Annotated in this window: 103 protein-coding genes and 8 pseudogenes (1 of these 111 only partly in view); 38 read left to right on the plus strand and 73 right to left on the minus strand. The window is 61.6% G+C overall.

The window, feature by feature from the left end; all coding sequences use genetic code 11:
- Positions 1 to 98 precede the first annotated feature (98 nt).
- Both OIU19_RS01305 and exaA read right to left on the minus strand, forming a co-directional pair.
- Positions 99 to 743, minus strand: coding sequence for a pentapeptide repeat-containing protein (locus tag OIU19_RS01305; RefSeq protein ID WP_264232812.1), 645 nt, complete (start codon positions 741 to 743; stop codon positions 99 to 101).
- A gap of 78 nt (positions 744 to 821) precedes the next feature.
- Entirely contained in the window at positions 822 to 2,681 is a 1,860-nt protein-coding gene (exaA, locus tag OIU19_RS01310) for a quinoprotein ethanol dehydrogenase (RefSeq protein WP_264232813.1), read from the minus strand.
- 297 nt (positions 2,682 to 2,978) lie between these two features.
- Between exaA and pedF the strand changes: the two genes are divergently transcribed.
- A complete protein-coding gene (pedF, locus tag OIU19_RS01315) occupies positions 2,979 to 3,377 on the plus strand; it encodes a cytochrome c-550 PedF (protein ID WP_372353281.1) in 399 nt (132 codons plus the stop codon).
- Between the two features lie 92 nt (positions 3,378 to 3,469).
- Here pedF and OIU19_RS01320 read toward each other — a convergent pair whose 3' ends face one another.
- Together OIU19_RS01320 and OIU19_RS01325 are read right to left on the minus strand one after the other, a co-directional pair.
- Entirely contained in the window at positions 3,470 to 4,621 is a 1,152-nt protein-coding gene (locus tag OIU19_RS01320) for an acyl-CoA dehydrogenase family protein (RefSeq protein ID WP_264232815.1), read from the minus strand.
- A 16-nt stretch (positions 4,622 to 4,637) separates the two neighbouring features.
- Positions 4,638 to 5,708 carry an enoyl-CoA hydratase/isomerase family protein gene (locus OIU19_RS01325; protein WP_264232816.1) on the minus strand — a complete coding sequence of 357 codons (1,071 nt, stop codon included), beginning with the start codon at positions 5,706 to 5,708 and terminating at the stop codon, positions 4,638 to 4,640.
- Between the two features lie 326 nt (positions 5,709 to 6,034).
- On the opposite strand from OIU19_RS01325, the gene OIU19_RS01330 reads away from it, so the two are divergent.
- The 8 genes from OIU19_RS01330 to OIU19_RS01365 all read left to right on the plus strand — a co-directional run bounded on the left by OIU19_RS01330 (position 6,035) and on the right by OIU19_RS01365 (position 12,343).
- Positions 6,035 to 7,216 (plus strand): porin, encoded by a 1,182-nt coding sequence (locus OIU19_RS01330; RefSeq protein ID WP_264232817.1) that lies wholly within the window; start codon positions 6,035 to 6,037, stop codon positions 7,214 to 7,216.
- A gap of 158 nt (positions 7,217 to 7,374) precedes the next feature.
- A complete protein-coding gene (locus OIU19_RS01335; protein WP_264232819.1) occupies positions 7,375 to 7,542 on the plus strand; it encodes a general stress protein in 168 nt (55 codons plus the stop codon).
- 58 nt (positions 7,543 to 7,600) lie between these two features.
- On the plus strand, positions 7,601 to 7,795 hold the full coding sequence (locus tag OIU19_RS01340) for a hypothetical protein (RefSeq protein WP_264232820.1): 195 nt from the start codon (positions 7,601 to 7,603) through the stop codon (positions 7,793 to 7,795).
- An 18-nt stretch (positions 7,796 to 7,813) separates the two neighbouring features.
- Positions 7,814 to 9,136 (plus strand): iron-containing redox enzyme family protein, encoded by a 1,323-nt coding sequence (locus tag OIU19_RS01345; protein WP_264232821.1) that lies wholly within the window; start codon positions 7,814 to 7,816, stop codon positions 9,134 to 9,136.
- Positions 9,136 to 10,089, plus strand: a complete 954-nt coding sequence (locus tag OIU19_RS01350; RefSeq protein ID WP_264232822.1) for a class I SAM-dependent methyltransferase — start codon at positions 9,136 to 9,138, stop codon at positions 10,087 to 10,089. The genes OIU19_RS01345 and OIU19_RS01350 overlap by 1 nt, the downstream gene beginning before the upstream one ends.
- Before the next feature lie 6 nt (positions 10,090 to 10,095).
- Positions 10,096 to 11,238 (plus strand): carboxylate-amine ligase, encoded by a 1,143-nt coding sequence (locus tag OIU19_RS01355; RefSeq protein WP_264232824.1) that lies wholly within the window; start codon positions 10,096 to 10,098, stop codon positions 11,236 to 11,238.
- Positions 11,239 to 11,319: 81 nt separating this feature from the next.
- Positions 11,320 to 11,457 carry a PSPA7_2676 family Cys-rich small protein gene (locus OIU19_RS01360; RefSeq protein WP_264232825.1) on the plus strand — a complete coding sequence of 46 codons (138 nt, stop codon included), beginning with the start codon at positions 11,320 to 11,322 and terminating at the stop codon, positions 11,455 to 11,457.
- 13 nt (positions 11,458 to 11,470) lie between these two features.
- The gene (locus OIU19_RS01365; protein ID WP_264232826.1) at positions 11,471 to 12,343 is read left to right on the plus strand and encodes a Ku protein; all 873 of its coding nucleotides are present in this window, start codon (positions 11,471 to 11,473) and stop codon (positions 12,341 to 12,343) included.
- Positions 12,344 to 12,770: 427 nt separating this feature from the next.
- Here the strand turns inward: OIU19_RS01365 and OIU19_RS01370 are convergent, their stop codons facing one another.
- The 6 genes from OIU19_RS01370 to ligD are packed head-to-tail and all read right to left on the minus strand — an operon-like array spanning position 12,771 to position 18,555.
- A complete protein-coding gene (locus tag OIU19_RS01370; RefSeq protein ID WP_264232828.1) occupies positions 12,771 to 13,433 on the minus strand; it encodes a glycosyltransferase family 2 protein in 663 nt (220 codons plus the stop codon).
- Positions 13,430 to 14,029: a bifunctional 2-polyprenyl-6-hydroxyphenol methylase/3-demethylubiquinol 3-O-methyltransferase UbiG gene (locus OIU19_RS01375; RefSeq protein WP_264232830.1), complete on the minus strand. Its 600-nt coding sequence runs from the start codon at positions 14,027 to 14,029 to the stop codon at positions 13,430 to 13,432. The genes OIU19_RS01370 and OIU19_RS01375 overlap by 4 nt, the downstream gene beginning before the upstream one ends.
- Positions 14,026 to 14,781, minus strand: a complete 756-nt coding sequence (locus OIU19_RS01380; RefSeq protein ID WP_264232832.1) for a PIG-L deacetylase family protein — start codon at positions 14,779 to 14,781, stop codon at positions 14,026 to 14,028. The genes OIU19_RS01375 and OIU19_RS01380 overlap by 4 nt, the downstream gene beginning before the upstream one ends.
- Positions 14,778 to 15,821, minus strand: a complete 1,044-nt coding sequence (locus tag OIU19_RS01385) for an acyl-CoA dehydrogenase (protein WP_264232834.1) — start codon at positions 15,819 to 15,821, stop codon at positions 14,778 to 14,780. Before OIU19_RS01385 ends, OIU19_RS01380 begins: the two co-directional genes overlap by 4 nt.
- A complete protein-coding gene (locus tag OIU19_RS01390; RefSeq protein ID WP_264232835.1) occupies positions 15,818 to 16,066 on the minus strand; it encodes a hypothetical protein in 249 nt (82 codons plus the stop codon). The genes OIU19_RS01385 and OIU19_RS01390 overlap by 4 nt, the downstream gene beginning before the upstream one ends.
- Positions 16,066 to 18,555 (minus strand): DNA ligase D, encoded by a 2,490-nt coding sequence (gene ligD, locus OIU19_RS01395; RefSeq protein ID WP_264232836.1) that lies wholly within the window; start codon positions 18,553 to 18,555, stop codon positions 16,066 to 16,068. The genes OIU19_RS01390 and ligD overlap by 1 nt, the downstream gene beginning before the upstream one ends.
- A gap of 153 nt (positions 18,556 to 18,708) precedes the next feature.
- On the opposite strand from ligD, the gene OIU19_RS01400 reads away from it, so the two are divergent.
- Together OIU19_RS01400 and OIU19_RS01405 are read left to right on the plus strand one after the other, a co-directional pair.
- Positions 18,709 to 19,185, plus strand: coding sequence for a phosphotransferase system, HPr-related protein (locus OIU19_RS01400; RefSeq protein ID WP_264232838.1), 477 nt, complete (start codon positions 18,709 to 18,711; stop codon positions 19,183 to 19,185).
- A 2-nt stretch (positions 19,186 to 19,187) separates the two neighbouring features.
- The gene (locus OIU19_RS01405) at positions 19,188 to 19,364 is read left to right on the plus strand and encodes a metallothionein (protein WP_264232840.1); all 177 of its coding nucleotides are present in this window, start codon (positions 19,188 to 19,190) and stop codon (positions 19,362 to 19,364) included.
- A gap of 172 nt (positions 19,365 to 19,536) precedes the next feature.
- Here the strand turns inward: OIU19_RS01405 and OIU19_RS01410 are convergent, their stop codons facing one another.
- The 5 genes from OIU19_RS01410 to OIU19_RS01430 are packed head-to-tail and all read right to left on the minus strand — an operon-like array spanning position 19,537 to position 23,852.
- Positions 19,537 to 19,965: a hypothetical protein gene (locus OIU19_RS01410; protein ID WP_264232841.1), complete on the minus strand. Its 429-nt coding sequence runs from the start codon at positions 19,963 to 19,965 to the stop codon at positions 19,537 to 19,539.
- A gap of 29 nt (positions 19,966 to 19,994) precedes the next feature.
- Complete coding sequence (locus OIU19_RS01415; protein WP_264232843.1) at positions 19,995 to 20,954, minus strand: lysylphosphatidylglycerol synthase domain-containing protein; 960 nt, start codon at positions 20,952 to 20,954, stop codon at positions 19,995 to 19,997.
- Positions 20,954 to 22,156, minus strand: coding sequence for a cardiolipin synthase ClsB (gene clsB, locus OIU19_RS01420; protein ID WP_264232844.1), 1,203 nt, complete (start codon positions 22,154 to 22,156; stop codon positions 20,954 to 20,956). Before clsB ends, OIU19_RS01415 begins: the two co-directional genes overlap by 1 nt.
- The gene (locus OIU19_RS01425) at positions 22,153 to 22,938 is read right to left on the minus strand and encodes an endonuclease/exonuclease/phosphatase family protein (protein WP_264232847.1); all 786 of its coding nucleotides are present in this window, start codon (positions 22,936 to 22,938) and stop codon (positions 22,153 to 22,155) included. Before OIU19_RS01425 ends, clsB begins: the two co-directional genes overlap by 4 nt.
- Positions 22,935 to 23,852, minus strand: coding sequence for a DUF72 domain-containing protein (locus OIU19_RS01430; RefSeq protein ID WP_264232849.1), 918 nt, complete (start codon positions 23,850 to 23,852; stop codon positions 22,935 to 22,937). The genes OIU19_RS01425 and OIU19_RS01430 overlap by 4 nt, the downstream gene beginning before the upstream one ends.
- A 196-nt stretch (positions 23,853 to 24,048) precedes the next feature.
- On the opposite strand from OIU19_RS01430, the gene OIU19_RS01435 reads away from it, so the two are divergent.
- From OIU19_RS01435 to OIU19_RS01455, 5 genes are all read left to right on the plus strand, one after another.
- Positions 24,049 to 24,429, plus strand: a complete 381-nt coding sequence (locus OIU19_RS01435; protein WP_264233075.1) for a low affinity iron permease family protein — start codon at positions 24,049 to 24,051, stop codon at positions 24,427 to 24,429.
- A 44-nt stretch (positions 24,430 to 24,473) separates the two neighbouring features.
- A complete protein-coding gene (locus tag OIU19_RS01440; protein ID WP_264232851.1) occupies positions 24,474 to 25,025 on the plus strand; it encodes an ATP-dependent Clp protease proteolytic subunit in 552 nt (183 codons plus the stop codon).
- 97 nt (positions 25,026 to 25,122) lie between these two features.
- Positions 25,123 to 26,325 (plus strand): zinc-dependent alcohol dehydrogenase, encoded by a 1,203-nt coding sequence (locus OIU19_RS01445; RefSeq protein WP_264232852.1) that lies wholly within the window; start codon positions 25,123 to 25,125, stop codon positions 26,323 to 26,325.
- A 9-nt stretch (positions 26,326 to 26,334) separates the two neighbouring features.
- The gene (locus tag OIU19_RS01450) at positions 26,335 to 26,874 is read left to right on the plus strand and encodes a hypothetical protein (protein ID WP_264232854.1); all 540 of its coding nucleotides are present in this window, start codon (positions 26,335 to 26,337) and stop codon (positions 26,872 to 26,874) included.
- Between the two features lie 117 nt (positions 26,875 to 26,991).
- The gene (locus OIU19_RS01455) at positions 26,992 to 27,282 is read left to right on the plus strand and encodes a DUF6555 family protein (RefSeq protein WP_186554470.1); all 291 of its coding nucleotides are present in this window, start codon (positions 26,992 to 26,994) and stop codon (positions 27,280 to 27,282) included.
- 38 nt (positions 27,283 to 27,320) lie between these two features.
- On the opposite strand, the gene OIU19_RS01460 is transcribed toward OIU19_RS01455, so the two are convergent.
- Together OIU19_RS01460 and OIU19_RS01465 are read right to left on the minus strand one after the other, a co-directional pair.
- A complete protein-coding gene (locus tag OIU19_RS01460; protein ID WP_264232855.1) occupies positions 27,321 to 27,491 on the minus strand; it encodes a hypothetical protein in 171 nt (56 codons plus the stop codon).
- A gap of 207 nt (positions 27,492 to 27,698) precedes the next feature.
- Positions 27,699 to 28,313, minus strand: coding sequence for a response regulator transcription factor (locus tag OIU19_RS01465; protein ID WP_186554471.1), 615 nt, complete (start codon positions 28,311 to 28,313; stop codon positions 27,699 to 27,701).
- Between the two features lie 115 nt (positions 28,314 to 28,428).
- Here OIU19_RS01465 and OIU19_RS01470 point away from each other — a divergent pair, with 115 nt between their 5' ends.
- On the plus strand, positions 28,429 to 30,048 hold the full coding sequence (locus OIU19_RS01470) for a hybrid sensor histidine kinase/response regulator (protein WP_264232856.1): 1,620 nt from the start codon (positions 28,429 to 28,431) through the stop codon (positions 30,046 to 30,048).
- A gap of 40 nt (positions 30,049 to 30,088) precedes the next feature.
- Here the strand turns inward: OIU19_RS01470 and OIU19_RS01475 are convergent, their stop codons facing one another.
- From OIU19_RS01475 to paaF, 16 genes and pseudogenes are all read right to left on the minus strand, one after another.
- Positions 30,089 to 30,400: a hypothetical protein gene (locus OIU19_RS01475; protein WP_264232857.1), complete on the minus strand. Its 312-nt coding sequence runs from the start codon at positions 30,398 to 30,400 to the stop codon at positions 30,089 to 30,091.
- Between the two features lie 277 nt (positions 30,401 to 30,677).
- The gene (gene paaZ, locus OIU19_RS01480; protein WP_264232858.1) at positions 30,678 to 32,732 is read right to left on the minus strand and encodes a phenylacetic acid degradation bifunctional protein PaaZ; all 2,055 of its coding nucleotides are present in this window, start codon (positions 32,730 to 32,732) and stop codon (positions 30,678 to 30,680) included.
- A gap of 37 nt (positions 32,733 to 32,769) precedes the next feature.
- Positions 32,770 to 34,002 (minus strand): OprD family porin, encoded by a 1,233-nt coding sequence (locus tag OIU19_RS01485; protein ID WP_264232859.1) that lies wholly within the window; start codon positions 34,000 to 34,002, stop codon positions 32,770 to 32,772.
- A 32-nt stretch (positions 34,003 to 34,034) separates the two neighbouring features.
- Positions 34,035 to 35,603: pseudogene (locus OIU19_RS01490) on the minus strand (cation acetate symporter); the annotation flags it as partial.
- Complete coding sequence (locus tag OIU19_RS01495) at positions 35,594 to 35,902, minus strand: DUF485 domain-containing protein (protein ID WP_186554477.1); 309 nt, start codon at positions 35,900 to 35,902, stop codon at positions 35,594 to 35,596. The pseudogene OIU19_RS01490 and the gene OIU19_RS01495, both read right to left, overlap by 10 nt.
- Before the next feature lie 143 nt (positions 35,903 to 36,045).
- Positions 36,046 to 37,122 carry a 1,2-phenylacetyl-CoA epoxidase subunit PaaE gene (paaE, locus tag OIU19_RS01500; protein ID WP_264232860.1) on the minus strand — a complete coding sequence of 359 codons (1,077 nt, stop codon included), beginning with the start codon at positions 37,120 to 37,122 and terminating at the stop codon, positions 36,046 to 36,048.
- Positions 37,123 to 37,137: 15 nt separating this feature from the next.
- A complete protein-coding gene (gene paaD / locus OIU19_RS01505) occupies positions 37,138 to 37,671 on the minus strand; it encodes a 1,2-phenylacetyl-CoA epoxidase subunit PaaD (RefSeq protein ID WP_264232862.1) in 534 nt (177 codons plus the stop codon).
- Positions 37,658 to 38,416 carry a 1,2-phenylacetyl-CoA epoxidase subunit PaaC gene (gene paaC / locus OIU19_RS01510; RefSeq protein WP_264232864.1) on the minus strand — a complete coding sequence of 253 codons (759 nt, stop codon included), beginning with the start codon at positions 38,414 to 38,416 and terminating at the stop codon, positions 37,658 to 37,660. Before paaC ends, paaD begins: the two co-directional genes overlap by 14 nt.
- Positions 38,417 to 38,424: 8 nt before the next feature.
- Positions 38,425 to 38,706: a 1,2-phenylacetyl-CoA epoxidase subunit PaaB gene (gene paaB, locus OIU19_RS01515; RefSeq protein ID WP_186554481.1), complete on the minus strand. Its 282-nt coding sequence runs from the start codon at positions 38,704 to 38,706 to the stop codon at positions 38,425 to 38,427.
- Positions 38,707 to 38,732: 26 nt separating this feature from the next.
- A complete protein-coding gene (gene paaA, locus OIU19_RS01520) occupies positions 38,733 to 39,722 on the minus strand; it encodes a 1,2-phenylacetyl-CoA epoxidase subunit PaaA (protein WP_264232866.1) in 990 nt (329 codons plus the stop codon).
- Positions 39,723 to 40,015: 293 nt separating this feature from the next.
- The gene (paaK, locus tag OIU19_RS01525) at positions 40,016 to 41,335 is read right to left on the minus strand and encodes a phenylacetate--CoA ligase PaaK (RefSeq protein WP_264232867.1); all 1,320 of its coding nucleotides are present in this window, start codon (positions 41,333 to 41,335) and stop codon (positions 40,016 to 40,018) included.
- Positions 41,336 to 41,419: 84 nt separating this feature from the next.
- Positions 41,420 to 42,652, minus strand: a complete 1,233-nt coding sequence (gene pcaF, locus OIU19_RS01530; protein ID WP_264232868.1) for a 3-oxoadipyl-CoA thiolase — start codon at positions 42,650 to 42,652, stop codon at positions 41,420 to 41,422.
- A complete protein-coding gene (gene paaI / locus OIU19_RS01535; RefSeq protein WP_264232869.1) occupies positions 42,645 to 43,100 on the minus strand; it encodes a hydroxyphenylacetyl-CoA thioesterase PaaI in 456 nt (151 codons plus the stop codon). Before paaI ends, pcaF begins: the two co-directional genes overlap by 8 nt.
- Positions 43,093 to 44,610, minus strand: a complete 1,518-nt coding sequence (gene paaH / locus OIU19_RS01540) for a 3-hydroxyacyl-CoA dehydrogenase PaaH (protein WP_264232871.1) — start codon at positions 44,608 to 44,610, stop codon at positions 43,093 to 43,095. Before paaH ends, paaI begins: the two co-directional genes overlap by 8 nt.
- A gap of 1 nt (position 44,611) precedes the next feature.
- Positions 44,612 to 45,403, minus strand: a complete 792-nt coding sequence (gene paaG / locus OIU19_RS01545; protein WP_264232873.1) for a 2-(1,2-epoxy-1,2-dihydrophenyl)acetyl-CoA isomerase PaaG — start codon at positions 45,401 to 45,403, stop codon at positions 44,612 to 44,614.
- Positions 45,404 to 45,440: 37 nt separating this feature from the next.
- Positions 45,441 to 46,214, minus strand: coding sequence for a 2,3-dehydroadipyl-CoA hydratase PaaF (gene paaF / locus OIU19_RS01550; protein ID WP_264232874.1), 774 nt, complete (start codon positions 46,212 to 46,214; stop codon positions 45,441 to 45,443).
- Between the two features lie 335 nt (positions 46,215 to 46,549).
- On the opposite strand from paaF, the gene paaY reads away from it, so the two are divergent.
- On the plus strand, positions 46,550 to 47,149 hold the full coding sequence (gene paaY / locus OIU19_RS01555) for a phenylacetic acid degradation protein PaaY (protein ID WP_264232876.1): 600 nt from the start codon (positions 46,550 to 46,552) through the stop codon (positions 47,147 to 47,149).
- Between the two features lie 77 nt (positions 47,150 to 47,226).
- Positions 47,227 to 48,150, plus strand: a complete 924-nt coding sequence (gene paaX, locus OIU19_RS01560) for a phenylacetic acid degradation operon negative regulatory protein PaaX (protein WP_186554490.1) — start codon at positions 47,227 to 47,229, stop codon at positions 48,148 to 48,150.
- A gap of 3 nt (positions 48,151 to 48,153) precedes the next feature.
- On the opposite strand, the gene OIU19_RS01565 is transcribed toward paaX, so the two are convergent.
- Both OIU19_RS01565 and OIU19_RS01570 read right to left on the minus strand, forming a co-directional pair.
- On the minus strand, positions 48,154 to 49,173 hold the full coding sequence (locus OIU19_RS01565) for a DUF1176 domain-containing protein (protein ID WP_264232879.1): 1,020 nt from the start codon (positions 49,171 to 49,173) through the stop codon (positions 48,154 to 48,156).
- A 116-nt stretch (positions 49,174 to 49,289) separates the two neighbouring features.
- A complete protein-coding gene (locus tag OIU19_RS01570) occupies positions 49,290 to 50,210 on the minus strand; it encodes a LysR substrate-binding domain-containing protein (RefSeq protein ID WP_264232881.1) in 921 nt (306 codons plus the stop codon).
- A gap of 143 nt (positions 50,211 to 50,353) precedes the next feature.
- Here OIU19_RS01570 and OIU19_RS01575 point away from each other — a divergent pair, with 143 nt between their 5' ends.
- The 3 genes from OIU19_RS01575 to OIU19_RS01585 all read left to right on the plus strand — a co-directional run bounded on the left by OIU19_RS01575 (position 50,354) and on the right by OIU19_RS01585 (position 52,917).
- Positions 50,354 to 51,694: a serine hydrolase gene (locus tag OIU19_RS01575; protein ID WP_264232883.1), complete on the plus strand. Its 1,341-nt coding sequence runs from the start codon at positions 50,354 to 50,356 to the stop codon at positions 51,692 to 51,694.
- Positions 51,695 to 51,784: 90 nt separating this feature from the next.
- The gene (locus tag OIU19_RS01580; protein ID WP_264232885.1) at positions 51,785 to 52,219 is read left to right on the plus strand and encodes a hypothetical protein; all 435 of its coding nucleotides are present in this window, start codon (positions 51,785 to 51,787) and stop codon (positions 52,217 to 52,219) included.
- A complete protein-coding gene (locus OIU19_RS01585) occupies positions 52,213 to 52,917 on the plus strand; it encodes a cytochrome c (RefSeq protein WP_372353279.1) in 705 nt (234 codons plus the stop codon). Before OIU19_RS01580 ends, OIU19_RS01585 begins: the two co-directional genes overlap by 7 nt.
- Before the next feature lie 198 nt (positions 52,918 to 53,115).
- Here the strand turns inward: OIU19_RS01585 and OIU19_RS01590 are convergent, their stop codons facing one another.
- The 4 genes from OIU19_RS01590 to OIU19_RS01605 form a co-directional block, all read right to left on the minus strand.
- Positions 53,116 to 54,360, minus strand: coding sequence for an OprD family porin (locus OIU19_RS01590; protein ID WP_264232888.1), 1,245 nt, complete (start codon positions 54,358 to 54,360; stop codon positions 53,116 to 53,118).
- Positions 54,361 to 54,496: 136 nt separating this feature from the next.
- Entirely contained in the window at positions 54,497 to 56,029 is a 1,533-nt protein-coding gene (locus OIU19_RS01595) for a UxaA family hydrolase (protein ID WP_258657524.1), read from the minus strand.
- 65 nt (positions 56,030 to 56,094) lie between these two features.
- Positions 56,095 to 57,282, minus strand: a complete 1,188-nt coding sequence (locus OIU19_RS01600; RefSeq protein ID WP_264232892.1) for a mandelate racemase/muconate lactonizing enzyme family protein — start codon at positions 57,280 to 57,282, stop codon at positions 56,095 to 56,097.
- Between the two features lie 16 nt (positions 57,283 to 57,298).
- Entirely contained in the window at positions 57,299 to 58,684 is a 1,386-nt protein-coding gene (locus tag OIU19_RS01605; RefSeq protein ID WP_319004460.1) for an MFS transporter, read from the minus strand.
- 280 nt (positions 58,685 to 58,964) lie between these two features.
- On the opposite strand from OIU19_RS01605, the gene OIU19_RS01610 reads away from it, so the two are divergent.
- Positions 58,965 to 60,002 carry a LacI family DNA-binding transcriptional regulator gene (locus OIU19_RS01610; protein WP_264232894.1) on the plus strand — a complete coding sequence of 346 codons (1,038 nt, stop codon included), beginning with the start codon at positions 58,965 to 58,967 and terminating at the stop codon, positions 60,000 to 60,002.
- A 12-nt stretch (positions 60,003 to 60,014) separates the two neighbouring features.
- Here OIU19_RS01610 and OIU19_RS01615 read toward each other — a convergent pair whose 3' ends face one another.
- The 10 genes from OIU19_RS01615 to OIU19_RS01660 all read right to left on the minus strand — a co-directional run bounded on the left by OIU19_RS01615 (position 60,015) and on the right by OIU19_RS01660 (position 69,638).
- A complete protein-coding gene (locus tag OIU19_RS01615; RefSeq protein ID WP_264232896.1) occupies positions 60,015 to 60,944 on the minus strand; it encodes an alpha/beta hydrolase in 930 nt (309 codons plus the stop codon).
- A gap of 15 nt (positions 60,945 to 60,959) precedes the next feature.
- On the minus strand, positions 60,960 to 62,240 hold the full coding sequence (locus tag OIU19_RS01620; RefSeq protein ID WP_264232898.1) for an OprD family porin: 1,281 nt from the start codon (positions 62,238 to 62,240) through the stop codon (positions 60,960 to 60,962).
- A 39-nt stretch (positions 62,241 to 62,279) separates the two neighbouring features.
- Entirely contained in the window at positions 62,280 to 63,149 is an 870-nt protein-coding gene (locus tag OIU19_RS01625; RefSeq protein WP_264232900.1) for an aldose 1-epimerase, read from the minus strand.
- Between the two features lie 81 nt (positions 63,150 to 63,230).
- Positions 63,231 to 64,319 (minus strand): mandelate racemase/muconate lactonizing enzyme family protein, encoded by a 1,089-nt coding sequence (locus OIU19_RS01630; RefSeq protein ID WP_264232902.1) that lies wholly within the window; start codon positions 64,317 to 64,319, stop codon positions 63,231 to 63,233.
- A complete protein-coding gene (locus OIU19_RS01635; RefSeq protein WP_264232904.1) occupies positions 64,316 to 65,125 on the minus strand; it encodes an NAD(P)-dependent oxidoreductase in 810 nt (269 codons plus the stop codon). The genes OIU19_RS01630 and OIU19_RS01635 overlap by 4 nt, the downstream gene beginning before the upstream one ends.
- Before the next feature lie 34 nt (positions 65,126 to 65,159).
- Positions 65,160 to 66,449, minus strand: coding sequence for an MFS transporter (locus tag OIU19_RS01640; RefSeq protein WP_264232906.1), 1,290 nt, complete (start codon positions 66,447 to 66,449; stop codon positions 65,160 to 65,162).
- Positions 66,450 to 66,536: 87 nt separating this feature from the next.
- Positions 66,537 to 66,830, minus strand: a complete 294-nt coding sequence (locus OIU19_RS01645; protein ID WP_264232907.1) for a Dabb family protein — start codon at positions 66,828 to 66,830, stop codon at positions 66,537 to 66,539.
- A gap of 13 nt (positions 66,831 to 66,843) precedes the next feature.
- The gene (locus OIU19_RS01650; protein ID WP_264232909.1) at positions 66,844 to 68,250 is read right to left on the minus strand and encodes an aldehyde dehydrogenase (NADP(+)); all 1,407 of its coding nucleotides are present in this window, start codon (positions 68,248 to 68,250) and stop codon (positions 66,844 to 66,846) included.
- Positions 68,251 to 68,378: 128 nt separating this feature from the next.
- On the minus strand, positions 68,379 to 68,825 hold the full coding sequence (locus OIU19_RS01655) for a nuclear transport factor 2 family protein (protein ID WP_027608974.1): 447 nt from the start codon (positions 68,823 to 68,825) through the stop codon (positions 68,379 to 68,381).
- Positions 68,826 to 68,828: 3 nt separating this feature from the next.
- Complete coding sequence (locus OIU19_RS01660; protein WP_264232912.1) at positions 68,829 to 69,638, minus strand: ribonuclease activity regulator RraA; 810 nt, start codon at positions 69,636 to 69,638, stop codon at positions 68,829 to 68,831.
- A gap of 175 nt (positions 69,639 to 69,813) precedes the next feature.
- Here OIU19_RS01660 and OIU19_RS01665 point away from each other — a divergent pair, with 175 nt between their 5' ends.
- A complete protein-coding gene (locus tag OIU19_RS01665; protein ID WP_264232914.1) occupies positions 69,814 to 71,379 on the plus strand; it encodes an IclR family transcriptional regulator C-terminal domain-containing protein in 1,566 nt (521 codons plus the stop codon).
- 354 nt (positions 71,380 to 71,733) lie between these two features.
- Here OIU19_RS01665 and OIU19_RS01670 read toward each other — a convergent pair whose 3' ends face one another.
- The 4 genes and pseudogenes from OIU19_RS01670 to OIU19_RS01685 form a co-directional block, all read right to left on the minus strand.
- Complete coding sequence (locus OIU19_RS01670) at positions 71,734 to 72,423, minus strand: B3/4 domain-containing protein (protein WP_264232916.1); 690 nt, start codon at positions 72,421 to 72,423, stop codon at positions 71,734 to 71,736.
- 532 nt (positions 72,424 to 72,955) lie between these two features.
- Positions 72,956 to 73,060 (minus strand): annotated as a pseudogene (locus OIU19_RS01675) (LysR family transcriptional regulator); the annotation flags it as partial.
- 2 nt (positions 73,061 to 73,062) lie between these two features.
- Entirely contained in the window at positions 73,063 to 73,452 is a 390-nt protein-coding gene (locus OIU19_RS01680; RefSeq protein WP_264232918.1) for a Rieske 2Fe-2S domain-containing protein, read from the minus strand.
- A gap of 63 nt (positions 73,453 to 73,515) precedes the next feature.
- Positions 73,516 to 74,643 (minus strand): FAD-dependent oxidoreductase, encoded by a 1,128-nt coding sequence (locus OIU19_RS01685; RefSeq protein WP_264232920.1) that lies wholly within the window; start codon positions 74,641 to 74,643, stop codon positions 73,516 to 73,518.
- 219 nt (positions 74,644 to 74,862) lie between these two features.
- On the opposite strand from OIU19_RS01685, the gene OIU19_RS01690 reads away from it, so the two are divergent.
- The 3 genes from OIU19_RS01690 to OIU19_RS01700 all read left to right on the plus strand — a co-directional run bounded on the left by OIU19_RS01690 (position 74,863) and on the right by OIU19_RS01700 (position 78,255).
- The gene (locus tag OIU19_RS01690; RefSeq protein WP_264232921.1) at positions 74,863 to 75,786 is read left to right on the plus strand and encodes a LysR family transcriptional regulator; all 924 of its coding nucleotides are present in this window, start codon (positions 74,863 to 74,865) and stop codon (positions 75,784 to 75,786) included.
- A 353-nt stretch (positions 75,787 to 76,139) separates the two neighbouring features.
- Complete coding sequence (locus OIU19_RS01695; RefSeq protein WP_264232923.1) at positions 76,140 to 77,297, plus strand: S9 family peptidase; 1,158 nt, start codon at positions 76,140 to 76,142, stop codon at positions 77,295 to 77,297.
- Positions 77,298 to 77,319: 22 nt separating this feature from the next.
- Positions 77,320 to 78,255 (plus strand): VOC family protein, encoded by a 936-nt coding sequence (locus OIU19_RS01700; RefSeq protein WP_264232924.1) that lies wholly within the window; start codon positions 77,320 to 77,322, stop codon positions 78,253 to 78,255.
- A gap of 99 nt (positions 78,256 to 78,354) precedes the next feature.
- On the opposite strand, the pseudogene OIU19_RS01705 reads toward OIU19_RS01700, so the two are convergent.
- The 14 genes and pseudogenes from OIU19_RS01705 to OIU19_RS01770 form a co-directional block, all read right to left on the minus strand.
- Positions 78,355 to 78,620: pseudogene (locus OIU19_RS01705) on the minus strand (calcium channel protein); the annotation flags it as partial.
- A 109-nt stretch (positions 78,621 to 78,729) separates the two neighbouring features.
- Positions 78,730 to 79,734 carry a formylglycine-generating enzyme family protein gene (locus tag OIU19_RS01710; RefSeq protein ID WP_264232926.1) on the minus strand — a complete coding sequence of 335 codons (1,005 nt, stop codon included), beginning with the start codon at positions 79,732 to 79,734 and terminating at the stop codon, positions 78,730 to 78,732.
- Positions 79,731 to 81,368: an arylsulfatase gene (locus OIU19_RS01715; RefSeq protein WP_264232928.1), complete on the minus strand. Its 1,638-nt coding sequence runs from the start codon at positions 81,366 to 81,368 to the stop codon at positions 79,731 to 79,733. The genes OIU19_RS01710 and OIU19_RS01715 overlap by 4 nt, the downstream gene beginning before the upstream one ends.
- Before the next feature lie 18 nt (positions 81,369 to 81,386).
- A complete protein-coding gene (locus OIU19_RS01720; RefSeq protein WP_264232930.1) occupies positions 81,387 to 82,175 on the minus strand; it encodes a cyclase family protein in 789 nt (262 codons plus the stop codon).
- A gap of 11 nt (positions 82,176 to 82,186) precedes the next feature.
- Complete coding sequence (locus OIU19_RS01725) at positions 82,187 to 83,167, minus strand: NAD-dependent epimerase/dehydratase family protein (RefSeq protein ID WP_264232932.1); 981 nt, start codon at positions 83,165 to 83,167, stop codon at positions 82,187 to 82,189.
- Positions 83,158 to 84,150 carry a fumarylacetoacetate hydrolase family protein gene (locus tag OIU19_RS01730; protein ID WP_264232935.1) on the minus strand — a complete coding sequence of 331 codons (993 nt, stop codon included), beginning with the start codon at positions 84,148 to 84,150 and terminating at the stop codon, positions 83,158 to 83,160. Before OIU19_RS01730 ends, OIU19_RS01725 begins: the two co-directional genes overlap by 10 nt.
- Positions 84,147 to 84,719, minus strand: coding sequence for a cupin domain-containing protein (locus OIU19_RS01735; protein WP_264232937.1), 573 nt, complete (start codon positions 84,717 to 84,719; stop codon positions 84,147 to 84,149). The genes OIU19_RS01730 and OIU19_RS01735 overlap by 4 nt, the downstream gene beginning before the upstream one ends.
- Before the next feature lie 78 nt (positions 84,720 to 84,797).
- Positions 84,798 to 84,944, minus strand: coding sequence for a hypothetical protein (locus tag OIU19_RS01740; RefSeq protein ID WP_264232939.1), 147 nt, complete (start codon positions 84,942 to 84,944; stop codon positions 84,798 to 84,800).
- A gap of 8 nt (positions 84,945 to 84,952) precedes the next feature.
- The gene (locus tag OIU19_RS01745; protein ID WP_264232941.1) at positions 84,953 to 86,158 is read right to left on the minus strand and encodes an MFS transporter; all 1,206 of its coding nucleotides are present in this window, start codon (positions 86,156 to 86,158) and stop codon (positions 84,953 to 84,955) included.
- Positions 86,159 to 86,270: 112 nt separating this feature from the next.
- Complete coding sequence (locus tag OIU19_RS01750; protein ID WP_264232943.1) at positions 86,271 to 88,736, minus strand: RND family transporter; 2,466 nt, start codon at positions 88,734 to 88,736, stop codon at positions 86,271 to 86,273.
- A gap of 4 nt (positions 88,737 to 88,740) precedes the next feature.
- The gene (locus OIU19_RS01755) at positions 88,741 to 89,838 is read right to left on the minus strand and encodes a BNR domain-containing protein (protein ID WP_264232945.1); all 1,098 of its coding nucleotides are present in this window, start codon (positions 89,836 to 89,838) and stop codon (positions 88,741 to 88,743) included.
- 58 nt (positions 89,839 to 89,896) lie between these two features.
- Entirely contained in the window at positions 89,897 to 91,261 is a 1,365-nt protein-coding gene (locus tag OIU19_RS01760) for a DUF1329 domain-containing protein (RefSeq protein WP_264232947.1), read from the minus strand.
- A 12-nt stretch (positions 91,262 to 91,273) separates the two neighbouring features.
- Positions 91,274 to 92,953, minus strand: coding sequence for a DUF1302 domain-containing protein (locus OIU19_RS01765; RefSeq protein ID WP_264232949.1), 1,680 nt, complete (start codon positions 92,951 to 92,953; stop codon positions 91,274 to 91,276).
- 371 nt (positions 92,954 to 93,324) lie between these two features.
- Positions 93,325 to 93,795, minus strand: coding sequence for a MarR family winged helix-turn-helix transcriptional regulator (locus OIU19_RS01770; RefSeq protein WP_264232951.1), 471 nt, complete (start codon positions 93,793 to 93,795; stop codon positions 93,325 to 93,327).
- Positions 93,796 to 94,081: 286 nt separating this feature from the next.
- Here OIU19_RS01770 and OIU19_RS01775 point away from each other — a divergent pair, with 286 nt between their 5' ends.
- From OIU19_RS01775 to OIU19_RS01790, 4 genes and pseudogenes are all read left to right on the plus strand, one after another.
- Positions 94,082 to 95,035: a PDR/VanB family oxidoreductase gene (locus OIU19_RS01775; protein ID WP_264232953.1), complete on the plus strand. Its 954-nt coding sequence runs from the start codon at positions 94,082 to 94,084 to the stop codon at positions 95,033 to 95,035.
- A 36-nt stretch (positions 95,036 to 95,071) separates the two neighbouring features.
- The gene (locus OIU19_RS01780; protein WP_264232955.1) at positions 95,072 to 96,148 is read left to right on the plus strand and encodes an aromatic ring-hydroxylating dioxygenase subunit alpha; all 1,077 of its coding nucleotides are present in this window, start codon (positions 95,072 to 95,074) and stop codon (positions 96,146 to 96,148) included.
- A pseudogene (locus tag OIU19_RS01785) lies at positions 96,149 to 96,375 on the plus strand (hypothetical protein); the annotation flags it as partial.
- 359 nt (positions 96,376 to 96,734) lie between these two features.
- Entirely contained in the window at positions 96,735 to 101,906 is a 5,172-nt protein-coding gene (locus tag OIU19_RS01790; protein ID WP_264232957.1) for an RHS repeat-associated core domain-containing protein, read from the plus strand.
- 402 nt (positions 101,907 to 102,308) lie between these two features.
- On the opposite strand, the gene OIU19_RS01795 is transcribed toward OIU19_RS01790, so the two are convergent.
- Entirely contained in the window at positions 102,309 to 104,360 is a 2,052-nt protein-coding gene (locus tag OIU19_RS01795; RefSeq protein WP_264233078.1) for a PAS domain-containing sensor histidine kinase, read from the minus strand.
- Positions 104,361 to 104,572: 212 nt separating this feature from the next.
- On the opposite strand from OIU19_RS01795, the pseudogene OIU19_RS01800 reads away from it, so the two are divergent.
- Positions 104,573 to 104,764 (plus strand): annotated as a pseudogene (locus OIU19_RS01800) (MFS transporter); the annotation flags it as partial.
- Positions 104,765 to 104,799: 35 nt separating this feature from the next.
- Here the strand turns inward: OIU19_RS01800 and OIU19_RS01805 are convergent.
- Complete coding sequence (locus tag OIU19_RS01805; protein ID WP_264232959.1) at positions 104,800 to 105,222, minus strand: hypothetical protein; 423 nt, start codon at positions 105,220 to 105,222, stop codon at positions 104,800 to 104,802.
- 381 nt (positions 105,223 to 105,603) lie between these two features.
- Here OIU19_RS01805 and OIU19_RS01810 point away from each other — a divergent pair, with 381 nt between their 5' ends.
- Positions 105,604 to 106,980, plus strand: coding sequence for an amino acid permease (locus tag OIU19_RS01810; RefSeq protein ID WP_264232962.1), 1,377 nt, complete (start codon positions 105,604 to 105,606; stop codon positions 106,978 to 106,980).
- Positions 106,981 to 107,180: 200 nt separating this feature from the next.
- Complete coding sequence (locus OIU19_RS01815; RefSeq protein ID WP_264232964.1) at positions 107,181 to 107,351, plus strand: hypothetical protein; 171 nt, start codon at positions 107,181 to 107,183, stop codon at positions 107,349 to 107,351.
- A 20-nt stretch (positions 107,352 to 107,371) separates the two neighbouring features.
- On the opposite strand, the gene OIU19_RS01820 is transcribed toward OIU19_RS01815, so the two are convergent.
- Together OIU19_RS01820 and OIU19_RS01825 are read right to left on the minus strand one after the other, a co-directional pair.
- The gene (locus OIU19_RS01820) at positions 107,372 to 108,253 is read right to left on the minus strand and encodes a methyl-accepting chemotaxis protein (RefSeq protein WP_372353282.1); all 882 of its coding nucleotides are present in this window, start codon (positions 108,251 to 108,253) and stop codon (positions 107,372 to 107,374) included.
- Positions 108,230 to 108,994, minus strand: a pseudogene (locus OIU19_RS01825) (HAMP domain-containing protein); the annotation flags it as partial. The gene OIU19_RS01820 and the pseudogene OIU19_RS01825, both read right to left, overlap by 24 nt.
- Before the next feature lie 267 nt (positions 108,995 to 109,261).
- On the opposite strand from OIU19_RS01825, the gene OIU19_RS01830 reads away from it, so the two are divergent.
- The 3 genes and pseudogenes from OIU19_RS01830 to OIU19_RS01840 form a co-directional block, all read left to right on the plus strand.
- A complete protein-coding gene (locus OIU19_RS01830) occupies positions 109,262 to 109,513 on the plus strand; it encodes a hypothetical protein (RefSeq protein WP_264232968.1) in 252 nt (83 codons plus the stop codon).
- Positions 109,514 to 109,662: 149 nt separating this feature from the next.
- Positions 109,663 to 110,142, plus strand: a pseudogene (locus OIU19_RS01835) (PAS domain S-box protein); the annotation flags it as partial.
- 123 nt (positions 110,143 to 110,265) lie between these two features.
- Positions 110,266 to 110,709: pseudogene (locus tag OIU19_RS01840) on the plus strand (methyl-accepting chemotaxis protein); the annotation flags it as partial.
- A 157-nt stretch (positions 110,710 to 110,866) separates the two neighbouring features.
- On the opposite strand, the gene OIU19_RS01845 reads toward OIU19_RS01840, so the two are convergent.
- The gene (locus tag OIU19_RS01845; protein ID WP_264232970.1) at positions 110,867 to 111,691 is read right to left on the minus strand and encodes a formate/nitrite transporter family protein; all 825 of its coding nucleotides are present in this window, start codon (positions 111,689 to 111,691) and stop codon (positions 110,867 to 110,869) included.
- A gap of 67 nt (positions 111,692 to 111,758) precedes the next feature.
- Entirely contained in the window at positions 111,759 to 112,199 is a 441-nt protein-coding gene (gene cynS / locus OIU19_RS01850; RefSeq protein WP_264232972.1) for a cyanase, read from the minus strand.
- Between the two features lie 202 nt (positions 112,200 to 112,401).
- Between cynS and OIU19_RS01855 the strand changes: the two genes are divergently transcribed.
- Positions 112,402 to 113,226 carry the 5' end (the start) of a sigma-54-dependent Fis family transcriptional regulator gene (locus OIU19_RS01855; protein WP_264232973.1) on the plus strand. It continues 1,056 nt past the right edge of the window, so only the first 825 of its 1,881 coding nucleotides appear in the window; the start codon lies at positions 112,402 to 112,404; the stop codon falls past the right edge of the window.

The raw sequence follows: 113,226 nt of genomic DNA on the forward strand, positions 1-113,226 counted from the left end.
CCGCTCCTACAGGCTCAGCGCCAGCGCCAAGATCAGCGCGTTACCTGTGGGAGCGGGCTTGCCCGCGAAGAGGCCGCAACTGACACAACCACACCGCTTCACTGCCAAGAGTCTGGACAGCCCTGGCAACCTTCCATATTGCTGTCCTGGAAATTCGCATAATGCTGCCGCGTCCCGCGCAGGTCGGCATTCTCAAGGTTGCTCTGGCCAAACTTGGCCTCCTGCAAATTGGCATCGGCCAGGCTCGCACCCTTGAGGTCAGCCTTGCTTAGCCAGGTCATTTCCAGGTCAGCCGCCTTCAGCGAGGTGCCATGCAGCTTGGCCCCCGACAGCCTGGCGAACTCCAGGTAGGCCGCAGACAAGTCGGCTTTTTCGAAGTTGGCACCCTGGGCAAACATGCCCCAGGCCTGGACCGCGACCAGTGTCGCACCTTGCAGCTGGGCTAGGCGCAGGTTGCTCTGTTGCAGGCTGGCACGGGTCAGGTTGGCGCCGCGCAGATCGGCTTTTTCCAGATTGGCCAGATCAAGCCGGGCGTGGCGTAGATTGGCCTCGCGCAGGTCAGCGCCGGACAGGTCCATCTTGCGCAGGTCCTGGTTGTTCAAGTCGGCGCCACGCAGGTTGGCGTTGGGGCATTTGCTTTCTGCGGCGATGACGCAGCCATTGATCGTCAGCGGCACGTCGGCCTGATCGTCGGCGAAGGCGCTGGGGAGCAGTAGAAGCAGGGCCAGTGGCAGGTAGTTCATGACAGGCTCCAGGCTTACAAATGTGCAGGAGCGGCGGTGCGCCGCTCCTGCAGGGGAGATGGAAATGGGCGATCTAGCTCAGCGCTGAGCGGTCTTGGTGTCCCACGCAGGGATCTTGAACACCCAGAACGATCCGCCCTGCGCCACCGGCTTGGTCAGCTCGGCCATGTCGCCACCCCACAGCGGCACCGCGCCGCCGTAGCCCACGGTCACACCGATGTACTGCTCACCATCCTGCTCCCAAGTGATAGGCGGGGAGACGATGCCGCTGCCGGTCTGGAATTTCCACAGCTCATCGCCAGTCTTGGCGTTGAAGGCCTTGAAGTAGCCGTCACCGGTGCCGGTGAACACCAGGTTGCCCTTGGTTGCCAGCACCCCGGCCCACAGCGGCAAGCGCTCCTTGTGCTCCCAGACCATCTTGCCGGTGGTAGGGTCCATGGCACGCAGCGAGCCTACATGGTCCTCGTACATGCGCTTGATCCGAAAGCCCATGCCCAAGTACGCCGAGCCCTTCTTATAGTTGACCTCTTCGGTCCAATACTCTTCTTTCCACTGGTTGGACGGTACATAGAACAGGCCGGTGTCCTGACTGTACGCCATGGGGTTCCAGTTCTTGCCGCCGAGGAACGGCGGCGACACTTCCACGGGCTTGCCCTTGGTCTGCCCAGGCTCCGGCTTGGCCGGGCGCTGACCTTCGTTTTCTACCGGGCGGCCGGTTTTCAGGTCGATATGACTGGCCCAGGTGATGTTGTCGGCGAACGGGAAGGCGTTTTTCAGCTTGCCGTTGCTGCGGTCGACCACATAGAAAAAGCCGTTGCGGTCGGCGTGGGCAGTGGCCTTGAACTGCTTGCCGTCCTTGTCCTTGTAGTCGAACAGCACCAGCTCGTTGTTGCCGGAGAAGTCCCAGGCATCGTTGGGGGTGTGCTGGTAGAACCACTTGACCTCACCGGTGGTGGGATCGACCCCGACCTGGCCTGAGGTGTAAAGGCTGTCGTAGTCGTGCGGGTTGCCGTCCTTGGAAGTGCGCGCCCAGGTGTTCCAAGGCCCGGGGTTACCGGCGCCGACGATGATGGTATTGGTTTCGGCATCGAAACTGGCGCTCTGCCAAGGCGCGCCGCCACCATGGCTCCAAGCCTCGACCTTGCCAGTCTCGGTGCTCGGATCGTCGGGCCAGGACGGCGCCTTGACGTCGCCGGTGGGGGTGCTGTCCTTACCATTGAGGCGGCCCATATGGCCTTCGACGAAGGGCCGCATCCATACCTCTTCACCGGTGTCCGGGTCACGCGCATACAGCTGGCCGACCACACCGAACTCATCGCCGGAACTGCCATGGATCAACAGCACCTTGCCGCTCTTCTGGTCTTTGACGATGGTCGGGGCGCCGGTCATGGTGTAGCCGGCGCTGTGGTCGCCGAACTTCTTGTTCCACACCACCTTGCCGGTGTCCTTGTTCAGCGCCACCAGACGCGCATCGAGGGTGCCGAAATAGATCTTGTCGCCATAGATGGCCGCGCCGCGGTTGACCACGTCACAGCAGGGACGAATGTTGTCTGGCAGGCGGTGGTTGTAGGTCCACAGGCGCTTGCCGGTCTTGGCGTCGAGGGCAAATACCCGTGAGTAGGAGCCGGTGACGTAGATCACCCCGTCGTTGACGATGGCCTGGGACTCCTGGCCGCGCTGCTTCTCGTCGCCAAAGGAGAACGACCAGGCTGGCGTGAGCTTGAACACGTTGTGGTCGTTGACCTGCGCCAGTGGGCTCCAGCGCTGGGCGTTGGTCCCCATGCCGTACTGCAGCACGTTGTTGGTGGTCTTGTGGTCGTCGGCGATGTCTTCCCAGGTGACCGGCTTGGCCTGGGCGGTACCGCCAATGGCCAGGCTCGCCAGCAGCAGGGCAGCAGAAAGGGGCGAAAGCATGGCGGGTAACGTTCTTGTTGTCATGGTGGAGTTCCCAGTGAGGTTGTGGCCTGCATAGCCTGGAACGCCACCGCTCGGCGAGATACGGAAATCTTCCCGGCCATTACGGGAAAACTTCCCAGGGCGGGCATGATTTGGCACTGCCCCGCACGGGCTACGACCAAGGGAGGAGGGCGCGGCCACCAAAGCAGCATGGGGGCCGGCCTGGCCGCTTTCTAGGATGCTCCAACCGCCTCGCTCTCAGAGGTGGCGCGTGCACTCTCAGAAGTCGAGGCCAGAACAATGACAATCGTGAAAAATGCCTGCAAATCCACCCTGCTGATGCTTGGCCTGTGCGCTGCCGGCGCCGCCAGCGCCCATGGCAACGTCACCCCAACGGCCGTCAATACCGAAGGGCTGGAGCCGCTTGGCAGCGAATGGCGCGCCGAGAACCCGTATCGCGACAGCAAGGATCACGACAAGGCGGTGTCCATTGGTGCGTCGGCGTATAACCAGAACTGCGCGGCATGCCACGGCCTGGAGGCCAAGTCGGGCGGGATTGCCCCGGACCTGCGCATGCTCGATGAAGGCGCGGCGGGAGATGAATGGTTTGTCGAGCGCGTGCGCAATGGCGCGGTACGCGATGGGCGGGTGTATATGCCGAAGATGGCGGATTTTCTCAGCCAGGAGGCGTTGTGGGCGGTGCGTACCTACCTGGACAGTGTGCATGTGACGGAATGATCGCGTCAGGGCCGGCCTCATCGCGGGACAAGCCCGCTCCCACAGCGGGTAGGCGCGGGCCGGCCCCGCAATGAGGCCGGCAGGTGTTGCGCCTACAACGGATAGTTCTTCAGTTCCCGCGCAATCAGCATCCGTTGAATCTCGCTTGACCCTTCATAAATCTGGGTGATCCGCGCATCCCGGTAATAGCGCTCCACCGGGTAGTCCTCCAGATAGCCATAGCCACCATGCACCTGAATCGCCATCGAGCACACCCGTTCAGCCATCTCCGAGGCGAACAGCTTGGCCTGCGAGGCCTCCGACAAGCACGGCTTGCCGGCACTGCGCAGGCGCGCTGCATGCAGGATCAACAGGCGCGTGGCATTGATCTGCACCTGCATGTCCGCCAAGAGGTTGGCAATGCTCTGGTGCTCATTGATCGGCTTGCCGAACTGGATGCGATCACGTGAGTAGACCAGCGCTGCTTCAAAGGCGGCGCGGGCAATACCCAATGCTTGCGCAGCGATGCCGATGCGCCCGCCTTCCAGGTTGGACAGGGCAATCGCCAGCCCCTTGCCGCGCTCGCCGAGCAGGTTGGCGGCGGCAATGCGGCAGTTGTCCAACGTCACCGCGCAGGTGTCGGAGGCGCGAATGCCCATCTTGTGCTCGCTGCGATCAACCTTGAAGCCAGGGTTGTCGGTGGGCACCAGGAAGGCTGATAGGCCCTTCTTGCCAAGCTCCGGGTCCGTTACCGCGAACACAATCGCCAACCCGGCGCGGCGGGCATTGCTGACAAACTGCTTGGCGCCGTTGATCACCCACTGGCCATCCACCAACTCGGCGCGGGTGCGCAGGTTGTGCGCCTCGGAACCCGCCTGGGGTTCGGTCAGGCAGAAGCAACCAATGACTTCGCCACTGGCCAGGCGTGGCAGCCAGGTCTGTTGCTGTTCAGGCGTGCCGTAGGCGAGCAGCGGCCCGCAGCCGACCGAGTTGTGGATGCTCATCAAGGCGCCCGTGGCGCCGTCACCGGCGGCAATCTCTTCAACCGCCAGGGCGTAGGCGACGTAGTCGGTGTAGCTGCCGCCAAAGTCTTCCGGAACGACCATGCCCAGCAGGCCTAACTCGCCCATCTTGCGCACTACGCCATCATCGATCCAGGCGGCTTTTTCCCAGGCTTGGGCATGCGGGGCGATCTCGCCACGGGCAAAGTCCCGGGCCATATCGCGGATCATGATTTGCTCTTCGCTCAGTTCCAGGTCTTGCATCTGCGTACTCCCAGCCTTACAGGCCTTCGAAGAATTGGTCGACTCGGGCCTGTTGCAGCTGCTTTAGGCTCGGTGGGTTCCAGCGGGGCTGCTTGTCCTTGTCGATAATCAGCGCGCGTACACCCTCGATGAGGTCGCCGTATTCGAACCACTGGCGGTCCAGGTGCAGCTCCATGGCAAAGCAGTCTTCCAGCCCCAGATGGCGGCCACGGCGCAACATCTGCAGGGTAACCGCCATTGCCAGCGGCGAGCGGCTTTCCAGCTGGTCGGCGGTGGCCAGTGCCCATTGATGGCTGTCGCCAATGGTCACCGCTCGCAGTTGCTCGATGATGCTGGCCAGGTCGGGCTGGGCGAAGAAGTGATCGATCACTGGGCGCAGCCTGGCCAGCGGCGCGTCATCGAGGACCTGGGTGCCGAGCTTGGCCAGCAGGCCCTGAAGATCTTTCAGCGGATGCTCGCCGAAGCTGATGCGCTCCAGTGCTTGATCCAGGGCCGATAGCTTGTCGCTGGCCAGGTACCAGTCGGCCAGACCGCAATACAAGGCATCGGCGGCCTGGATCTGCGCGCCACTGACGCCCAGATAAGTGCCCAGCTCGCCGGGGATGCGCGACAGGAAATAGCTGCCGCCGACATCCGGGAAGTAACCGATGGCAGTCTCCGGCATGCCTAAACGGCTGCGCTCGGTGACCACCCGCAGGTCGGCGCCCTGGGCCAGGCCCATGCCGCCACCCAAGGTGTAGCCGTCCATCAGCACCAGGACCGGCTTGCGGTAGCGGTGGATGCACTTATCGAGGGCGTACTCCTCGACGAAGAACTGTTCATGCAGCGTGCTACCGGCCTTGAAGCTGTCATACAGCGAGCGGATATCGCCGCCGGCGCAAAAGCCCTTGGGGCCTTCTCCACGCAGGACAATGGCCTGCACCTGGCTGTCATCGGCCCAGGCGTCCAAGTGCAGCTGCAGGCTGCGCACCATATCCAGGGTCAGGGCATTGAGGCCGGCGGGGCGGTTGAGGGTGAGGTGGCCAATCTGATTGCGGACTTCGGCCAAGACATGATCCGTTGCCGAAATGTGAGCATGCGCGGTCATCGCGTTCTCCCTGCTTTGTTATTGATTTTCCAAGTGAAGTCTGGAGTGCGCTGGAGGATCAGGGGATCCTGTCATGCGAATTTGCCTTGCACAATCGACAATTATGCAGGGCCTGCCTGCATTTTTACCTTAAAGGCGCGCCTTCCGGACTGGGTCTTGCCACTTTAGCCGGGTGACACGGGCGGACAAGGGATTAGTTCGCTGTGCGCCATCCACTCGCGCCCGGCCAAGGCACTGGCCAATCGCTGCCAAGGCAGCGTAGGGCAGGGCGCACGCGCTTTCGATAATCGGCCCGACACTCGTCCCTACCGATTGCGGAGCGCGCCATGCACAACAATAACAATGCCCAACGCCTTATCCTGCCGCTGCTTGGCGGCCTTGCCAGCCTGGCCCTGAGCCCAATGGCCAGCGCCGAGATCATGCTCTATGACAAGGACCAGACCACCTTTTCCACCGACGGCTACATCAACGCCTTCTACGTCAACAGCGATATCGACCGGGCTGGCGAGCAGTACGACCGCCGCCAATCGCGGGTGAAAATGGGCTTTTTACCCAACACCCTGGGCTTCAACATGACCCGCCAGATCGACGACCTCAAGCTCGGCGGGCGCGCCTCGTTCTGGGTCACCATCAACGACAGCGAGACCAACGGCACCGACACCGCCATCGATGTGCGCCAGTTCTACGGCACCGTGGCCAACCCCGAATGGGGCGAAGTGCTGATCGGCAAGGATTTCGGCCTGTTCGCCCGTTCCAACATCCTCCTCGATGAACTGCTCGCCGGTTACGGTCAGGTCAGCGACACCCTGGGCCTGGTGGACGGCGGCGGGGTCTCGTTCGGCAACATCGGCAGCGGTTACCCGTACCCGTTCCCGACCTCGCAGATCACCTACCGCAGCCCGCAAATGGACGGCCTGCGCATCGCTGTGGGCATCATGGACCCGGTCGATACCAACGATGACAGCGCGGTGGGCAAGGCCTATCAGGAAAACCCGCGCACCGAGAGCGAGATCACCTACCAGTTCGACCTGGCCGGGGCGCAGATCTACAGCTGGCTCAACGGCAGCTACCAGACCTCCGACAACACCGACAGCACGGTCGAGTCGGTGACCTCCAAGGGCCTGGGCTATGGTGTGCAGGCCAAAATGGGGGCGTTTTCCCTGACCGGCTCAGGTTTCACTGCCAAAGGCATCAACCCGTTTTTCACCAACAACGCCGGCGAGGCGACCCTGCGCGAGGTCGACAGCAAGGGCTACCTGCTGCAGGGCTCGTATCGCTTGGGCAAGAACCGTCTGGCGCTGTCGTATGGCAAGACCGAGGATGATGGCAATGGCGCGGTCAATACCGGGGCCGACTATCAAACCCGCGGTATTGCCTTGTTCCACGATATCAATGACAACCTCACATTGGTCGCCGAGTACAATCAGTTCGAGATCGATGGCCATGAAGGCGATGCGCAGAACGAGGACACTGACACCTTCGCCGTGGGCGCAGTGCTGACCTGGTAGCGTGCAAGCCTTGCGCACCAAATAAGCGCCTGGGGCTTATTTAATGCCGCCGGTCAGGCCGCTTAGGAAATAAAGCGAATCCACGCTTATCGCCGTACTCCCACACTATGTACGGCGCAGCGCTGTGCATTTTCCTAAGCCTCATGAGGTTCATGACCATGGCTAACAAAGAAAGTGGCAAGTCGGGCAGTCAGGGCGGTACCAAGAACCCTGGCAATTTCGCCAATGACCGGCAGAAAGCTTCCGAAGCCGGCCGTAAAGGCGGCCAGCAATCGAGCACCACTACCGACCGCAGCGAGTCGGGCCGCAAAGGTGGCCGCTCGTAAATGAAGCACGCAGTGCCGTTTGCGCGGCACTGCGTTTTTCTTCGCAGGAGGACAGCCCATGCGCCTGGTACCTACCGTTTGCCTGTTGAGCAGCCTTGCGCTGCTTGGCGGTTGCTTTGACCGAGACACCGATCATCCGGCCGAAGACGCCGACCAAAGCAAGCCTTCACTGCAAATGCAAAAACCCGATCAACCTGCACCGCAGCCAACCCCCGGCCCTGAGCCGATCCCCCAAGACACCAAACGTCCGTAGTTGGGCAAGGAGTCAGGCATGACGGTGATGACCCGCAAGACTGGCCTGCTGGTACCGGCCCAGAGCAGCAACGTACAACAGCGCTACCTCGCCTTGCTGCAAGGCGAAAACGGTGCGCAGTGGCTCGCCGGACAGTTGCAACGAGCCGCGCAATTGCCTGATGACCTGCCTGATGATCCGCAGCAACTGGCGCAGTGGAGCGCACACGCCGCTGCCCGGGTCGCGCGTGACTACGCTACCTATCTCCAACAGCGCCGCCAGGGCGAACCCCGGCGATATTTCGCCAACCGGGCGCAGGCGCTGTGGTACTTGCAGCACGTCGCTCCGACCAAGGCGGTCGATGGCGCCTGGTTGCACGGCACCTTGCACCAGTGGCGCGACCCACGCTACCACGGCCTGATCCGCACTTATCTGGAAGAGCTGGGCGACGGCGATTCGCGCTGTAACCATGTGTTGATCTACCAGCGCCTGCTCAGTCGCCTGGGTTGCCTTGAGTCGATTGCGCTGGACGACGCCTGCTATTTACAAGGCGCTGTGCAATTGGCCTTGGGGCAGAACACCGAGCAGTTCCTGGCTGAAGTGATCGGCTACAACCTGGGCTACGAACAACCGCCGCTGCACCTGTTGATCACCACCTATGAGCTGGCTGAACTGGGTATCGACGGCCACTATTTCCAGCTCCACGTCACCATCGACAATGCCGCCAGCGGCCATGCCCAGCGCTCGATCCAGGCCCTGCTGCAACTGTGTCCGCAATCCGACGCGCAGGCGTTCTACCAACGCGTGCGACACGGCTATCGCTTGAATGACCTAGGCGTTCCGGCCGCCGAGTTGATAGCCCGTTTTGACCTACAGGGCGAGCTGTTCGCAGCGCTGGAGCGCAAGCGTGGATTTGGCCAGTTCATGCACTCTGACCATTGCAAGCTGCAAGGCCGTACGGTCAACCAGTGGTTGGCAGGTCCAGAGGCGATCGCTGAGTTCGTCCAAGCGATGCAAGCGCAAGGCTGGATCAAGCGCAATCAAGCGCCGGATCAAAGCCGCTTCTGGGGTTTGATCGAAGGCCCCTCGGCCGCCATGTTCGGGGTCTTCAGCGCGTACGAGAAGCAGCTCTGGTACGACTGGATCGCCGGTGACTGGCAAGGGCCCAGACCACGCCGGCTGATACCCGGCAGCTGGGAAACTGAAGCATCCGTGCAACCCTTGGTGGCCGACCCTGCACCCGAGGCTATTGACGTGCTGATCGAGCGGATGGCTGGCAACCGCCACGCATTGCCAGAAGGCCTGCTGGCCACCCAGGCTTATATCCGCGCAACCGGGCTTACCCAGGAGGGCGCGCACTGATGCAACTGTCCCAGGCGCAAATCCACGCTGATCAAGCCCTGCTCCAGCTGGGCCAACGCTTGCGCGCCGATGGCTACCGCTTTACCTGCGTCACCCCCGCCACCCATGCGCGCAACAACGCTCGCCCCGGCGCCGAGCAGGCGCACAATGTGCGCGATGTGTTTGGCTGGAGCCGACCGTTTGCTCCCTCGCTGATGTCTGCCGATGAACTGGCGCTGCTACACACTGCGCAGGTTGTCGAGCAACAGGCTGAGCTGTTGCGCAGCAAGGTCCGCTGGTCGAACCTGGACGAGCTGCTGCTGGTGCACTCGGCCTATCCCACCGAGGCCAGTGATTCGGTGTTTTTCGGCCCGGACAGCTACCGCTTCGCCCAGGTCATTGGCGATCATCTACAACGCAGCCCCGAGCCGGTCCAGCACGCCGTGGATATCGGCTGCGGCGCGGGTATTGGTGCGCTGTTGATTGCCCAGGCCGCGCCCCATGCCCAAGTCAGTGCGGTCGACATCAACCCGCTGGCGCTGCGCTACACCGCGATCAATGCCGCGTTGGCCGGGCTCAGCAACGTGTCCGTCGAGCCAAGCGACCTGCTACAAGGGCTGACGGGCAGCTTCGACTTGATCGTCGCCAACCCGCCGTACATGCTCGATACCCAGCAGCGTCAATATCGTCATGGTGGCGCTGCGCTCGGCGCTGAGCTGTCGATGCGGATTATCGAGCAAGCCTGCCAACGGCTGAGCCTTGGCGGGACGTTGCTACTGTACACTGGCGTTGCCATCGTCGAAGGGCGCGATGCCCTGCTGCAAGCCGCCCGCCAACGCCTGGCGGGGCCGCGCTGGAGTTGGCTGTATCAAGAACTGGATCCGGATGTATTTGGCGAGCAACTGCTTGAGCGTGGCTATGAGCAGGTCGAGCGCATCGCCGCGGTTGCCTTGCGCGTTACCCGCATTGGCTGACGGGCCATGTACCGGCCATGTACCTTTGGCATCGAGGAGGAATACCTGTTGGTGGACCTCGCCAGCGGTCGTGTGCTGGGTTCACCCTCGCCAGCGATAGCCAGGCGCTGCCGGGAGGTCGCCGGCAGCTACTTTGCCGAAGAAATGTTTCGCTGCCAGATCGAAATCGCCTCACCGGTGTTTGCCAACCTGCACCAGGCACGCGGCTTTTTTGTTGAATACCGGCAACGCCTGAACCAAGCACTGGCCGAGGAGGGCGCTGGCCTCTACTGCGCTGCCAGCCACCCCAGCGCCCATTGGCGGCGTCAACGACCGCGGAGCTCGGCGCACTTCCAGCAGTTGTTCGACGATTATCAACAGGTAGCCAAGCGCAGTCTGTTGTCTGGCCTGCACGTGCATGTCGGCGTGCCGCCCGGCTGCGATCGCATGCAGTTGATCAACCGCGTGCTGTATTGGTTGCCGTTGCTGCTGGTCATGAGCACCTCGTCGCCGTTGTGGAGCGGGCAGAACACCGGCTACATGAGTTATCGGCGGGTGATCTGTGGCGAGTGGCCGCACATGGGCCTGCCCGAGCCCTTGGCCGACTGGGCGGCCTACCAGCGCTACCGCGCCTTGCACCAGCGCACCGGTGCCCTGGCCAAGGACGGCGCGTTCTGGTGGGCGATACGGCCGTCGCAGCGCTATCCAACGGTCGAGCTGCGCATCTGCGATGCCTGCCCGCAGTTGGACGACGCACTGGCCATCGCTGCGGTATTTCGTCACCTGGTCGAGCAGTGCGCCATGGCGCACTACAGCCCCTTGCCGCTCAGCCGTGAGCAGCACTGGATCACCCAGGAAAACTACTGGCGGGCGCTGCGCTACGGCCGCCACGGCCAGTTCCTCGGCGTTCATCAGCAACAACCGGTCACTGCCCAAGCCTGGCTGGCGCAACTGCGCAGCCAGCACCCACCGGATACCGCGGATGCCGAACGAGCCTTCATCCATGGTCTGAACATCCTCGAGCAAGGCACCAGTGCCGATCGCCAGCTCAGGTGCCTGGCACAGGCCCGTGGCGCCGGGCTGGACAGCACCAGGGCATTGCGTCAGGTGGTCGCTCAGGTGCTGGCCGAAGGCCGTAGCTGCGCCAGCGGCGCAAATCCGCTGCCATAGGGCAATACGAGTAAACCTTCGTGCCAGCGCGCAGTCAGTGCAAGTAAGAGCCCGCGACAGCGCGGGTCAAGGAGGTGGCTGATGAAACTCCTCTGCCTGCTGCGTGGCTGCCAGTGGCGCAGCACGCTCAGTGGTGAAATTGCCGGGCTACAGTGTCAATGCTGCGAACGTTGCGGCGCCTTGCGCTACTGCCAGTCTGGCCAACCCTGCCAACCCTAGGAGCTGAACGACCATGGCCCGGGCAATCTGGAAAGGCGCGATCAGCTTCGGCCTCGTGCACATCCCTGTCACCCTCAACACCGCCGTGCGTACCGAGCGGGTGGATTTCGACTGGCTGGACAAGCGCAGCATGGACCCGGTCGGCTACAAACGGGTGAACAAGGCCACCGGCAAGGAAATCGACAAGGACAACATCGTCAAGGGCGTGCAGTACGAGAAAGGCCGCTACGTGATCATCAGCGAAGAAGAAATCCGCAACGCCCGGCCGGAAGCGACCCAGACCATCGATATCTTTTCGTTCGTCGAGGCCAGTGAGATTCCCTTGCAGCACTTCGATACCCCTTACTACCTGAGCCCGGACCGGCGTGGCGGCAAGGTCTATGCCTTGCTGCGCGAGACCTTGGAAAGCACCGGCAAGGTCGCCTTGGCCACGGTGGTCCTGCACACCCGGCAACACTTGGCGCTGCTGCGGCCGCTGGAAGATGCGCTGGTGATGATCACCTTGCGCTGGCCCGAGGAAGTGCGCGGTATCGATACCCTGGAGCTGGACAAGAGCGTGACCGACAGCAAGCTCGACAAGCGTGAGCTGGACATGGCCAAGCGGCTGGTGCAGGACATGAGCGGGCCGTGGAACCCTGACGAGTATCACGATGCCTTCCGCCAGACCATCATGGACCTGGTCGAAGAAAAGGCCAGCAAGGGCAAGATCAGCGTGGTGGAGAAAGCCGAAGGCGAGGGCGCCTCGAAAGGCGCCGATATCATCGACTTGACCGAGCTGCTCAAACGCAGCCTGGGTGGCAAGGGGGCGCCTGCGCCGAAGAAGAAGGCTGCACCGGCCAAAGAAACTGACAAGAAACCAGCCAAGCGCACGCGCAAAGCTTCTTGATCTGATGGGGGCTGTATCGGCCTCTTCGCGGGCAAGCCCGCTCCCACAGGGACCTAGGTGATTTCCAGTGCGCGCTGTGCTTGCGTCTCCAAAAGGACAGCGCAGACCTGAAAACACCGCGAATCCCTGTGTGAGCGGGCTTGCCCGCGAAGAGGCCAGCACAGCCCCTCAACACTCACAGTTTCACGTGATTTCCAGTGCGCGCTGTGCTTGCGTCTTCAAAAGGACAACGCAGACCTGAAAACACCGCGAATCCCTGTGGGAGCGGGCTTGCCCGCGAAGAGGCCAGCACAGCCCCTCAACACTCACAGTTTCACGTGATTTCCAGTGCGCGCTGTGCTTGCGTCTCCAAAAGGACAGCGCAGACCTGAAAACACCGCGATCCCTGTGGGAGCGGGCTTGCCCGCGAAGAGGCCAGCACAGCCCCTCAAATACTCACAGTTTCCAACCCCGCCAGATAATCCCCGAACCCTTCGCGGGCACGGCTGTCCCGCCGGCTACTGGTCGCGACACTGTGCTTGGCCGTCCAGACGATCTGCGCTCCATGGGCCTCTAACGCTCGTACCAGGTGCACATCTTCATGTGCCGGCAACGGCGCGAACCCGCCCACTTTCGCATACGCCTTGGCGCACACGCCCAGGTTCGCCCCGTGGATATGCCGATGCCCCTCACGCGCTTCATAGCGGCTGCGATACAGCTGGCGCAACGCCGCCTTCTGCCAGGGCTGCCAACGCTCGATGTGCACGGTGCCGCACACCGCATCCGCGGCACAGGCGAGCTGCCACAACAGCCAATGACTGGGCACGCGGCTGTCGGCGTCTGTACAGGCCAACCACGAGGCGCCACGTTCAAGCATCAGCGCCGCCCCGGCACGCCGGGCAACGCCCACGTTACCCGCATCGACGGCGAGCGTGTCGACCCCATGGCGCCTCGCAATGGCGGCACTGCCGTCGCTGCAGCGATCGAGCACGACCAACACCTCGACCCGATGGCCCGCCTGCTCGGCCAGCAGAGCGGCGGCCTTGACCGACTTCAGGCATCGCCCCAGACGCCGGGCTTCGTTATGCGCCGGTATGATCACTGCAATCATTCGCACCTCTCATCCAGATCAACCACGCTGGGCTGGCACGACCAGTATTCGAGCAAAAAATCGGCCTCTTCATGGCGCAGCACGGGGTACAGCGGTAAATGCTTGGCTAGCAGGTCATGCACTTGGCGGCCATCCTGCGGGCAACCGGCAATCGGATGGCGCCAATGACAAGCCAGCAGGCCGCCGTCGTAATCGAGGCTGGCGACCGATTGCTCGATGACTTGCAGCCAATCGGTAGGGTCCAGGTAATAACCCACTTCGCTCAACACGATCAGGTCGAAGCGTTCCCCCGGCCAGTCTGCGGGCAAGTGGCCTTGTTCGACGCGGGCATGATCCACTCCGGCCAGCCGCTCACGGGCAAGGTTGACTGCGGTGGGGTCGAGGTCCTGGCACAGCAAGCTGGCACAGCGATCGGCCAGCAATACGCTGAGTTCGCCATTGGCGCAGGCCGGTTCGAACACCCGCTCGTAGCATTGGCGTGGCAGGCTGGCCATGACCAGGTCGCGCTTGCGCCGCTCGTACCAGCGGGTACGAAAGGCCCAGGGGTCATCGTTACCGGCATACAACTGGGCGAAGTACTGCGCATCAAGGCTCATAGGAATACCAATTCGAAGGGTTGCAGAAGACAATCGAGCAAGCGTTGGGGCAGCACCGCTGGCGTGTCGCCGTCAGGCTGCAACTGGCTGGCATGGGCGGCGAGTGCCTGACGCTTACGGGCCACAACGGCCTCATCCAACTGGATACGGTGCGCCCGTGGCCAAGGCAGCCGCGAGTCGTCTGGCGTTGCCCAGTGCCAGGCCCATACTGGCACCTCGGCCAACTGCGCCTTGCGTGCCAGCGCCGCTTGAGCGGCAGCACGGCCCACCGCCTCGTGATCGCAATGGCCATCGTTGCGCCAAGTGGTCAGGATCAGGTCGTCGGGCTTGAGCAACTGGTTCAGGTGATTGACCAAAAATGCTTCATCACGGGGCAGGGCGCCGTCTTTAAGGTTCAGCCGCCGCCAATCCAGGGTGTTCAGGTCCAGTTCCAACTGCTGCAAGGCATGGCGACTCTCCAGCGGGCGATGGCGGCGTAGGCGATGCTCGGTCCACAGTGTCGAATGAGGGTGACTGCCTTCGCCATCGGTGACCGAGATCAGCACCAGCTCCTGCTCACGGCCTTTGAAGCTGGCCAGCAAACCTCCAGCCATGAGGATTTCATCGTCCGGGTGCGGTGCCACCAGCACCAGGCGGCGGCCTGGCGGACATAGCTGCTGGGGGGCGATCCAACTGGCCCGGGCCAGGTGTGCAGAGTGTTGCCAGTCGGCCCACGGGGTGCCAGCACTGGACTGGATCAGGTTCTCGCTCATAGTTGCCAGGCTCCTGTTGGCAGCTGCGCCAGCTGTACGCCAAGGGCAGCCAGATCGCGTTCGGCATGGCTTTGCCGCAGAAAGACCGGCAGGTCGGCGCTGAGCCTGGCGAAGTGACTGTTGCGGCAGAACGGGGTGGCGCCAAGGGCGCGGCCGACGTGGTGGATCACGCCGTCCACCGTCTGTTCGACTTGGGCGCGGGTGCGGCGTACCTGCAAACTGGCGTCGGCCGTCGGCTGCTGGTCGATCCAGCCGGCACATTCGCGCAGGGCGGCGCTGGCGCCTAGGAGCGCCGCATCCACAGCGCCAAGATGAGCCGCGGCGTGCGGCTCGGGGCTCGGCTTTGCGCAATGCGCGTGCAGATACGTGGCCAGCGCCTGCGCAGCGCCATACCAGCAGGCGGCGATACCTGCGCCGCCGTGCCAGAACCCCGGGCGGGCCAGATACTGACCGGGTTGGCCCACGGCTGTGCCAAGCGAGTCATCGAAGAGGATGTCGGCGCTGGCAGTGCTGGCCATGCCCAGCGCCTGCCAATGATCCGCCGCAAGGGTCAGGCTCGGATCGGACAGGTCGATGGCCACCAGTTGCGGCTGCTTGTCCTGGTCCCAGGCAGTGATCAAGGCGCGGTCGATCTGCAAGGCACCCGAGCACCAGGCCTTGCGCCCGCGCAGACGCAGCTGGTCGCCGGCACGGTCGACGATCTCTACCCGCGCATCGGGCGGCTCAGCGGCGTACACCCCCCAGATGCCATCATCTGCCAGTTCCGGTGCACCGCATTCAGCCAGAATCGCCAGGGCGTCGGTGTGCCCTTCGAAGAGCTTGGCCAGTGCCAGGTCGCAGCCAGCGACTTGCGCCAGGATCTGCCAACGTTGCAGGGTCTGGCCCTGACCTGGCAACGGCAGCACATCCAGATGCGCGGCTTGCAACGCCCGCATCAACTGCGCTAGCTGCTCTTCGAGCAGCAGTGGCTGCTCGCGCTCGGCGAATGCTTGTAGCAGGCCTTCCAGGCGTGGCGGGGCAAGATTTGTAAAGATATTCATGTCTGCGACTCCATGCTCATGTTTTTCTTCCAGCCGCGCAGGTTCATGGCTGCCAGACAGAACTGCAGCACGATCAGCGCCCAGGCCTGGATCTGCCAGCCCCACAGCACCCACAGCACGTTGCTGGTAATAAAGCAGCAAAAACCCAGTCGCCGCCGCCCAGGCTGGCGCGAGCCAATGCACCAGGCGGCCAGTACGGTCAGGAGCATGGCGGGCCATTGCAGCAGGTCGATCCACTGCTCCATCACGTCAACCCCAGCTGCTTGCGCATCCGCGCGGTAATCATCTGGCGGGTTTTGCCTAACTGCGCCCAGGGGTCATCGACCTCGGCCAGACGCTCGCGAATGTTGCTGATAGTCCATTGATTGGCGGCCTTGAGCTGGGGCAGCTCTTCGCGCCAGATCGGCACCGAGACCGGCAGCCCTTCGCGCGCGCGCAGCGAATAGGCGCACGCGGTGGTGGCGCCTTTGCCGTTGCGCAGGTAGTCGATGAAGATCCGTCCGACGCGGTTTTTCGGCCCTGACACCGCGCTGAGCCGATCCGGAAACAGCTTGGCCAGGTAGTCGACGATGGCGTGGCTGAAGTCCTTGACCTGGTCCCAGCTGTCGCGCCGGCTCAGCGGTATGACCAGGTGCATGCCCTTGCCGCCGCTGGTCTTGAGGAACACCTGCAAACCCAGCTCATCGAGCAGGGTCAGGGTCAACTGGGTCGCCTCGACCATGGATTTCCACGGCAGCGCAGGGTCTGGGTCGAGGTCCAGAACGAACCGATCGGGCTTGTCGAAATCCTTGTCGGTGGCGTTCCAGGTGTGCAGTTCGAGCATGTTCATCTGCACCGCGCCCAGTAACGAGTCAGGCCGATTGAGGACCATCGCCGCCTGGCCAGCCTTGGCTTTGTCGTAACTGAGCACGCCTGGGATGTGCAGCTGGCCGGCATTTTTTTGAAAGAACAGCTCGCCGCTCAGCCCCTCTGGGGCGCGGATCAGCGCCACGGGGCGGTTTTTCAGCTGGGGCATGAGCCACTTGGCGACGTCAGCGTAGTACTCGGCGATCTCGCGCTTGGTCACACCCGTGGTGGCGTCGATGACCCGCTCGGGGTGGGTCAGGTGCAGGTCGCTCAAAAGCGTGTTCTCCTTGGTCTTGGCGGCTTGGTTCGCCGGGCGTTCCAGGTCGATCGACTGCGCTGGCTTGTCGTCGCGAAGGCCATGGAACACCGCATGGCGCACCACGCCGTCGCGGGTCATCTGGGCATAGGCGACCTCGGCCAGCAGCGTCGGCTTTAACCAATGCACTCCACGCGCCTCGGCGCCTGTGGGTGGCTTGGCCAGGGCGGGTTTGCCGACCTCAAGGGGTTTGAGTCGGGCATGGATACTGGCAAGGGTGGTGGCGGTAAAGCCTGTACCGACCTTGCCGGCATAGCGCAGCGCGCCGCTGTCGCTGTCATGCAGCGCCAGCAGCAAGGCGCCAAAGCCACTGCGGCTGCCCTTGGGGTCGGTGTAGCCGACGATGACGAACTCCTGGCGCTGTTGGCACTTGAGCTTTATCCAGTCATTGCTGCGCCGGCTGACGTAGGGACTGTCGAGGCGCTTGCCAATCAGCCCTTCAAGCCCCAGGCGGCAGGCACTGTCGAGCAACGACTGCACTGGCTCATCGAAATCGGCAGAAAAATTGAGTACATCGCTGCGATCTTTCTTCAACAGCTTGGCAAGCTGTTCGCGACGCGCCTGCAGCGGCGTCTGGCGCAAGTCCTGGCCATCGAAGAACGGCAGGTCGAACAGGTAATAGCTGATCTGCTCGTCGCGCTCGGTGTCGAAGGCGTTCTGCAACGCTTGAAAATCAGCCACGCCGTTGTCGCCAGTGACCACCATTTCGCCGTCCAGCCAGGCGGACTTGAGCTTGAGCTTGCGCAGGGCCTGGACCTGATGCGGCATCTTCGCGCTCCAGTCATGGCCGTTGCGGGTGAACAGGCGCACGTCATCGCCATCGATGCGGGCCAGAATCCGGTAGCCGTCGAATTTCACCTCATAGTGCCAATCGCCACTGGGTGGGGAGTCGACCAGGGTCGCCAGTTGCGGCTGCAGATGATCAGGCAACGCTGTCTTGGCTGGAGAGGTGGCGCGCTTGCGGCTGGCAGCGGGGCGCTTGGCCGGTTGGTCGGCGACCTTGGCGCGCCGGGTCACCAGCGTGCGATCACTGAGCACGCTATCGGGTTGCGCCTCGACGATGCTGTATTCGGCTTCGCTGCGCGCCTCGCCGTCATGCGACTTGACCAGCATCCACTGTTCTTTCTTGCCTGCCAGATGAGTGCGAAACAGGTTCCACACGCCGGAGAGCTTTTCTCCTTGCAAGCGAAAGCGCAGCTTGCCCTTGGCGTAGCTGGCATGCGGATCGCCTTCCGGCTCCCAAATGCCGCGGTCCCAGACGATCACATCGCCCGCCCCGTAGTGCCCCTCGGGGATATTGCCCTCGAAATCGGCGTAATCGAGCGGGTGGTCTTCAACGTGCACGGCCAGGCGCCGGACCTTCGGATCGAGTGACGGCCCCTTGGGAATGGCCCAGCTTTTCAGCGTGCCATCGAGCTCCAGGCGAAAGTCATAGTGTAGATGGCTGGCATCGTGCTTCTGGATGCAGTACTGCAAGGCATGCACCTGCTTGCCGCGCTGGCGCTTGCCCGCAGGCTCAGGGGTAGCGCTGAAGTCGCGCTTGCGTTGGTACTCCTGCAAGGGTTTGGCCATGACCAGCTCCGGGACGATTGGCGAGTCTCTAGAGGTGGGAGAGGCCGGCGCCAGACAGAGTTCAATCTGTTGGCGGGCGCCACCTGGCAGAAACTCTGAATCATTGCCCGGGCTTGGCAGTCGACCGAGTGAACCCTTTGCCGGAGAACCAAGATGGCCCAGCCAGATGATCGGAAAAACCGCCCTCAGGTCGAGATCGACGACACCGAGGACCGTATGGGCAGCGTCCACGAACTGGATTTCGACGAGCGCAAGGACCAGCGCCAGGGACGCATTGGCGATGAGCGTGCGGAACGCGAAGTGGACCACGAATACCCAGCGCGGCGGGTTGCCGAGAGTGGCATGACCGGCGGTGAGGCCCTGAGCGACAGCCTGCACGAGGACAACGTCACCCTCGACGATCTGAGCCCCGACACCTTGTATGACGAGACCGGTGCCCGCGATGCCGATGAACTGGGAGACGGCGATGGCCCGGCTGATCAAACTCTGCGCGAAGTCGAGGCCAATGAGATTGGTGGTGGGATTGGCCTGGATGAAGCAGAGCTGGCCCGCTCAGCACCGCTGGACGGCGAGCCTTGGACCGATGAGGTTTCGCCGGTTGATTCGCACGATGAAGAGAAAAGGAGCTGACCATGAACGATCAACGCTGCGCCTGCCCGCACTGCAATTGCCCGGTAGACGCCAATGCCGTGCAGCAAGGAGGCAAGGCCTATTGCTGTGAAGCCTGTGCCACGGGGCATCGTAATGGTGAACGGTGCCGGATGGGTGGTTGTTCCTGCGGCAAGCCTGATCCATCTGAGCAGACCTAAGTTTTTGGGGCCGCGCTGCGGCCCTTCGCGGTCGAGCCCGCTCCCACAGGGACGGCGTGGACTTCAAAATAGGTATCTTTCTGATACGACGCTATCTTGGCTCGCCGCCGTCCCTGTGGGAGCGGGCTCGCCCGCGAGGGCCGCAAAGCGGCCCCAACAGCCATCTCACCGGTCAGTGAGTCTGCCAGATACCATTGTTCCGCTCACAATCGTTACGCGCCTGCCCCAGGCTTGGGGTGTCGTAGTAGTAGGTGATCACCCGCGCATCCTTGGACAGGGCTGGCCGGGTCGAGGGTTGGTCACTGCCGGCGGCTTTCGGATTGGCCAGTGATTCCTGGGTCAACGGCGCGATGCAGCTGCCAACGCTGCCGTCGGCGCAGCGGGCGACCTTATGCTTCTCGGTGCTGAGCATGTCCTTGCTTTCATTGCTGCATGACCAGTTGATCGCTTCGGCAGGCATGTTACTGTAGCTGTAGCAGGTATGTCGGTCGACCGGCGTGACCGCCTCGCTGGACGAACGCGTGATCACATCGCAGGCCTCGGCCAGCACCTGGGTACTGGTCAAGCTTGCCAGCACCAACAGCAGAACAGGGACACGCATGGCTAACCTCCTGGGCCGTCGGCCCTTGTTCAGGTCTTGCGCAATGTCGCCTTGCCCTGCTGGCGCATGGCCCTGGCGCGCTTTTCCAGGACCAGATAGGCGACCACCGCCAGCAGTAGCGGAATCAAGTAGTACAAGGTGCGATAGCCAAGCAGCGCCGCCACCAGCGTACCCTGGCCCAACTGCCCATGGAGCAGGGCGAGGAACACCGCCTCGAGCACTCCCAGGCCCGCCGGAATGTGCGCCACTACACCGGCCACACAGCTGATCAGCAAAATACCCAGCACCGAGGGGTAGAACAGCTCATGCGGCAACAGCCAATGAATCAGCGCTGCCATCAAGGCCCAGTTGCTGGCCCCCAGTGCTACCTGACACAGCGCCAGGCGCAACGAGGGCAGGGTGATCTCATGCTCACGCCACTGCCAGGTACGCCGCTTGGCAAAGGCGCAGGCCAGCAGGTATCCGGTAACGATAGCCAACAGCAGAAAACCGATCAGCTGCAGCCCGGTAACGCCTACTGCCCAGCTGTCCGGCAACTTGACCTGCCGAGAAGAGAACACCACGCCAGCGAGCAGCATGTAGCCCATCCAGTTGGTCAGCAGACCCAGGGTGAGGATCTTGGTGATGGTCGCGGTATCCAGCCCTAGCCGGCCATACAGCCGATAACGCAGGGCGACGCCACCCACCCAGGTGGTGAAATTGAGGTTGAAGGCATAGCAGACGAACGCCACTGGCAATACCTGGCGCGCCGGCAACGGGTGACCCGTGTAGGCCCGGCCGAGCAGATCGTAGCTGGCAAATACCAGATAGCTGCATAACGCCAGCACCAGGCCGATCACCAGGGTACTGGGTTTATAGGCGAGCAACGATTGGCGCACCTCGTTCCAGTCCAGATTGCGCGCCAGGGTATACAACAGCACAGGAATCAGGATCAGGAACGCCACGGTGAACAGCCGTTTGGCCCAGGTATGCCAGCGCTTGGTCTGCATCAGGTCTTACCCTCGTGAAAGTTGGCGTGGCTATCAGTGTCCGGTTGCAGCGATTGCAGGCGCTGGCGATGGGCCGGGAACCAGCCGGCGACGCGGGGGAACCAGCGGGTCAGGTGGAAACCTATGAAAATCAACGGCGCTCGCCACCAATAGCCGCGAATCATCCGCTCCAGGGTGACCGCCTTGCATTGCTGCATGGCCAGCTCGTGGAGGTGCTGGTAGAGCATCTGGTTGAAGGCGCGATCGCGAATCAGCAGATTGGCCTCCAGGTTGAGCGACAGACTCAACGGGTCGAGGTTGCTCGAGCCGACCGTCGACCACTCCTCGTCGACCAGCGCAACCTTGCCGTGCAGCGGCCGCTGGCAGTACTCGTGAATGCGCACGTTATCGCGCAGCAGGTAGTTGTAGAGCAGCCGGGACAGCGCCCGGACCCAGCGCATGTCCGGTTGCCCTTGCAGGATCAAGGTCACCTCGACCCCGCGGCGGGCGGCATTGCGCAGTTCTCGCAGCAAGCGATAGCCGGGGAAGAAGTAGGCATTGGCCACTACAATCCGCCGCTGGGCCTGGCGAAATACCTGCAGGTACTGCTGCTCGATGTCGGTACGGTGGCGGTTGTTGTCGCGCTCCACCAATACCGCACTGGCGTTGCCGGTAGGCGCTGTGACTGGCCGCACCTGGCTTGGCGGTTCCAAGACGGGTGCCAGCAGCCGTCGACTGGACGCGTGTACCTGGGCCACCACCGGCCCTGTGACTTCTACGGCGTAATCCTGCTTGGCCATCGGCCCGAATTCGCCCAAGTGGTCGAGGCAGTAGTTGATTCCGCCAATAAACGCCCGCTCGCCGTCGACCACGACGATCTTGCGGTGCAAGCGACGAAACAGGTTGGTGCGCATCCCGACCAGCCGCGGCTGCGGATCGAAAGCGTGAAAACTGACCCCCGCCTCGGTCATGGCCGCGATGAACTGATCGGTCAGGTCCGCTGTGCCGTAGCCGTCGACCGCCACTTCGACCCGCACGCCGCGCTTGGCAGCGTCGATCAGGACTTGCTGCAACTGCTGGCCGACCTTGTCCTCGAAGATGATGAAGGTTTCCAGCAGAATCTCTTCACGCGCCTGGGCCATGGCCTCGAACACGCGTGGGTAGTACTCCTCGCCATTGATCAGCAGCTGTACGCTGTTGCCGTCTGTCCAAGGGGTTTTCACAGGCTCACCTCCGCAACCAAGGGCGCATGGTCAGACAAGTGCGACCACGGGTATTTGGCCAACACCTGGGCTTTGCAGGGCATGGCGTTACGCAGGTAGATGCGGTCCAGCCGCAGTAGCGGCAGGCGTGCCGGAAAGCTGCGGGCGGGCGTGCCAAAGTGCTCGCCGAACGCCTCCACCAGCCGCTCCGATAGCAGCGCATCGGCCTTGAGCCGCCAGTCATTGAAGTCTCCGGCGACGATCACCGGCGCCTTGGCTGGCAGGCTGTCAAGAAACTCCAACAGCAAACGTACCTGGCGCTGGCGATGGGCTTCGCGCAAGCCCAAATGCACGCAGATGGCATGCACCTGCTCATGCCCAGGCACTTGCAGGCGGCAATGCAACAAACCGCGCTGCTCGTTGCCGGCAATGCTCACATCCAGGTTGTGGTATTCGCTGATGGGAAACTTCGACAGCAGCGCGTTGCCGTGGTCACCGTCGGGATACACCGCATTGCGCCCATAGGCGAACTGCGGCCACATGCTGTCGGCAAGAAATTCATACTGCGGGGTCTGCGGCCAGGCGGCATGGCGCTCGGCATGCCGCTCGTGGCTGCCATGCACCTCCTGCAAGAACACCAGGTCAGCCCCCGTGGCCCGAACCGCTTCGCGCAACTCAGGCAGGATGAAACGCCGATTGAAGAAGGTGAAGCCCTTGTGCACGTTGATCGTCAGTACATTGAGCCGATGCACCGCTGTCTCGCTGTCGATGATCTGGCGCGGGTCGGTAAGCGTTGAGTTCACAGTTCAACCTCCGGTTCCACTCCGGGCTCGGTCACCAGCTCACCATCGAGATTGAGCTTGGCCAGCAGGCGGCGGGCGTCATAGGGCGCATGGACCTTCTGGTCGTTATCGAAATAGCAGTAGACATCTCGCGACCGCCGTTTGCGCGGCGCGTGCGCGCTGATCAGCTGGGCATCTGCCGGCTGCTCACCCTGGCTCCAGGCTTCGACGCGCATGCGCCAGCGGCGTAGGGCGCGCGAGGTATAGCCGCTGCTGTACAGCTCGACATCGCCATGCAAGCGCATATAGACGAAATCGGCGGTCAGGTCTTCGACGTAGGGCCATTTGCCGGCACTGTCGGCGACCACCAACGCGACATTGTGGGCGCGCAGCAGCTTGATGAACGACTCACAGAGAAAGCTCTCGTGGCGGATCTCGACGGCATGGCGCAACGGCGCGTCTCCCTTGACTTGGCTACCGCCATTGCCCAGCAAGCGCTCGGCGCAATGCTGGGCACAGCGCCGGGCGGCCTTGCGGTCGAACGGCAACAGCTCGAGAAACTGGCTGAAACGCTCCTCGTCATAGTGCATGTTCGGTGGAAACTGCCAAAGGATCGGCCCGAGTTTGTCGCCCAGCAGTAAGGGGCCGGAGGCGAAAAAGTTGGCCAGCGGCTGTTCGATGTCTTTAAGCCTGCGCATATGGGTGATGTAGCGCGGCCCCTTGACCGAAAACACAAAGTCCTGCGGGGTTTGCTCAGCCCAATGAAGATAGCGCTCTGGCGTTTGCAGGCTGTAGAACGAGCCATTGATCTCGATGCTGTTGACTGCCCGCGAGGCGAACGCCAGTTCGCTGTCCTGGGGCAGCCCTTCGGGGTAGAAATCTTTGCGCCAGGGGCCATAACGCCAGCCTGAAATACCGATACGGATCTCGCTCACACTGCCTCCTTCAATCCTGGAACGGGAATCAGGCGATCCTTGAGTTGCGACCTTTGCCCATCGCCCAGGGTTCAGCAGGATTTGACGAATGGCCCGGGCTTGCAGGTGTGCATGAGTTGAACTTTGCCGCGCCGGACGATTCCACCAAAGGTGGGCAATGAGTTTCATCGCTCGCCTGACATTGGAGGACACGCCGATGAAGTTCGATCGCTTCGCCCAATGGCTGGCCAACTGCACGGGACGCCCGGTTACGTTCGCCATCGCCTTGTTGATGATCTTGATCTGGGGGATCAGCGGCCCACTGTTCGACTTCAACGACACCTGGCAGCTGGTGATCAACACTTCGACCACCATCATCACCTTCTTGATGGTGTTCCTGATCCAGAACACCCAGAACCGCGAGAGCGACGAGTTGCACGTGAAGATCGACGAACTGCTGCGCACCACACGCAAGGCGCACAAGGCCCTGCTGGATCTGGAAGACATGGACCCCGCCCAGCTGCATGCCTTACGCAAGCAGTACCAGCGCATGGGCGAGCAGGGCGATCAAGCATCCGCCAAGGACACATCCGATTGAGCGTTCGCCCATCCGGGCAAGACCCGCCGACTCTGGAGGCACGCATGGCCAGGCATATCGTTCACTTCACCGGCCCGATCAACTCAAGCACCTGCGGCAACCTGATCAATACCTGCTCGCGCATCCTCCAGCAGAGTCCTGAGGTACTGCAGCTCAACATCGCCACCATGGGCGGCGAGTGCAGCTATGGCTTTACCTTGTACAACTTCCTGCGCTCGCTGCCGGTACCGGTGCATACCCATAACCTGGGCACGGTGGAGTCGATGGGCAACATCATCTTCCTTGCTGGCGCCCATCGCACGGCCTGCGCGCTGAGCAAATTCTTGTTCCATCCGTTTCATTGGACGTTGCATGGCTCGGTCGACCACGCGCGCATGGCCGAATATGCCATGAGCCTGGACTACGACCTGCGCCTGTACGCCGAGATTGTCGCCGAGCGTACCCAGGGCGCGGCCGAAGCGCTCGATGTACAGCGCTATCTGATGGCTTATCCGCGCATCCTCGGACCCGCCGAAGCATTGGCCAGCGGCATGATCCATGCCATCGATGAGCGGCCTATCGAGGATCACGACAGCCAATGGAGCGTACATGCCTGAGCCGCTCGTCAGTTAGACGCGACCGCGATTGAGCGCGAGGGCAGCCACGAGGCTCGGAGTTAATGACGAGAACAATTCGTGCCAAGGAGACCTGATCATGCGCGCATTGACCTACCACGGTGCTGGCGACGTACGGGTCGATACCGTGCCTGATCCAGTGATTCAGGCAAATGACGATATCGTGCTGCGAGTGACCGCCACGGCCATCTGTGGCTCGGACTTGCATCTGTACCGCGGCAAGATTCCAGCGGTCGAGTCTGGCGACATCCTTGGCCATGAATTCATGGGCATCGTCGAAGAAGTAGGCAGCGACGTCACCGCGGTCAGCCCGGGCGATCGGGTGGTGATCCCGTTCGTGATTGCCTGCGGTAGCTGTTTTTTCTGCCAGCACGAGCTGTTTGCCGCATGCGAAACCACCAACACCGGTCGCGGCGCCATCCTCAACAAAAAGGCCATCCCACCGGGTGCGGCGCTGTTTGGTTACAGCCACCTGTACGGTGGCATCCCTGGCGGCCAAGCTGATTACGTGCGCGTGCCTAAGGCCAATGTCGGGCCGTTCAAAGTGCCGGGTCACCTGGCGGACGACAAGGTGCTGTTTCTCTCGGACATTCTGCCCACTGCCTGGCAGGCGGTGCTCAATGCCGAGGTCGGCCAAGGCGCATCTCTGGCGATCTTCGGCGCAGGCCCGGTTGGGCTGCTGTCGGCGGCTTGCGCGCGGATGCTGGGGGTTGAACAGATCTTCATGGTCGATGAGTGTGGTTATCGCCTCGACTACGCCCGTGATGCCTATGGCGTGATCCCTATCGACTTTTCCCACGATGATGATCCGGCCGACACCATCATTCGCCAGACCCGCGGCATGCGCGGTGTTGACGCGGTTATCGATGCCGTGGGTTTTGAAGCCAAAGGCAGTACCACCGAGTCGGTGCTCACCGCGCTCAAACTTGAAGGCAGCAGTGGCAAGGCGTTGCGCCAGAGCATGGCAGCCGTTCGTCGCGGCGGCGTGGTCAGCGTGCCTGGCGTCTACGCCGGTTTTATCCACGGTTTCTTGTTTGGCGACGCTTTCGACAAAGGCCTGACCTTCCGCATGGGGCAGACCCATGTACAGCGCTACTTGCCGGAGCTGCTCGAACATATCGAAGCCGGCCGCCTGAACCCCGAAGCCATCGTCACCCACCGCATCGCCCTGGAAGACGCGATCCGCGGCTATGAGATGTTCGATGAACAACAAGAACGCTGCCGCAAGGTGATCATGGTGCCCGGTGAGGCAGCAGACGCAGTGCTCAGCGTTCACCCTTGAGAGGATTGCATGTCACGACGCATTATCACTTCGGTCAACAGCGAGGATCTGCACCCGCCAGAACAAGGCTTGCTGTTCGAAAGCCCGCGTGAACGGCTGGAGTTCTATCGACGCGAGATCCAGTACGAGACCACGATCCTGGCCAACCGCACCGACGCCTTTCTGGCGGCGCAGTCGTTTCTGGTGATTGCCTTCATCTCGTGCATGGCCAATCTCAACCAGAAATGGGGCGGGCAATTCACCTTGATCGTGCCACCGTTTCTTGCACTGTTGGGCGCGCTCAGTTCGCTCAACGCCTGGCCAGGCATTCGCGCCGCCTACGGCATCATCGATCACTGGCACTTCAAGCAGAGCCAGCTGTTGCGCAGTGAGCCCAGCGTAGGTATGGCCTATGACGACTGGCCGCTGTTCTGCGAGACCGAATCGAGCCACCGCGGCTATCGCAAGTCGCTGATGTTCTCGATTCGCGCGCCGTGGTTGTTTCTGGTGTTTTGGGTGCTATTGGGCGGCTATTGCCTGTTTTTACAGCTCGATCCGGCCGGCAGTTAAGGGGGCGGCTTTTTGCCACCTGACCGCTCATTCACGTTGTTCGACAATCTTTTGAATTTTCACGTAAATCCCTGATCCATTGGCTTGTCATCCATGGAGAAGAGGAGGGCCCCACAGATGCCAAACCCACAGCTGTACATCATCGACTACCGGCTGCATGGCGAGCCGCGTAGCTTCATTATTCGCCTGGAGCGGATGGACAATGCCGAGGCTTGGCATTGGGCCAGTTGCGATGCCGGTATTGGCATCATTCCCAAGTTTGGGCGGGAGAAGATTCGCAAGGTCAGCCGGCCCATGGCTGAACGCTATGGAATCAGTGAGGTGAACTGGCGCCTGTCGGGCAGTAGGCCGACCCCGGTCGAGGCCTCCAGCGGCGACGATGCCCAGGCCACTTCGCCTATTGCTTGACCCTGGGGCCGCTGATTGCGGCCCCAGTCATTTTCAGCTCATGCACCGGACTCAGGATCGCTAGCCGGCACGCCGGGGCGATTTTCTTCCTCATCGGTGAGGTTCGGATCGGCATCGGGATCATCAGCGCGGTCGTTGCGCCGATCAGGTTGCAGTTCTGGCCAGTCGTCCTCGACATTGCCGCCGCCCATGTTCAGAGTCTTGCTCATAACACCTCCTTTGGGTCCGCTTTGCTGCCCGACAAGCCCGCTGCCACAGGTACAGCGCTTACCCCGAGAACAGCGCGGTACCTGTGGCAGCAGGCTCGCCCGCGAAGGGCCGCAAAACGGACCTAAATCTGAAAGCCCCTCAACAATTGAGAACCGCTCAGCACCTTCAATGCTCCATGGCCAGTCACACGAGCCCGACCAGCGGCATCAGGTGCCGGTGTACTTGACCGCAGCGGCTGTACGCGACGAGACATTCAGCGTGCGCAACAGCGAGGACACATGAATGCGCACGGTGAACGGCGAGATATCCAACTCGCGGGCGATTTCCTTGTTGGTCTTGCCTTGGGCGATCAGGCGCAGCACGTCTTGCTGGCGCTGGGTGAGTTGTTCGACTTCGCTTTCTGCGCCCAGCGCGGGCAGCAGGCCAGAAGGCTGGTACTTGACCACGACTTCACCTTCACGGATGGCCAGGATCGCCGCGCCGAGTTCCTCGGGGGTGATGCTCTTGCCGATGAAGCCGTCGGCGCCGGCGGCCATCACCTGGCTGATCAGCTCCGGTTCATCGACCATCGAGACAATGATCAGCGAGGTGCGGCGCAACTGCTTGCGCAGCGCAGCCAACCGCTCAAGGCAGGTCAGGCCGGGGAAACGCAGGTCGAGAATCAGCGTATCCGGCGTATCGCCGTGATCGATCAGCTCCAGCACTTGGCCGAGGTTGCCCGCTTCCTCCAGGCAAGCCTGCGGTAATATCCGTTGCACGGTACGGACCATGGCTTCCCTGAATAGCGGATGGTCGTCCGCGACGATGATGCGGCAGCTCACGTCTTGTCGCTCCTGAAAACGCCCGTTGTCCGGGTCATGCTAATTTAGCACCTGCCTGCGCAGCCTTCCTGGCGCGCATGGCGCGGATGTCGACTGGCGCACAAGGATGCTTGCAATGGACTTTGACAAGAATAACGAACTGGACCAGGCCAACCTGCGCATCATCGTCGCGACCTGCGCGCTGGTCTACATGGGGTTGCTCGGCTTTCTGCCGGGGCGCACGTACCAGACCTACCTGCCGGTGTTGTACTACATCGCAGCGTTCCTGCTGGTATCGATCGGCTTTCGCCAGGCCATCGCCCATTGGCCTGGGCATTACCCGTGGCGGCGCGTGCTGGGCATGGTGCATGACTATACCGGCACCTGTTTTGGCCTGGTGGTCGGCGGCGAGGCGGCCTTGCCGCTGTATGCGGTGATGGTCTGGGTGAACCTGGGCAACGGCATGCGCTTCGGCTCGCGCTACCTGGCCATCGCCACGGTGCTGGCGCTGGCGGCGTTGCTGGTGGTGTACCAGATCACGCCGTATTGGCAGCAGCAGCCGTTCATGGTGTTGATGCTGTTGACCACCAGCACACTGATCCCGATCTATGCCCACCTGCTGCTGGAGCGCACGCGCAAGGCCTCGGAACTGGCCATGCTCGCCACCCGCGAGAAATCGCGGTTCCTTGCCCAGGCCAGCCACGACCTGCGCCAGCCCATCCATTCCATCGGCTTGTTCACCGCCTGCCTGCGCGAAGGGCAGTTGGGTGAGCAAGAACGGCGCCTGGTGGACAATATCGATCGCTCCTTGCTCAACGTCTCCCAGCTGTTTCGCTCGATTCTCGACCTGTACACACTCGACAACGGCCGGGTGCAACCCAAGTACGAAACCTTCGCTGTGCAGCCATTCTTGCGCGAGTTGCTGCGCCAGAACGCCGAAGCTGCGCGCTGGGCGGGGGTGGATATGCGTTTGCGCGCCGGTCGGCACTGGACCTTGGCTGACCCAGGCATGCTCGCCACCATGGTGCAGAACGTGCTGTCCAACAGTTTCAAGTATGCCGCACAGCGGCCGCTGCTGATTGGCGTACGCCAGCGCGGCGATCACTTGCAGATCGAGATTCATGACCAAGGCCGCGGCATTGCCGCCGAACATCAAGACAAGGTGTTCGAGGAGTTCTACCGGATTCGCGAAATGCGCGACAAGGATGTCGAAGGGGTTGGCCTGGGCCTGGCCATCGTCAAGCGCTTGGCCCAGCTGATGGATCTGCGCGTCAGCCTGCGTTCGCGTCCGGGCCATGGTACCAGCGTGACTCTGCAGGGGCTGGCGCGGGTAGCGCCGCGGGCGGCGCATAGCGGCGTCGACCCAGCCTTGCAGGCGGGCCTGCTGACCGGGCTGCGGGTGTGCCTGGTGGAAGATGACCACAACGTATTGCAGGCCACCTCGGCCTTGCTCGGGCGCTGGGGTTGCCAGGTGCAGGCAGAAAGCTCGGCCAAGGGCCTGAGCAGTGACTGTGATGTGATCGTCGCCGATTACGACCTGGGGCCAGAGGCCACCGGGCTGGATTGCATCGACAGCCTGCGCGCGCAACGCGGCAGGCAAGTGCCGGCCTTGATCATGACCGGGCACGACATTGAACGGATTCAGGCGGCAGTACATGACCGGAATATCGCTATTTTGTCCAAGCCGGTACGTCCGGCCGAACTGCGTGCAGCCCTACGGGCTTTGCGGGAGGAGCCAGCAACGCCGGTGGGTTAGACCGGCGTCGGGGCTGAAGGGGAAACGCGGACAGTGTCGCTCAGCGCAGAATCAGCGGCTGGCCTTCCTTGAGGCACGACGGCGTCGGGTCGTACAGGCCCATGCCAGCGACGGCAACGATCGCGCCGCTCGGCATCTGGCAGTCGTACTCGCCTTTGGCGGTGGTGGCGGTGAAGTAGGTCAGGGTGCTGTCGTTGCGCACGTTGGAGACCTTGGTCACCGGCACGCCGAGGGCGATTTCGGAACGCTGCTTGAGGGTGTCTTCGGTGGGTTTGACGGTCTGGCAGCCAGCCAGGGTGGCCAATGCTGCGAGGGTCAGGATTGGCTTGAGCAAGGGATGACGGGGCTTCATGGGGTGCTTCCTTGGCGTTGTTCTGATTATTCGGCCACACGCCTACCTGGCGCCGCGGGGACGGCGCGTGGGTAGCGGGTGAGTGGCCGGACTATAACGCCGAGGATGGGGCGCTGGGATTAGGGCAGATGTACGACATGGCGTAGTGCCGCTATTGAGCAGGGTGTCAGTTATGGCCTCTTCGCGGGCAAGCGCGCTCCCACAGGTGTTGCGCTGATCGTGTAGGCGCGGGCTTGCCCGCGAAGAGGCTAGGACATTCACGCGAGACTGACCCGCATCAACCCGCCCGCTTGAGCACCAAGGTCAGGATGTCATAGCTTGCCACCAACTCACCCAGCTGGTTGGTCACCTCGACATCCCACGCCACCACGCCTTGCGGCTGCCCCAGCGGGCTGCTCTTGCCCTGGTCGATCTTGCGCTTGCAGGTCAGCCGCGCCTGAATGGTGTCGCCAATCCCAACGGGGTTGATGAAACGCAAGGTATCCAACCCATAGTTGGCCAACACTGGCCCCTCGCCAGGCGAGACGAACAGCCCGGCGGCAGCCGACAGCACGAAGTAGCCGTGGGCGATCCGTTTGCCGAACTGCGACTGCTTGGCGGCAATCTCGTCGAAGTGCATGTAGAAGTGATCGCCCGACAGGCAACCGAAGTTGACCAGGTCGGCCTCGGTCACCGTGCGTCGATGGGTCAGCAGCGATTCGCCGATTTGCAGCTCGTCGAAATAGCTACGGAACGGATGCACTTGGGTCTCGATCACCTCGGCGCCGCGCACATACTCGCCCGTCACCGCACTGAGCATGCTCGGCGAGCCCTGCACGGCCGCGCGTTGCAGGTAATGCTTGACCGCTCGCAGGCCGCCCAGCTCCTCACCACCCCCGGCCCGCCCTGGGCCACCGTGCTTGAGCTGCGGCAGGGGCGATCCATGCCCGGTCGACTCCTTGGCCGCTTCACGATCCAGCACCAGCAGCCGGCCATGCCAGGCCGCCGCCAGCGGAATTGCTTTGGCGGCGACCGCGCGGTCGCCAGTGATCAGGCTCGCGACCAGGCTGCCTTTACCCCGTGCGGCCAGTGCCAAGGCTTCGTCCAGGTCGTGGTAGGTCATCAGCGTGCTGACCGGGCCAAACGCCTCGATGTCGTGCGCGCCGCCTTCGCCATGCGGATCGCGCGCGTGCAGCAGCGTTGGCGCGAAGAAGGCCCCTTCAGCCACACCTTCACCGACCGGCGCGAAGCCATCGCTGGCGCCGAACAGCTGGTCGCAGCTGGTGAGCAGGCTGCGCACGCGCTCGCTGACGTCGCGCTGTTGATCATGCGAGGCCAGCGCGCCCATGCGCACGCCTTCCACCGAGGGATCGCCCACCACCACCTTGGCCAGGCGCTCGCGCAGGCGAGTAGCGACCGCATCGAGGTGCTTGGCTGGGACGATGGCGCGGCGGATGGCGGTGCATTTCTGCCCGGCCTTGGTGGTCATCTCGCGCACCACCTCCTTGATGTACAGCTCGAACTCTTCGTCGTCCGGAGTCACGTCCGGGCCGAGAATGGCGCAGTTGAGCGAGTCGGCCTCGGCGGTGAACGGTACCGAATGGCGGATCAGGTTGGGGTTTACCCGCAGCTTGGCCGCGGTGTCGGCAGACCCGGTGAAGGTCACCACATCCTGGCCTTGCAGGCGGTCGAGCAGGTCACCGGTACTGCCGATCACCAGCTGCAGGCTGCCAGTGGGCAGCAGGCCAGACTCGTTCATCAGCCGCACCACGGCCTCGGTCAGGTAGCTGGTCGAGGTGGCCGGTTTGACGATGCACGGCATGCCCGCGAGGAAGGTCGGGGCAAATTTCTCCAGCATGCCCCAGATGGGGAAGTTGAAGGCGTTGATGTGCACCACCACGCCGGCACGCGGCACCAGGATATGGCTGCCGGCAAAGTGCCCTTGCTTGCCCAGTGCGATGGCCGGGCCTTCGTGCAGCAGATTGCCCGAAGGCAACTCGCGGCTGCCGATGCCAGCATAGGAAAACAGCGTGGCGTTGCCGCCTTCGATGTCGATCCAGCTGTCGGCGCGGGTCGCGCCGCTGTGATGGGACAGGGCGTAGAGCTGTTCCTTGCGTTCGGCCAGGTACAGGGCCAGTGCCTTGAGGCGCGCAGCGCGCTGCTGGAAATCCATGGCCAGCAACTGGGCCAGGCCCTGGCTGCGAGCAAATGCCACAGCCTCGGCGAAATCAGGACGCTCTTCATGGCTGTAGGCCAGGATGTGGCCGTCCAGGGCGCTACGCAGGGCCTGGGCGCCGTGCTGGCCGATCCAGCGGCCAGCGATGAAGCTCTGCAGGGTAGGGGCGTCAGACATACTGTTCTCCAAGCGGTTGTGATGGACAGGGGCGCGGTTACCACAGCGCCAGGGTGTAGCCGATGATCAGGCGGTTCTCGTCCAGCTTGCTGGTCAGGCCGTTGCCGGAGCGGAACGTGACGTTGCGCCAACGCAGGCTGACGTCCTTGAACGGGCCGCTCTGGATGACGTAGGTAAGGTCGGTGTCGCGTTCGCGCTCGCGGCCATTGCTGAGGGTTGCGGTTTCAGCGTGGCGGCCGTCGGTGTAACGGGTCATGAAGCTCAGGCCGGGGATGCCCAAGGCGACGAAGTCGTAGTCGTAGCGCAGCTGCCAGGAGTCGATCCCGGCGCGGGTGAAGGTGTTGTAGGTGACCAGGTTGACGGTGTAGGGGTCGCCGCCATTGAGGAACGGGAAGGCGCTGTCGCCGGACATCTGCTGCCAGGTCGCGGTGAATTTATGCGCGCGCACCCCGAGGGTGAACATGGCGTTGAAGTTGCGGTTGTCGATGCGCCCGGCGCGCTCGGCGCCGTCACCGCGGCTATCGAAGTAGCGCAGGTCGCTGCGCAGGCTCAGGCCTTCGCCCAGCGCTTGGGTATGCAGCAGGCCGACATACTGCTGACGGTAGATCTCATCGAGCTTGGCATAGTAGTAGCTCAGGCTGGTCTGCGGGGTGAGTGCGTAGCTGCCACCGGCAAAGTCGAAATGATCGCTCTGCGCTGCGCCATAGCCAATATCGTCACGCCCGGACGAGTCACGCAGGTTGGCCTCGGTCAGACGCCCGGCATTGACCGTCAGCCCGTCGATTTCCTGGCTGGTCAGCAAGCCACCTTGGAAGGTCGATGACAGCAGGCGGGTGTCGTTGTACACCACCACCGGTAGGATCGGCTGCAGGGTGCCCAGGCGCAGGGTGCTCTTGGACACCCGCAGCTTGCCGGTCAGGCCAAGCTCGCTGTAATTGTCGACCGGCTCGTGGCTGTTCGGCCCATACGGCAGCAGGCCGGTGTTGCGCCGATCACGGCTGGAGTCGAGCTTGATCCCCAGCTGTCCCATGGCGTCGATGCCAACCCCCAGCGGGCCTTCGCTGAAGCCTGATTCGAAGCGCGCGGTGAAGCCTTGGCCCCATTCCTCAGCCTTGGACTGGGGGGCGTTGGCTTGGCGAAAATCGCGGTTGATGTAGTGGTTGCGCAGCTCGATACGTGCGTGGCTGTCTGCAATCAAATCCGCCATGGCGGGCGAGGGCAGGGCCAGGCTGGCCAGCCAGGCCAGCGACTTGAAGCGAGTGTGGTTCATTATTGTTTTACCCGACATTCGAAGTTCAAGCGTTAATGTTTGCTGGCGCCAACCGCGCCAATACCGGTCATGGAGCGGATGAACTGGCCCAGGTAGCGCCCACGCTCCTGCGCGGCGCGTTCAGAGCCGTCGGTGACCGAGAACGCCCAGGCGCTGAAGAACGCCAGGCTCATGGAGAACAACGCCGGGTTGCTGTAGGGGAACAGCGCTTGCTGGTTGTGCAGGACGTTGACCCACACCGCCGGGCCGAGCACCACCAGCACGATCGCCGAAATCAGCCCGGCCAGGCTGCCGCACACCGCACCCCGGGTGGTCAGGCCCTTCCAGAACATCGAGAGCAGCAGCACCGGGAAGTTGACCGAGGCCGCTACCGCCAGCACCAGGCCGGAGAGGAAGGCAATGTTCTGCGACTCGAACATCAGGCCGAGAATGATCGCCAACACACCGATAACCAATGTCGCCAGGCGCGACACGCGCATTTCGTCCTGCTCGCTGGCCTGGCCTTTGCGCATTACACAGGCGTACAGGTCGTGGGAGACTGCCGAGGCGCCAGACAACGCCAGACCTGCAACCACCGCCAGGATGGTGGCGAACGCCACGGCCGAGATGAAGCCGAGGAACAAGTTGCCGCCTACTGCTTGGGCCAGGTGCACGGCGATCATGTTGCCACCGCCGATGATTGCGCCGCTGGCATCGCGATAAGACGGCTCGGTGCCGACCATGACGATGGCGCCGAAGCCGATGACGATCAGCAGCAGGTAGAAGTAGCCGATGAAGCCGGTGGCGTAGAACACGCTCTTGCGTGCTTCCTTGGCATCGCTGACGGTAAAGAAGCGCATCAGGATATGCGGCAGGCCGGCGGTGCCGAACATCATCCCCAAGCCTAGGGAAATCGCATCGATCGGGTTGGACAGCAAGCCGCCCGGGGCCATGATCGCCTGGCCCTTGGCATGCACCGACACCGCGCTGGCAAACATCGCCTCGGTGCTGAAGCCAAAGTGCTTGAGCACCATGAACGCCATGAAGGTCGTGCCCGACAGCAGCATCACCGCCTTGATGATCTGCACCCAGGTGGTTGCCAGCATGCCGCCGAAGGTCACGTAGAGCACCATCAGCACACCGACCAGGACCACCGCATACAGGTAGCTGATGCCAAACAGCAGTTCGATCAGCTTGCCGGCGCCGACCATTTGCGCGACCAGGTACATCAAGGCCACCGCCAGGGTGCCGAATGCCGAGGTGAGGCGCACCGGGGTTTGCGCCAGGCGGTAGGAAACCACGTCGGCGAAGGTGTACTTGCCTAGGTTGCGCAGGCGTTCGGCGATCAGGAACAGGATAATCGGCCAGCCGGCCAGCACGCCCAGGGCATACAGCAGGCCGTCGTAGCCGTTCATGAACATCATCGCCGAGATGCCCAGGAAGGACGCGGCGCTGATCATGTCGCCGGCGATCGCCAAGCCATTCTGCATGCCGGTCAGGCCACCGCCGGCAGTGTAGAAGTCGCTGGCCGAGCGGGTGCGCAAGGCGGCCCAGCGGGTCACCAGCAAGGTGAAGCAGACGAACACCATGAACATCGAGATGGCAGTCCAGTTCATTGGGCGAACTCCTGCTTGACCTTGTCGTTGAGCGGGTCGATCACGCTGTTGGCCCGGTGCATGTAGATGCCGGTAAGGGCGAAGGACAACAGCACCATCAGCACCCCGACCAGCATGCCGACACTGGTCACGCCGCCGCTCAGCGACTGACCGAGGAGGCCGGGGGCGAACGCCACCAGCAGGACGAAGCCGTAGTAGGCAGCCAGCATGATCAGGGTCAGCGAGCCGTTGAGGCGGCGTTTGCGCTGGATCAGCTGCTGGAAGTCGGGGTGATTGCTGATGCGCTCGATGTGCTCAGGGGTCATGGGAAGCGATCTCTTGGTGTTGTAATTGTTTTGGCTGAGGTCACGCGGTTAGTGCGGTGTTGCTCAGGGCCTCATCGCGGGGCAAGCCCGCTCCCACGCAAGGGATTCGATTGCGTGGGAGCCGCGATGAGGTCAACTGGATCTCACAGCTGGTCGAAATCGAGCACCACCTTGTCGCTGATCGGATAGGTCTGGCACGACAGCACATAGCCCGCCGCCACCTCGTAATCTTCCAGCGCATGGTTGCTGTCCATCTCCACCTCGCCCTCGATCACCCGGCACTTGCAGGTCGAGCAAACGCCGGCCTTGCACGAGTAGGGCAGCTCGGCGCCAATCGCGTTGCCGGCATCGAGGATGTTCTGGGTATTGCGCGGCAGGTCGAACGCCAGCGCGCGGCCATCGCTGATCACGGTGACCTGGCTGATCGCCGAATCGACCTGGCGCGCCGCCTCACGCGCTTCACGCCGCGCCTGGCTGCCGGCCGCGGCGAACAGCTCGAAGTGAATGCGCTCCTTGGCCATGCCATTGAGCTGGAGGCTGTCGCGCACGGTTTCGGTCATGGCTTGCGGGCCGCAGATGAACGCCGCATCCAGGCTCGCCACATCAATCCAGCGGGAGAACAGCTGGCCGCACTTGTCGGCGTCGATACGGCCGTTGTACAGGTCGACGTCTTGCTGCTCGCGGCTGAACACGAAGATCAGGTTGAGGCGATCCAGGTATTGGTTTTTAAGATCTTCAAGCGTGTTGCGAAACAACGCAGCGGAGCTTGAGCGGTTGCCATACAGCAAGGTGAAGCGGCTGTGCGGCTCGCTGGCCAAGGTGCTGGCGATGATCGACAGGAGCGGGGTAATGCCACTGCCAGCGGCCACGCCCAGGTAATTGCCCTGGCGGCTCGGCTCCAGCGGCACGAAGAAGCTGCCGGCGGGGGGCATCACCTCCAATTGCTGGCCCGGTTTCAGCGCTTCGTTGGCAAACGAGGAAAAGCGCCCACCGGGTACCCGCTTGACTGCCACGCGCAACTCGCCATCGTGCACCGCGCTGCAGATCGAATACGAACGGCGCACTTCTTCGTCATCCAGCTGGGTGCGCATCACCAGGTACTGGCCCTGGGTGAAGCGAAATGCCGACTGCAGGTGCGCAGGCACGTCGAAGGCGATCGATACCGCGTCGCGGGTTTCGTTGCGCACGTCTTTGATGGTCAGGCTATGAAACTGGCTCATGGTGTTCTCCACGGCTCAAATGCATTTGAAATAGTCGAAGGGCTCCAGGCACTCGCGACAGCGGTACAGCGCCTTGCAGGCGGTGGAGCCGAATTGGCTAAGCAGCTCGGTATGGCTGCTGCCACATTGCGGACAGCACACCTGCGGCGCCTGGCCGAACAGGCTGCGCTTGCTCTGGCTGCCCTCGGGCGGGGCGATGCCGTACCGCCGCAGCCGCTCGCGGCCCTGGTCGCTGATCCAGTCGCTGCTCCAGGCCGGGGTCAATCGCCGTTCCAGGTCAGGCTCGGCGAATCCGGCTTGCTCCAGCGCCTGGCGGATGTCGCCCTCGATCACTTCGGTTGCCGGGCAGCCGGAGTACGTCGGGGTCACCACCAGGTGCAGATGGCCGGCGCGCCAGCCGAGGTCACGCACGATGCCCAGATCGACCACGCTGACCACCGGCACCTCTGGGTCCATTACCTGTTCCAGCACCGCCCAGGCCCGCGCCAGGTCATCGCCGCGAGCCGCGCGGGCGCCACGGTCGCTGGCGATCAGCTCACCAGGTCGCATCGGGATAGGCCCGTGGCAAGAACTGCATTTCGGCCAGCAGCAGGCCCAGGTGCTCGCTGTGCAGGCCCGTGCGGCCACTCAGATAGAAGGGGTTGGCCGCTTTGGGCAGCGGCAGCTCGACCGAGGCGAAGATCGCGCTGACCTGCTTGAGCCAAGCCGCGCCGACCTGCGCAGGATCTGCGCCGATGCCCGCTTCAGCCAGGCGCAGCTCGGCATCGCTGCCGGCGGCCAGTTCCACGGTGAAGCGCCACAGGAGCGCGATCGCGGTGAGCATGCGCTGGCGGCTTTCTTCGGTGCCGCCGCCCAAGCGCTGCACCCACTCGCCAGAGCGGCGCAGGTGATAGGTGACTTCCTTCAGGGCCTTGGCGGCAATGCCGGCGATGCGCGGGTCTTGCGATTGGCTCAGCCCCTGGAGCACGGCGAAATGCCAGGCGTCATAGAAGAACTGCTTGAGCATGGTCACGGCGAAATCGCCATTGGGTTGCTCGACCAGCAACAGGTTGCGATAGGCCCGCTCATCGCGGCGAAACGCCAGGGCGTCGGCGTCGCGGCCGTCGTCGCTCAGTTCTGCGGCGTATTCGAGCCAGTTGCGCGCCTGGCCGACCAGGTCGAGGCCGACGTTCATCAGGGCCAGCTCTTCTTCCAGGGCCGGCGCATGGCCGCACCACTGGCACAGGCGATGGCCCTGGATCAGGGCGCTGTCACCGAGCAGCAGCAGGTATTGGATGAGTGCTTGATTGTGCATGGCGGGCCTCACATGTGTCCGACTTCATCAGGCAGCTGGTAGAAGCTGGCATGGCGGTAAACCTTGTCGTCGGCAGGCGCGAACAGCGGGTCTTTGTCATCTGGCGAGGAAGCGGTGATCAGTGCCGAGGGCACGACCCACAGGCTCACCCCTTCGCTGCGGCGGGTGTACAGCTCACGGGCGTTCTCGATGGCCATGGCGGCGTCGGCGGCATGCACGCTGCCCACATGTTTATGGTTCAGGCCGTGCTTGCTGCGCACGAATACTTCGTAGAGGGTCCAGACAGACATGTTCGATCTCCGCATCAATCGCCGCTTCAGGCGGCGTTCTTGTTCTGTTGCTTGCGTGCGTAGGCTACGGCGGCCTCGCGTACCCAGGCGCCGTCTTCGATGGCTTGGCGGCGGGTGGCGACGCGCTCCTGGTTACAGGGGCCGTTGCCTTTGATCACTTCGTAGAATTCATCCCACTGGATCTCGCCGAAGTCGTAGTGGCCGCGCGTCTCGTTCCACTTGAGGTCTGGGTCGGGGGCAGTGCAGCCAAGCAGTTCAAGCTGGGGGATGGTCTGGTCGATGAAACGCTGGCGCAGCTCGTCGTTGGTCTGGCGCTTGATCTTCCAGGCCATCGACTGGGCGCTGTTGGGCGAGTGCTCGTCGCTGGGGCCGAACATCATCAGCGCCGGCCACCAGAGGCGGTTGATCGCATCCTGGACCATGTCTTTTTGCGCTTGGGTGCCGTGGCGCATCATGGTCAGCAGCAACTCGTAGCCCTGGCGCTGGTGGAAGCTTTCTTCCTTGCAGATGCGGATCATCGCCCGCGAGTAGGGGCCGTAGGAGGTGCGCTGCAGCACTACCTGGTTGACGATCGCCGCGCCATCGACCAGCCAGCCGACCGCGCCCATGTCGGCCCAGCTCAGGGTCGGGTAGTTGAAAATGCTCGAATACTTGGCCTTGCCGCTGTGCAGTTTGGCGATTTCTTCGTCGCGGTCGGCGCCGAGGGTTTCCATGGCGCTGTACAGGTACAGGCCGTGGCCGGCTTCGTCCTGAATCTTGGCCATCAGTTGCAGCTTGCGCTTGAGGCTGGGGGCACGGGTGACCCAGTTGCCTTCAGGCAGCATGCCGACGATTTCCGAATGCGCGTGTTGCGAGATCTGCCGGATCAAGGTCTGGCGGTAGGCGTCGGGCATCCAGTTCTTGGCTTCGATCTTGATCTCGGCGTCGATTTTTTCCTGGAAGGCACGCTCCTCGGGGGACATCTCCTCGAGCGACTTGATGTGCTTTACACCGGTTTCCACTAGCTGTGCGTACATGTTCTGACTCCTGCCTCAGGGCTGGGTGGGGCATGGGTCATTTATAAGCGATACAAAACACAACATCAAACATATTTTGATGTATCAAATGCTAATTGTGTATCGCTTTGAAATACTGGGGCCGCTTTGCGCCCCTTCGCGGGCAAGCCCGCTCCCACAGGGATAGCGCTGCTCTCGCGGTCGGCGCCGTACCTGTGGGAGCGGGCTTGCCCGCGAAGGGGCGCAAAGCGGCCCCAAAATCTTAAGTGAACAGCATGACGGCCATTGGCCGGGGCTGGGGGACTAGCGAAGACTCAGCTAGCCAGGCGTTTATCGTAAACGTGGCAAGCCTTACCTTCCGAACGCTTCAAGGTGCCGCAAGGCTTGAGCAATACCTGGGTGCTGATGCCAATGTAAGTCTTGATCTGCCGGCCCAATTCGCCAACCACCTGCTGGCGCTGCGGCTCATCCAGTGCCTGGCATTCGCCGCGCAACTCGACATGCACCTCAACGCTGTCGAGATTACCATTGCGATACAGGTGGATCTCATAAAGCTCAGAAAGCTGTTTTATTTTCAGCACCTGCTCTTCAATCTGCGTGGGGAACACGTTGACCCCACGAATGATCAGCATGTCGTCACTGCGCCCGGTGATCTTGCCAATCCGCCGCATCGGCCGCGCCGTGCCGGGCAGCAGGCGGGTGAGGTCGCGGGTGCGGTAGCGGATCATCGGCAGCGCCTCCTTGCTCAGCGAGGTGAACACCAACTCACCCAACTGACCATCGGGCAGCACTTGACCGGTTATCGGGTCAATGATCTCCGGATAGAAGTGGTCCTCCCAGATGGTCGGGCCATCCTTGGTTTCGATGCACTCCATGGCTACCCCGGGGCCCATGATTTCCGACAGGCCATAGATATCCAGGGCATTGATCCCCAAGCGCTGCTCGATGGAGCGACGCAGTTCGTCGGTCCAAGGCTCGGCACCGAAGATCCCCAGGCGCAGCTTGAGTTGATGCGGGTCGATGCCCTGGCGCTCGATCTCGTCAGCCAGGTTGAGCATGTAGGAAGGTGTGACCATGATGATGTCAGGCTGAAAATCGCGGATCAGTTGCACTTGTTTTTCAGTCTGGCCACCGGACATGGGGATGACCGTGCAGCCCAGGCGCTCGGCGCCGTAGTGCGCACCCAGGCCGCCGGTGAACAGCCCATAGCCGTAGGAGACATGCACCTTGTCGCCCTTGCGCCCGCCCGCGGCGCGGATCGAACGGGCGACGACATTGGCCCAGGTGTCGATATCGTTCTGGGTATAGCCGACCACCGTCGGCTTGCCGGTAGTGCCGCTGGAGGCGTGCAGGCGCACCACTTCCTGCTGGGGCACGGCGAACATGCCGTACGGGTAGTTGTCGCGCAGGTCGTTCTTGCCGGTGAAGGGGAACTTGGCCAGATCTTCCAGTGATTTCAAGTCGTCAGGGTGCGCGCCAGACTCAGCAAAACGCTGACGGTACAGCGGCACATTGGCGTAGGCGTGGTTCAGGCTCCAGCGCAGGCGCTCCAGTTGGTGCTGGCGCAGTTGATCGACACTGGCGGTTTCCATCGGGTCCAGCAAGGCGCGTTCGGCATCGTGGTACATGTTCATGGCTTCACTCGAATTGTTCTTGTACGTAGGCGCAGAGGCCTTGAGTGTCATGCGGGCAGCATACTGCCCGTAGCAGGTTCAGTCTCAGTCCGTTGGTCCGAGGCGCTCAATGATCAGGGCAATGCCCTGGCCGACGCCGATGCACATGGTGCACAGGGCGTAGCGCCCGTCGGTTTCTTCCAGCTCGTGCAGCGCCGTGGTGACCAGCCGCGCCCCGCTCATGCCCAGCGGGTGGCCGAGAGCAATGGCGCCGCCGTTGCGGTTGACCCGCGGGTCGTCGTCCGCCAGGCCGAGCTCACGCAGCACAGCCAGGCCTTGCGCGGCGAAGGCTTCGTTGAGCTCGATGACATCCATGTCGGCCAAGGCCAGGCCGGTCAGTTCCAGCACCTTGTGGGTCGCTGGCACCGGGCCGATGCCCATGATTCGCGGCTCGACCCCCGCCGCCGCCATACCGACGATCCGGCCGCGCGCTTGCAAACCATGGCGACGGGCGGCTGCGCTGCTGGCCAGCAACAGCGCACAGGCACCGTCGTTGACGCCCGACGCATTGCCAGCGGTAACGCTGCCACCCTCGCGGAACGGTGTGCCGAGTTTGGCAAGTTGCTCCAGGGTGGTGTCGGCACGCGGATGTTCGTCATGCTCGACCAGCTTCGCCGGGCCTTTGCGCTGGGCAATCTCGACCGGCACGATCTCCTGCGCCAAACGGCCGCGCGCCTGGGCAGCAGCGGCCTTGTGCTGGCTGCGCAAGGCAAAGGCGTCCTGATCGGCGCGGGAAATAGCGAACTGGGCGGCAACGTTCTCGGCGGTCTCAGGCATCGAGTCGATGCCGTATTGGGCCTGAATCAGCTTATTGACGAATCGCCAGCCGATGGTGGTATCGAACAGCTCGGCGCCACGGCCGAACGCCTGCTCGGATTTACCCATCACAAACGGCGCGCGCGACATCGATTCGACCCCTCCTGCCAGCATCAGCCCAGCCTCGCCACAGCGCAGGGCGCGGGCAGCGCTGCCGATAGCGTCCAGCCCTGAGCCACACAGGCGATTGAGGGTGGTGCCCGGTACCGCCTGCGGCAATCCGGCGAGCAGGGTGGCCATGCGGGCCACGTTGCGGTTGTCTTCCCCGGCCTGGTTGGCGCAGCCAAGGATCACGTCATCGACAGCGCTCCAGTCCAATTGCGGGTGACGCGCCATCAGCGCCTTGATCGGCACAGCTGCAAGATCATCCGCGCGCACCGTGCTGAGGGCGCCGCCATAGCGGCCGATGGGCGTGCGCACGGCGTCGATGATCAGCGCATCGTTGCGGGTGAGGTCAGTCATCTTTGCTCTCCTGCGCCAGCACCGTGCCGCGCACTTTGTAGGATTTACCGCGGAACAGGGCAATCAGCTCACCCCGCTGGTTTTCCAGCCTGACGTCATACAGGCCGGTGCGGCCTTTGCGGCTGAGTTCGCTGGCAGTGGCAGTGAGTACATCGTGCTCAACCGCCGGGGCCAGGTAATCGATGCTGCAGCCCTGGGCCACCGTGGCTTCGTCGTAACTGTTGCAGGCGAAGGCGAACGCCGAATCGGCCAGGGCGAACAGATAACCGCCGTGGCAGGTGCCGTGCCCTTGGATCATGTCTGCCTGGACCTGCATGCTCAGGCGCGCACGGCCCGGGCCGCTGTCGAGCAGGCGAGCGCCCATGGCCTGGGTCGCACGGTCGCGGGAGAACATCGCGTCGCTACAGGCGCGGGCCAGTTCATCGGGGGTGCGTTGGCTTTCAGTCATGCAGATGGCCTCCTTGGGCATGCACGCGACGCAGCAGCAGGGAAGGGCGATAGCGGGTTTCGCCATAGCTGGTTTGCAGGTTTTGCAGCACGCGCAGGGTGTAGCCCAGGCCCATTTGCTCGGCCCAGGCCAGCGGGCCACACGGGTAGTTGACGCCGGCGCGCATGGCAATATCGATATCAGCGGCTGATCCGACGCCTTGCAGCACGGCATCCGCCGCCTCGTTGGCAAGGGTTGCCACGGTTCGCAGCACCACCAGGCCTGGCAGGTCGGCAACCTCGCTCACGCTGAAACCCGCTTGGCGCAGCAGGGCAATCGCCTGGTCTTGCGCTTGGGCGGTGGTGTCCGCCGCCTTGCTGATGGCGATGCGCGCTGCGCTGGTGTAGTCCAGGGCAAGATCGACCAGCAGCAGGTTGCTCAGGCCATCTTCGCGTGCGCGCTGGCTGGCCAGGCGACCGTCGGACAGCGCCAAGGTCGCATCGCCCACGCGCAGCAGGCCATTGCCTGGGCGTTCAGTGACACTGATGCCACTGGCCTTGAGCCGATGCAGCAATGGCTGCATCACACCCAGGCAACCTTCCACCACACAACGATCGATTCGCGTCGTACTCTGAAGCTCAGCTGCTGGCGGGCGCTCGGCGCCTTCGCGGTAGTCGTAGAAACCCTGGCCGCTCTTACGCCCCAGGCGGCCAGCATCGACCAGCTCTTTTTGCACCAGTGAAGGCTGGAAGCGGAAGTCGCCATAGAACGCATCGAACACCGAGCAGGTCACGGCATAGTTGACGTCGTGGCCAATCAGGTCGGTCAGCTCGAACGCGCCCATGCGAAAACCGCCAGCATCGCGCAGCAGCGCATCGAGAGTGGCGCAATCAGCCGCGCCTTCCTGGAGCAGACGCAGGCTTTCGGCGTAGAACGGCCGCGCGACCCGGTTGACGATAAAACCAGGGGTGGAACGGGCATGTACCGGCTGCTTGCCCCAGGCCTTGGCCAGTTGATACAACCGGGCAGCCAGCTGCGGATCAGTGGCAAGGCCGCTGACGATCTCGACCAACGCCATGACCGGCGCGGGGTTGAAGAAATGCATGCCAATTACCCGCTGCGGCCGGCGCAGCCCCGCGGCAAGGCTGGTGATCGACAGCGATGAGGTGTTGCTGGCGAGGATGCAGTCGTCAGCGCACAGCGCTTCGAGTTGGCGCAGCAAGTCCTGCTTGACCTGCAAGTTTTCGACGATGGCCTCGATCACCAGCTGTGCATCGGCCAATGCTTCTATCGATTCGACCGGCTGCAGGCGAGCGCTGATCGCCCCGCGCTCGGCGGCGTCGAGCTTACCTTTGTCGACCAGCCGCCCGAGCTGCTGATCGATACCATGCAGCGCCTGGGCCGCCGCGCCGGGGCGGTTGTCGTAGAGCTGCACCGGGTGGCCGGCCTGGGCCGCCACCTGAGCGATGCCGGCGCCCATGGCACCGGCGCCGATCACTGCAACCGGGCTATTACTGTTGAGAGCACTCATGTCAGCGTCCCTTGAATGCCGGCTGGCGTTTGTCCATGAACGCAGCGACGCCTTCGCGGTAGTCCTCGCTGCGCCCGGCCAGGCGTTGCAGGTCCCGCTCCAGCTCCAACTGCTGGTCGAAGCGGTTGTCGAAGCTGGCATTCAGGGCGCGCTTGATCAGGGCCAGGCCGTAGGTCGGCTGGGTTGCCAGGTGGCGTGCCAAGCTCAGGGCCTCGTCGCGCAGCGCAGCATCATCGACTACCCGATTGATCAGCCCCCAGTGTTCGGCTTGCTCCGCGCTCAATCGCTCACCCAGCAGGGCCAAGGCCTTGGCCCGGGCCATGCCGATCAGCCGCGGCAATTGCCAAGTGCCCCCAGAATCGGGCACCAGGCCGATCTTGCAGAAGGCCTGGATGAAGCTTGCTGAACGCGCTGCCAGGACCAGATCGCAGGCCAGTGGGATATTCGCCCCGGCACCCGCCGCCACACCATTGACTGCGCAGATCACCGGCATCGGTAGCTCGCGCAGGGTGCGGATCATCGGGTTGTAGAACTGCTCGATCGACTCGCCCAGGTCGGGCATTTGCGCGCCTGGCGCGACATTGCGATCCGATAGATCTTGGCCGGCGCAGAAACCGCGGCCTTCACCCGTCAACAACAGCACTCGCACTTGCGGGTCCTGGCGCACCTGTTTGAGGGCCTCGCGCACTTCCTTGTGCATCTGGGTATTGAAGCTGTTCAGCTGGTCGGGCCGATTCAGCGAGAGGAGGGCGACACCGTCCTCGATGGAAAACAGGATGTGCTCGAAAGTCATTGCAGACTCGCTCCGTCAGTCGATGGGAATGGGCCGATTACTGGCCCTGGAAGTGGGCCGGGCGTTTTTCCTGGAAGGCGCGAATGCCTTCGGCGCGGTCGGCGGTGCCGGCCAGCAGAGTGAACGCGTGGCGCTCAAAACGCAGGCCGGTGGCAAGGTCGGTGTCTGCGGCCTTGAGCAGCGCTTCCTTGGCCAAACGCACCGCCAGCGGCGCCTTGCGGGCAATCGCCGCGCCAATCTGCATGGCGCGCTCAACGGTCAGCTCGGGCTGGCTGACTTCACTGACCAGCCCGGCCTGCTGGGCGTGGCGGGCGCTGATCGGCTCGCCGGTCAGCACCATCTGCATCGCCAGCGGCTTGCCGACTGCGCGCAACAACCGTTGGGTGCCGCCGGCGCCGGGGATGATGCCCAGGTTGATTTCCGGCTGGCCAAAACGTGCATCTTCGCCAGCGATGACGATGTCGGCGCACATCACCAGCTCACAACCGCCACCCAGGGCGAAGCCGTTGACGGCGGCGATCAGTGGCTTGGAGAAGGCGGCGATCAGCTGCCAATGGGCGACACGCGGGTCATTAAGGATGCCGACCAGGTCGCGCTCGGCCATCTCGCGGATGTCGGCACCGGCGGCAAACGCTTTTCGGTTGCCGGTAATTACCACCACAGCGATCGCCGGGTCGCGGTCGGCGCTGTCCAGCTCAGCGGCGAGTTCCGCGAGCAGTTCGGTATTCAGCGCATTGAGGGCTTCAGGACGTTGCAGGGTGATCAGACGGACGCCGTCCTCAGGCGCCTGCACAACGAGGTAGCGAGGCATGTTGGTTCCTCAGGCTGCACGCACGGCCTTGAGGCCGGCATTTATTGGAATTGTCTGCAGGAGCAGGGCGGGGCAGCACCACACCTGCTCAGGTGCGCCAAGTATATGCTCAATGCGATACATAACTGCAACATCATAATTTGTTTTCCGTGTCTCGTATTGCGCTGATGCTTGTCACGCCAGTCAACCTTTACCCGCTAAGCGTCCGAAAAATAAAGGCTTTATCGGCCTGTCCATCAAGCCTATGAAAGCGATACAGGAAAATCGAGATTGACGATCAGTTTTATCGTGATACATGATCGACACACATTCCGAATCATTTGGAGAGGTGTGACATGCCTTGCTATCGACTGGACGGCCTGACACCGGTAATCCACCCCACTGCCTACGTACACCCAAGCGCTGTGCTGATTGGCGACGTGATCATTGGTCCACACTGCTATGTCGGGCCATTGGCCTCACTGCGCGGCGACTTTGGCCGCATCGTGCTGGAGGAGGGCGCCAATCTTCAGGACACCTGCGTGATGCATGGCTTCCCTGGCGGCGATACGGTCATCGAGCGCAACGGACATGTCGGCCACGGCGCGGTGCTGCACGGTTGCCGGGTAGGTGAAGACGCCCTGGTGGGCATGAACGCCGTGGTGATGGACGGCGCTTACATCGCGCCACGCTGCATCGTCGCCGCCACGGCGTTCGTCAAAGCAGGTTTCCAATGCCCTGGGCAAAGCCTGGTGGTCGGCTCACCGGCCCAGGCCAAACGCACGCTCAGCGACCAGGAAATCGCCTGGAAGCAACGGGGGACCGCCGAATATCAGCTGCTGGCCAAGCGCTGCATGGCCACACTGGTCGAGTGCCCGCCGCTGACCGAAGTCGAAGCGCCGCGACCGCGCATGGGTGACTCGGGCTTGCGGCCAAAAGCGGAGCAGGGTGCATGAACCAAGCGTTGCCACGTAATGGCCAGGCGGGGCGGCGTGCAGGTATAGTCGGGGTTCCATCCGCTTCCAGTTCTCCCATGAGCAGCCTTGCCCCCCTTAATACGCTGATCACCCGCTTCCAGGAACAGACGCCAATCCGCGCCAGTTCGCTGATCATCACCCTGTATGGCGACGCCATCGAGCCGCATGGCGGCACGGTGTGGCTGGGCAGCCTGATCAACCTGCTCGAGCCAATCGGCATCAATGAGCGGCTGATCCGTACCTCGATCTTCCGCTTGAGCAAAGAAGGTTGGTTGACCGCCGAAAAGGTCGGCCGACGAAGCTACTACAGCCTCACCGGCACTGGCCGGCGGCGTTTTGAAAAGGCCTTCAAGCGGGTCTACAGCCCAAGCCTGCCGGCCTGGGATGGTGCCTGGACGCTGGTCTTGCTGTCGCAGCTGGAAGCCAGCAAGCGCAAGGCCGTTCGCGAAGAGCTGGAGTGGCAAGGTTATGGTGCCATTGCCCCGAACGTGCTGGGCTGCCCGCGCGCCGACCGTAGCGATCTTGCCGCAACCTTGCGTGAGCTGGACGCCACCGACGATAGCATCGTCTTTGAAACCCACACCCAGGAAGTGCTGGCCTCCAAAGCCATGCGCGCCCAGGTTCGCGAAAGCTGGCGGATCGAGGAGCTGGGCGAGCATTACAGCGAGTTCATTCGCCTGTTCCGGCCGCTGTGGCAAGCCCTCAAGGAACAGCAAGCGCTCGACGCCCAGGACTGCTTCCTGGCGCGCACGCTGCTGATCCATGAATACCGCCGGCTACTGCTGCGTGATCCCCAACTGCCAGATGAGTTGCTGCCGGGCGATTGGGAGGGCAGGGCGGCGCGCCAGCTATGCCGCAACCTGTATCGACTGGTGTGCGCCAAGGCCGAGGAGTGGCTGAACAGCGCCCTGGAGACCGCTGACGGGCCGTTGCCGGATGTCAACGAGAGCTTCTACAAGCGTTTCGGCGGCTTGGCCTGAGGCTCAGCGTACGTAGGTCGGCATCCCCCAGGCGCCGTATCTGAAACCTCGGCAGCGGTTGTAACCGTTGCGGTACCACAGCTCGAACTGCGCACCGTTCCAAACCCAGAACGATAGCGTGGAGCAGTCATCCAGGGCGCGCTTCTTTTGCCAGGAACTGATCTGGGCCATGCGCCGTTCGAATTGTGTGGCTTCAGTGGTGACCAATTGCGCAGCGTAGGGCGGCTGATCCTGCACCACCCAGTAACCGTTGGCCGTGTTGAAGCTGTTGGCCCGGCATTGCGTGGCAACCAGCACACGCTGCTCATCGAGGCGCTCCACGGTCAGTGGCAGCGCACCGGTGGGGTCTTGCAGGTCGGGGCACTGGCGAGGGCCACTCAAGGTCTGGCGCAGGGCTTGGCGCAAGGCCGGGAGTTGCGCCAAAGCCTGGTCTTCAGGGCGATTCTCAACCAGGGGCGGGCGCTCGATAGGCGGCGCTGCGCGCCTTGGCCCTGGTACCAGCTGCTCATCCTCAGCGCCGCGACTGACCAGCGCGCCTGGCGTACCGAGCCGTTCTTGGACTTCATCCATTTTCAGCAAAACAGCCGCAGCGCCGGCATCCGAGAGTGTGCGCACAGCACCACGAGAGTCGACTACCTTGATTTGCGTGCTGCCAGGCAGCGCAGCGAGCAGGGCCAAGACCTGGTCGTGCTCGACATGAAAATCCGAAGCATCATCGCGCAGGGTACCCACGACTACCTCGTCGATCACCAGTTGCACCGGCGGGACAGGGGGCTCGCCACCGAGGTTGGCGAACATCAAGGTGCCCGTGACAGCGGTGTTGGGGCCAGCCTCGCGTTGCAGCCCCAGGCTGATGCCATCGATGCCATCGCCAGGGGAGTACCCCATCGCGATGCACTGGCCAGACTTGTTGCAGGCGAGGTCCCAGTCCTTGTAGGAGAAGACCAGACCGTCATCGGGCACTGCGGCGCAGGCGAGCGTACTGAGCGCCCAAAAGGGCCAGCACAGCGATTGAAGCTTCATGGACATCCTTGTAGAGAGCGTTTCAATAGGAGTGTTTTTAAATCTTCTATAACTCAACTAAATGAATATTTAGTTGAGTTATCACTGGAACTTATAATATAGGGCAGGGCAGTACCTTAGGGGAGAACGCGCGCGGATTCAACTCTGGCCTGGGGGAATGCCTCGCGCAGGCTGGATTGGAGCCAATTGATGAACCACAGCGCATCCTCGCTTGGCGCTTGGGGCGGCGTGAGAACCTGATAACTTTCCAGCGGCACTGCCTGATCCAGGCAGCGCACCAGCGTACCTTGCTCAAGCTCGCGCTTAACCAGCACCTCGGTCGCCAGCGCGATGCCATGGTCACGTTCTGCCAGGTTGAGCACAATGTCATTGCTCATGTGCGAAGCATCGGACTTGACCCGAACACGCAGGCCATTGGCGGCAAACCAGCTGTTCCACCACGTGCCGTCATCGACGTGTATCAGCTTGTTTGCGGGCAAATCCGCAACCGTCAGCGGCCCTGGCAACTGCGCAAGGAAGCCCGGCGAGCAGACGGCAAACACTGCCGGACGAAGCAAGACCTCACGCACGCCCGTTAGCTCGCCAGGCAAGCCATAGGCAATACCCAGGTCAGCTTGCCTGGCATCCACTGCGGTAAACGAGGCATTGGGCTCGATGGCGATCTTCAGATCAGGTCGCAGCTTGCGCAGACTGTCGATCCGCGGGGTCAACCAGCGTGAAGCGAAGGCCGGCACACACAGGATGCGCAACCAACGCTGGTTATCCTGCCCGGCCAGGCGAGCACTGGCGTCGGCAACGATCTGCAGTGCCTGCGAGACGGCTTGGTAATAGTGCGCACCTGGCAACGTCAAGGTGACGCCGCGCGGGCTGCGCTCAAGCAGACGCACACCCAACCAGCCTTCCAGATTCTTCACATGTCGACCGATTGCAGGCTGAGTCACATGCAAAGCCTCTGACGCCGCCACGTAACTGCCAAGCCGCGCCGCGGCCTCGAAAGCACGGATCGCATTGAGTGGGGGAAGCCGGTCGATGGCCATGCACGCCTCGGGGTATTAGTTTTTGTATTAGTGGCAGTCAATTTATTGTTCTTTTCCGCGCCGTTCAAGTTGCTGAGACTCACGGTGGGCGCGGGCTAGCCCCGTGAAGTGTCCCACGCACAGCAAATCTTGAGGAAACCCCCATGCGGGCAACACCAATAACAATCAAACCGTCCACTGTCTTTTCCATTCTTACGCTGGCCCTGGCAGCTACCGCCGGCACCGCCCAGGCTGCCGATAGCAAGGGCCCGTGCGGCGTACCCAATCTGCACACATGCCCGCAGCCTTTCGACAAAGTGCTGCCGGCAGCCAAGGAAATGCTGACTTGGGACCAGGACACTCGGGTAGTGGGATTCCGTAATACCTACCGCCTGTACGAAGGCGATGTATTCTCCACCCAGGGCGCCACGCCAAGTCCGTTACCAGCAGCGGATCATCTGCTCAGCGAGGTTCAATACAACCTGGAGGGCAAGCCCCGGGGTCTGGCCGACTACCTGCAAAACCAGAGCGTAACCGGGCTGTTGGTGCTAAAAGACGGCAAAATTGCCTACGAATACTACGGCAAAGGCAACACTGCCCAGACCCTATGGACTTCACGCTCAGTTGCCAAGTCGGTAGTCAGCGTGCTGGTGGGGGTAGCTATAAAAGACGGCAAGATCAAGTCGGTAGATGACAAGATCACCGCGTATATCCCCGAACTTAAAGACACCGAGTGGCAAGATGTAACCCTGCACCAGCTGATGCAACATACCTCAGGTGTGGTCTGGGACGAGAACTACGCCTCGCCAGACTCTGATTTCTCCCACATGACCCAATGCGAGGCCAAGCCAGACCCTTACGATTGCGTGCTCAACCTGGTCAAATCTGTCAAGCGCAAGCCCGGGGTGAAGCCTGGCGAAGTCTGGTCATACAACACCGGCGGCGCCTGGCTGGTCGGCCGCGTGCTGGAGAACGCCACTGGGCAGACCATCGCCAAGTACCTGGAAAGCCAGATCTGGAGCCGCTATGGCATGCAGCAAGATGGCGTCTGGCACGCATTGGTACCGGGTAAAGTCGACATGGGCGGACACGGCTTCAATGCCACGCTGCGTGACTGGGGGCGCTTCGGCCAGTTCGTGCTCAGCGGCGGCCAATTGCCGAACGGCGAAAAGTTGCTGCCCAACGATTGGCTTGCACGCTCGACGCACTGGACTACAGCCAAAGGCTCAGTAACCAAAGCCGCACCTAATGGTCAGTACGGCTACCAATGGTGGTACAACGCACCGGCACCGGATGCAGACGCCGAACCGAAGAAGACCGCCACCAGTGAGCAAACGTTCTGGGCGCTGGGCATCTACGGGCAGACGATCGCGATCAATCCAGCTGAGCATCTGGTGATGGTGCAATGGTCGACCTGGAAGAATGCCGAGACACCAAGCTCGTTGTATGACGAACAGGCGTTGTTCGTGAACGCAGTGAGTAAGGCGCTGGATCAGAAGCAGTAGATGGCTGCGGCGTGGCTTTGAATCTGGTGGGCAACCAGGGCCACGCCTTAATACGAAACTACGCATAATGTATATTATGTTAAATGATGTGTGACGCAGGAGAAGGCACAAGCCAGGGTCATAGCCAGCGGAGACTTGCTTACCTGGCCGGAGCTGAATGTGCTGGTGCCGGCGTTGACTGAGCAACTCAGCGACGGCGCTCCTGGCCGGTATTTAGACGGTGCGATCTTCTCTATCAACTACGAGGGTGTGGAGTACTTTCCACGTTTCGCCATCGAATCCCAAAGCTTGACCATTGCGTCGCTGGGAATGCAGCGCGTCATCGCTGTGCTGGCCACCAGGATGAATGTCTGGGGCATGGCTTTGTGGTTCGAATCATCCAATTCGTATTTGGCGGGTAAGCTGCCGAAAGACGTTCTATCCTCGGATCCAGACGCGCTTGTCAACGCTGCTTTGGACGAGATTGGTGGCAGTTCGCATGGGTGGGAATTGCAGGCCTATCCGATAAGTGCGCGTCATTGCTAGAACTGAGAGACAAAACCGCATTATTTAGCTACGCCCTCCTCCATCTGCCCTCCTCCATCCAGGCTCAGCCTGCAGACTTTCGCCAGTGCTCGGGCGAATTCATCCGCAAGCAGTGCGAACGTATCGCCCAAGCCGTCGGCGGCCAGCACATCGAGTCCTACAACTTCGCCGCCGACCACTACACATCGTTTCGCGTCAACGACTCCTCGCACACTAACGGCGGCGTGGTGATGCGCACCGACCCGCGCACCAGCGCCCTGAACCGCTACCAGCAATGCTGGGCAGCGCACAACGTGTTCGTCCTCGGCGCCTCGTCGTTTCCCAACAATGCCGGCTACAACCCCACCGTGACCATTTCCACTCAGCACCTGAGCGACAAGGATTTGGCCGCGATCGCCGAATACCTCAAATCAGTGGACGGATCGAAGACCATCCCGCCGCCCGGCATTGCCGCCAGCGAACCGATCATGCAGCGCGGTGCGCAGGTGTATGAGCTCAACTGCATGGCCTGTCACAACGTCAAGGGCGAAGGCCTGCCCGGCATGGTCACCGGCTTTGCCGACAACCCCGGAATCCGCACGCCCAGTGGCGCGAACCTGGTGGGCACGGTGCTCAAGGGCGGCCAGGCGGTGATCACCGAAGGCAATGTAACCGGGGCCGGCATGCCTTCATTGACAGCGACATCGCTGCCGTACTGACCTATGTGCGCAATAGCTGGGGCAACGCCGCGCCCGAGGTTGAGGCTGAAGCGGTAACTCGCACACGGGAGCACCTTGGCCTGCAGCCGCCAATGAAAAATCATTTCTGAGACCACTGTTGAAAAAAAGGCCGGTAAAAGTCTTTACCGGCCACACCGCCAAAACCCAGCGGCCACTCCTCGTACATGACCTGAGCGATCAGAACAGCGGCAATGTGTAGCTCACGATCAGCCGGTTCTCATCGATATCACGCTGGTAATTGGAGCGCAGCGCCGCGTTGCGCCACAGCACGTTGACGTTCTTCAGTGGCCCGGACTGGATGGTGTAACCCAGGTCAGTATCGCGCTCCCACTCGCGCCCTTCCCCGGCGAAAGTGGCTGGGTTTGCATGATCGGCATGGTTGTATCGGGTCGAGAACGTCAGCCCCGGGATGCCCAGGGCGACGAAGTCGTAGGCGTAGCGCAACTGCCAGGTGCGCTCGCCGGTTTCCATGAAGTCGGCAGCCATCATGTAGTTGGTCAGGTAGGCATCAGTGCCAATCAGGTAAGGCATGGCCGTGGAGCCGGAAAGCCCCTGATAGGCGACGCCTAGGGTATGCCCGGCCTGGCTGTAACTGAGCAACACGTTGAGCGTGCGGTTGTCGACCGGACCGGCAAGCGCCTCACCCTTGTCGTCGCTGATGAAGTAGCGCGCATCCAGCGCCAGTTTGCCGGGGCCCAGCGCGGTGCTGCCGAGCAGGCCGAAATAGTGCTGGCCATAGATCTCGTCGAGCTCGCCGTATTGATAGCTGAGGCTCAGGTTGGGGTTGACCACGTAGTCCACCCCGCCCATGCGAAAGTCGTCAGCCTTGGGTGTGCCGCTAAAACGCCGGTTCTTGTTGACCAGGCTCATGGCCTCTGTATGGGAATAGTCACGCTTGGTGGTCCGGTCGATCTGCGCGTAGGTGAAGCTCAGGCTATCCAGCTCTTTGGAGGTCAGCACACCGCCCTGGAAGGTCTGCGGCAGGATGCGTCCGGTGCTGGAGGCAATGGTCGGGTACTTGAGCAGCTGGGTGCCGATCTTCAGTTCGGTCTTCGACAGGCGCGCCTTGGCGGTGATGCCGAACTTGCTGTACTGGTCCGGGGCGCGACCGTCTTCGCCCACCGGCAGCAGGCCGGTGCCACTGCGGCCAGGGCCTGAATCGAGCTTCAAGCCGAGCATGCCGATGGCGTCGACGCCAAAGCCGAGGGTGCCGGGAGTGTAGCCGGAGCGGAAATCGAGGATGAAGCCCTGGGCCCATTCTTCGCGCTTGGCGATGCCGGCGTCTTCGCGGAAGTCGCGGTTGAGGTAGAAGTTCTGGGCTTTCAGGGAGGCATGGCTGTCTTCCAGGAAACCTTCGGCGTGGGCCGGAAGGGTGAAGCACAGCAGTGAGGCGACAGGCAGGATGTTGTTGTTTTTGTGCATGGCTGGTCCGTTCGGCCAGGCTGGAGCGCTGGCCGTTATTGTTGTGATTGTCTGGAAGGGCCCTTCGCGGCTGAAGCCGCGCCTACAAGGACCGCACAACACCTGTAAGAGCGGCTTTAGCCGCGAAGAGGCCAAGTCAGGCGAGCACGCCTATCTGCCACGGGCAGAATTCATCCTCACCCAGGCCGTTGAGCTCGCTCTTGGTCGCCTCCCCCGAGGCATGCGCAAGTAGGCGCTCGAAGATTTCCTGGCCCATCTGGGCAATGGTCTTGTCGCCGTCGATGATCTGCCCGCAGTTGATGTCCATATCGTCGCTCATGCGCTGGTACATGGGTGAGTTGCTGGCCAGCTTGAAGGTCGGCGCCGGCACCGAGCCGAAGCAGGAGCCGCGGCCGGTGGTGAAGGCGATCAGGTTGGCACCGCCGGCGATCTGGCCGGTTGCCGAGACCGGGTCGTAACCGGGGGTGTCCATGAACACCAGGCCGTGGGTCTTCACCGGGTGGGCATACTCGTATACATCCATCAGCGGGGCATTACCGCCCTTCTTCGCGCCGCCCAGGGATTTTTCCAGCACGTTGGCCAGGCCACCGGCATTGTTACCGGGGCTGACCCGGCCGTTGATCTGGGTATCGCGGCCGCGGTTGTACTCCAGCCACCATTCGATGCGCTCGATCAGCTTGCGGCCCACCGCCGGGGTGGCGGCGCGGGCGGTCAGGGTGTGTTCGACGCCGAAGATTTCCGAGGTTTCCGAAAGGATCGCGGTGCCGCCATGGCGCACCAGGATGTCCACCGCCGCGCCTAGCGCTGGGTTGGCCGAAAGGCCGGAGAAACCATCTGAGCCACCGCACTGCATGCCAATCATCAAGTGCTCGGCAGACACCGGCTGGCGCCGCGCCTGGTCGGCCTTGGGTAACATGCCTTCGATCAGTGCGATGCCTTGGTCGGTGGCGCTTTTCACCCCGCCGACGTCCTGGATCACCAGCTTCTTCAGCATGTCGCCTTCCACCAGCCCTTCCTGCTCGAAGAAGCCGTGGATGTTGTTGCGCTCACAGCCCAGGGCGATGACTACCGCACCCACGGTGTTGGGGTGTTTGATGTAGCCAGCGATGGTGCGCCGCAGCAGGTCCATCGGCTCGCCGGTCATTTCCATGCCGCAGCCGATTTCATGCACATAGGGCACCACGCCATCGATGTGAGGGAAACCGGCCAGGCGGCGCTCGTCGAAGTGGTTGGCGATCTTGCGCGCCACCGTGGCACCACAGTTGCCCACCACAAATACGCCCAGATAATTGCGCGTGGCCACGCGGCCATCCTCGCGGACGATGCCCTGGAAGGTCGCGCGCTGATCGGCCGGCAGCAGGTCGGTGGGCACGTAGTCCAGGCCGTAGCGGTAATCGCGGTCGGTCTCGCCGAAGGCGATGTTGTGGCTGTGCATCCACGTGCCTGGCGGTAGGTCCTCGGCGGCGTAGCCGATCACGGTGTTGTACTTGAGCACTGGCTCGCCCTTGGCGATCAGCCGGGCAGCGACCTTGTGCCCCAGCGGCACGGCTTGTTGGGTGGTGACACCTTCACCGGGGATAACGGTGCCGGCAGAGATTTCAAGACGTGCGACAACGACGTTGTCGGCGGCATCGAGGCGAATGACGGGGCTGACTTCACGGTGACTCATGGTGTTTTCCTATAGGTGCTGTCACCCATGGCGGTGGCGACACAAGCGCCACCGCCATGGCTTGCTCAAGGGCGTTTGCCGAACTCGACGCTGTGCTGGGTCCAGGCCAGGGCCTGTTCGCTGAGGGAGAAACCGAGGCCTGGGCGGTTAGGCACCCACATGCGGCCTTCGCGCAGCTCAAGGCGCTCGTTGAACATCGGCTCGAGCCATTCGAAATGCTCCAGCCACGGCTCTTCGGGGTACGCTGCTGCCAGATGCAGGTGGATCTCCATGGCGAAGTGCGGCGCCAGCTTCAGGCCCTTGAAGCTGGCCAGGCTCATGATCTGCAGGAATGGCGTGATACCTCCGACCCGTGGTGCATCAGGCTGGACGAAGTCACAAGCGTTGGCGGTGATCAGCTGGGCGTGCTCGTTGAAGCTGGTGAGCATTTCGCCGGTGGCGATGGCGGTGTCCAGCGACGCGGCCAGGGCGGCGTGGCCCTCGATGTCGGCGCTGTCCAGCGGCTCCTCGATCCAGGTCAGGTCGAACTGTTCGAGCTTGCGGCAGAAGCGCTGGGCGGTGACCCGGTCCCATTGCTGGTTGGCGTCGACCATCAGCGGGAAGCCTTCGCCCAATTGCTCGCGCACTGCCTGCACACGCTTGAAGTCGATACTGGTGTCCGGCTGGCCGACCTTGATCTTGATCCCGCCAATGCCGTTACCACGGGAGGTCTGTACGTTTTCCAGGACCTTCTCCAGCGGCGTCGAGAGGTAGCCGCCGGAGGTGTTGTAGCACTGCACCGAATCGCGGTGAGCACCGAGCAGCTTGGCCAGCGGCAGGCCGGCGCGCTTGGCTTTCAAGTCCCACAAGGCGATATCGAACGGCGCGATGGCCTGGGTGGTCAGGCCGCTGCGTCCCATCGATGCGCCGGCCCAGAGCAGCTTGTTGTAGAGCTTGGCGATGTCGTTGGGGTCCCCGCCCAGCAGAGTCGGGGCGATTTCCTGGGCGTGGGCGTACATGCCTGGGCCACCGGCGCGCTTGGAATAACCGAAGCCGATGCCTTCATGGCCTTCCCGGGTGCGGATCTCGGCAAAGATGAAGGCGATTTCGGTCAGCGGCTTCTGCCGCCCGGTCAGCACCTTAGCGTCGCTGATTGGCGCGCCCAGCGGCAGCACGGTGTACGACAGTTTGATCCAGACGATGCTGTCGGTGGTCGCTTCGCCAGATTGGAGGGCAGCGATTTTCGGGTCGATGTAGACGTTGCTTTCGATCATGGGGCCGTCCTCGGAGTCATTGAGCGTTGGCAGATTTGCCAGTCAGGTCGCAGAGCTGCAGGCGCTGGATGCGGCCGACGATCACCAGGTAGGAGAACGCCGCTAGCAGGCCGTGAGCGCCGACATAGATGAGTGCACTGTTGAACGAACCGCTGGAGTGCAGCAGATAGCCGATCACCACCGGAGTGACGATGCCGGCGGTGTTGCCCAGGGCATTGAACACGCCACCGGTCATGCCGATCATTTCCCGCGGCGCGGTGTCGGCCACCACGCTGAAACCGAGGTTGCCGAAGCCCTTGCCGAAGAACGCCAGGCTCATCACCGCGATCACCAACCACTGCGCATCGACGTAGTTGCACAGCATCATGGTCGAGCTCAGCAGTACGCCGGTGATGATTGGCGTCTTGCGGGCAATGCTCAGGGACTTGGTGCGGCGCAGCAGGTAATCGGAGAAGAAGCCCGACGAAACCGCACCGATCAGCCCGCACAGCGCCGGGATCGACGCGACAAGGCCGGCTTGGAGGATGTCGAAGCCACGCTCCTTGACCAGGTAGATCGGGAACCAGGTGACGTAGAACCAAGTGACCGCACTTACGCAGTACTGACTGATGAACATGCCGATCAACATGCGGCTTTTAAACAGCAGGCCGACTTCGGTCAGCGAGCTGCGGCGCTTTTCCTTAGGCAGCGAAGCCTGGGCTTCGAGGTCGACCAGCGCTTCACCCTTGCGCAGGTAGTCGAGTTCCTCGCCATTCATCTTTGGGTGGCTGACCGGCAGGTAGTAGTTTTTCCACCAGATCGCGGCGATGCCGAAGCCGACGATGCCCATGACGATGAACACGTATTCCCAGCCGAACGCGTAGCACAACCAGCCCATGAACGGGGTGAAGAACGCCAGCGAGATGTACTGCGCACTGTTGAAGATGGCCCCAGCCATGCCCCGCTCCGCCGACGGAAACCAGGACGCGATCACCCGTGTCGAGGCCGGCCCCACCGGCGCTTCGGCCACGCCCAGCAGAAAGCGCAGAGCCAGCAGCAGCGGTACGATCATGCCGACGAAGTGCACCAAGCCCATGCACACGGTGAACGCCGACCACACGCAGATGGCCAGGGCCATGGTCTTTTTCGAGCCGAAGCGGTCGGCCAGCCAGCCGGAGGGGATCAGGAAGATCACGTAGGCCCAGCTGAAGATCGAGAACAGGTAGCCCATTTCCACCGAGCTGATGCCGAGCTCCTTGCTCATGTCGGAGCCCGCCACCGACAGGGCAGCGCGGTCACCACTGCTCAAGGCCAGGACCATGGTGATCAGGGCCAGGATCAAATAGCGATAGCGGGTAGCTGTGGTGGATGCGGCCACGGCGCCAGGGGCAAGCCCGGCGGCGTAGGTGTCGTGATTGTGCATCGCGGTTGCCTCATTGTTTTTATTGGCGTCGTGCAGGGCCTTGCACCGGCACCTGCTTCGAATTCTGGCAGTTTGCAGCCCTTGGCAAAGCTGCTCCCGACCAATGACAGCGCTATCAAATGACAGCGCTGTCATTAATCCTAGGCCCGAGCCGACGGGCTTTGCAAATCGCCGTTCGCAGTGAATTCCCATACATTGGGAATGAGCAGGAAATGCAAAAAAACGCGCGCCGTTCCGGTAGAATCGGCAACATGCTCAAAGCTCCCGTCCAGAGGCCCCCATGCTGGAAACGCCCGCTACCGTCGCTGATCTGAAACCAGTGCTGGCTGCCCCTGCCACCCTCGATGACGTGGCGAAGATGGCCAAGGTCTCGCCCATAACCGTTTCCCGGGTGATCAACCGGCCGGAACTGGTATCGGAAAAAACCCAGAAAAAGGTACGCAATGCCATCCGCAAGACCGGATATGTGCCCAACATGCTCGCGGGCGCACTGGTTTCGCAGCGCAGTCGGCTGATAATCGTGGTGGTGCCGAATGTCGCCAACCGCGCTTTCGTCGACACCATTACCCAGCTCGGCCAGCGCCTGGCCAAAGCGCGTTACCAGTTGCTGCTGAGCCAGTCGGACCTGGCACACAGCAGTGAACCGGAACTGATCGACGCGATCCTCGCCCGTCGCCCTGACGGCATCGTGCTGACCCGCCAGTTGCAAAGCCCAGAAGCGCGGGAAAAGCTGATCGCCCGTGGCATTCCGGTGGTAGAGACCTGGGAGCTGGCGCAGGACCCGATCGATACTGTGGTCGGCTTTTCCCACGAGGCCGTCGGCCAGGCCATGGCCGAGCACATTATCGAACGCGGCCACCGCCGCGTGGGCCTGGTCTGGAGCGACGACGCCCGCGCCACTCGGCGGCGCCAGGCGTGTGCCGATACCCTGCGCAAGGCCGGTGTTGAGGTAGTTGCCTGCGAGCTCGAAGCCGTGCCGGTGAACATGGGCCACGGCCGTGAGGCCATGGCCCGACTGCTGGCAGCCAAGGTGCCGATGGATGCGGTGATCTGCAGCATCGACCTGCTCGCCCAGGGCGTCATGGCCGAGGCTCAGGCCAACGGCCTGCGGGTGCCTCAGGACCTGGCGGTGATGGGCTTCGGCAACCTGGAATTCGCTGCGCATACCCACCCGCGCTTGAGCACGGTGAATGTTGACGGCGGGCGCATTGGCCTGCGTACGGCAGAGTTGCTGCTGCAGCGGATCGACGGTGGCCTTGGGCGCGGGGAGCAGGTGGAGGATGTGGGCTTCAGCCTGGTGGTTCGCGAAAGCACCTGAGGGCTGCGCTCGTCATTCGCCAGCCCAGCGCTGCAACTGCGCAGCCATATGGTCCCAAGCCTGCTCCACTTCGGCCACCCCGAACGCCCGCAGGCTTGAATGCACCATACCCTCGCCCACCCAGGCTTGGGCCGCCACACCCGCAGCCGCTAGCGCATCGACATAGGCCAGCCCGTGATCGCACAGCGGGTCGACCCGTGCCACCAGCACCAATGCCGGAGCCAGCCCGGCAAAGTCTTCTGCCTCCAACGGCATCGCGCAGGGGTCATCACGCTGCCGCGCTTCAGGCACGAAACCCGCCAATGACTTCATCAACCCCGCCGCCGTCATCATCGGCGCCTCGGCCTGTTCGCGCATAGATGGCAAGTGCTGCCGAGCCGTCAGCACCGGATACACCAGCATCTGGCCCAGTGGCTGCTCCAACCCGTCACGGCGCAACGCCATGCACAAGCCCGCAGCCAGCGTGCCCCCTGCGCTATCCCCCGCCGCCATCAGGCACGTCGTGCTGAGGCGAGGGTCGACAAGCCCAGCGCGCAAACCGCGCCAAGCTTTCAGGCAGTCCTCCAGTGGCGCCGGATAGGCATGCTCTGGCGCCAGCCGGTACTCCACAGCAACGATCGCCAGCGGCACCCGCTGCGCCAGGGCATGGGCAAACCAGTCATGGGTGTCGAGGTTGCCCAAGTCCCAGCCGCCGCCGTGCAGGTACAAAACAGTCGGCCACCCCCCAGGCGGCACTTCGCCCGGAGGTGTGTAACAGCGCAGGCGTAAGCCCTTCAGGTCGATATCGGCCACTTGCCAGCCCAGCGGCCGGGGTGGCGTGCAGGCTCGGCAGGCGGCAAGAAAGGTTTCGCGCCGGGTTGACAGGCTGTCGTCACGCGGAGCGAAGCGCTTGCTGTTCTCGATGTAGGCCTGCATGGCAGGGTCGAGCGGACGGGATACCACGGGCAATCCTCCAGGTCAGAGCAAGGGCAAGGTATAGGCGATGATCACCCGGTTTTCATCACGCCGGCCGGTGGCATCGCCCTGCAGTTCGACGTTGCGCCAGCGCAGCGCCAGGTTTTTCAGTGGCCCGCTCTGGATCACGTAGGTGATGTCCAGGTTGCGCTCCCATTCACTGCCGTCTTCACCGGCCACCTTGAAATTGTCACCCTTCACGTAGCGAGCGAACGCGGTCAACCCCGGCACGCCAAGAGCAGCGAAGTCAAGGTCGTAGCGGGCCTGCCAGGAGCGCTCCTGGGCCCGGTCGAAGCGCAGCACCTGCACGGCGTTGGCCACCCCGGGCAGGTCGGTGTCGTGGATGAACGGCAAGGCGCTGTCACCAGCGTTGTACTGGTAGCCGAGGCGGAACGTCTGCGCGCGCAGGTTGGCGCTGAGCATTGCCGAGGTCATGCGGCTGTCGAGCTGGCCGGCCTTTTCGCTGCCAGACTCGCCAGTGTCGAGGTAGTTGAGCGTGCCGGAGAGGTTCCAGTCGCCGGCCTTGAGGGTGTGGGCACCGGTGTACAGGGTTTGCTGGTAGACATCCGCCAGGCGGCCGGTCCACACCCCCAGCGAGGTCTGTGGCGTGGCGCGCCAGGTGCCACCGAGGTAATCGAAACGGTCGCTGAACACGCTGTAATAATTGCCGACCTGAATGTCCCGGGCACCGGCGAACTCGCGCTGGTTGACCTTGCGCATCTGGCCCAGGCCGATGTCGAGGTCGTTCAGTTCGCGAATATCCAGCATCGCCCCTTCGAAGAACTGCGGCAGCAGACGAGCGTCACCAGAGCTGACCAGCGGGATCTTCGGGAACAGCCCGCCCACCTTGAGTTCGCTCTTCGAGTACTTGAACTTGACCGCCGCCGTGGCCTCGGAGAAATCGTCCACCGAGCGCGGGTCGGCATTGCGCGGCCCGCCGGCACGGTCATAGGCCCCCGGCAACAGTCCGGTGCCGCTGCGCGAGGGTGACGAGTCGAGCTTCAGGCCGAGGCCTGCGTACACATCCACGCCCACCCCGACAGTCGTGTCGGTATAACCCGACTCGCCCTTGAGAATGAAACCCTGGGCCCACTCCTCCAGCTTCGACTGGGCAGGCTTGGTCGAGTCGCGCAGGTCGTGGTTGTAGTAGAAGTTGCGAAAGGTCAGGTTGGCCTTGCTGTCGTCGAGGAACGCGCCCTGGGCATACAGCGGGCCGAGCCCGAGCAGCAGGCACAAGGGTTTTGCAGCGCGAGCGAAGCCCGCTCCAGTCGAGGAGTGTTTCATTGTTGTTGTGCTCTTCTTATAGGTATGTGGGGTGCTGCGTCAGCGGTGTTGCCAGGTGAATTCGAGGGTGGCCTCCAAGCGCTGGCCCGAGGCGAGTTCATGGGTGCCGGTTTGGGCCCAGCTGTCGCGGGGCTGGTTGAACGCGTCAGCCAGATGCGACACCGGCTCCAGGCACAGGTAAGGGCTGCCGACCGGGGCGAAGGCAACGAAGTGATTCAGCACCTGCGAGGCTTGAAGGTGCACATGGCCATTGGGGTAATCGATTTGCAGCTGGCCATCCCAGCGCGACTGATACTGCGCGAGAGGCTCGCCGGCATCCGCGTTGATCGACCAGTCCCTGGCACCCTCCTGGTACGCGCCAGTAGCCATGTACTCCCCGTCGATCTGCCATTCGCGCCCGGTGCGGTAATGCACGCGCATGCCAGGGTGGCGCTGGAAATACGGGTGCAGCCCGAGGCCGCCAGGCATGGGCGTCTGCCCCAGGTTTATCAGTACCAGGGTGATGCGCAGGCGTGCGCCGTCGAATGCGAAGTGCTGTTCGGCGCGAAACGCCCAGGGCCAGTGCTCGCCTTGATAGTCGCAAGCGATGCTCAAGTGATCGCTGCCTGAGGTCACCACTTGCCAAGGCTGGGTGTGGGTCACCCCATGCAAGGTATGGGGCCAAGCAGCCGGATGCGCAGGAAGCGCGTGTTCGGTGCCGGCGAACTGCAACCGCGCATTGCGGATGCGGTTGGAGTACGGCATCAGCGGATAGGCGCCGGCCCGTGGCCAGTCCAGTGGGTCGAACTGGCTGGCGTTGATCGGCAGCAGGATGTCCAGTCCCTCGGCATTTAGATGGGCGATACGCCCGCCCCAGGCCGGCAGCACGCCCAGCGACCAGGTGGCATTGCTCAGAACCACGGTGTGCATAGAACCTCCAATGCCATTTTTCAGGCATGCACGGCCCCTGCCGCCGTGCCGAGGCACGGCGGTGAAGCGGTAAAGGGTCGGCTAGCGGCGGAAGCGCTCGGCCACTTGCAGGTCGATGTCCAAGCCTAAACCTGGGCCCTGAGGGATCTGCAACTGGTTGCCCTGGCGCAGTTGCTCCACCGGGTACAACCAGCCAGCCGGCTCGACGAACAGGTATTCCACCTGCGGCACCCGCCGCTGTACCGCGGCCAGGTGCAGGGTGGCGACCAGGCCCGGGCCGAAGTATGGGCAGTGCGGCAGAATCACCGCCTCATGCTGCTCGGCCAGGCGGTCGATGCGCAGGCATTCGGAAATACCGCCGACTTTGGTCACGCTCGGTTGGATAGAGTCCACTGCAGCAGTCACCAGGGCCTGCTCGAACTGCACGGCGGTGCACCAGTTTTCCCCGGCAGAAATATCCACGCCCTGCCCGCGCAGGCTGCCCAGGGCAGTGAAGTCCTCGGGCGGAAAGATCGGCTCTTCCAGCCAGGCCAGCTTCAGCTCTGCCAGCGCCGGCAGCCAGTCGCGGGTACCCTGCACGGTCCAGGAACAGTTGACGTCAGTGGACAGCGGCACGTCATCGCCAATGGCACGTCGGCAAGCGCCGATGTCATGCAGGGTGGCCTCATGCAGCTTGATGTCGCTGAACCCCTGTTCCAGCGCTTTTTCGCAGGTGGCCGGGGCCACCTGGTCATCGCCGTAACGCACCAGGCTGGCGTAGGCCGGTACCTGTTCGCGATAGGCCTGGCCGAGCAGGCGGTGCAACGGCAGGCGTTGCCGGCGGGCGGCCAGGTCCCACAGGGCGATGTCGAGGCCGGAAACGGCGAACATCGTCACGCCGTAGCGGCCGAACAGGTGCAGGCGTTGCTGCAGCTCCAGGTTCAACGCCGGAATATCCGTGACCTCGCGGCCCACCACTTGGGGCGCCACCAGCCGGTCGATCAGGGCCTTGGTCGCGTCGGCGACGAAGTAGCCGAACGCCTCGCCCCAGCCAACGTTACCCAGCTCGTCTTCGACGCGCACCAGCACGTTCTCCAGTGTGCGCCAGACCGAAGGCGTGCCGCCCAACCCGCGACCGCCGTCGTGGAAGGGGATTTCGACGATCTGGGTATCGATACGGACGATCTTCATGCTTGCTCCAGAACGCTGGCCAGGGCCACACCGGCATAGGCGCCGCCGACATGGTCACGGCCGGAGCCGACCGGGGCCATAGCGTCATAGGTGAGGAAGTTGTCGGCCAGGTGCTCGGCCGCATTGTCCTGCGGCCGGTAGCCCAGGGCGCGGGCGCGGCTGTTGTGGAAGAGCGCCTGGGGACATTCTGACACGCCGTAGACGATCTCATGGCGCACCTCGGGGTGCTCCAGGCCGATCAGCACCAGCTGAGCCAGGTCGCGGGCGCTGGTCCACAGGCGCAGGCGACGGGCATCGGCGACCTTGGCGTCGGCGTTGCCGATGCGCACGATGAACGTGGCCAGCTCGCTGCGCTGGGAGAAGGTGGCGCAGGCCGCTTCGCCGAACACCTTGCTCAACGCGTAATAGCTGTCCGGTGCCACCGGGTGGTCATCGAACTGTTCGGCAGCCTGTGTGTGGTACTGCCCTAGCACATGGTGGCTGCTGGCGAACACGAAACGCCGCGCCCCGGCGCGCTGGGCCGCTTCGAGCAGGTACAAGGTGGCATGGTAGTTGGGCTCTACCGTGGCCTGGAACTGGATATCGGTACCGTGGGCACAGGCCAGGTGCAGCACCGCGTCGACACCCTCGCAGGCCTGGCGGACGAAAGCCGGGTCGGTCAGGTCGCCGACCAGGGCGGTTTCATTGGCCGCCAGCTCGCTGACCGGTCGGCGATCCAGCAGGCGCAGGTTGAAGCGCTCGCGCAAGTAGGGGCGCAGGGCGGTTCCGACGATTCCGGCGGCGCCGGTGACTAGAAGCGTAGGCATGGTGTATTCCCGTAAAACGTGGGTAGCAGTCATTTCAAGCGGCAGCGATGACGTTGGCTTGCCGAGCCGGCTTCTGGCCGACGAACAAGGCCACGATCAGCGCACCAACGATGCCAAGCAGGGCAGCCAGACCAAAGCCGCTGCTGTAGGTGCCGGTGGACTGGATGATGAAGCCGGTCACGGTCGGCGCAACGATACCGGACAGGTTGGCCAGGCCATGCATGAAGCCGCCGGCAGTACCTACCTGATGGTCCGGCACGGCATCTTGGATCAGCGACCAGTAGGCTGGCGCGGTAAGCATCAGGAAGCCAATGGCCACGGTCATCACCACCACGGTGCTGGTCACGCTTTCTACCTGGCCGGTCAGGCCGATGCACACCGCAGCCACCAGCAGGCAGCTGACTAGCACCACTTTGCGCGAGAACATTTGCTTGCCGGTGCGCTTGTACACCCAGTCGATCAGCAGCCCGCCACAGATGAAGCCGACGGTACCCACCAGCCACGGCAGTGCGGTGACGATGCTCATGGCCTTAAGGTCGATGCCCTTGGCCTCGATCAGGTAGCTGGGGAACCACGTCATGAAGAAGTACAGGATATAGTTGTAACAGAACAGCGAAACGCCAGTGACCAGCACCGAACGCTGCAGGATAATCTGCAGCACCGGAGTACGCGGCGCGTCTGCGACGGCAGTGACCGGGGCCTCACGACCTTCGTTGATCAGCGCCAGCTCTTCGGCCGACACCTGCGGGTGCTCTTTGGGAGTAGAGGCCGCCAGGCGATACCAGGCGATGGCCCACAGCACGCCGATCACCGCGATCACTACGAAAGCCACGCGCCAGCCCAGCCACAGGGCGAGAAAGCCCACGATCGGGCCCGCCAAGGCGCCGCCCAGCGGGCCGCCAGCCTGGTTGATGCCGATGGCGCGGGCGCGCTCCTTGATCGGGAACCAGCTGTTGACGGTCTTGTTGGCGGTGGTCGACACCGGGCCTTCGCCGACACCGAACAGAGCGCGCACAATCAGCAGTGACCAGAAGTTGAAAGCCAGTGCGGTGGAGCCGCATAGCACCGACCAGAAGCTCATCGACCAGGTCAGTACACGCTTTGGACCGAAACGGTCAGCCAGGTAGCCACCGACGAAGCAAAACAGCGCATAGCCAAAGAAGAAGCTGCTGAAGATCATGCCCTTCTCGGCGGGCGTGAGGTGATACTCCTGAGTAATGAACGGCATGGCGATCGACAGGGCAGCCCGATCCACATAGTTGATGATCATGGCCAGGAACAACATGGTCAGGATCGTCCAGCGATAATTCTTTTTCTTGTTCATGTACGACTCCGCCCGGCACCTGTGATGCCGGATCTTTTTTGTTATAACGCCTGGCCCCCGCAGAGGGCCAGGTGCCTCTGGGGTCAATCAGACGCTGTAATCCACCGCCACCCACTCGAAGTACTGCTTGAGGTCGGCGACCAGGGCCTGGTGCGCCGGATGTGGCAGGTAACGCTGTACCGCGTCGGCGTCGTCGAAGCTGGACTCGAGGATGTAGTCCCAGCAGATCGGCCGATCCAGTTCGTTGGCCGCGACACGCCAGTCGCGGATGAAGTCGATTTCTTCGGTGAGGTTGCGCATCTGCGCCACCAGCACCGATTCCAGTTCAGGCTGCGCCTCGACGCCCGGCAGGCGGCGGAACAGCACGATATGTCGCATCATCGCCCTGCCCTCCTCAGCCCAGTGCCCAGGCCGGTGCATCCTGCAGCGCAACCGGGCGCAGGAAGCGCTCGATGGCGGCAAAGCCGACCGAGGTGGATTGTGGCGCGGTGGACGACGGCCATGGCCCGCCGTGCTGCTGGGCGTGGCACACGGCAACGCCGGTCGGCACGCCGCTGAACAGTACGCGCCCGGACACTCGCTGGGCCGCGCGCAGCAACTGGCGGTTATCGGCGTTGTCGGCGTCCAGGCCCCACAAAGTAGTGGTCAGGGTACCGCCGATGGCTTCGAGCACTTCGGCCGCCTGGGCCACGGAACGCGCGGTGACGATCAGCGCCGCCGGGCCGAACATTTCTTCACGCAGGTGAGCGTTGGCAATGAACGATGCCGCATCGCTGGCGAACAGCCGTGGCGCCGGGCCAGCCCCATCGGCCTGCGGGGCGAACACCGCTGTGGCATTGGCAGCTACCGTGGCAGCTGCCGCCTCGAAGCCTTGCTGCATGCCCGGGGTGAGCATACGGTGCGTGGCAATCGGCGCAATGGCCTCGGCCAACTGGGCGACGAAACGCTGACTGTGGGGTGAGTCGAGCAGCACGATCACGCCGGGACTGGTACAGAACTGGCCGCAACCCAGGGTGATCGAGCCCGCCAGGGTCCTGGCCAAGGCTTCGCTGTCTTTTTCCAGCACGGCTGGCAAGGCCACCAGCGGGTTGATCGAACCCAGCTCGCCGAAGAACGGCACCGGGCGCTCACGGTCATTGGCGGCCAGCCATAGGGCTTTGCCGCCCTGGTAGGAGCCGGTGAAGGCCACGGCAGCGATTGATGGGTGCTGGACCAGGTAGGTACCCGCGGCACGATTGGGCGCTTCGGCCAGGGTCAGCAGGCCTGCCGGCAGGCCCTGGGCGTGGACCACGCCAGCGGCCAAGGCAAAAACAGCGCGCGACAGTTCCGGGTGGCCGGAGTGCGGCTTGATCACCACTGGGCAACCGGCCGCCAAGGCCGACGCAGTATCACCGCCCAGTACCGAGAAGGCGAACGGGAAGTTGCTGGCCGAGAACATCGCCACCGGGCCCAGCGGGCGCTGCACGCGGGTCAGGCGCGGACGGCCGGCAGGTGGCGCACCGGCAATGGCTTCATCATCGACCTGACGGTATGGCACACCGGCTTCCACTTCGTTGGCGAAACCTCGCAGTTGGAAGGCAGTGCGGGCCACTTCACCGTTCAGGCGGGCTTCACCGAGGCCGCTTTCGCGGTCGGCGATGGCGACCAGCTCAGCCTGCTGCTGTTCCAGGGCATCGGCCAGGCCGCGCAGCAGGGTGGCGCGCTGGGTGGCGGTGGAATCGGCCCAGAAGTCGGCGGCGGTGGCCGCTTGGGCGACGACTGCGTCGATGGCGGCGAAATTCGGGTTTTGCGGGGTGGTCATGGGGAGCTCCTTCAACAATTGCGGTGTGGCCATTCGCGGGACAAGCCCGCTCCCACAGGAACAGCACAGGGCTCAGCAGCGGTGCAGTACTTGTAGGAGCGGGATTGCCCGCGAAGAGGCCAGTGGCCTTAACGCGCCTTCGGCTCCAGGTGATACCCACGGCCGACATAGTCGAAATCGACCAGCTCGTTGATCACCACGTCCTTGTCGGCCGGCGAGGCGTAATAGGCGCGAATCTCCTTGATCAAGCCGCTCTGCTCGTCGAACACGTACCACTCGTCACCACGCAGGGCCGTGCCGAGTTTGCTCTTCCAGTGCGTCCACTCGATCACCGCTTCGTTGCTGTCGTGGCTGACCAGGATCTTCTCGATGGTCCACTGCGAGCCCAGGTTTTCCACACACCACACCCACTTACGGGCGATGGTGTCGGCGGTGCGCCACGGAATTTCAGGCAACCCCGAGGGGAAGTAATGCACCGCGTCCGGGGTGAAGCAGGACACCAGCTTGTCGTAGTCGCCTTCATTGCAGGCGTCGAAGTAGCGGCGGATCAGTTGTGCATGCTTGTGCTCGGCCATGGCTCAGCCCTCCTCGCGATCGATGATCGACGCGATGGCCGGGCGGCCGGCGGCGACCCAGGCGTGGTAGTCGGACACCGACGCCGGGCTCGGCGGGTACACGCCCCACAGCGGCTCGCCTGCGGCAATGCGCATGGCCAGGTAGCTTTCGATGTCATCCTGCACACTGCACACCTCGGCCAACTCTTCAGCCAGGTGCGCAGGAACCACGGTCAGGCCGTCGGCGTCACCGACAATGATGTCGCCCGGGTACACGGCCACGCCGGCGCAACCGATCGGCACCTGCAGGTCAGCCACGTGGTGATAGGAAATACGCGTGGTCGCGGTAATCTCGCGGGCATAGGCCGGCAGGCGCATGGCGGCGATCTCGCTGCCATCGCGCAGCGCGCCATCGGTGACGATGGCTTTAGCGCCACGGGCCAGCAGGCGGGTCACCAGGATGTTGCCGGCCGACGCGGCGGCCGGGTCGTTGCGGCTGTCGATCACCAGAACGTCGCCCGGCTGGATCTGCTCCACACCCACCCATTGCAGGTTGTCGTCGTTGGGTTTGGTGGTCATGGTCGAGTAGGTGTCGATGTCTTCACGGGCGGGGATGAAGCGCATGGTGAAGGCTCGCCCGGCGAACGGCTTGGCATCACGGCACATGGCGCGCAGGCCGACCAGCGCAGGCTGACGGAAGCCGCGCTTGAACAGCTGGGTGGTCAGCGAACCGCTGCTGCAGGTGGCGAGCTTGGCCAGTACTTCGTCGCTGACGACGACCTGTTTGCCAGAGACGCTCTCATGGGCATCGGCGTAGTTGTGGATGACGGACATTGTTGTAGGTTCTCCTCGCGGGTTCATCCGATGGGCGGCCAGGGCAAATTCCCAACATATGGAACATGCGTTCACTGAATGCCCTGCTGAGGCCGATTCTATGGCGCAAAGCCGGAATAAAAAGGGGCAGAATGGGTGCTCAGACAGTCGAGTTCCAACAGATGGGAATCAAACAATGAAAGTAGGTGAAGGCACCGCCGCGCTCGAAAAGGCCCTGGACGTGCTCCAGGCCATTGGCGCAACCGCCACCGGCATCAGCCAGGCCGAGCTGGCCGAGCAGGTGCCGCTGCCGCGCACCACGCTGTACCGCATCATTGCCACCCTGGTGGAGCGCGGCATGATTCGCCGCGACCCGACACGCAAGGTCTACCGTCTGGGCTTCAACTACCTGGAGATGGTCCGCAATGCCTACCTGGAACCAGACCTGGTGGCCGCCGCCAGCGCCGAGCTGCGTGCCCTGCGCGACCTCACCGGCGAAACCTCCTACCTGGCGGTGCTCGACGGCAATCAGGTGCTCTCGCTGGAACGTTGCGACGGCGCCCACACCCAGCGCTCGGCCGCAAGCCTCGGCCAGGGCAAGCCGGTGTACTGCACCGGCCAGGGCAAGGCGATCCTCTCCGCGCTCTCCCCTTCGGCCCGTGACGAGATCCTCAAGGGCCTGGTGCTGGCACCGCTGACGCCGCTGACCATCACCGACCGCCGCCGGCTGCTGGCCGAATTGCAGATTACCCAAGTGCGCGGCTACGCCCTTGATGACGAGGAAATTCGCCTGGGCATCCGCTGCGTCGCCGCGCCGATCGTCGACAAGCAGGGCTTGGTTCGCGGCGCCCTGAGCGTGGCCGGGCCGGCCTACCGTTTGACACTGGAGCGCCTGACCCTGCTCGGCCCGGAACTGGCTGACGCGGCGCGCCGGGTCGGTGAGCAACTGCGCCCGGACACCACCCCGCGTGCCACCAGCGAGCTCAGCGTGCTGCCTGGCCCCTGGGCGTTTCACGGCGCGTTCCCGCGCTGGCACGCCGGCCAGCGCATGCTGTACTGGGCCGACACCCTGGCGCCGGCCATCCATTGCTGGGACGGCCGCAGCAGCCGCCTGCTGACCCGCCTCGACTTCCCGGTACGCGGCATGGAGCTTCACCCAGACGGCCTGCTGGTGGCCCAGGCCGGCGGCTGGTCACTGATCGACTGGGATGGCAAAGAACACCCGCGCCAGGATCTGCTCGGCAGCCGCCTGCTGGCCTTGGCCATGCATCCATCCGGCACCTTGTGGGCGTGTGCCAAAAGTGGCAATGGCTGTTTGATCGGCGAACTCAGCGCCGAGGGCGAACTGCGTCATGGCTGGTCGTTGCCGGAGCCGGTCAGTGCGTTTCGCTGGGATGCCAAGGGCAAAGCAGTCTATGCCCTGGCGCCGGAAGCGGGAGATATCCTGCTGATGCAGCCGGGCAGCAGCAGCGTGCGCCGGCTGGCCTCGCTGCCGCGTGGCGGTGGCAGCTTGGGCGGGTTGGCGCTGGATGGTGAAGGAGGTGTCTGGACCACGCAGCTGGACGGCTGGAGCCTGGCGCGCTTCGATGCCGAGGGCAATCTGGACCAGATGATCGGACTGCCGGTGCCGAGCCCGACCGATCTGTGCTTTGGTGGGGAAGATGGCACCCTCCTGTTCATCACCAGTGCTCGCCATGCATTGCAACTGGAAACCTTGGCCAGCGCGCCGAATTCAGGATGCCTTATGCAAATGCAGACTTGAGCTTCAACGACCGCACGTGTCGACCAAACACAGACTCGATACCATGGCGATACACTGAGGCCCAATATGCACCACCTCGACAGCTGTCAGAAATCGCCATTCCCGATCGCGCATCCTGCTGGGGTACCGAGGGTACTTGTGGGGGTACATTTATGATCTTTCGAACTTGAAATGCCGCCCTAGAACCCTGTCCAAATGTTCTTCAGCGATCCTGACAGCCTCTGAGCACGATCCCCAACACCTCATCGCGCAAATGGCCCAGGCGCTATGGAATGCCTTGGGCAACACCCCAGTATGGATGGCGTCGCTGACGTAGCCGATGCACAGCCAACCTGTGAACATGAGTTATTCCGGTCAGTAAAATTCAATCACTTGAGATTCAATTTTTGCGTCAGGCATCACCTGCCGGAGTCCGCTGCTCAGCTCGGCACCGGCAGCGATCAGGGCCTCCATCGGCATATCAGGAAGACTTTCGAGAATGAACCACATCCGCTTTGTGTTTGAATCCAGTCGGGTTCGGGTACCCTGGCGCCAGTTCCACCGGCGGCAGGTCACGCCGTGATCATCTCGCCATATGACCTCGCCTTTTTCGGGAGACTCGTTTGCTGCATTGCCATCTTTGGTTGTCTCAAACAGCTCCGTGCCATCGGCGATGGTCAACCGTGGAACACCGAAGTAAGCATCATAATTTTCTCCGCCAACGGGGATGGCGTACTTGATGCTGATTGCGTTGTACAGATCAACAATGGGGTCGATGCTGGGAAGGCTCCCATCTCGCAGGACACGTTTTCGTAAAGCTTCGGCTGAACACGGGGTGCGCTGTGGTTTCGCGCCGAAAAGCCTGAACGTATTGGCCCACGCAGCCATATGACGCTCGGCCCAAACCGGGGAGTCAGCGATTAGCGACTTGCACGCCTTTTCAAGGGACTCGGCAGAAACCTGAGGGTGCTCAATCACCGAGGCCTCCACACATATGCTCAGCGCTCGAAAACCTGGAGCAATGTCAGCTATTTGAGGGTCAAGGATTGGGGTGACAAACGACATGCTGGCCTCCACGGCGACTAACGCTGAATGTTTCTCATGGTGTAGCTACCCCATGCCGTGCCAAAGATAGTGAGAGTGTGGGCGAGCGATTTCAGCTTGTATTTCAAGGTTACTTTCTCTGCAGCGAGTGGATAGATACAGTTAGTTTTAACCAGCTCGCGTCATTAGATCTAATGATTTGCCATCATGCAGCATAAGAAATCCTTATAGAGCTTGAGATGAACCGATATGGCTCGAACGCGCGGGTTAGATTGGAGGAGAAAACTCGGGGGCGGGACGATGTACGCCCTTTACTTAGAAGGTTCTGCTGTCCGAGATTTGGCCCGTTTGATTCCTGCTTTCCTGGAGGGCGGCTAACCAAGCTTCGTGTACGGGACGTAGGCATTTGTCGTGGGGACTTTTAAGTGCTGCTGCCGTTAACGATGCGGCTCAGAGCTTCAAATCAATAGAGACCTTCACCCTGTCCATGGCAACGGATGCCCATCGTGCATAGACTGCATCAGCGCCGTGGGCAGCATGGCGCCGCCCACGAGGACAAACACGCGCTGACCGCTGACTGGGCCAGGTGCAGGCGCACCGCGGCGCGCGTGACGTGCTGCTCGACAAACACAGCGTCCAGCACCACCAGCAGGTTCAGGTCTAGTCCATGGAGGCGCTCGCAGTAGCCTCATCGTTTGCCCGAGAGCCACCCTCCTCCAGCCATACGTTTCCCGAAACGTCGACCATTACTGTGAGTGCTTGCAGTGACTGGCCCTGGCAGGGGCCGAGCACGCAGAAGCCGTTGTCGGGCTGAAACAGCGCGCCATGAGCAAAGCATACAATGTGCCTGCCATCGCCAGACATAAAGCGATCCTTGCGATACTGCATGGCCACGTCCAGGTGCGGACACAGGTTTCGATAGACACGCACCTGGCCACGCCAGCGCAACGCAAGCACAGTGTCCCGCCCCTGGTCCCAGGGGTCGAATCCACGGGCAAGGCCTTCCTCCAATTGGTCGTTGTGGCAAAGCAATGTCAGATGCTGGGGCACAGAGACCTCGATAACTCATGGGGGAGCGCGTAAACAGCGGAACAGTCGCCACGGCCAGCCGTTTCAGATCGGTTCGGCGGTCAGCTTGAGCATTGCCTTGGTCAGTCCGATGCGATCGAACGTCGCGTCGCGAGCCATTTCTCTCTCCCCGGCCATGATCGAGTTCTCGCTGATGTACTTGCAGCGCTCGAAGCGGCGCGTCATGAAACGTTGAAGGCGCTCTTGTACCGAACCATTGGCGCACAGCTCCAGGCTAAGAACCAGTGCGTCTTCGATTGCCATCCCGGCGCCCTGCCCCAGATGCGGCGTGGTTGCATGAGCCGCGTCGCCAATCAGCAGAACACGACCTTTGAACCAAGGTCCGTTGACGAACACCACTTCCATGGGTTTGTAGACTACCTGGCTGCTGTCGGTAATCTGCTCGCGCAGTTCGCCCACCAAGCCCTCGATCTTACTGATGCGGTCACGCATCAGTTCGGCCAATTGTGCCGGTTCATAGCGGGGGTTACCCGGCTCGTGGGAGGTGGAGAACATGTACATCAGGTCGTGGGACAGCGGTACCAGGCCGGCGTTGCCCTCAGCGCCGACATAGCTCGCCAGATGATCAATGGAAGGATGTCGAGGAAAGTTGTAGCGCCACACGGCCTGCCCAGTGAAACGCGGCTTGTAGGTGTCGCCAAAGAGCATGCCGCGAACCTTCGAGTAGACGCCGTCGGCCCCCACAACCAAGTCGTAGCGAGCAGCGCTGCCATCGGTGAAGCTCACATCCACGCCGGCCGCGTCTTGTTGGAAGGATTCTACCGACAAGCCAAGGCGTACCTGCGTGCCAAGCTCGATCGCAGTGGTGCTCAGCACCTGGTGCAGAGACAGGCGCGAAATACCAACGTTGGCGGGATACTCCGGGCCGGCCAGGCGCTGGCCTGGGATGCGTACCAGGGCATTGCCCTGCAGATCGTAGATGCCAACGTCCTCGAAGGCGTAGGCCGCTTCGAGGTAGCCTTCGAGCACCCCGAGGCGGGCCATCTCTCGCACAACGTTGCTCTGCTGAATGATGCCGACGCCATAGACGGTCCACTCGGACTTGATTTCCACCAGGTCCACCGCGACGCCCTGACGGCGCAATGCGATGGCCGCGCAGAGGCCACCAATCCCGCCGCCGACTACGAGTACCTTGCTGATATCGCTGCTCATGGATTAATCCTTGTTTTTGTTGTGGTAGCGCAGGGTCGATCGCGAGCGTGACAACCCGAGCATTAACAGTGTTTTGACCGGGACCACGCCAGCGTGGCTGGGTAGCACAACAACAGAGAGGCCCTTAGGAGCACAGGCTAGGAAGGCAGGAACAATTTGACTAATCGTTAGTCGGGATGCAGGGTATCGCGAAAATAAATACAAAAAGAGATGCCCGAGATGCGTTTTAAACACCTGGATTTGAACCTCCTGGTGGCGCTGGATGTACTGCTCGAAGAGCAGAACATCACCCGTGCCGCCACCCGCCTGCACATGACCCAATCGGCCACCAGCGGTGTGCTCGGACGCCTGCGGACCTACTTCGAAGATGACCTGCTGGTACAGGTGGGTCGCAAGATGATGCCCACCCCGCTGGCAAAGGAATTGGAATTGCCGGTTCGCGACGTGCTGCTGAAAATCCAGACCTCCATCACCGCCAAACCGGTGCACGATATCTCCGGGAGTAAACGTCACTTCCGCATCATGGCCTCGGACTACCTGATCAGCGTGCTTTTCGCCGAGGCGATACGCGAGATCAACCACGAAGCCCCGAACATCACCTTCGAACTCATCAGCCCCGGCCAGACCGCCAAGGAAATGCTCATGCGTGGCGAAGTGGACCTGATGATCGCGCCAGAGCACTTCATCGTTAAGGAGCACCCCTCACAGCTCTTGTTCGACGAACAGCACGTCTGCGTAGTGTGCGCCGAGAACCACAGCATCGGCGAGCGCCTGACACTGGAACGCTACCTTGAGCTGGGGCATGTCGGCGTCGCCTTCGGGCGCAGCCGCACGCCCGGTATTGAGGAGTGGTTCATGAGCCAGTACGGCTGCAAACGCCGCGTGGAAGTCATCACCCACGACTTCAACACCTTGGCGCAACTGGTCATCGGCACCCAACGCATCGCCACCATGCACAGCCGCCTGGCGCGGCTCTATGCACGCAACCTGCCGCTGCGCATCCTGCCGCCGCCGGTGGAGCTGCCGGCCATGCAGGAATACATGAGTTGGCACCGCAGCCTGGATCGTGACCCCATGCTGCGCTGGCTGCGCGAAAAGCTGACAGAGATGGTCAACCGCCCAGAGTCTGGCGTTACCGCTTGAGCCCCTCGGCATCCGGGATCCCGCTGCGGAACCATCCCGGATGCGCCAACCAATCGATACTGGCGATGCGTGCCTTAAGCGTTCGCCATGCCTGCCGTCACGGCGGCACGCCAGGTATCTCGCAATCCGATAGCTGGCATCCGAACAAGCGATTTGTCCAATCCTTTGGCCCATGCGAGGTTGCGCAAGCTGCCCCAAGGGGCGGCCGACGCCCGCGCCACTGGCTGATGCGGGAGCGTTCACACCGGGTTGCCCGACTTGAGCCGTGCCGATCTGCGAACAGCGCCTCGGGCGATAGCCCTGGCTATGCAGGGTCGATGGCGGCCAGGACCAGCAGAAGGAAAAACAACAATATGTTCCGCTATTTTCCCACCAACTACGTTTGGAACCTCTCGGTAAACCTCGCTATCGAGATGGGCGCGCGCATCGGTGAAATCGTCGAAATGTGCGAACCGCTTCAGGAAGCCGCCAAGCAACCTGATGCCGCCGGAACCCGCGCCTTTCGAGAAGCCTGGTCGAAGACGGCCGACAAACTCTGTGACCTGGCCCGCGAGGACGAAGAGAAAGGCCACCTGCTTTCGGCCGGCGAAAAGTACAACCGTGCCGCAACGTACTACCTCACAGGTGAACGCCTGCAAGCTCACGGCGCCCCAGGTCGCATGGAGCTTTACCAACGCTTCCTCGACACCTTCGCCCGCGGCATCGCGCTCTCTGGCGAGAACTGCGAGCGGGTCGAGATCCCCTACGAGGGCAAAGTCATTTCCGGGCTATTCATCCGTGCCGAAGGCGTGCAGGGCCCGGCGCCTCTACTGCTGCAACTCAACGGCTTGGATTCCACGAAAGAAATGAAATACCGGGTTGGCCTGCCGGCCTGGCTCGCCAAGCGGGGCGTGTCATCGCTGGTGATCGACCAACCGGGCACCGGCGAAGCACTGCGCCTGCACGACCTGAAAGCCCGTTATGACGCCGAGCATTGGGGCAGCCGCGTGTTCGACTGGCTGGAAACCCGTGAGGATGTGGACCCCAAGCGCATCGGCTGCGAAGGCGTGTCGCTGGGCGGCTACTACTGCCCACGCGTAGTGGCTTTCGAGCCGCGGTTTGCCTGTGGCGTGGTGTGGGGCGCTAACCACGATTGGCGCGACGTGCAAAAGCGCCGCCTGGAACGCGAAGGTAGCTTCCCGGTGCCGCACTACTGGGAGCACGTGCGCTGGGTCTGGGGCGGCAAGAACATCGACGAATTCATGACCATCGCCGAAAACGTCCACCTGGACGGCGTGGTGGAGCGGATCAAGGTGCCGTTCCTGGTCACCCATGGCGAACAGGATTCACAGATCCCGCTCAAATGGGCCCACCGCACCTACGAACAACTGGTCAATAGCCCCAAGCGCGAACTGAAGATTTTCACCCCGCGCGAAGGCGGTGTGCAGCACTCCAGCTTCGATAACTCCATTAACGCCGGCCAGTACATCGCCGACTGGGTCGCCGAAAACCTCGGTGGTCGTACCGCCTGATAGACAAGAAGAGAAACCGACCATGAAGATCATCGGACCTGATTACCTTGTGTTCGGCGTCGACAACGTCGACGCCTGCGTGCAGTACCTCACCGACTACGGTTTGAAGCCGGCCAAGCTGGACGACGCCGGCGGCTACCTCGAGGCCCTGGACGGCACCGGCATTGAAATTCGCCACCGCGACGATCCACGCCTGCCCAAAGCCATGGAGACCGCGAACACACTGCGCGAAACCGTTTACGGCGTCGCCGACGAAGCCACCCTGCAGGCCATCGAGGCGGAACTCTCCAAGGACCGCACCGTAGTGCGTGGGGAAGACGGCGTTTTGCGCGTGGTAGACGACATGGGCTTCGCCCTGGGTTTTCGCATCACCCTGCGCCGCCCGTTGGCAATGCCCGGCGAAATAAGCAACGCCCCCGGCGCAGAGCTGGGCCGCGCGATCAACTCGCTGGGTGCCAGCGGCGACATGCCGGCTTTGCCTCGCAGCCTGTCGCATGTTGTCTATTTCGTGCCTGACCACGCCAAGGCAGAAGCGTTCTACACCCGCCTGGGTTTTGTCTGCACCGATCGCTTCGTCGACACCGGGCCCTTCCTGCGCCCGGCTGGCACCCAGGACCACCACACCCTGTTCTTGATCCAGACGCCGCCGTTCATGAAGGGTATCGAACACTTTACCTTCCACATGGGCGGCCCAACCGAGGTGATGATTGCCGGCACCCGCTTCGTCAAGAAAGGCTATGAGTCGTTCTGGGGTCCAGGGCGTCACCAGCTGGGGTCCAACTGGTTCTGGTACTTCAACAGCCCCATGGGCTGCCACGTGGAATACGACGCCGACATGGACCTGCATGACGAGCGCTGGACCGCGCGGGTTGCAGCGCCCGGTGCCGATAACTCGCAGTACTTCCTCTTCCACTACCAGGAAAAATGGGCCCCTGGCGGCCCGCCACCCAAACATTGAGGTTCGCCGGCTCCACGGACGCTAACACGCCGTGAGCGGGTCGCCCCGATCCCCTGGGGCGACCCGCTCTTCGTTTTCCGGCAAGCGGTTGGCGAGGCGTCATTCAGACTGCTTGTAACACCCTACCGCCACCAGCCGATTGCCAGTCTTGCGCAGTAGCGCATATTTGTCCTCTACCTTGCCGGTGACAGGGTTTTCCACCGGTAAGCGTATCCGCCCTCCTTACGATTTTTCATAAGCGCCAGGATTGGCTCACCCACCGGCTTGCCGTCCGGGGCTCGCACCTGGGTGAATTCCACGTCCAGTAGACGCAAGTTGTAGCCGTGAGCGACATAGCGCTGGATATCGAGGTTAATGACAAAGACGGCCTGCTGCAGCAGGCGCCGGGCATTGTGCTCTTGATCAGCCTTTGCAGTATTGGAAACGATCGGGTGCGCGCACGCGCCTCAGAGCATGGGAAGCAAGCGCATGGATTCACTCCGAGTGGATCAAGGTTGTTGCCGGGATGCGTCGAATGGTGCGAAAGCCCACATGAGAGGTCGCCAGGTCCGCATCCTGGCGCTCACGTGCCGCCGTGCGATAGCGGGCGCAATAGGACGCGGCGCAAAGATAGGAGCCACCCTTGATGACGTGGGGACGCGACGGTCCAAGCGCGCTACGCAATTGGCTCGGATCGCCATTGGCGTGGCTGATCAGCGGCCTCCACTGGGCATCTGCCGTCCATTCCCAGACGTTGCCGATCATGTCGAACAGCCCAGAGGCGTTGGCGGCAAAGCAACCCACCGGAGCAACGCCTGCGAAACCGTCCTCGGCTGCGTCATGCACGGGGAACACACCCTGCCAGTAATTTGCGGCGGGCTGGCCGTTGCTGTCGCGTGGTTCCTCGCCGAGACGTTGCGAGGGGTCAACACCCCGCGCTGCATATTCCCACTCGGCCTCGCTGGGAAGGTCGTTGCCGCGCCACTGTGCGTAGGCCTGGGCGTCGGCCAGGGTGACCAAGGTCACTGGGTACTGGTCCAGGTTGGCCAACGGCCCGTCCGGACCCAATGGATGGCGCCAGTCAGCACCCCTTACGTAACGCCACCAAGGCAACGCCGACCCGTCACTGGCCGTGTCCAGTGGTACGTGGAACAACGCGGCGCCACCGGAGCGCTCAGCCTCGGTGATGTAATGGGTAGCCTCGACAAACGCGCCGAACTGCGCGCGGGTAACTTCAGTGCGATCGATCCAAAAGTCGCCGACCTGCACTGCGGCGAACGGTCGTTCATCCGGATAACCCCCATCAGTGCCGGGGGTGAAGCGCCCGCCGCTGACGCGGACCATCCCGGCCAGCGGGTCGTTGCCCCAACCCGCCGGCAAGCCACCGTAGGCCTCGCAGCCGGCGACATTGCCCAAGGGCAGGCTGGCGGGCGGCCGCGCAGCGACCGCCGCCAGGGCCAGCACACTCAATCCACCCACGACGAAGAGCTGGCGCCTCATGGAGCCTTGGCCAGAGGCGGTGCGACCACACCTACCCGGCGGGCGTAGTCCTGCCAAGCCTGCTGCAAGCGTTGCGTGGTTTCCGGCTGGCTGGCGGAGAGGTCGTGCTGCTCGCCGCGATCGTGTGACAGGTCGAACAACTGCCAACGCAACGGTGGCTGGGGCTGGCCCGGCATGCTCCAGGGCACCAGGCCAAGGAGTTTCAGGTTACCTTCGCGGTAGTAGCGACTGCCAAACAGCTCACCGGCCATTACCGGCTGAGCCCGGCCTTTGCCTTCGAGCATCGGCAGCATGGAACGGCCGGTGATGGGATGCTTGGGCTGGCCCTGGTACTGGTCACCCGGGTCCGGCAGCCCCGCCAGGGCGAGGAAGGTCGGCGCTAGGTCATCCACCCGTGCCACGCCACGCTCCAACCCTTGGCGACGCAAGCTGGCCGGCAATTGTACGATGGCCGGCACGCTGATACCGCCTTCGGCGGTGCTGCCCTTGAACAGCCGCAGTGGCGCCGCGCTCACCTCCGCCCAGCGCAGCCCGTAGTCAACCTGCGACCCGCGTCGGCCGAGATTCTCCAGGCGATTGTCGGTATTCGGCCCGGCGGGGTAGTACTGCTCGTGGCGTTCGCCAGCGGGGCCGTTGTCGGACATGAAAACGATCAAGGTGTTGTCCATCTGGCCACTGGTCTGCAGGTAATCCAGCAGGCGACCAACGTTATGGTCGAGGTTGTCCACCATCGCGGCGTAGATCTCCATCTTGCGCGCCTCGATACGCTTGCGCTGGGGGTCCAGTTGGTCCCAGCCAGGCAACTGCGGGGTGACCGGGAGCGGCGCGGCGCTCTGGAAGTCGGTAGGCAGCAGGCCTTTTTCTTTCATGCGCTCGATTCGCGCCTGGCGAACCGCGTCGTAGCCGCCGTCGTAGCGACCGCGGTATTTATCCAGGTAATCCTGCGGTGCCTGCAACGGCCAGTGTGGCGAGGTGTAAGCCGCATACGCGAAGAAGGGTTTGCCACTGCCCTGCCCTGCCTTAAGGTACGCCAGCAACTTGTCGGTATAGAAGTCCGTGGAATAGAAGTCGTCCGGCAGCTCCACTGGCTTGCCATTCTCACGGTAAGAGAGTTGTTCGATCTTTGCGGTTGAGCCAGGGGCAGGCTTGAAGTGCACCCCACCCCCTTCGAGCAGGGTGAAAGACTGCTCGAAGCCACGACGGTCCGGGCCCTGTTCCGGGGCCAGCCCCAAGTGCCACTTGCCGACCATGGCGGTACGGTAACCACCATCGCGCAACAGACCGGCGATGGAGTGCGCCTGTTGGTTGAGGTATCCCTCATAGCCTGGCTTGCCTCGCTGGAATGGCTGCAGCCCTTCGGCCATGGTACCCAGCCCGGCCAGGTGGTTGTCGGTGCCGGACATCAGCATGGATCGGGTCGGCGAACAGGTCGGCGCAGCGTACATGTTGGTCAGTTGCAGACCACTGGCCGCCAGGTGATCGAGACTCGGTGTGGCGATTTCACCACCGAAGGCGCCGAGGTCGGAGTAGCCCAGGTCATCGGCCACGATCAGCAATATATTGGGGCGCTCGGCCGCGCCGGCGATCACTGGCGCAAAGCACGCCAAGACCGCCAACAGTATGCGCAATCGCATGGGGAGTTGCTCCTGTTCTTATTCTTCGAAGATGGCCACGGCGCGGACGAAGCCGGCCGAGGCATGCTTGATCTTGTAAGGGAAGCAAGACACCAAAAAGCCGCTGGCCGGCAGGCTGTCAAGGTTGGCCAGTTTCTCCATCTGGCCGTAGCCGATATCGCGCCCGGCCTTGTGGCCTTCCCAGATGATTGACGCATCGCCACTTTCGGCGAAACGTTCGCGGGTGTACTTGAATGGCGCGTCCCAGCTCCAGGCGTCGGTACCGACGACTCGCACGCCGCGCTCCAGCAGGTAGAGACTGGCTTCACGGCCCATGCCGACGCCTGCTTCCAGATACCCCGGCTCGCCGAACAGGCTGCCGGCACGAGTATTCACCAACACGATGTCCAGCGGCTGCAACTCATGGCCGATACGCGAAAGCTCAGCGTGCACCTCGGCGCCAGTCACCACATGGCCATCGGGCAGGTGGCGAAAGTCCAGCTTCACTCCCGCTTGCAGGCACCACTCCAGCGGCAGTTCATCAATACCGAACGCCGGCTTGCCGCCGTCGGTGGTAGATGCGTAGTGCCAAGGCGCATCCATGTGGGTGCCGCTGTGGGTGGTGATCGACAGGCGCTCTGCTGCCCACGACTCGTGCCCCGGCATCTGGTCCAGGGACAGGCCTGGGAACATCGCGGCCATTTCTGGCCAACCCTGCTGGTGGTCCATGTAGTCGATCTTGGGCAACAGCGGCGGCGGGTCGGTGTAGGGGTTGTTGTCCAGTGTTACCGAGAGGTCGACGAGGCGGCGTTTACGTGCAAGGGTCATGGCAGCAGGTCTCAAAGGGCTTGTAATGACGCGCGCGCATGGCGCGGGCGTTGGCTCAGGCTAAGGGCGTTACGCACCAGGGTTTGGGCAGAGCCATCGTGATGAAATCCCAGGGCTCGCGATTGCGGGGTACGCATGGGCGGATAGCGGCCGAACAACGCTTCCAGGTCCGCGTGCGGCTGGTAGCTCACCAAGGCTCGACGGTCGTCGCCGAACGCCTCGGCCAGGGCTTCGACCACTTGGTCCATGGCCAGGTGCAGCACTGGCAACTGCCACACCCGCTGAGGGCCGGGGTCTTGCAGTTCGGCAGCATGCAGCAGGTTGTCGACGCAGCAACGCGCCGACATCCACCAGGCGGTGGCCTGCGGCGACACCGGGCAACAATAGTTTTCTCCGGCGGCAAGGGCGTGCATCAGGTCGCTCATGAAGGCCGAACGCAAGCCATTGGGCTCGCGGGGCCTGGCAACGATGCCCGGGAGCCGCAATGCGCGGCCGTCTACCTCGCCTCGGCGGGCGAGGTCATTGAGCTGGGTTTCCACCATGACCTTGTGCGCGCCGTAAGACAGCGCCGGACGCGGCATCCACTGCTCGTCCATGCGTGCCGGTAGTTGCGCGCCGTACACGGCCACGCTGCTGGCGTAGATCAGCACCGGTGGCCGCGCAGCGTTGCGCAATTGCTCGAGCAGTTCCAGGGTCGCCAGTAGGTTCACCTGCTGGCCCAAGGCGTAATGCTCCTCGGCTGCCCCGCCGGGGATGCTCACCAGGTGGAACACGACATCCACGCCATCGGCCAGGGAGCGGCGTAACAGGGTCGGCTGTGTGATGCTGCCAGCGAGCAAGCGCAGGCGCGGATCGGAAGGTAAACCCTCCAGTCGATGATCCAGTAACACCAGCGCTTCCAACGGCTGGCCGCGCAGTTGGCCCTTGTCCAACAGTCGTTGTACCAGCAAGCGTCCAAGGAAACCGGCAGCTCCGGTAATCATCACGCGCATGGCGGGGCTGCCTGGACTACCTGCTGATCGATCGCACCGAACAGCGGCGAACCATCCGTGTTGCGAGCCTCCATGTGAATGCGGTGACCGAATTGCAGAAAGCCGGTGCGTGGCGCGCCATGTTCGATCATTTCAATGGCGCGGCGCTCGGAAATACACGCCGACCCTACGCTGCGGTCGGCATTGGAAACGGTGCCCGAGCCAATCACGCTACCGGCGCCAAGGCGACGGGTCAGCGCGGCATGGGCGATCAACTGGTGGAAACCGAAGTGCATGGCGCCGCCATGCGGGTGGCCAAACCACTGGCCGTTCCACTCCACTTTCAGCGGCAGGTGCACGCGACCGTCGTGCCAGGCATCTCCCAGCTCGTCTGGGGTAACTGCGACTGGGGCGAAGCTGGAGGAGGATTTGGCCTGGACGAAGCCGAAGCCGGTCTTCATCTCCCGTGGTGCCAACGCCCGCAGGCTGACGTCGTTGACCTGCAGTACCAGGCGAATATGCTTCAGTGCCTGTTCGGCCGTGCAGCCCATGGGCACCTCGTCCACCAGCACAGCGAACTCGCCTTCGAAGTCGATGCCATGGGCCTCGCTGGGCAGTGCAATGTCCTGTTGCGGGCCAAGGAAGTCGTCGCCAGCGCCCTGGTACATCAGCGGGGTGGACTCTACGCCTTCGATGGGCGCAAGGTTGAACGCGCGCTGCATCAGCTCGCCGTGGCTGAGGAAGCACGAGCCGTCCAGCCATTGCCAGGCACGCGGCAGCGGTGCCATCACGCGGTTGGGATCGAAGTCGAAGGCGCCAGCGAGTTCACCTTTGTTAAGGGCAACGTAGCGGCCGCGCAAGTCGGCCTCCACGTTCGGCCAGTCATCCACGGCCGCTTGCAACGTGGGGGCAATATCGGCGGCGTCCACCGCACGGCTCAAGTCCCTGGAAACCAGAAGCAGGCGGCCGTCGCGGCTGCCGTCGTCGAGTGTGGCAAGCTTCATTGCAGCATCTCCTTGAGTTCGGGGGCGTAGCGGCCGTCAAGCAGGATGAAGACCATCCGCGCCATGTCCTCGGTGCGGTTGCTCCAGGCATGGTTGGTGCCGCGCTGGATCACGATGTCGCCGCGCTTGAGGTGGACTTCCTCGCCGTCGAGCACCAGCCACACTTCACCCTCGGTGACGAGGCCGTAGTCGAGGGTTTCGGTGCGGTGCATCAGCTTGTGCCTGGAGTCCGCCTTGCCAGTGCCTGCATGGGCTTGGCCGATCTCGGCGAAGGCGGCAGCGGCCTCCTCGGCACTGACCTGGTTCTGCACGCTGTCCGGCGGGATATCCACAACACGGATAACGCTGCCCAGGGCGCCGGGGGACAGTTGCAGGGGCTTGTCAGTTGGGTCGGCGCCATTGTCCAGCAGCGCCGGGCTGATGCTGGTGTTCCAGACCTCATAGAACAAGGTGCCAGGCACCGCCTTGAGCGGGAAGTTGTTAGGCGTAGGGCCGGCCAGGGTGACCACGGCGCGGCCCTCGTTGTCGTGGCCGGTGACCACGCGCTGGAATGGGGGAAGTGCTTGCATGAAAACTCCTTTCAATCAATTGCCATCACGAGGGGCCATCGTCGACGATCGTGTTCTGTGCGGTGATAAACCGGCTGCTTAGAGAATGCGGCAGCCTTGCTCGAGAGACAGGCGCGGCCCGGACGGGCGCAGACCCGAATCGTCGCCGTATCCCAGACTGCAGAAGAAGGCGGCATCTACCTCGGCGTTTTGGTCGAGAGCGGCGTTTTCCAGGGATTGGGGCATGGCTACCTCTAGATGTGATCAGGCGTGCTGGTAGCACCAGCGCCGCGCGAACGGAAACACTTCGCCAGCACCACGCAAGCGAGCGCCAGCAGCAACTGGGCGACAGCAACCACGGTCAGGGCGCCAGGCAATTGGGCGACCACGCCGCCATTGAGGCCCAGCACCACCAGGGGGCTGATGAACTCACCGGCGAATAGGGCTGCGGTGAAGCCTCCGGTGGCGCGGCCGCGCTGGGTGAAATCGACCTGTCTCATCACCCAGGTGATCAGGGTCGGCAGCATCAATCCGATGCCCAGGCCATTGATCAGCACCGCCACCACCACCAGCGCTGGGTTGTCGGTGGTGGCCATTAGCAACCCACCACCCCCGGCTGTGGCGAAAGCCAGCAACAGCAGGTGTTGCCGGCGCTGGCCGTTGAGTAGGCGGAAGCTCAGTGCACCGGTCAGCACGCCGAGCTGGTTGGCACCCATGGTCATGCCGATCTGCTGGGGCGAATCGACGTGCAGCAAGGTGAGCAGGAAGCCAGCTTGCACCGGCACGATGAACAGGCTGATGCCCGCCAATACGGTGAGCAGGTACAACGGTACGAGCCTGCGCCACGGGAAGTATTCAGCCTTGCCAGACGATGCCGCGGCGTTAGCGACCTTCGGCTCCCAGAGCAGCATTGCCATCACCGGCACGAGCAGCAGGCCTGCGCCGTAGAGCACGAAAGGCAGACGCCAGTCGTTTTGCCCAAGTGCGCCGCCCAAGGCGATGAACACTGCTGCCGAAACCGAAGTGGCGACCATCTGCAGGGCGAACAGGCGCTCGCGGCGCCCGCCCTGGTAGTAGTCACCCATCAGCGTCGTGCAGCAGGTCATGATGCCGGCCTCCGCCAGGCCCAGGCCGGCGCGACTGATGACAATTCCCAGCAGCGACTCAAGCCACAGCGGCAGTAGCCCGCAGAGGCTGTAAAGCACCATCGAGGCCAGCAACAGCGGCTTGCGCCCCAGGCGGTCGGCGATGACACCGGCAAACGGCGCCAGCAGCGCGATCACCAACGCCGGAATAGTCAGGCTGATGGGCACCAGCACTTCGGCGCCGGGTGTATCGGCAAAATGCGCCTGCATGCGCGGCAGTACCGGTGCCAGCAACACCGCGCCCAGCACCGGCAAACAGCTGCCAAACAGCAGCAATAACGATTGCGGCAAACCCGCCTGGCGCTCAGTACTCATTGCCGTGCGCCTCCTTGGCCGTGCGTAGGTCGCGTGGCAGTGCGAGCCCGAATGTTTGCAAAGTCTCGATCAGTGGCGTCATACCCATGTGCTCTTGTTGTTGGGGCGAAGGTCAGCGGGTGGCGGTATCCAGCAACAGTGGGCGGCCAGTGGCGACGGCCTTGGCGGGCTGCATATCGGCGACTGGCTCGGCGGCGACAACTGCATCGCTGCGGCGGGGCGCTGGTAGCAGGAAATAGGCGAGCGCTGGCAACAGCAGCAATGCACCGACCATGTTCCAGACGAACATAAAGGCCAGCAGCACACCCATGTCGGCCTGGAACTTGATGGGCGAGAAAATCCAGGTGCCGACGCCGATGGCCAGGGTCACGCCGGTGAGCATCACCACCTTGCCGGTGGAGACCAGCGCGCGATAATAGGCTTCGGAAAGGCTGGCGCCCTGGCGCAGGTGGCCGAGCATGATGCTCATCACATACAGCGCGTAGTCGACGCCAATGCCCACGCCCAAGGCAATCACCGGCAAGGTGGCGACCTTGACGCCGATGCCCAGCCAGACCATCAACGCCTCGCAGAGAATGGACGTAAGCATCAGCGGAATCACGGCACAGAGGGTGGCGCGCCAGGAGCGGAAGGTAATCAGACACAGCAAGATCACCGCGCCGTATACCCACAACAGCATCTCGCGATTGGCTTCCTTGACCACGATGTTGGTAGCGGCCTCGATCCCGGCGTTACCGGCAGCCAACTGGAATTTGACTTCGTCGGTGTTGTTGGCAGCGGCGAAGGCTTCAACGTGCTCCACCAGCCGGGTCAGCGTTTGCGCCTTGTGGTCGGAGAGGTAGACATAGAGCGTGAGCAAGTTGCACGACTCGTTGTACAGGCCGCGCGGCGCGCTGGCGGTGATCATGTTGAGCATCGCCTGGTTGTTCTGCAGTTCGTACCACTTCGGGCTGCCTTCGGAGAGACCTACCAGCATCCGACGATTGAGCAGCGCCAACGAGTTGGTCGAGTCCACCCCCGGCAGGCTGCGCAGTTGCCAGTCCAGCTCATCGACCTTGCGCAGGATGTCGTAGCGTGCGCAGGCGCTGTTTGGTGTACGCACCATGATCGCGAAAAGATCGCTGCTGGCCCCGTAACTGCGGGTCATGAAGGCATCGTCCAGGTTATATCGCGAGTCGGCGCGTAACTCCGGAGCCCCGGCGTCAAGATCGCCGATGGCCAGGTTCAGGCTGACCATGAAGCCGAGCACCGCCATCACCAGGCTGACTGCCACGCAGACGGCTGCCCAGGGCTTGCGGGTGAACAGGTCAAGGAAGCGCCAGAATGCATGACGCACCTGACCACCCTCCTCGGCCCGCTCGCTTCTGAGGCTCAACGCAGCGGCGCGGGGGCTGACGCCAACATAGGAGAGCAGCACCGGTAGCAGGATCAGGTTGGTGAAGATCAGCACGGCCACACCGATGCTGGCGATGATCGCCAGGTCCTGGATCACCTGGATCTGGATAAGCATCAACACGGCAAAGCCCACGGCGTCGCACAGCAGTGCGGTGAGGCCTGCGAGGAACAGTCGGCGGAAGGTGAAACGCGCAGCCACCACGCGGTGCATGCCGCGACCGATGTCCTGCATGATGCCGTTCATTTTCTGCGCGCCGTGGCTCATGCCGATGGCAAACACCAGGAACGGCACCAGCACCGAATAGGGGTCCAGTTCGTAGCCCAGTAGGGGCAACAGGCCAAGCTGCCAGACCACCGCCACCAGCGAGCAGAACACCACCAGCAAGGTGCTGCGCACACAACGCGTGTAGCCGTAGAGCACCACCGTGGTGATCAGGATGGCAACAGCGAAGAACAGCAGGATCTGCTCGAGGCCTTCGATCAGGTCACCCACTTTCTTGGCGAAACCGGTGATGTGGATATCCACGCTGTCGCTCTGGTACTTCGCCCGCAGCGTCTCCAACTGATCGGACAACACCCGGTAGTCCAGCGGCTTGCCATCGGACGTGCGCGCCATCAGCGGCACGTAGATGATGCTGGAGCGCTGGTCGAAGGCTACCAATTGACCGATCTCGTTGGACAATTGCACGTTGCGCCGCAGCTCGCCCAGCGATGATGGGCTGCCATCGTACTCATCGGGAATTACCGGGCCGCCGTCCAGGCCCTCTTCGGTCACCGAAACCCAACGGGTGGCAGGCGTCCACAGCGATTTCATGTAGGCACGGTCAACACCCGGCAACAGGTAGATCTGGTCGCTCAGCGCCTGCAGGGTACGCAGGTAATCGGCGTCGTAGATATCACCGTGGCGTTTGGCGACGGCGATACGCACAGCATTGCCGATGCCGGACAACTGCGTCTGGTTGTCCAGGTAGTTGGCGATGTAGGGGTGCCCGGTGGGGATCATCTTCTCGAAGCTGGCATTGAGCTCCAGGCGGCCCGACTGCCAGCCGAGCAGCACGGTGGCCAGCAGGCACAGCAACAGCACCCAATGGCGGTGATTGAACAGTGCGCGTTCGATTAGCGATCCAGAACGAGGATCGAAGGTACCGGGCGCGGATGACAGGGTGTGGCGAGCGGAATTCATTGACTCACTCCGAAGCGGAAACGATAGGCTGTGGCAGGCGCGAGAGCCCGGAGAACCCCGCGGCAACGAGGCTGCCATCGGCGGCCTGGACGATGCCTGAGACCGGTTTGCGCAATGATTCGGAGACCGGGGTGAAGCCCGAGGGAGCGCTTGCAAACAATCCGCCCGCTTGATTGGCCAGCAGCACGCGACCATCGTTCAGAACACTGGCATCACTGAAGGACACCGGTGTCAGTGTCGGCAACACTTCGGCGCGCTCGGCACCGGGCGGCAGGACAAACGCGTGGCCTTTTAGCCCGCCAATGAGCAGCGCACCGTCGCCGCGACTGGCCAGGGTGAAAAGCGTGCCGGCGTAGGGGCTGCTCATCTGTTCGAAGTGTTCACCGTCCAGCGCCCGCGCTAAGTAGCCCTGCTCGCCGGCCAGAACCAAGGCATTACCTTGATTACCATGGTGCGCCACGGCATACAGGTGCAAGCCCATCGGGTTGTCGATCTGGCCCATCGCTGAGTACCAGCTCGCGCCGCCGTCGTCGCTGCGCATGGCCAGGCCGTAGGCACCGACCACCAGTACATGCTTAGTGTCACTGGCTGCCAGCGCCAGGAGCGGTTTGTCGGGCCCTTCAGCGAGCAGGCGTTCGGCGGTTTGTATGCGTACTTGCGCCGCTTCATCATGTGCCTGAGTCGACAGGGCGCTTTGCGCTGCCTGCAATTCCAGCTGCGCTGCACGCAGGCCATCGAGCTGAAGTCGCCAGCTTTCGCCACCGTCGCCAGTCCCCAGTACCACACCGCCATGGCCCACGGCCCAGCCGACATTGGCATCGACAAACTGCACTGCGGTGAGCCCCACCGACACCGGCACGCTGGCTTGACGCCAATGCTCGCCGTTATCATCGGATAGCAGGATCAGTCCGCGTTCACCTACCGCCACCAGGCGCTTGCCCGCCAAGGCCAGGGCAGTGAAAACCCCGCGCTGAGGGTTGGCAACCTTGGCCGCCGGGCTCTGTAATACGTCGCCGACCACCAGCCCTTGAGCCAGGCAATATGGCGCAAAAGGCACAAGGAGGGCCAACAACAGGCCACTCAACTGACGCAGTGTGTTCATATCTACCTCGATTCTGTCGCAGGAGGGGAAGGCGCTGTGCACCCTCCCCTGTACATCGTCAGCGCACGCCCCGCCCGGCCATTGCGGCAGGTGAGAATTCAGCAGGTTTGTAACGTTCGACCGAGGCGTACTGCTGGGTTTTGCCGGTGTAAACGTTCTGGATGAACCAAGCACCGGACACCAGGTCGTAGAAGCCCGAAGACAACTGGGCCACCGCCGGCAGGTCTGGCATCACCGCAGGCAGCGACCACAGGGTCTTGGCCAACTGGCCATTGGCGTCCCAGCGGTCACCGAGCATGGCTTGCCAGGTGTCCTCGTCGAGGTAGTACCGCCCTTTGGGCAACTGGTGACGCTTGCCGGGTGCAAGTTCTGCGTCTACCACCCATACGCGATGGAGCTCCCAGCGCACTTGGTCAGGGTTCAGGTGATGTTTGTCGAACAGGTCTTCAGGCTTACCGGCAGCCTGGACCTTGTTGGTGTTGTAGGGGATGTACATCTCTTGCTTGCCCATCAACTTCCAGTTGAAGCGGTCCAGGCGCCCCTGAAATACACTCAGCTCATCGAACGACATCACGCCTGCGGTCGCCGGCGTAGGGGTGTCGCAGCAGGCGTTGGGCAGCTTGCGTACTCGTCTTTGGCCGGTCAGATAGACGTGGGCCTCAGACTTGTCGCCATTGAGGTTGGTCCGTCCCATGATTTGTTCGCCTGCCCGCAATGGCGGGCCAACGTTGAGCAGGCGGAACAGCCAATAGTCACCATCGAAGCTGGCGGCATTACCATCCTTGTAGTAATAGGGCATCTCCTGCACCGCTTTGCCGTCAGTGGTGAGCACTTGGGCGCCATCGGCGGTGATCAGGTAATGCCGGAAATCCATCGCCAGTGACGTGCCCCGCCAGTTGAGAATGTGGTTCCACATCGCCTCTGTGCCGTCTTTCGGGATCGGGAACGGAATACCGCCGTAGGCACCTTCGGGCACAAGGCCTGCACTGCTTTGCACAAGCTTGGCGTGCTTGGCGTTGTTCAGGGTGTTGTCGTACACCCATTGCGGAGCTGCAGCGCTGCGCCGGGTTGGATAAACGTCGATGCGATAGGTTTCCGGGTAACGCTTGAACATGGCTTTGGTGCCATCGCTGAGCTTGGCCGCGTACTGGTCCATGTTCTTGCTAGTGATGCTGTACAGCGGTTTGTCAGCGGCAAACGGATCGCCACGTTTGCCACCCGCTTTGAACGAGGGGTCCACCTTGGTGTAACCGCCGTCCCAGGCCGGAATGCTGCCGTCAGCGTTACCGGCGCGCTCAGCACCCAGGGGCGTCAGTTGCTTGCCCAGATCATCCGGGCCTGCGGCTTGCACGGGTTGCAAAGTGAGCGCGGCGGTGCCGAGCAGGGCCACACAAAAGTGCTTGAGTGAGAAAGGAATATTCATGCACGCGTCCCCTCAGAATGTTGTTTTGACCGAGAAGGCCAGGTAGTCCCGGTCTTTCAGTGATTGTTTGAAGGTAAACTGGCTGGCGGCGTTGAGGTTGGTGTCCTCTGGGCCGTAGTAGTGGGTGTAGGTCAGGCCGAAGGTGACTCGGTCCAGGTAGGTGGCACTCAGGCCGATGTTGAAATCGCCACCGCGGTCTGGGCCGAAGCTGCTGATCACCGCCGATTTGCCCATGGGGAAGTAGCTGACGCCCACTGGCACACTGAGGTCGATGCCAGGGAAAACCTGCCGGTACGTCGGGCTGTACACCAACTTGATGCCAACGCCGTCGTCGGTAGCGCTCGGGTCCAGCGCAGCACGGTTCTTGGTGACGCTGAGCAAGCGGTTCCAGGCGATTTCGCCGACGAGGCTTGCCTCGTTTGCGATGAACGAGGGGCCCAGCGAAGCCAGCATGTTGAGGTTCAGGTGCGCCGTGCGCCCCACGGCATAAAGCGGATGGTCGTCATTGTCGGCAACCATGCCCGGTGTAACGGTCTGGCCATTGGAAACCAGCGGCATATTCCAGCGCATGGAGGCTTCACCGGCGAAGCTGTACTCATCCACCGTGGTGGCAAAGCTTGCGCCCAGTGCACGGATTTCTTCGGGATAGACCCAGTAGTATTCGCCGATCTGGCCGGTGGCGAAGTTCGGTCCGGTAGCGCTTGGCTTCAAGTACAGCTTGGGGGATTTGTCGTGGTACTGGATGGCGTAAAGGCCGTACTCAACGGTGTCGGCGGTGTAGCGTAACTGCAGGCCACCCTGCCCCGAGCTCTTGGCTTCTTTGTCGTTGCCGTGGAAAAAGGCTGCCGGGCTGCCGGGGTTGCCGCCCAGAAATGGCGGGAACGGTGCGCCGACAATCAGTCGCTCGTTACCTTCGCCAATGGTGTCGCTGACCGAAAAATAGCTGCCAGCCCCCGGCAAACGGGTTTCTTCCCATTCGAACTGGTAGTAAGCGCCGACTGACAGCGCATCGGTCAGTTGATAGGTGGTAGACAGCTGGCTGACCGGCCGGGTGATTTCCTTGAACTGGGTGTTGGGTACCGACACCGCCTTGACCACGTCTACCGGTGCCATGCCGCCAGCGATACCGTTGGCGCCGAAGAACAGGCTTTCGCCCCAGATCAGCCCGTGGCGGCCCAGACGTACCGAGAGCGCGCGGTCGGCCAGATCACCGTTCCAGTAGACAAAGGCATCCAGTAGCTCGCCGTCGCCGCCGTGCAAGTGGCGGGTGTCGTCGGTGAATTCGTCGTAGGCAACCGAACGCTGGTTGGCCCGCGCCGGGTCATTGTTGTCGTTGTCTTTCTGGTATTGGGTATCGAACCAGCCCGCACCACTGATCCGCGCGCCGTATTCGCGGTAGCCAATGTCCAGTTCAGAGAGTACATCCAGGCGGTTGGAGATCAGGCCCTTGTCGAAGTTGCGGTCGCCATCGTCCTGGTTCAACGCCACCGAGCTGCTGCTGAGCTTGCTGCTTTGGTCCTTCAGGCGCCACGCAGAGCTGTACTTGAGCGTGTTGTCCCACCGCAGACTGAGGTCAGGGTTGTCGGTCTGCACTTCAAACGCCTGGGCACATGGAAGACCGCAGACCATGGCAGTGGCGAGCGTCAGAGTGAAAGGCGCACGCCGCGCTGCGGCGATGGAGCGAATAGCCATCGAGCGAACCCTCTTTTATTGTTTTTGTTGGCAATTTTCTTTGCCACCACGGCCGGACGGGGCGAACGGGATCGATGCGATCGACCTGCCGAGGTGAAGTCAGCTGGCGGGATAGACCAGACGACGGGAACAGGTTGACCTCAGTGCAGGGCTCTGACTAATCGCTTGTTGGGATGTGACCTATCGGCAATCGCGATACTTGGCGTCAAGTATTGAATCGAGCGGTAGCGGTGGTCCGAGGAGCAAGCATGCCCACGCAAAGGTGCGAAGGCTGCCTGGAAGCTTGATAGCGCAAGGGGGCGCCGCTAGCTGGTAGCGTTACTTCAGGAGCAGCTAGGTCGCCGAGCGGATAAAGAGCATTGCCAGCACGCTCAGGGTTTCTCTGGGTCGTAGTCGTTGACGTGGGAGACCTGGGTGTTCAAGCGTCCAAGCAAGTTGATCAAGGTATCGACTTCGGCTGACGAGAGGCCACTCAGCAAGCGACGCTCTCGTTCAAGCGCAACCTTCAAGACCCGGTTGTACAACTGCACACCGCTCTCGGTAAGGGAAACGGTGTAGCGCCTTCCGTCAGCAGGGTCTACTTGCGTACGAACTCGCCCTGCCGCTTCCAGCGCCTGTAGAGAGCGGCTAACAGCGCTTTTATCGAGACCGATCACCTGGCAGATACGATTCGCCGTAATCCCGCTTTCCACTGCCAGCATGGACAGCATCCTCCACTCCACAACGCCAATCCCGAAGTGTTTTCGATAGCACTGCGAAGCCCCTGAGGAGAGTTTGTTCGACAAAAAATTCAGCAGCGCGGGTACATAGCGGGCGAGGTCTAGCTGGGGGGCTGTGGACATCGATAGCACACCTTCAATTGGCCTTGGAAAAAATTAGTTGACACCGCAACCAATTGATCCGAGGATTTAGTCAACCGATAGCTGGGGCCAGGTCCAGCATGATATGCCGTCACAGCACCCCACAAAAATAATTATCAGGTAGTGCCATGAATACCCGTCACCTAGTCACTTCCCGCGTGCCTGGCTGCAACCCAGAGCTGCCGCCATTCGCGCCAGGCTGACCTCCTCCCGGTCGATCTTTGACCTGTGAACTTTCATTAGCCACTTGAATGTGGAGGGGGGAGTCATGTTTGAAGTCAACGTCAGCCGCAAGGCAATCGAAGCAGAAGGTGTTTGCAGCTTTGAATTGAGCCCCTTGGATGGCGGATCACTTCCGCCATTTGAAGCCGGTGCCCACATCGACGTTCATGTACCAGGCGGGTTCATTCGCCAGTACTCGCTGTGCAATGACCCACGAGAGCGTAATCGCTATCTCATCAGTGTTCTGAGGGAGCCTAGCTCCCGCGGCGGCTCCCAGGCAATGCACTGCGCTGTAGAGCAAGGCCAAACGCTGACGATCAGTGCGCCACGCAATCTGTTCCAGCTCGACCACAGCGCAAAGCGTCACCTGCTGTTTGCCGGAGGCATTGGTATTACCCCAATCCTGGCCATGGCTTATGAGCTTTCGCATCGCAGCCTGGCGTTCGAGCTTCATTACTGCTTCCGCTCCAGCGACCGTGCAGCATTCGTCAACGCACTTGCTCATGCGCCGTTCGCGGACTGCATCACTTTCCATGATGACAGCGGTGTGCAGCAGCAAAAACTGAATGCCGCCGCCATTCTCGATACGGTCGATCAAGGTTGCCATCTGTATGTGTGCGGCCCCACCGGCTTCATGAACCACATTCTGGAAACCGGCGAGGCTGCCGGCTGGCCGCAAGCGCGCATGCATCGAGAGTTCTTTGCGGGCCAGATCGGTGACCAGGGTTCAAACAGGCCTTTCGAGGTAGTGCTCGCCAGGAGCGGTAGAACCTTTGAAATTCCAGCCGACCGCAGCGTATTCGAGGTGTTGGACGACGCGGGAATTGAACTTCAAACATCCTGCGAACAAGGCGTGTGTGGAACATGCGTGACACGCGTGCTGGAGGGTATCCCCGATCACAAGGATCAATTCCTGACCGCCGATGAACACGCCAGGAATGATTGCTTCACGCCGTGCTGCTCCCGGGCAAAGTCACCTCGACTCGTAATTGACCTCTGATCTCAACCCACTACATTCACTGCAACGGAGACACCTATGACTGCCTCTCCCCTTCAGTCACTCGCCCAGGATATTGCACCGGCCAAGCCTTCCCCATTCCCGCTCAATCAATGGTATGTGGCTGCGTTGGGCTGGGAACTCAAGGATCGTCCCGTGGGCCGAACCTTGCTGAACACATCAGTCGTGATGTTCCGCACAGCGGATGGCAAGGTGGCGGCACTCGAAGACCGATGCTGTCACAGGGCACTACCGCTGTCCGATGGAACACTTGAAGCCAGCGGCCTTCGCTGCGGCTATCACGGTCTCCTGTTCAATGAAGCCGGAAAATGCATTGAGATCCCCGGTCAGGAAAAAATTCCTGGCAAAGCAAAAGTGACAGCCTTTCACGTGGTGGAAAAAGACCAGATCGTTTGGATCTGGTTTGGCAGCCCCGAACACCCAGCGCCTATCGATGAACCCCCTGCCTACGATGTTCACACTAACGGGCATTATCTTTTTGAGGGTGACGTGTATCACTACGACGCGCCCTATCAGCTCATACACGACAACTTGATGGATCTAAGCCATTTGGGCTATGTCCACCTACGCACCATTGGCGGCAACGCCAGCGTTCACATGAACGCCCAAATGACGGTTGAAAGTGACGACCATTCGGTGCGCGTTGTTCGACACATGCCTGACTCTGTCCCACCGCCGACCTATGTCGCCGCCTACCCATTCAAAGGCACTGTTGATCGCTGGCAGGAAATTGAGTTTCATATCAGCCACTTGCGTATTTGGACCGGCGCTGTAGATGCCGGAACCGAGCCCCTGGACAATCCGCAGCGGGGCGGCTTTCACATGCGCGGCTTCCACGGCGTGACCCCGGAAACCGAAACCACTAGCCATTACTTCTGGACCATCGCCACCAACCCGGAAAGCAATCACGAAGAAGTTAAAGCGAAAGTAGTTGAGCAAACGATCATGACATTTGATGAGGACAAAGTTGTTATCGAATCCCAATACAAGAACATGTGTCGATTCGGTGAACGGCAGACGATCGATATTCATGTTGACGTCGGTGCCAACAGGGCCCGCCGGATCATAGAAAAGCTTTGTCACTCCACCCCTTGAATGCCCAGTACATTTATATCGTGCTACGCGGCGAATCAGCTTGATGAGAAAAGAATGTCCGCCTTCCAGTGGTGGGTAATCGCACGCTATTTTGTAATCAACATGCTGGACGGATTCGACGTGTTGGTAATGGCCTTTACGGCTTCTTCCGTAGCCGCTGACTGGGCCTCAGTGGCCTGCGCCCTGGCTATCTGCTTAGCGCGGGTTTAGTCGGACGTTGGCGGGGGCTTGCAATCAGCCTCCAATCAACGGCCTACGCCACATCCGGAAAATGCTTGAGGTCTGCATTCATCAGAATCAGGTTGACCCCCTCCCCTGTATGGCTAGCGACGCTGTAGTTCTGCGCCGCGTACACCGCATATCGAACGTTCATCACTTTGCGCTGAACGATAACCGGTTGGTCGAAGGGAACATTTCTAAGGGCAACGTCGGCTTCACGCCTCAATAAGTCGAACAGGCGCGGCGAAGTTCGACCTTGGCCACTTCTACCCACCTGACATTTTTGTCAGTAGACGTGCAAGATGTACAGATGCCACCTTTCATGCGAACACACCAGTTCGGTGCCTTATAAAGCGTGAGGTGGTATATGTTACACAATGCCATGGGTATTGATCCTTGTGATGGCGAAAATCACGAAATATTCAACACCACCAGCAAGAAAAGCACGGGGGTAGACGCGCGCACAGGGCTATTCGAGGCGTATGTGCCATTACCCACAATTACCTGCAACATGGGCTTGGGGCCGGCAATTGACATGAGCCTTAGCTACACCCCCATGGTCAATAATCGCGCAGGCCTTGGTGATGGCTGGTCGTTTGCATTTACCACCTACAATGAAGCCAATAAACAGCTGCGGCTGCATTCTGGTGAGGCCGTAACCGTTGAGAACAACAAGGACCTTCCTGGCCCCTTGGTCATTGCCTACTGGGCTGCAGACCACAAGACCCTGACGGTCAAACGACCTGACGGGCGAGTTGAGGTTTTGAAGCGTGCAGATCGGAGCCAGATATTCATACCGGTAAGTATCAGCCAGGATGGTAAAAGCTTCGCCACCCTTGAGTGGGAGGTAAAAGAGCAAGAACTTGATGATGCACTACATTACCAAATCAGGCTGGCTAGCATAGCAGACACCGCGCCTGCAGAAAATGCTACGCCGGATGAAGCGAGAGTGCATGTGCGCCTGAAATACGCTGCCGATGATGCTGGTATTCAAACAATTGATGTAAATTTTTGGGAGGCTTTCGATACCCTTGCCTGCACTTACGCATTGACACTCAAGGACTATGCATTAACATCTGTCACTCTACCTGAAGGCCATCAATACACCTTTTCCTATGATGACCACTTGGAATGCGGCTATTTGCTGAGCGCGTTAACGACCCCAGAAGGGTTGACCGAAACGGTCATATACAAGGATAACGGCCTCAGCTTCCTGAATGACAGCAAGTTATCAAAACTCCCTTGCGTTGCAACGCACATAACTGCGCCTGCAAATGAAGCAACAAAAGTCACCAAGCAATACACCTACGAAAAAGCGGGGCTCTACACGCTCAGCACACAGCAACTCTCGGACCTGGCAGAGTATTTGAAGCACAAGCCTGACAGAGTTGAACAAGATTTTCACGATGCCCTACTCAAACATCTAGAATACCGAGCTATAGGAGCATGGTTACCAGCAGATGTTTTCAACGCATACGAAAATATCATTACGAGCTTTCAAGAGAACCCTAGAATTAAATGGTCCAGCATCCAAGAAGAAGACTACAAACTACCTGACGCAACACACACATCAGAGCTCTATTACGAACACACTTATACCGAACAAATCATGCTTCTAATCTACGCACTCAATATCGACTTAAAATTGCAACATCCCTATCACACCAAGATCGAATCCGGAAATCAAGTCGAAATGATCCTTTTTGGTGTCGATCATCAGATCCTAATGACGTCAACCCAAAATTCATCTGGCGACCCCCACACCGCAAGCACGGTTTACGTCTATGAAGACAGCTCCACTTCTACGCAAAACTTCGTCAATGGCAAGCTAAAATCTGAAACCAAGAGCGTATTCGAAAACGCACGAATCATCAAACGTAGCAGCCCACAAGACACCACAGAGTGGACGTATCTCACCAAGAGCCATACCGTTAAAAACAATGGTAACGATGGCTACACATTCATCCCAAGTCAAATAGCGACAGAAAGAACCACATACCCTGACGGCACCTCTACGACAGCACAGTTCACTTACACAACCAATGAGTCACGCCCCTCCGAACGCAAACAGTCATTCAGAAACGATGAGCAGTGGATCGTACAACGTTACCTCTATGGGGAGCGTGGACTGACACAATTGACGACCCTGCACTCAACAGGATATGAGTCCCTTAAAACGATCACCCATAGCCTGTCTGGTTTTGCCCTTACGACAACGACTGCTGAGCACTTCGGGACGATTGAGCAAAAAACCTCTCAGACCTACAATGTCCTCAACGGCCGGCTTATCAGTGAAACCGACGCCGACGGTAACTGCTCGACATTTGACTATGATGCCTATGGGCGACTGACCAAGCGCACCACGTGCGCCAAGAGTAAAGAATTCAGTGAAACCACGCTTTATCAGTACCCTTCGGCCTCTCGTGTGGAGGTTATTGAACCCAACGGTGTCCGTCGAGCTTATGATTACGATGGGCGGGGCAATGTTGTCAAAGAGCATCTAGCAGTGCCTGTCTCGAACAACCAAACTGCGTCTTGGAAGTTGGTGAAGGCCGCAGAGTTCGATAACTGTGGACGCCCAAGCGCCACCCTGCACTACGATTACTTGCCAGGTGTAAATGGAGTAAAAATCGTCACGCAACGTTGTGACTATGAGTATGACAGTTGGGGTAACGCAGCAGTCCAGCGCCTCTCCACGGGTGAGGTGGCCGTCAACAGCTATGACCCTGTGCAGCACATGCGCGTTGAACGGCAAGGCGCACTCGACGACCTCCACGGAAAATTCACTTATTACAATGCCGACGATACCGTAAAAAAAATAGAATGGAGAGACGCTACGGGAACACTTCGAAAAATCGAAGGCTTCACCTACTGCGGGGCTGGCTCAGTCCATCGGCATGTGGAATTGGACGTCGAAGTATGTCGTACGGCGATCTATAACTACGACGCTGTCGGCCGCCATCGCATGATAACACATCGCATATTTGAAAAACCAATCTTCAATGAGAGCACGCTCAACAGCATTCTCTCAGGCCGTACGTCTTCATCCAGCCGCACACACAAAACAAATTACAGTTACATGTATCCTGATGACTTGCTTGCAACGAAGCCTACCCATGTATATCTAAACAATTATAAACTCGGCGGCCGCACATTTGATGAGGCGGGACGATTGACAACCATCACACGCAACGGGTACACGGAAACGTTTTCCTATCAAGACTCTAGTTTGGTACCCAGCTCGAAAGTCACTGCCGACGGCAAAACACTCACCTACACCTATGTCAAGGAACTCGGTAATCGAGTCGCCAGCATCAAGGAAACTAGCACTTCGCTCGCACAACAATTTACCTATGCAACGGCCTGTAAGCCTATCTCATGCGCCGTCGAAGAAAACCAGCATATTCGGTTCACCCATGACCCATACGGTGGCGTAACTCGGCTTGAAGCACAATTCAAGTCCTCCGTAACACCTAAATCGGCTAAGCATGAAACGCCCGAAACCAAAAATACCACCGTTTATCAACGTTCGCTGGCAGGGCGCCTGCTTTCTGAGGACGATGCCAGTGGTGGTACAACCGTTTTCGACTACGATGACCATGGCAGGCGATCCACGGCCAAGCACCAACACGCCGGTGGCTCCGAACTAAGTGAGTTGCATTTTAGTTATAACACTTCGGGCCAGTTGGCTAATGAAACGCTAAGCGTGAGTAAAGGCACACGCACAAAGACCACACTTGGGGTCAGCCACCCATTGAGTACCCACTATGAGTACGACACTGAAGGCCGCGAAATCGAACGCACGTTCAACACACACAAGGGGGAACTGAAAATTACCCGGAGCTATGACACCCGTGGACGCTTGGCAAAGACGCAATTGACTCAAGATGGCAAGGTGCTGGGTGAGCGCACATTGAGCTACAATGCACAAGGTAAACTCGCCAGCTGCAGCACTTCCGGTGTATGGCAACCAACGGCGAACGGCAAAGCCATTGAACGACAACAGTTCACCTATGATGATCTGGGTAACATCCAGCTCTGCACGACGCAATTCGCCTCCTCACCGCTAGCTACCTCTACCTATTCCTACAACCAGACACGACTCATCGAAGTGAAGCACAGCGAGGAATCCTTGGGTGCTAGCGGACCGCTTTTGTATGACAGCGCTGGCCGTGTGATTAAAGACCACACCGGTAAAACCTATGAGTATGATGTGTTAGGACGGAGGGTTAAAGCTGGCAGCAAACGCTACTCCTACGACCCCCTAAACCGGCTGATGACATCGGGTGACGGCCAGGATCATAACCAGATTATCTATGATGACTTGACCGTACGCGGGGAGTATGCAGTCAACTCCAGCGCTATGCGCCATTGTTGCCTGGAAGGTGCTGGCAGCTCTGTTATTTGTATTGTCAAAGCTGGAGTAAAACGGTTTCTGATCCAACTCAAGGATTTCAACGGGACAGTGCTGATTACTTATGACCTGACTGCCGAGACATTGGTCCATCACGCCTACACCGCTTACGGCAAACACAGTTCGCTGGAGAGCGAAGCACTGACAGGTTTCAACGGCGAGTACCGCGATGCCGATAATGATCAATACCCACTGGGCAACGGGTACCGCTGGTACGCACCGGGAACAATGTGCTTTTATAGCCAGGACAGTCTAAGCCCGTTTGGCGAAGGTGGTGTGCATGCGTATGGGTACTGCGACGGTGACCCGGTCAATCGTCAAGATCCTTCAGGCCACTTTTGGTTTGGGCTAATCATTACCGCTGCTAGCTTGTTTACGTCTTATCTGTTCTCCGAAGAGGCCCATAAAGGCCTTGCCGAGGTGGTGGGTGAAAAAGCGGCGAACATTATTTCCACTGTCTTCTGGGCGGGACTTGGGGTTGCTACCGCAATCGCTACGGGTGGCCTGAGCATTTATCTAACGGTAGCAGTCATCGGGCTATCAGTAGTTGCATTTGCAACGGCCGTGGCGTCCGTAGCAATTGAAGACACGGACCCCAACACCGCCGAGATACTGGGCTGGGTCAGTTTCGCCACAACAATTGCTGCAGGGGGCGCGACTGGGCTGAGAAAATCGGGGATGTTCGCAATGAAAGCCCTGCGCAAGCTGTCAACGAAGCTGGGCAATCGCTCTGGTAAGTGTCTGCAGCATCTGTTGGACAAGGCTGGAGGCGCGGCAAGCAAATATAGACCTACAGTGACCCCACAGGTAAGAAGTGAAATACCCATGCGGGAAATCGGTCAACGCCGCGGGTCCTTTGCAGCTATGGATAATCTGATAGACGATCTAAACGCGCCTCTTCATCAACCTCAACCGTCTTGGAAAGCACTGGGACAGATATTTGACAGCGGTGACGCGAATACCCTCATCTGTACCGTTACAGGTGTGCTGGGCCTGACCAACACCTTCAACGACTCAGCCGATACAATCAACGGCCAAGTGAATAACGATACTTGGCTGCCTTGGGGTAACTGGGATGGGTTTGCCAAGCGTTATCCGGTGGGCCGTATGTTCAGGACTCATTAATGGGGGAAAAAACGCTGGGCGCTGTTGGACGTGTTGTATTCAAGTCCAACAGCGCCCAAGCTGTAGCATTCAAAATGCCCAGGTTGTTGGATAAATTTATGACAGCCTGCGGTGTTTGAACAGTACCGAGTTGCATTTTGGCAAACGAAGGTGGGTTGACCCGCGAAGAATGCGAGGCGGTGTTCACTGGTAAGCCCGCACTTACCGAGCTCTAAGTGCCGTTGTCCTTAATCACGCAGCACTCATTTCTGTCCGCTATTCCCCCCTGAAATAAACGTTTTCGTATGAAACCCGCGTGTACAACAATGTACGTCGGCCCGCAGCTGTTCGCGCGCTAAATACGAAATGTTGAACCGACCTCTTTGCGGGCAATCCCGCCTCCGGCTCCCGAACAGCTCCCCTCTAGCATTCGTTTGTCCTGAGCAATGCCCTGATATTCAGCATTAGCGCCTCAAGTGAAAAAGGCTTGGTCAGCACCGCAGTGCAAGGCTCAAACTGGACGCTGTCGAGCACATGTGGCTGCGCATAACCCGTCATGAACAAAATTGGCAATCCAGGCCTGGCTCTACGCCCCTCATTTGCCATCTGCCTACCGTCGATACCACCCGGCAGGCCTATGTCTGTCACGAGCAAGTCGATGTGAGTGTCTGAACAAAGTAACTGAAGGCCAGCGAGGCTGTCGGCTGCTTCGACAACCCGGTACCCGCAGTTACCTAGCATTTCGCTCACAAACATGCGCACCGATGGCTCGTCATCGACGACCAACACCGTTTCACCTGATGCAGATAATGTCGTCTCATCCAGTGGCTCCATACGCTCCGACGCTGTGACTGGGGCCGTTTGGCTAGGCAACTGAAGATAAACACGGGTGCCGTGACCCTCAACTGACTCGATCCTGACCTGGCCTCCTGATTGTTTGGCAAAGCCATAGATCATCGACAAGCCAAGCCCGGTCCCGGCCCCGACAGGTTTTGTGGTGAAGAACGGCTCGAATGCGCGGGAAAGCGTCTGGGCGCTCATGCCAATTCCGTTGTCAGCGACACAAATCGTCAAATACTTTCCGGGAGACAGCTCAGGATCCAGTTCTGGTCCTTGCACCAACTCTTGGTTGGACGTAGTAATGGAAATGCAGCCGCAGCTGGCTAATGCGTCGCGGGCGTTGATACACAGGTTCAATAGCGAGTTCTCTACCTGGGCCGGGTCGACCAGGCAGATACTCGATTTTGCGTTCAGTTCTACCTTCAATGTGATCGAGGGGCCTACTGTGCGGCTGATCAGCTCTTGCATATCGCTGATCAGGCTGTTCACGTCGATATGAAGAGGCATCAGTGTTTGGCGACGAGAGAATGCCAGGAGTCGATGCGTCAGCGATGCCGCTCTCTGGGCGGCGCCTTGGGCCACTGCAAGATAACGTTCAACATCGGCGATACGCCGTTGCTTCAAACGGCGCTTGATCAGATCCAGGCTCCCTGTGATCCCCGCCAATAGATTGTTGAAATCGTGAGCGATCCCTCCTGTCAGCTGGCCAACCGCTTCCATCTTTTGAGATTGGCGAAGCGCCGCTTGAACCGCTTCCCGCTCGGCCAGAGCCTCCTCGATCCGTGCTTCCAGGGTGCGATTGAGTTCCACAAGCTGCGACTCGGCATTCTTGCGCGCAGTCACGTCAATGGACGAGCCGATCAGCCCAATGACCTCCCCTGCATCGTCGCAAAGCGGCGCTTTGACTGATAACCAGTAGGTCACTGTACCGTCCGGCATATCGACCCGCTCTTCGATCTGCACGGCTTTGCCTCCCTGCATCACGCGCTGGTCGGTTTCCATGATCTGACGCGCCTGGGCTTTGTCCTCAAGAAACTCCAGATCGGTTTTGCCCAAGTAAAACTCTGGCGGTTTGCCGATCAGTTGCGTGGCGCCATGGTTCGCTACAAGTAGCCTGCCTTCCAGATCCTTGGCGTAGACAACACCGGGCACGGCGGCAGTGAATGTGCGCAGCAATGCCGACATCCTGTCACGCTCAGCCTCAGCTGTGCGCCGCGACTCAATATCCATGAGAACCCCGGGAAACCTGATCGCCCGCCCCTGCTCATCGAGCTCCGCGCGGCCATTGGCTTCGATCCAGCGGTAGCTACCGTCGTGCTGTCGAACGCGGTAGTCACACCGGTAGGCACCGCCGCGACGCATGGCTTCCTGTATGTCGGTCGAGACGCGATCACGGTCGTTGGGGTGAATAGACGAAAACGCTTCCTCGATAGGAATGCCGGCCATGCACTTGTGCGCAGGCAGTCCAAAGGATCTGGAAAAGCGCTCGTCAGCGGTCACACGGTTAGCCGGGATATCCCACACCCAGGTACCGACGATTGCGCCTGCATCGAGAGCCAACTGCAAACGCTCTGATGCATCCGTTGCAAACGCATGGCCTTGATTGTGTGATGCCGCAACATCCGTCCCATGCATAGTGCCAGGGGGTTGGCGCTCCATAACGTCCTCTTGTCGATACCTTGGGCCATTAGCCCATGGATAACATTGCCTAACTCGATGCCACCGTCGCCATTCTATCTACGCTGATGCACAGCAAAGCATACTGCCTTCAAAGAATCAGCGACGACTACTCTCGACGCGCCTATCGCGTATTGTCTACCATCTGGAGCCTTAACGTTTCAGCGTGTCTTGCGATAGCGTCCATTGGCTTTGCGGGCATGTTCACCGTCTTCAGCTACTTGGCGCCAACGATGCTCGAGGTGACCAAAGTTTCTCCCGAGTGGATTCCATTCGGCTTGGCGGCGTTCGGTGTCGGCGGCATCATTGGCAACATCGCAGGCGGCAAGCTATTTGACCGATTCCAGTTTCGCGCGGTGGGATACGGAGCAAGCTGACGGTGCGCTGCCTGCGGGCATCACATCAAGCAGTAAAACTCGCTAACCTCTGCAACCACCTCGCCCTTGGCATCGTACAACCGCGCTTGCGGCGTCAGCGCCATCGAGCGCGCCTCGAGAACATAGCGCTGGCCCGCCTGGAAATGTGCGTAGTTGACGGTCAGGTAGCATTGGCGAACGGTGGTGCCACCCATCAGGCTGATGCCACCGCCACCGTTGACGTCGTAATCGAATCTGACCACCAGCTCATGACTACCCGGGGTCACTTGAAAAAACCGCCCATCACGCAAGCGCTGTTTATCCAAGCGCTCGGCCATCAGCACTCTGTCGTTGGGAAATGGCGTCGAGAAATCGACCCAGGCCATCTGCGGGTTGGCGACTGGCATCGGCGTCTGACAGCCAGTAACCAGCGTTATCGCTAGCACTAGCAGCAATCTGTTCATGATAAATACCTCGATGGCTCGATGTTTAACAATAGCGCCGACAAGACCGGCAGGCAGCCGTCAATACGATGTCGATGGCAATCACCTGATCGAACTACCCGATCAAGTTCCTCTCGCTGGAACGCCTGTCGCCGCCGCTTTGCAAGCGCCGCCCTCAAGAAAAAATCGCAGGATGTTGTGCGCAGAATTCGCTTGAGATGCGCGCCAGCCTTGTCCAAGGTGGCCAGCCTGATAGCCATTGCCTAAAGAAAGGCTACAGGGCGTGGACGCAGGCGCACGACGATGCCTGCGTTGGGGGGCGACAGTCTTTGCGGGCGACACCGTTTGGTGCGCTGCGCAACTGTCGCCGACTCCTCCCAAATAATAAGAGAGGACAAGGAAATGCATTCCAACAGTCTGAAGCAAAGCCTCAAACAACGGCATATCACCATGATCGCGCTGGGCGGGGTGATCGGTGCGGGGCTGTTCATGGGCTCGGGCAAACTGATTGCCTCGGCCGGGCCTGCCGCGATTCTGTCGTACTTCATCGGCGGCATAGTGGTCACCTTGGTGATGTTCATGCTGGGCGAGATGGCCTGTCGCAACCCAGATGCCGGCTCGTTCTCGACCTACGCCAACACCTACCTCGGCGAATGGGCAGGCTTTGCTGTCGGCTGGTTGTACTGGTTCAAGTCGATGTTGACCATCACCTTGGAAGCAGTGCTACTAGGCGCAATCCTGCATGATTTTCTGCCAGGGCTACCGATCTGGGCAGGCGCTTTCATCATGCTGGTGACGCTGATGGCGAGTAACGCCTACTCGGTTAGATCCTTCGCCGAGGTGGAGTACTGGCTGGCGGCAATGAAGGTGGCCACAATTGTCATCTTCATGGCGCTGGGCATCTCGATTCTGCTTGGCCTGCACAACGATATCCCCTCCCCTGGCTGGGTCAACCTGACCGCTCACGACGGCTTCATGCCCAATGGCCTGTCGCCAGTCATGGCAGGTGTGGTGGTGGTGATCTTCTCGCTGGGCGGCAGTGAAATCGCCGCCGTGGCGGCCGGTGAATCGGAAAATCCACGCAAGAACGTCATTCGCGCGATCAAGAGCGTGATCCTGCGGGTGATGCTGTTCTATGTGGGCTCCGTGTCTATCCTGATCCTGTGCCTGCCTTGGACCGACTCCGCCAACCTGGCCTCACCGTATGTCTCGTTGTTCACCCTGGCTGGCTTCAGCGGTGCCGCGGTGGCGATGAAGATCGTGTTATTCATCTCGTTCATGTCGGTGATGAACTCGTTCATGTTCTCCAACTCACGCATGCTGTTCTCGCTGAGCCAGCGTGGCCATGCGCCGAAGTTGTTCTCGCGCACTACCTCCAAAGGCGTGCCACTGAACGCGTTGTTGCTCAGCTTGAGTATCTGCTTGTTGATTCTGACCGTGCACTTCGTCAGCGGTGGTGACCTGTTCATGACCCTGGCCAAAAGCAGCGGCACGTTCGTGATGATCGTGTGGATCTTCATCATCATTGCCCACTTGGCCATGCGCTGGAAAACCCGGCAGGAGCCGGTGGACCCGAGCGCGTTCCGCGCGTGGTTCTTCCCGTACGCCAACATCGTTGCGCTGTTCGCCCTGCTGGCGGTGATCGTTACCCAGGCATTCGATCCGGCCTCGCGGTTCCAGTTCTGGTTCACCACGGTGACGTCGTTGATTGTGGTGGCGGCGTATTTCGTGATGCGCAGCCGGTTGGCGGGGAAATCGGTTGGCTATGCCGGGAGCTAATTGCTACGGCTTTGGGGGTGGCGCGTCTGGCCTCATCGTGGGGTAAGCCCGCTGCTACACACCCTGAGGCAGCGCCGGCGACGCTCGATCTGCCAAATCAGATGGAAGGAGTGCCAGCTCCGCTCAAGCGGGCTGCACTCTGGCGGGCAGGACGTTATGGTGAGGCTCTGGAGACCATCGCATCTGCATCGGAGGCAGTCATGACCACCCTCTTTCGCATCACCGTATTCCTGCTGCTGGTCGGTATGCTGCTGGGCGATATCCTGCTGGCCAGTGTTGGGCTGGTCGGGGTGTGCAGTCTCGCGGTGTACACCAGTATCCAGCAGGACAAGCAGGCCGCTGGTCCTGTGGAGTCTGAGTTTCTTGCCTAGTTGCCACGTTTGCGTGCAGCTCAGAGGCGGAACCGCTTCATCATGCTGTTCAAGCCAATCGATAGGCTGGCCAACTCCTGGCTCGCCGCACTGATCTGATCCGCGCCCTCGGAGGTCTGCGCCGCCAGATCGCGGATGTTGAGCAGATTGCGGTCCACCTCGCGGGCAACTTGAGCCTGCTCTTCAGTGGCGCTGGCCACCACCAGGTTGCGCTCATGGATGGTGGTTGCGCCGTTGGTGATTTCATCCAGCGCTTGCCCGGCTAGCTCAGCCACCTGCAGGGTATGGCCGACCTGCTGGCTGTTGCTCTGCATCGACTCGACCACTCGTGCCGTGCCACTGCGAATGGCATTGACCATCTCCTCGATCTCCAACGTCGAGCTCTGGGTGCGTGCCGCCAGCGCCCTGACCTCATCGGCCACTACGGCAAAGCCCCGTCCAGCTTCACCCGCCCGCGCCGCCTCGATTGCCGCATTGAGCGCCAGCAGGTTGGTCTGCCCGGCAATCGCGCCAATCACATCGAGCACCTTGCCTACCTGCTGCGATAACAATGCCAGGGCCTCGATCTGACGCGATGCCTCATGCACATCGTGGCTCATCTTGCTGATCGAATTGATTGCCTCGCCCACCCGCTCACGCCCGCGCCGTGCGGCATCCTCCGACTGGCGGGAGATCTCAGAGGTGCTCACCGTGTTGCGCGCCACTTCTTCCACCGCAACGCTCATTTCGGTCACAGCGGTGGCGGCTTGCTGGATCTCGTCGCTCTGTCGATTGAGGTCGCCGGAGGTCTGCTGGGTAATCGCCGACATCTGTTCGCTGGCTGCCGCCAGTTGATGCGAGGAATCGCCGATCAGCCGCAGGGCATCCGTGAGGCTGGCCTGCATCGCCGCCAGGGCATGCATCAGCAGGGTCGCCTCGTCACGGCCAGTGGTCTGTACGGCATGTGAGAGATCACCCTCGGCGATATTCTGCGCGACGCGGATGGCTTCGCGCAGTGGGCTGACGATACTGCGCGTCAGCAGCCAGGCCAGGGCAATGGTCAGCAACAGCACCAGGCCAATGACGCTGAAAGTCAGGTACAGCGCCCGCTGGTAATCGGCGCGGGCTTGAGCGGTGTGCTGCTCGGCGGCTTCGCTGCTGAACCTGACCAGGCTGTCGTACAGCTCGCCGATGCGGTTGGAGATGTCCTGCATGGCGCCGCTGAGCATGGTCTGCATCGACGCCAACTGATTGCGCTCGGACAAGTCCTTGTACTGGTCGAGCAGCACCCGGTACTGGTCGATCAGTTGCTGCATTTCGGCAAACGCCGGTTTGCCCGCTGCCGGCAACACTGCGCCGTAACCTTGTACGCCTTTGTCGAGCAGCCCCTTGAGCACTTCCAGGCGCGCCACGGTTGGCGCCAGCTGGGCAGGATCGCGGGCGATGGCCATACGCAGGGTGATGACCCGCAGGCCGAGCATGTGGCTGCGCACCTCGCCCAGGTAGCGAGTGCCGACGTTGGTCACCTGTTCGGTGTACACCACCGCTTCGCGCATGCTGGAGATCTTGTCGATGGAAAACAGCCCTAGCACCACCACCAGGGCGGCGATCAGGCTGAAGCTCAAGTAAGAGCGAGTGGCGATGGTGAGGTGGCGTAGTGACATGGCGACGCATCCGGGTGGCAGTAAAATGTACTACCCATTACGTTCGGCATTGATCGCGGAAGGTTTAGCGCTAACACGCGATCTGTGCTCGATAATCGAACGGCTTGTGCCTCCCGCTAGCGTGGCGCTGCGCAAGCGGCGCCAAATCTACCCTTAGGCAAAACCAATACCCACTATCGACCAAAGCAATTTCAACTCATTACACCCCCTCCTTAACCTTGCGTCATCGACTCGCCTTCACCAATCTCGCGCCAAGGAGCTCCCTCGATGACCATCACAGCCCGCCTGCTTTTCGCTACCTTGCTAGCCATTGGCCTTAGTGTGCTAAGCGGCTGTGCCAATCATCCCGAACTGCGCCCCTACAGCGCCGAAGAAACTCGCCAGTTGCAGCTCGAAGCCCTCGCCCGTCAGGGCCTGACGTTGGAACAATATGAGCAGCGCAGGGCGTCAATCCTACGCGCCGACCGTGCTGAAGCAGTTGCCGAGACCGTACAGGCCCGCCCCCCAATCAGCGGTTGATCGACTGGCAGTAGCGCGAAAAGTTGTACAAGGATAGATATTTGTACAATTATTCCGCGCATGATGGCTTAATAGCGCCACTGCTGCCGCCCTCCTCCTCGAATGATTACCGCCGCGCAGCATCGTACCTCGGAGCCTCTCAGATGTTCATGCGCACCCGCATCCACCAGCAACTGCTGCAAAAGTTTCAGGCTCACCAGACCGCCCTGGAAGGTGAGTTGGCCGCCCTGCGGGAATCGGTGGTGACCTTTGAACGGGAGATCGACGGCTATAAGCTACGGGCGCACAAGCAATCCAGCTACAACACCGCAATCGATCGTTCGATGGCGGTGATCGAGTTTGACCTGGATGGCGTGGTGATCAACGCCAACGCAAATTTCCTCAAGGTGATGGGCTATCGCCTGGAGCAGGTGCGCGGCAAGCATCATCAGATGTTCTGCTTGCCCAGTGAAAGCCACAGTGACGGCTATCAAGCGTTCTGGTCTGAGCTCAACCGCGGCGTATACAAAACAGGGCTGTTCCAGCGTGTCGACAGCCACGGCGTCAGCATCTGGTTACAGGCCAGCTACAACCCGCTCTACGACAGCCAAGGCAAGCTCTATGGGGTGGTCAAGTTCGCCACCAACGTGACCCCCGATGTCGTGCAGCGCCAGGCCGAATCACAAGCGGCGCTGCTGGCGTTCGAGACCTCTCGAGCGACCGATGAACATACCCAGCGCGGTGCTGCGGTGATCCAACAGACCGTGACCGTGGTGCAGAGCATTGCCGACGAGCTTGAGCAGATGGCCAGCGGGGTCAACGCCCTGAGCGCGCAATCCGAGCAGATCGGCAGCATTGTCGATGCGATTGGCAGCATCGCCGAGCAGACCAACCTGCTGGCCCTCAACGCCGCCATCGAAGCCGCCCGTGCGGGCGCGCAAGGGCGGGGTTTTGCCGTGGTCGCTGACGAAGTGCGCAACCTGGCCCAACGCACCAGCAAGGCAACCGTCGCTATTAGTGAGGTGGTCGGGAAAAACCGCCAACTGGCTCAGCAGGCGGTTGCCAGCATGCACTCCAGCACCCTGAAAACCGAGCAAGGCGTTGCCTTGGCGAACCAGGCAGGCGCGGTGATTGGCGACATCCATCAAGGCGCCCAGCAAGTGGTGCAGGTGATTGGCCAGTTTGCCCAGCGCCTGGAGCAGCGCAACAACGGCTGAGTCCTGGGCGGCTGGGCTCGCAGGTCAAGGCGCTTTGCGCAGCGCCGGAGCGATCACCCGACCATCGGCGCAAATCTGTACTCCTTGCTGATTTTTAGCAGGGTTTGCACGAGCACAACTGAATGCGGTTCCGCACAGTGCAACCCCATTAAATTGTTCAGGACGCGCGTGCTGCCTGGGCCGTCTTGCCAACAGTGCGGATGTGCGTGCCATACAAGGTCAGCCCGGTGAAGGCCAAGCCACCGACCAGGTTACCCAGCACGGTGGGGATCTCGTTCCACACCAGGTAATCCATGACCGAGAAGCCGCCGCCCATGATCATCGCCGACGGGAACAGGAACATGTTCACCACCGAATGCTCGAAACCCATGTAGAAGAACAGCATGATCGGCATCCACATGGCGATCACCTTGCCGCTCACTGAGGTGGAAATCATCGCCCCGACCACCCCCATCGACACCATCCAGTTGCACAGCACCCCGCGCAGGAAAATCGTCAGCCAGCCGGCGAGTCCGTATTGCTCATAGCCCAAGGTCCTCGCCTCGCCGATGCTGGCGATCTTTTCCCCCACGGCGCCTGGGGAGGCGTTGAAGCCATAGGTGAAGACAAAGGCCATCATCAACGCGACGGTCAAGGCGCCGGCAAAGTTGCCGACAAACACCAGCCCCCAGTTGCGCAGAATGCCCTGCACCGTAACCCCGGGGCGTTTATCCAGCAGCGCCAGGGGCGTGAGCATGAACACTCCGGTAAGCAGGTCGAAGCCCATCAGGTACAGCATCGAAAAGCCGACCGGGAACAGCACCGCGCCAAGCAAGGCCGAACCGGTCTGTACCGCGATGGTGACGGCGAACACCGCCGCCAGCGCCAGAATGGCGCCAGCCATGTAGCTGCGGATCAGTGTGTCGCGGGTCGACATGTGGATCTTCGAGGCGCCGGCATCGAGCATCTTGGTGACGAACTCAGCGGGTAGTAGATAGGACATTGCAGTTTCCCTCGGCACAAAGCGGTCAAGGACGCCCCATCACTGAGGCGCCAGAATGGCAGATCGATTACCAGGAGCGGTACGGCAAGAACTTGCCATTGAGGGTCAGCAGCACGCGGTCGCCCTTGGGGTCTTCGATTTTTTCGACATGCATCGAGAAGTCGATCGCGCTCATGATGCCGTCGCCGAACTTCTCCTGAATTACGTCTTTAAGGGTCGGGCCGTACACCCCGACCACTTCGTACAGGCGATAGATCAATGGGTCCTGAGGGATGGCCTGGTCCCAGCCCTTGACCGGGTAAGCGGTCATTGCCGTGGCGACTTCGGCATCCAGTTCAAGCACCTCGCACAGATGCGCGGCCACGTCCTGGGGCGCGCTGTTCATGCCGTAGCAGACGGACGCCAACCACACCGGCGCCTTGCCCACGGCAGCGCTGAGGTCATCCCAGCTAAAGCCTTTGCGCGCTTTGGCGGCCATGATCAGGTGGTGCATTTCAACTTTGTTCATCGTGTTTATCTCTTGGGTTAGCGGTTAGGACTAAACGCTCTATAGCGAGAGATGTGCCAACTGCATTGAGCATATAGGCCGTTGAATTAATTGATATTTTCCGCCGAACTGCGAAACACGGATTGACGATAGTTCGTGAATAACGAAATATCGGAACGCCACTGACGAAATTTCGTTAAATCTGACGCACAGGAAAACGCCGATGCCCGCCTCTCTGTCGCCACAGATTTGCGCTGATGCGCCCATTGCCATGTTGCTGGTCGATGCTGTCGACGACCGCATCGTGCAAGCCAACCTCGCCGCGCTAGAGTTGCTGGCCTGCTCGGCTCAGGCGGCAGATGAGCTTGCGTTCAGCCAGTTCTTGCGTGGCGCCATTTCGCAATGGGTGAGCTTCAGCGATGAAGTGCTGACCCAAGGCCAGGCGTGGTCGGACGATTTGACCCTGGTCGACCTGCTGCACCGCCAACAGGCGGTCGAGATCACCGCCCGGGCCATGGATCAGCAGCGCATCCTGATGATGATCCAGCGTCGCGACCTGCTCGAACAGCGCCGCAACCGCGCCGAGGCGCGCCGGCAACATCGCCTTGGCCATGTCGGCTGGGAACGCATCAGCCAGGTGTTCGAGCGCATCCAGCAACAGAACCGGCTGATCCTTGGCGCCGTCGGGGAAGGCATCTACGGCCTGGATACCCGCGGCCAGACCACCTTCATCAACCCTGCGGCCGAACGCATCCTGGGCTGGAGCGCTGCCGACATGATCGGCCAGGACGCCCACCAACTGTTCCACCACAGCCACAGCGACGGCCGGGTGTTTGCCGTCAACCAGTGCCCCATTCATGCCTCGTTCAGCGATGGCCAGGTGCATCGGGTCGACCACGAGGTGTTCTGGCACAAGAATGGCGAGCCGATCGCCGTCGAATACACCAGCACACCGATTTTCGAGATGGGCAGGCTGGTCGGCGCCGTGGTGCTGTTTCGCGATATTCGCCAGCGCCAGCGTACCGAGGCGCGGCTGCGTGAGGCGCTC

The organism is Pseudomonas sp. BT-42-2 (assembly GCF_025847435.2).
GTDB lineage: Bacteria > Pseudomonadota > Gammaproteobacteria > Pseudomonadales > Pseudomonadaceae > Aquipseudomonas > Aquipseudomonas urmiensis.

Coding starts and splice junctions, on each gene's coding strand:
- OIU19_RS01305 (WP_264232812.1), bottom strand. CDS start 743: ATGAACTACCTGCCACTGGCCCTGCTTCTACTGCTCCCCAGCGCCTTC.
- exaA (WP_264232813.1), bottom strand. CDS start 2,681: ATGACAACAAGAACGTTACCCGCCATGCTTTCGCCCCTTTCTGCTGCC.
- pedF (WP_372353281.1), top strand. CDS start 2,979: ATGCTTGGCCTGTGCGCTGCCGGCGCCGCCAGCGCCCATGGCAACGTC.
- OIU19_RS01320 (WP_264232815.1), bottom strand. CDS start 4,621: ATGCAAGACCTGGAACTGAGCGAAGAGCAAATCATGATCCGCGATATG.
- OIU19_RS01325 (WP_264232816.1), bottom strand. CDS start 5,708: ATGACCGCGCATGCTCACATTTCGGCAACGGATCATGTCTTGGCCGAA.
- OIU19_RS01330 (WP_264232817.1), top strand. CDS start 6,035: ATGCACAACAATAACAATGCCCAACGCCTTATCCTGCCGCTGCTTGGC.
- OIU19_RS01335 (WP_264232819.1), top strand. CDS start 7,375: ATGGCTAACAAAGAAAGTGGCAAGTCGGGCAGTCAGGGCGGTACCAAG.
- OIU19_RS01340 (WP_264232820.1), top strand. CDS start 7,601: ATGCGCCTGGTACCTACCGTTTGCCTGTTGAGCAGCCTTGCGCTGCTT.
- OIU19_RS01345 (WP_264232821.1), top strand. CDS start 7,814: ATGACGGTGATGACCCGCAAGACTGGCCTGCTGGTACCGGCCCAGAGC.
- OIU19_RS01350 (WP_264232822.1), top strand. CDS start 9,136: ATGCAACTGTCCCAGGCGCAAATCCACGCTGATCAAGCCCTGCTCCAG.
- OIU19_RS01355 (WP_264232824.1), top strand. CDS start 10,096: ATGTACCGGCCATGTACCTTTGGCATCGAGGAGGAATACCTGTTGGTG.
- OIU19_RS01360 (WP_264232825.1), top strand. CDS start 11,320: ATGAAACTCCTCTGCCTGCTGCGTGGCTGCCAGTGGCGCAGCACGCTC.
- OIU19_RS01365 (WP_264232826.1), top strand. CDS start 11,471: ATGGCCCGGGCAATCTGGAAAGGCGCGATCAGCTTCGGCCTCGTGCAC.
- OIU19_RS01370 (WP_264232828.1), bottom strand. CDS start 13,433: ATGATTGCAGTGATCATACCGGCGCATAACGAAGCCCGGCGTCTGGGG.
- OIU19_RS01375 (WP_264232830.1), bottom strand. CDS start 14,029: ATGAGCCTTGATGCGCAGTACTTCGCCCAGTTGTATGCCGGTAACGAT.
- OIU19_RS01380 (WP_264232832.1), bottom strand. CDS start 14,781: ATGAGCGAGAACCTGATCCAGTCCAGTGCTGGCACCCCGTGGGCCGAC.
- OIU19_RS01385 (WP_264232834.1), bottom strand. CDS start 15,821: ATGAATATCTTTACAAATCTTGCCCCGCCACGCCTGGAAGGCCTGCTA.
- OIU19_RS01390 (WP_264232835.1), bottom strand. CDS start 16,066: ATGGAGCAGTGGATCGACCTGCTGCAATGGCCCGCCATGCTCCTGACC.
- ligD (WP_264232836.1), bottom strand. CDS start 18,555: ATGGCCAAACCCTTGCAGGAGTACCAACGCAAGCGCGACTTCAGCGCT.
- OIU19_RS01400 (WP_264232838.1), top strand. CDS start 18,709: ATGGCCCAGCCAGATGATCGGAAAAACCGCCCTCAGGTCGAGATCGAC.
- OIU19_RS01405 (WP_264232840.1), top strand. CDS start 19,188: ATGAACGATCAACGCTGCGCCTGCCCGCACTGCAATTGCCCGGTAGAC.
- OIU19_RS01410 (WP_264232841.1), bottom strand. CDS start 19,965: ATGCGTGTCCCTGTTCTGCTGTTGGTGCTGGCAAGCTTGACCAGTACC.
- OIU19_RS01415 (WP_264232843.1), bottom strand. CDS start 20,954: ATGCAGACCAAGCGCTGGCATACCTGGGCCAAACGGCTGTTCACCGTG.
- OIU19_RS01435 (WP_264233075.1), top strand. CDS start 24,049: ATGAAGTTCGATCGCTTCGCCCAATGGCTGGCCAACTGCACGGGACGC.
- OIU19_RS01440 (WP_264232851.1), top strand. CDS start 24,474: ATGGCCAGGCATATCGTTCACTTCACCGGCCCGATCAACTCAAGCACC.
- OIU19_RS01445 (WP_264232852.1), top strand. CDS start 25,123: ATGCGCGCATTGACCTACCACGGTGCTGGCGACGTACGGGTCGATACC.
- OIU19_RS01450 (WP_264232854.1), top strand. CDS start 26,335: ATGTCACGACGCATTATCACTTCGGTCAACAGCGAGGATCTGCACCCG.
- OIU19_RS01455 (WP_186554470.1), top strand. CDS start 26,992: ATGCCAAACCCACAGCTGTACATCATCGACTACCGGCTGCATGGCGAG.
- OIU19_RS01460 (WP_264232855.1), bottom strand. CDS start 27,491: ATGAGCAAGACTCTGAACATGGGCGGCGGCAATGTCGAGGACGACTGG.
- OIU19_RS01470 (WP_264232856.1), top strand. CDS start 28,429: ATGGACTTTGACAAGAATAACGAACTGGACCAGGCCAACCTGCGCATC.
- OIU19_RS01475 (WP_264232857.1), bottom strand. CDS start 30,400: ATGAAGCCCCGTCATCCCTTGCTCAAGCCAATCCTGACCCTCGCAGCA.
- paaZ (WP_264232858.1), bottom strand. CDS start 32,732: ATGTCTGACGCCCCTACCCTGCAGAGCTTCATCGCTGGCCGCTGGATC.
- OIU19_RS01485 (WP_264232859.1), bottom strand. CDS start 34,002: ATGAACCACACTCGCTTCAAGTCGCTGGCCTGGCTGGCCAGCCTGGCC.
- OIU19_RS01495 (WP_186554477.1), bottom strand. CDS start 35,902: ATGACCCCTGAGCACATCGAGCGCATCAGCAATCACCCCGACTTCCAG.
- paaE (WP_264232860.1), bottom strand. CDS start 37,122: ATGAGCCAGTTTCATAGCCTGACCATCAAAGACGTGCGCAACGAAACC.
- paaD (WP_264232862.1), bottom strand. CDS start 37,671: ATGCGACCTGGTGAGCTGATCGCCAGCGACCGTGGCGCCCGCGCGGCT.
- paaC (WP_264232864.1), bottom strand. CDS start 38,416: ATGCACAATCAAGCACTCATCCAATACCTGCTGCTGCTCGGTGACAGC.
- paaB (WP_186554481.1), bottom strand. CDS start 38,706: ATGTCTGTCTGGACCCTCTACGAAGTATTCGTGCGCAGCAAGCACGGC.
- paaA (WP_264232866.1), bottom strand. CDS start 39,722: ATGTACGCACAGCTAGTGGAAACCGGTGTAAAGCACATCAAGTCGCTC.
- paaK (WP_264232867.1), bottom strand. CDS start 41,335: ATGAACATGTACCACGATGCCGAACGCGCCTTGCTGGACCCGATGGAA.
- pcaF (WP_264232868.1), bottom strand. CDS start 42,652: ATGACTGACCTCACCCGCAACGATGCGCTGATCATCGACGCCGTGCGC.
- paaI (WP_264232869.1), bottom strand. CDS start 43,100: ATGACTGAAAGCCAACGCACCCCCGATGAACTGGCCCGCGCCTGTAGC.
- paaH (WP_264232871.1), bottom strand. CDS start 44,610: ATGAGTGCTCTCAACAGTAATAGCCCGGTTGCAGTGATCGGCGCCGGT.
- paaG (WP_264232873.1), bottom strand. CDS start 45,403: ATGACTTTCGAGCACATCCTGTTTTCCATCGAGGACGGTGTCGCCCTC.
- paaF (WP_264232874.1), bottom strand. CDS start 46,214: ATGCCTCGCTACCTCGTTGTGCAGGCGCCTGAGGACGGCGTCCGTCTG.
- paaY (WP_264232876.1), top strand. CDS start 46,550: ATGCCTTGCTATCGACTGGACGGCCTGACACCGGTAATCCACCCCACT.
- paaX (WP_186554490.1), top strand. CDS start 47,227: ATGAGCAGCCTTGCCCCCCTTAATACGCTGATCACCCGCTTCCAGGAA.
- OIU19_RS01565 (WP_264232879.1), bottom strand. CDS start 49,173: ATGAAGCTTCAATCGCTGTGCTGGCCCTTTTGGGCGCTCAGTACGCTC.
- OIU19_RS01570 (WP_264232881.1), bottom strand. CDS start 50,210: ATGGCCATCGACCGGCTTCCCCCACTCAATGCGATCCGTGCTTTCGAG.
- OIU19_RS01575 (WP_264232883.1), top strand. CDS start 50,354: ATGCGGGCAACACCAATAACAATCAAACCGTCCACTGTCTTTTCCATT.
- OIU19_RS01590 (WP_264232888.1), bottom strand. CDS start 54,360: ATGCACAAAAACAACAACATCCTGCCTGTCGCCTCACTGCTGTGCTTC.
- OIU19_RS01595 (WP_258657524.1), bottom strand. CDS start 56,029: ATGAGTCACCGTGAAGTCAGCCCCGTCATTCGCCTCGATGCCGCCGAC.
- OIU19_RS01600 (WP_264232892.1), bottom strand. CDS start 57,282: ATGATCGAAAGCAACGTCTACATCGACCCGAAAATCGCTGCCCTCCAA.
- OIU19_RS01605 (WP_319004460.1), bottom strand. CDS start 58,684: ATGCACAATCACGACACCTACGCCGCCGGGCTTGCCCCTGGCGCCGTG.
- OIU19_RS01610 (WP_264232894.1), top strand. CDS start 58,965: ATGCTGGAAACGCCCGCTACCGTCGCTGATCTGAAACCAGTGCTGGCT.
- OIU19_RS01620 (WP_264232898.1), bottom strand. CDS start 62,240: ATGAAACACTCCTCGACTGGAGCGGGCTTCGCTCGCGCTGCAAAACCC.
- OIU19_RS01625 (WP_264232900.1), bottom strand. CDS start 63,149: ATGCACACCGTGGTTCTGAGCAATGCCACCTGGTCGCTGGGCGTGCTG.
- OIU19_RS01630 (WP_264232902.1), bottom strand. CDS start 64,319: ATGAAGATCGTCCGTATCGATACCCAGATCGTCGAAATCCCCTTCCAC.
- OIU19_RS01635 (WP_264232904.1), bottom strand. CDS start 65,125: ATGCCTACGCTTCTAGTCACCGGCGCCGCCGGAATCGTCGGAACCGCC.
- OIU19_RS01640 (WP_264232906.1), bottom strand. CDS start 66,449: ATGAACAAGAAAAAGAATTATCGCTGGACGATCCTGACCATGTTGTTC.
- OIU19_RS01645 (WP_264232907.1), bottom strand. CDS start 66,830: ATGATGCGACATATCGTGCTGTTCCGCCGCCTGCCGGGCGTCGAGGCG.
- OIU19_RS01650 (WP_264232909.1), bottom strand. CDS start 68,250: ATGACCACCCCGCAAAACCCGAATTTCGCCGCCATCGACGCAGTCGTC.
- OIU19_RS01655 (WP_027608974.1), bottom strand. CDS start 68,825: ATGGCCGAGCACAAGCATGCACAACTGATCCGCCGCTACTTCGACGCC.
- OIU19_RS01660 (WP_264232912.1), bottom strand. CDS start 69,638: ATGTCCGTCATCCACAACTACGCCGATGCCCATGAGAGCGTCTCTGGC.
- OIU19_RS01665 (WP_264232914.1), top strand. CDS start 69,814: ATGAAAGTAGGTGAAGGCACCGCCGCGCTCGAAAAGGCCCTGGACGTG.
- OIU19_RS01670 (WP_264232916.1), bottom strand. CDS start 72,423: ATGTCGTTTGTCACCCCAATCCTTGACCCTCAAATAGCTGACATTGCT.
- OIU19_RS01685 (WP_264232920.1), bottom strand. CDS start 74,643: ATGAGCAGCGATATCAGCAAGGTACTCGTAGTCGGCGGCGGGATTGGT.
- OIU19_RS01690 (WP_264232921.1), top strand. CDS start 74,863: ATGCGTTTTAAACACCTGGATTTGAACCTCCTGGTGGCGCTGGATGTA.
- OIU19_RS01695 (WP_264232923.1), top strand. CDS start 76,140: ATGTTCCGCTATTTTCCCACCAACTACGTTTGGAACCTCTCGGTAAAC.
- OIU19_RS01700 (WP_264232924.1), top strand. CDS start 77,320: ATGAAGATCATCGGACCTGATTACCTTGTGTTCGGCGTCGACAACGTC.
- OIU19_RS01710 (WP_264232926.1), bottom strand. CDS start 79,734: ATGAGGCGCCAGCTCTTCGTCGTGGGTGGATTGAGTGTGCTGGCCCTG.
- OIU19_RS01715 (WP_264232928.1), bottom strand. CDS start 81,368: ATGCGATTGCGCATACTGTTGGCGGTCTTGGCGTGCTTTGCGCCAGTG.
- OIU19_RS01720 (WP_264232930.1), bottom strand. CDS start 82,175: ATGACCCTTGCACGTAAACGCCGCCTCGTCGACCTCTCGGTAACACTG.
- OIU19_RS01725 (WP_264232932.1), bottom strand. CDS start 83,167: ATGCGCGTGATGATTACCGGAGCTGCCGGTTTCCTTGGACGCTTGCTG.
- OIU19_RS01730 (WP_264232935.1), bottom strand. CDS start 84,150: ATGAAGCTTGCCACACTCGACGACGGCAGCCGCGACGGCCGCCTGCTT.
- OIU19_RS01735 (WP_264232937.1), bottom strand. CDS start 84,719: ATGCAAGCACTTCCCCCATTCCAGCGCGTGGTCACCGGCCACGACAAC.
- OIU19_RS01740 (WP_264232939.1), bottom strand. CDS start 84,944: ATGCCCCAATCCCTGGAAAACGCCGCTCTCGACCAAAACGCCGAGGTA.
- OIU19_RS01745 (WP_264232941.1), bottom strand. CDS start 86,158: ATGAGTACTGAGCGCCAGGCGGGTTTGCCGCAATCGTTATTGCTGCTG.
- OIU19_RS01750 (WP_264232943.1), bottom strand. CDS start 88,736: ATGAATTCCGCTCGCCACACCCTGTCATCCGCGCCCGGTACCTTCGAT.
- OIU19_RS01755 (WP_264232945.1), bottom strand. CDS start 89,838: ATGAACACACTGCGTCAGTTGAGTGGCCTGTTGTTGGCCCTCCTTGTG.
- OIU19_RS01760 (WP_264232947.1), bottom strand. CDS start 91,261: ATGAATATTCCTTTCTCACTCAAGCACTTTTGTGTGGCCCTGCTCGGC.
- OIU19_RS01765 (WP_264232949.1), bottom strand. CDS start 92,953: ATGGCTATTCGCTCCATCGCCGCAGCGCGGCGTGCGCCTTTCACTCTG.
- OIU19_RS01770 (WP_264232951.1), bottom strand. CDS start 93,795: ATGTCCACAGCCCCCCAGCTAGACCTCGCCCGCTATGTACCCGCGCTG.
- OIU19_RS01775 (WP_264232953.1), top strand. CDS start 94,082: ATGTTTGAAGTCAACGTCAGCCGCAAGGCAATCGAAGCAGAAGGTGTT.
- OIU19_RS01780 (WP_264232955.1), top strand. CDS start 95,072: ATGACTGCCTCTCCCCTTCAGTCACTCGCCCAGGATATTGCACCGGCC.
- OIU19_RS01790 (WP_264232957.1), top strand. CDS start 96,735: ATGTTACACAATGCCATGGGTATTGATCCTTGTGATGGCGAAAATCAC.
- OIU19_RS01795 (WP_264233078.1), bottom strand. CDS start 104,360: ATGCATGGGACGGATGTTGCGGCATCACACAATCAAGGCCATGCGTTT.
- OIU19_RS01805 (WP_264232959.1), bottom strand. CDS start 105,222: ATGAACAGATTGCTGCTAGTGCTAGCGATAACGCTGGTTACTGGCTGT.
- OIU19_RS01810 (WP_264232962.1), top strand. CDS start 105,604: ATGCATTCCAACAGTCTGAAGCAAAGCCTCAAACAACGGCATATCACC.
- OIU19_RS01815 (WP_264232964.1), top strand. CDS start 107,181: ATGACCACCCTCTTTCGCATCACCGTATTCCTGCTGCTGGTCGGTATG.
- OIU19_RS01820 (WP_372353282.1), bottom strand. CDS start 108,253: ATGCATGCCCTGGCGGCGATGCAGGCCAGCCTCACGGATGCCCTGCGG.
- OIU19_RS01830 (WP_264232968.1), top strand. CDS start 109,262: ATGACCATCACAGCCCGCCTGCTTTTCGCTACCTTGCTAGCCATTGGC.
- OIU19_RS01845 (WP_264232970.1), bottom strand. CDS start 111,691: ATGTCCTATCTACTACCCGCTGAGTTCGTCACCAAGATGCTCGATGCC.
- cynS (WP_264232972.1), bottom strand. CDS start 112,199: ATGAACAAAGTTGAAATGCACCACCTGATCATGGCCGCCAAAGCGCGC.